The organism is Ruegeria jejuensis (assembly GCF_041537905.1).
Lineage (GTDB): Bacteria > Pseudomonadota > Alphaproteobacteria > Rhodobacterales > Rhodobacteraceae > Ruegeria_C.
In genome coordinates, this window is the sequence record NZ_JBGRUO010000002.1 from 166,349 (window position 1) to 277,567 (window position 111,219).

Genomic DNA, 111,219 nt, shown 5'->3' on the forward strand with positions numbered 1-111,219 from the left:
TCAAGCAATTGTCGGGCGCCTATCCGCTGCATCAGATCGTGATGTTTCGCGCCTCGATCGGGATCATGTTCACGCTGGTGATGGTGCAGTATGAAGGCGGGTTGGGCATTCTCAGGACACGGCAGCCGCTGCTGCATCTGCTGCGCGGGCTGCTTGTGGTGGCCTCAAACATGAGCTTCTTTCTGGCACTTGCGGTGATGCCGCTGGCCGATGTCACTGCGATGTTTTTTGTGGCCCCGCTTTTCATCACATTGCTGTCGGTCCCGATCCTGCGGGAAAAGGTCGGGCCGTTGCGCATCGGCGCTGTTGTGGTCGGTTTCGTCGGCGTCCTCATCATGCAGCGCCCGTGGGAAAGCGGTGAAGCGCTGGTGGCCAACCGTCTGGTACTGCTGCTGCCCCTCGTCGCGGCGCTGACCTATGCGCTGTTGCAGGTGATGACGCGCAAGCTTGGCGTGACAACCAAGGCATCGGCGCTGGCCTTTTACATCCAGATGGTCTTCATCCTCGTTTGCCTGGGTTTCTACATGATCGCGGGTGACGGGCGCTTTGCCGAGGGTATCGACGATCCCAGCCTGCTTTTCCTGTTCCGGGCCTGGGTTTGGCCCAATGACGGCGATTGGATCTATCTGCTGCTGCTTGGCATGAATGTTGCGGTGATCGGATATGCGCTCAGCCAGGCCTACCGGCTTGCCGATGCCGCGACCGTCTCGCCCTTTGAATATGTGGGGCTGCCGATGGCAGTGTTCTGGGGTTGGCTGATCTGGTCGGAGCTGCCCGATCTTGAGGTCTGGGTCGGCATGGTCCTGATCATGGGCGCAGGCATGTTCGTGTTCCTGCGCGAACAACAGAAATCACGCAGGCTTGCGCGGCGGCGTATCAATGTTCCACGGTAGGCCCAAAGGAACAGAGGGCGCCAATGCTGGACGGGATACGCATCGTGGAATTCGAAGGGCTCGGCCCCGCCCCCTTCGCGGCCATGACGCTGGCCGATTTGGGAGCCGATGTGATTGTCATTCACCGCAAGGGCGGCCCGCCCAATCCGGGCCAGCCGGACAGATCGCTGCTGGATCGCGGCAAACGCTCGATTGAACTGGACCTCAAGGACCCCGACGACCGCGAGGCCGCTCTGCGCATCATCGCCGGTTCTGACGCGTTGATCGAAGGGTTACGTCCGGGCGTGATGGAAAAACTGGGGCTTGGGCCTGAGACCTGCCAAGCGCGCAATCCGGCGCTTGTCTATGGTCGCATGACCGGCTGGGGGCAGGATGGACCGCTGGCCGCTGCCGCCGGGCATGACCTGAACTATATCGGGCTCTCGGGTGCTCTCTGGTATGCCTCCGCACCGGGGGATGCGCCGCTCACGCCAGCCACGTTGGTGGGCGATATCGGTGGGGGCGCGATGTATCTGGTGGCGGGACTGCTGGCCGGGCTGCTGAAGGCACGGGTAAGTGGCAGCGGCACGGTGGTCGATGCCGCGATCTATGACGGCTCGGCCCATATGATGAACCTGCTGATGAGCCTGCGGCAATCGGGAAACCTGTCTCAGACGCGCGGCGAAAGCCTGCTGGACGGCCCGCATTGGAGCCGGACATATCGCTGCCGTGATGGCGGTTATATCTCAGTGCAATGTCTTGAGCCGAAATTCTACAGGCAATTCCTAGCCCATCTAAATCTGGCCGAGGACCCGGATTTTGCCCGGCAATTCGACCGCACCCTTTGGCCCCTCCTAACCGAACGGCTGGGGGCGATCTTTGACCAGCAGCCCCGCGCTCATTGGGCTGATCTGTTTGCCGGAAGCGATGCCTGCGTTGCGCCGGTTCTGAGTCCGGATGAGGCCATCTCCCACCCCGCAAACAAGCATCGCCACACCTGGCAGGAGATCGACGGCACCCTGCAGGCCGCACCCGCGCCGCGTTTTGTTGGCCAGAAGACCTCGCCCAAACCGGCCCCGCAACGCGGCGCGCATAGCGACGAGATTCGCGCCGAATTCCCCGCCAAGCCCTGAGGCGCTTTAGCCGCCGCGCACCGTGTCGATCATCAGTTGCACGTTCTCGGGATCGGCATCCGGCGTGATGCCGTGGCCCAGATTGAAGATATGCGGCCCCTTGGAAAACGCCTGCACGATCTGGCGGGTTTCATCCACCAGCGCCTGTCCACCGGTCACCATATGGCGCGAGGCCAGATTGCCCTGCACGCAGCCATCGACCTGCACATGGCGCGCCGCCCAGTCCGGATCGGCGGAATTGTCCAGAGCAACACAGTCAACGCCGGTTTCACGGGCGAAGCCCACGTAATGTTCGCCCGCTTCGCGCGGGAAGCCCATGACCGGAATACCCGGATGCCGCTCTTTCAGTGCGCGGGTGATCGCGCGGGTCGGCTCGACGGCGTATTTCTTGAACGCATCATCGGGCAGTGACCCGGCCCAGCTATCAAAGATCTTCACCACCTCGGCCCCGGCCTCGATCTGCATCGAGAGATAGTCGATGGTCGCCGCGGTGATCCGGCTGATCAGCGCATCAAACAGCGCAGGGTTCTCCAGCCGCAGCGCATGGGCCGGGCCCTGATCGGGCGTCCCGCGACCGGCGATCATATAGGTCGCCACGGTCCAAGGCGCGCCTGCGAAGCCGATCAGTGTGGTCTCGGACGGCAATTCGCGCGACAGGATGCGAACAGTTTCGTAGATCGGCGCCAGAGTCTCGTGAATATCCATCGCCGGTTTGAGCGCATCAAAATCTGCTTGCGTGGTGATGGTCGACAGCCGCGGCCCCTCGCCCGTCACGAACCACAGATCGGCACCCAGCGCCTGCGGCACCAGCAGAATGTCGGCAAACAGGATCGCCGCATCAAACCCGTAGCGCTGGATCGGCTGTAACGTGACCTCGGCGGCCAGTTCGGGATTATAGCACAGCGACAGGAAATCCCCGGCCTGTGCGCGGGTGGCGCGGTATTCGGGCAGGTAGCGACCGGCCTGCCTCATCATCCAGATCGGCGGCACGTTCTGAACCTCACCCGCCAAGGCGCGCAGTATCGTTTTTGTCTCGGCCATGCCTGCCCCCAATTCTGATTGCGCCACACCGGTCTATGCTGAGCGGCAATTTGTCAAGCATTCCCCCGTTGTCAGGGCAAAGTGACGCGACTAAAGCTGTGCGTCATGACACATGCCCTGCCCTCTCCGTCCGACCCGTTGAAAATCGGCACGCGCGGCTCGCCGCTTGCGCTTGCGCAAGCCTATGAAACCCGCGATCGCCTCGCCAAGGCGCATGAGTTGCCGCATGATGCGTTCGAGATCACCGTGATCATGACCAGCGGCGACAATCGCAAGCTGATCGACGCGGACCGCCCGCTGAAAGAGATCGGCAACAAGGGCCTGTTCACCAAAGAGATCGAAGAGGCGATGCTGCGTGGCGATATCGACATTGCGGTACATTCGACAAAGGATATGCCGGTCGCACAGCCCGAAGGTCTGGTGCTGGATACGTTCCTGCCGCGCGAAGATGTGCGCGATGCCTTCATCTCTCCGGGCCTGACCGCGCTGGACGATCTGGCCGAGGGGGCCGTTGTCGGCACCTCGTCGCTGCGCCGCCGCGCCCAGTTGCTGAACAAGCGACCCGACCTCAACGTGGTGGAGTTCCGGGGCAATGTGCAGACCCGCCTGCGCAAACTGTCCGAAGGCGTGGCGGAATGTACCTTTTTGGCATTGGCCGGACTGAACCGCCTGGACATGAGTGAGGTGCCAGCGACGCCCATCTCGCCCGACGACATGTTGCCCGCCATCGCCCAAGGCGCCATCGGGATCGAACGGCGCGGCAATGACGACCGCGCGGCCGATCTGCTGGCCCGCATCCATCACGGCGAAACGGAACACAGGCTGGCCGCCGAACGCGCCTTTTTAGCAGCGCTCGACGGGTCCTGCGAAACCCCGATTGCCGGGTTGGCAGAGATCGACGGCGACACGCTGCGCCTGCGCGGTCAGGTCCTGCGTCCCGACGGCTCCGAGGACGTGTTCGAAGAGCGAACCTGCCCCGTTGCCGATGGGGTAGAGCTGGGCCGCGACATGGCGGCGGATATGCTGAAACAAGCGGGCTCCGGCTTTTTCGAGTGGCGCGACTGACGCCACGGCCTGTTTGACAGAGGACCGTCCTGTCTGGGACACTTCTCTCAGGGAGGTGGCCCGCCATGACTCCGGGAAAGACCTATCTGACATCTGACGAAATCCGCCCGCTCGCCGAGCGGTCGGATATCAAAGGCGCCTGGCTGGTCCTGCATTGCTGGGGCACCATCGCGCTTGCAGTTGCTTTGTTCGGGCTCTGGCCCAATCCACTGACCTTCCTTCTTGCGGTGATGATCATCGGATCGCGGCAGTTGGGGCTGGCGATCCTGATGCACGAAGCTGCGCATAACGCGCTGTTCCGGCGTCAGCACCTCAACGACATCGTCGGCACATGGCTCTGCGCGCGACCCATTCTGGCTGACCTCGGGGCCTACCGGCGCTATCACCTGACCCACCATCGCTTTACCCAGTCCGACAAGGACCCCGACCTACTGCTCTCGTCGAAATTTCCGACCTCTCATGCCTCGATGCGGCGCAAGTTCACCCGCGACCTGACCGGGCAGACCGGGGTAAAGCAACTTGTGGGACAGATCGCCATGGCGCTCCGCATGGCGGGGGATCATGAGGCGATCGAGGCGGCAGAGGCCGATTTTGCGCAAAGCTTCAAGAGCTTGCATTTCTGGGTCACCGTGCCTGTCTTTCTGGCGGTGATGCTGGTCATGGGGCTGGTTGGCAACTGGTGGTGGGGATTGGCCTTCTGGCTGCTGCCCTATCTGACCTGGTTCCAGTTCGTCCTGCGCGTACGCAACATCGCTGAACATGGCGCGACCGAGCAATCCGACGACCCCTTCCGCAATGTGCGCACCACGCTGGCCGGGCCATTGGCGCGGCTGTTTGTGGCGCCCTACTGGGTCAACTATCACCTTGAACACCACATGATCATGCATGTGCCCTGCTACAACCTGCCCAAGCTGCACAAGCTGCTGCTGGCCAAAGGTTACGGCACGCAGATGAACATGGCCCCCAGCTATGGGGCGGCGATGCGCGAGGCCGGGTGGCGCTCAGCCTAGTACCATTTCGCGATCGGCGGCAGGCTCATCAGCACCGCATCGGGGTCGTGGCCCGTCTCCAGCCCAAATTTCGTGCCCCGGTCATAGACGAGGTTGTATTCGGCATAGAGGCCCCGGTGCCTATACTGCACCTCTTTGTCAGCCTCCGACCAGGGCTGCACCCTCCGTTTCTCCACCAAAGGCACAAAGGCGGGCAGGAAGGCGCGGCCGATATCCTGCGTCAGGGCGAAATCCGCATCCCAGTCACCGGTGCAGTAATCATCCATGAAAATCCCGCCCACACCGCGCGCGCGTTTGCGGTGGGGGATATAGAAATACTCATCCGCCCAGTCTTTCAGGCGCGGATAATGCCCGGCCCCATGCGGGTCCAGATGCGCCTTCTGGGTGGCATGGAAATGGGTGGTATCTTCGTCATATTCGATACAGGGGTTGAGGTCGGACCCGCCACCGAACCACCAGGCATGCGGGATCCAGAACATCCGCGTGTTCATGTGCACCGCAGGGACGTGCGGGTTCTGCATATGCGCCACAAGCGAAATCCCCGAGGCCCAGAAGCGCGGATCATCCCTCATCCCCGGCAGGCCCTTGCGCGCCGCCATGGCCGACTGCGCCCGCTCCGACAGGGTACCATAGACCTCGGACACATTGACGCCGACCTTTTCGAACACATGCCCGCCGCGCATCACCGACATCAGCCCGCCACCCGCATCCGAGCCGTCCTCGGAGGAACGCCTGGTCTCTGTCACCTCAAACCGGCCCGCCTCGGCTTCCGAGAGCGGCCCTTCGGCGTGATTGTCCTCCAGCGTTTCGAAGGCGCCGACGATCTGGTCGCGCAACTGGCGGAACCATGTGGCCGCCTGCACCTTTTGGGCCTCCATCGCCTGGGTCATTGGTCGTCCTTCTTTGACATGTCAGTGGGCCGGGGCTTCGACCGGATCCAGCAGGGTGCGTCCACCGTCCAGCGTCATGATCTGCCCGGTCATGAAACCCGACGCCTCGGAGGCCAGGAACTGCGCCGCTTCGGCAAGCTCGGTCGCTGCGGCGATCCGGCCCAGCGGCGTATGGTTCTCAATATCGCGGCGATATTCGCGATTGTCCTTGAGAGCGGCCTGCAAAGACGCGCTCATGATCGATCCCAGCGCAATCGAGTTCACGCGGATATGGTGTGGCGCCAGCGCTACCGCGAGCGAGCGGGTCATCTGATCGAGCGCCGCTGTTGAGACGGAATAGGCCAGCAAATTGGGATGGGTGCGCCGCGCGGCGACTGACGAGAGGTTGATGATCGCCCCCGCCTGGCGCCCGTCTTCATTGTCGCCCGCCTGCTTGATCATCCGCTTGGCCACCAACTGGCTCAGCCGCAGGGCGGGCATCAGGTTCTGGTTCAACAGCGCGCGCGTCGAATCGTCGTCCATGTCCAGCGGATCGGTCGGCACCACCTGGCGCGCGCCGTTCACCAGAATGTCGATCTGATCGAACGCATCCAGCGAGGCCGACAACAGATTGGCCAGCGTCAACCTCTCGCGCAGATCGCCTGCAAAGTAGCGGATATTCTCGGTCTCGCCATTCTCGCCCAGTTCCGAGGCGAGGCGCTTTTCATCCATGTCGGCAAACACGACATTGGCGCCCTTGTCGGCGAAATGACGGCCAATGGCGAGGCCGATACCAGCGGCGCCACCGGTGACGATGGCGGTCTTTCCGGCAATGGAATAGGACATCTGTTTCTCCCGCTCTGACCTAGGATGCCCCGGCCCGGCGGCGCGGACGGGTGGCGTTGAAAATCTTGAACCGGGCATCGCCGCCAAGCTCTTCGAACCGGGTGAAATGCGCCTCCAGCGCGGCCTCATAGGGCAGATGGCGGTTTGCCACCATCCAAAGCTGACCACTGGGTGCAAGCGAACGCGCGGCTGCAGCGATAAAGCCGCGGCCCAGCGCTGGATCGGCAGCGCGCGAGGTGTGGAAGGGCGGGTTCATCACGACCGTATCCAGCGGCTCGGGCGCGGCCCAGTTCAGCGCATCGGCCCAGTGAAACCGCGCGCGCGGATCGGAGATGTTGTGGCGTGCGCAGTCCAGCGCGACATGATCGGCCTCAACCAGATCAATGGAGTGCACCCCCTCGCGTTCCAGAAGCCGCGACGAGAGATAGCCCCACCCGGCCCCCAAATCGGCAATCCGTGCGCCGGGGCGATCCGGCATGGCGGCGATCAGCAGTTCCGATGCCGGGTCGATCCCGTCCGAGGAAAACACGCCCGGCACGGTCCTGTAGCCACCGGCCAGCGTCATGTCGGACAAAGCCCAGTCTGAAAACGCATCCGCATCAGCGGCGAACCAGAAAATCTTGCCATGCGCTTTGGAGATCGGCCCCTCGACCGGCACCCGTTTGCGCACCTCCTTGAGCAGGCTGTCGATACCGTCGGTCTTGACACCGTCCACCACAATTTTGCCACTGGCCCGTTGGCAGGCATGATGCACCAGTGCCCTTGCTTGCGCCTTGGCGCGCGGGACAAAAAGGATGACATCGCCACAAGGTGCATCGCTAGCATCAACGCTGCTGAACCCCTGAGCGGCAAAATGGTCGTGAAACGGCTTAAAGGGCTGCACCAGTTCGGTTGTTCGGGGCAGGTCTGACAGATCCTGCGCCGGCGTGGGCAACAGCACCGACAGCGCGTCGGACAGCGTCAGGCCGCTGTCGCGGGCAAGGTCTAGACGTATTGACATCGCGTGGTTTGATCCTGCGCCGTCACCAATTGGTGCGGCAGAGCCTGCGCCTTGAGGCCGGGGCGGTCAACCGCCTTACTCCTCTTTTTCCATGGTGCATTGCAGCGGGTGTTGATGGCGGCGCGCGAAATCCATCACCTGACCCACCTTGGTCTCGGCGATCTCGTGGCTGAACACGCCGACTACGGCAACGCCCTTCTTGTGGACGGTCAGCATCACCTCGAAGGCTTGCGCGTGGGTCATGCCGAAAAACCGCTCCAGCACATGCACCACAAATTCCATGGGTGTGTAGTCATCATTGAGCAGCAGCACCTTATAGAGCGGAGGGCGCTGGGTCTTTGGCCGGGTTTCGACCAGAATCGAGAGCGCCGGATCATCATCCGGGTCATTCGACATTGTTACAAGAAAAGGCTGCATGGTGCAGAGAATCCGCTCTCGCTTGGAAATCACATAGGGGGTTATATAACGTTTCTACGACCCTCGAAAAGAGCCCGCGAACACGAAGCCCATGTCACGCAATCTGACCACGGTCGGTTTCGACGCCGACGATACGCTCTGGCATAATGAGCGGTTCTTCCAGCTGACGCAGGACCGGTTCGCCGATCTGCTGGCAGATCATGCCGCGCGCGATCACCTGATGGAGCGGTTGCTGGCCGCCGAGCGGCGCAATCTGGGGCGCTATGGCTATGGGATCAAAGGCTTTGTCCTGTCGATGATCGAAACCGCGCTGGAGGTGACACAAGACCGGGTGCCCGCATCCGCGATCCGGGAATTGATCGACGCGGGGCACGAGATGCTGGCCCATCCCATCGAGTTGCTGCCCCATGCCGCCGAGGCGGTCGCGGCAGTTGCAGACACCCATCGGGTGGTGCTGGTGACCAAGGGCGACCTGCTGGATCAGGAGCGCAAGCTGGCGCAATCGGGTCTGGGCGAGCTGTTCGACGCGGTCGAGATCGTATCGGAAAAGACTCCCGCAATCTACTCCGACGTCTTCGCCCGCCACGGCAATGGCGCGGAACACGCGATGATGGTGGGCAATTCCATCCGCTCGGATGTGGTGCCCGCGATCGAGGCCGGAGGCTGGGGCGTTCACGTGCCGCATGCGTTGCTGTGGGACCTGGAACGGGCCGAGACGCCGCATCACGCAACCCGGTTCCGCGAACTGCCCGATTTGTCAGGCCTTTGCGATCTGGTGCGCGCGTTGGGATGACCCTGGCAAATTAAGAAAGCGCAGCAAATTTTGGGCAATCCCAATCTTAGCGGAAAAGCGTGATTCAGCCACAAGATATGGGTTTCCCATTTGCCCCAATTTTTGCACTCAGCCCAATCTCACCGTTTATTTCGCAACGATGCTGTGTTAGCGTTGGTGCAATTATCAAACAGAGCCAGCCCGAAATAATCAGGCGGCCAGAGGCAGATAGAGAAATGATCGTGCAGGTTCGGCGGATGAAGTCGGCCCGATGGGGCCTTATTATACTCACTCTTATTTGGCTCTGTGTGCTGTTGCCGCTCAGTGTTGCGGCAGCGCCTTATGCGGCTATGGTGATCGACGCACGAACCGGCGAGGTTCTGCATTCCCGTAACGCGGATACGCGGCTGCATCCCGCCTCTCTGACCAAGATGATGACGCTCTATATCGCGTTCGAAGCGGTGCGTAACGGCGAGATCGATCTGGATACGAAAGTGCGCATCCCCAAGGCCGCCGCTGCAGAGCCGCCGTCGAAGCTCGGACTGCGCTCCGGCCAGAAAATCGCGTTCCGCTATCTGATCCGGGCGGCGGCTGTGAAATCGGCTAATGACGCGGCCACCGCCATCGGGATCGCCATCAGCGGCTCCGAAGCGGCCTTTGCACGCCGGATGACACGCACCGCCAAAGCAATGGGCATGACACGCACCACGTTCAAGAACGCCCATGGCCTGACCGAAAAGGGGCACCTGTCGACGGCGCGTGACATGACCACGCTGGGCCGCCACATGCTCTACGATTATCCGCAATATTATAACCTGTTCTCGCGGCGCTCGACGCATGCGGGGATCAAGACCGTGAACAATACCAACCGCCGCCTGCTGGCCGCCTACAAGGGCGCTGACGGGATCAAGACCGGCTATACCCGTGCAGCGGGGTTCAACCTTGTTGCCTCGGCCAAGCGCGGCAATGAGCGCATCATCGCAACTGTCTTCGGCGGCCAGTCGACCGCCTCGCGCAATGCTCGCGTCGCCGAACTGCTCGACATGGGGTTCCGCCGGGCACCATCGCGCGCACCGATCCGCAAGCCCGGCCGCCCGGCCTATGCGGGCAATTCGGGCCTTGGCGATACCAGCCCCGGCAAGACCATCCGTCTGGCGGGCGCACCCAAGAAGAGCCTGCGCCCGCGTGTGCGCCCAAGCGCTAGCGCAATTGTGGTCGCGGATGCAGTGACCACAACGGCCGAGCAGAATGGCGACCGGATACAGGCGGGCATTACGGCAGCCATCGTGGCTGCGGATGTGGGGTCGAAAACCGTGACGCCGCCGCCCGCCTCCTCGACCCGCCCGGCCCTGCGCCCGGAGAATCTGGTGCTGGCGAAGGCCACGACCGACGCGGAAACACAGGCGGTGAAACCTGAGGTGGTCACGCGGCTTTCAACCTCGGGCGGGCATCACTGGGGCGTCAATGTGGGTCGCTACACTACGCGCTACAAGGCCGAAAAGGTCCTGCTGCGCACGGCGCTGGCCGAAATGTCGACGCTGGATGGCACGCTGCGCAAGGTAAACCAATCCTCGAAGGGGTTTGAGGCGACCTTTCAAGGCATGACCCGCGAGCAAGCCGATCTGGCCTGCCGCAGGCTTCAGGCCCGTAACGTAACTTGTTTCATGATCGGGCCCTCCTAACAAACAAGACCCGAACCATGACGACCTGACGGCCACGCCCCACCACGTGGCCGTCATTTTTTTGGTCGGTGAAAAGCGCCCTGTCTGGGGCTATGCGCCAAACATCTTCACATCCACCCCGCCTTCGGTCAGGCAGTGGCGGACGGAGCGGGCCAGCGCCACGGCCGTTGGCGTATCCCCATGCAGGCAGATTGTGTCGATCGAGGTCTCGATACGTTTGCCGCTTTCGGTGATGATCGCGCCTTCGCGCACCATCTCCAACATGCGCGGCCCCGCCAGATCAGGATCGTGGATCACCGCGCCGGGCAGCGAGCGGTCCACCAGTGTGCCGTCGTCATTATAGGCGCGGTCCGCAAAAATCTCGCCCACCCAGCGACAGCCAAGATCACGCACCACGCGCTCCATCTCTGTGGCGGCCAAAACCATGATGATGATCTCCGGATCCACCTCAAGCGCGGCCTCATAGCAGGCGCGCGCCATGTCATAGTCGGTACAGGCCATGTTCGACAGCGCCCCGTGCAGTTTCAGGTGTCGCACTTGCGTCCCGAGCGCCTGCGCCATGCCGCGCGCCGCGCCCAACTGATAGCGCACCAGATTGCGCAGGCTGTCATGCGGCAACACCATGCGGCGACGACCAAAGCCCTGCAGGTCGCCAAAGCCGGGATGTGCCCCAATGCCGACCCCGTTCCGCGCCGCCAGGGCCATGGTATTCGCCATCACATCCGGATCACCCGCATGAAAACCACAGGCGATGTTGGCGCTGGTGATGATATCGAGCAGGCTTTCATCATCGCCCATTTTCCAGGGTCCAAAGCTTTCGCCCATATCGGCGTTGAGATCGACTGAGGTCATGTGTCTAGTCTCCCTAATCGGTGGCGGAGATCATCCCGCTGACAAGTTGGTAGGACAGAAGATCGGCGATGTCATGGGGATCGCGCACCAGTGGTTCGACGCGCTTGGGCAAACGCGCCAGTTCAGCCTCGAACGCGGCGTGCAGGGCGAGTGCGTCTTCGAGTGTTACGAACTGGAACCTGAGCGATGCGCCCGATGGGGCCTGCACCGCGCGCGGAAGGTCACAGGGGATGACAGTCGCAATCCTCGGATAACCGCCGGTGGTCTGGCATTCGGGCAGCAGGATAAAGGGGTTGCCGCTGCCCGTCATTTGGATATCACCGGGCGTGATGACCTCGGAGAGGATGTTCAACTGCCCCTCGGCGGCAAACCCCGGCCCCTCCATGTCCAGCTGCATGCCCATCCGGTTGGCGCGTGCGCCACGGTGGAAGGTGGTGCTCTCCAGCCGGTCGAGCGTTGCCGCGCTGAACAGGCTGGTCTGAACGCTGGCGATGACGCGCAGGGTGCCGCCATTGAAACGATCGGTGCTGGCGATCTTGAAGCCAGCCTGCCCATGACCCGCGCCGGTCGGCAGCAGGTCACCTGCCGCAACCGTCTCGCCGACTTTCGCGGTCAGATGGGCTGAACGAGAGCCGAGTATGGGCTTCGCGTCGATCCCGCCCGCCACGTGCAGATAGCCGTAAATGCCCTGCCGCGCCGCGCCGATGGTCAGCATCTGCCCGCTGGTCAGCAGATGCGAGGCGTTCCAGGCAGCCGGCGCACCGTCGATGCTGACCTGCATCGGCGCACCTGTGAGCGCGATGCCGATCTCCTCCGTCGCTTCGAACGTGCCGCCAAACCCTGCCATTTCCAGCGCCGCGCAATCGGGCCGCTGACCCAGCAGAGCTGCCCCTTCGTGAAGCGCCAGCAGATCAGCCGCGCCCGAGCGGGACAGGCCCTGATCCAGATAGCCCGGTCGCCCCTGATCCTGAATCGTGCAGGCGGGGCCGATGCTGTGGACGATCAGGCTCATGCGGTGATCTCCTCGACCGTTGCACCGCCATTGCCATCACCATCTCTCGCCCTGATCTCGGCAAATTCCTCGGGCGAGACGGCGGCGAAGATCATCTCGTCGCCCGGAGCCAGCGCAAAACTGCGCGCGTGATCGGGACGGAAACATCGAAACGCGGTCTGCCCCACATGCCGCCAGCCAGTCGGCGCGGCACCTGAAAACAGCACGAATTGCGAGATCGCCAGAACCAGCGCGCCCGCAGGTACGGTCGGGGTCAGGTCCTGCTGTCGGGGGATGTCAAATTCGGGGCCGAGCGGCCCCAGATAAGGCTGACCCGGCGCGAAACCGATGGTCAGCACCCTCACGCGCGACGTGCTGAGCCTTTGCACCGCCTCCTCCGGCGACATCCCCGCCAGCGCGGCGGCCTCGTCCAGTTGCGGGGCCAGTTCGGTGCCATAAACCGTCGGCACCCGCCAGAGCCTGCGGCCCTCCGGCAAAGGGGTGGCGTACCAGTCTTGCGTGCCAAGCAGATGCTCAAGCGCCCCGCGCAGAATGCTATGGGGCAGCGTCAGCGGATCGAACCGGAAATAGGCCGAAGCCAAAGAGGTCGAGGTCTCGATCACGCCATCGGGCAGATCCAGCCGGGCCGCTTCACGAAAGGCAAGCGCCGCGCGATTGGCAGGCTCAGACATCGTGTCGGAAAAACTGACCAACAGGCCATCCAGCCCAAGCGGGCGGATTTGGGGGAAGGCGTCAGCGTGGGTCATAGAACCTCCGCAACAGGGTCGGGGTAAGATACATGGGGAACTGATAGCAGCCCAGAAAGATCAGCAGCGGCTCGGTGGCCTCGGGCGAGAGCGCGACGAAGAACAGCGCGAAATTGCGGTTGCCTGCGACGATGGATGTGGGCACCGCAGCCGGATACCCTCTGCGACGCAGGGTGACATAGGCCAGCCCCTGCAGGCCGAAATTCAGCGCAAAGGCGACCCCCACCCAAAAGAGCAGATTGAGCGGGTCGGTTTCCAGCGCCGGGCGGATCGCGGACATCAACCCAATGACCACCACGGCGAGCACTATCATTGTCAGGCCATCCGTCGCCTTGCGGCCCCGCTCGGGCAGGTCCGGCGCGCGCCAGTGGCGAAGGGCAAACCCAAGGGCTGCGGCCCCCAGAATGACCGCCAGCAGACGCAACGCGGCGGCCAGAACATCGCCGATATCCCCGAAGCCGGGCAACAGGGCGAAAACGGGAATGCAGGTCAGCGGCAGCAGCGCCGTACCAAGAATCAAAAGGCGCAGCGCCGGGGCCGGATCGCCATTGAGCAGGATGGCGAAATTGGCCGATCCCGTAACCGAGGGCGCGGCCATGACCAGCGCCAGCGCCAGCGCAAGGGGCGTGACCGGCAGGCCCAGCAGGCTCAGCATCAGCAGGAAGCCAACCGGCAGTGCCAGTTGCAGCACCAGCACCACCAGCGCCGTACGACCCAGCTCTGCCAGATTGGCGAGCGCATCAATCGGGCCGATGCGAAAGGCAGTCAGGAACAAAAGCAGCGCCACCAATTCCGGAATCCACCAGCGCAGCACCTGTGCGAGATCGGGCAGCAGCAACCCGGCAAGCAAGCCGCAGATCAGCGCAAGCTTCCCATATCTAGCGATGAAGATGAGCGCGGTCATGCGGCGGGATTGCCCTTGCGGACCCTTCTGCTGGTCAGTTGGTTTGAGATGTGCAGGCGGCGGTTCACGCCGCCTGCCTGGTCAGGCCTTGGTCGCGCCTAGCCGCCGCCCGGCGCTTGCCTGAGGTTTTCGGGCAGCCAGGTTGCGATCTCCGGAAACAGGATCAGCACAAAGACCATCAGCACCATGATCAGGAACATCGGGAAAGCGGCACGCGCGATAAAGCCCATCTCATGATTGGTCATGCCTTGCAGTACGAACAGGTTGAACCCGATGGGCGGCGTGATCTGCGCCATCTCGACGACAACCACAATGAAGATACCGAACCAGATCAGGTCGATGCCCGCCTGCCGCACCATCGGCTCGACCACCGCCATGGTCAGCACCACCGACGAGATTCCATCAAGGAACATGCCCAGCACGATATAAAAGACCAGCAGCACCATCAGCAGCTGGAACTTGCTGAGCTCCCACTGCGCGATCAGATCAGCCAGTCCACGCGGCAACCCGGTGAACCCCATCGACAGCGACAGGAAGGCCGCACCGGCAAGAATCAGCGCGATCATCGCCGAGGTGCGGGTGGCCCCCATCAGGCTTTCGGTAAAGGTCTTCCAGGTAAGCGAACCCTGACTGGCGGCCAGAACAAGCCCGCCGATCACGCCGAATGCCGCCGCCTCGGTCGCCGTGGCATAGCCCAGATACATCGAACCAATCACCACGAGAATCAGGCAGATCACAGGCAGCAGGAAACGCGAATTGGCGACCCGCTGGCTCATGGTCAATGGCGGCTCCTGCGCCGGGTTCCATTTCTTTGAAACACGGCTGCTGATCGCCACATAGGCCATGAACATCGCCGCCAGCACGAGGCCGGGCAGGATACCGGCAAAAAACAGCTTCGAGATGCTCTCATTGATGGTCACGCCATAGACGATAAGCGTCAGCGAGGGCGGGATCATCAGACCAAGCGTTGCCGCCCCGGCCAGCGTGCCAATGATCATCGGTTCAGGATATTCCCGCTTGCGCAGCTCGGGGATCGACATCTTGCCAACCGTGGTCAGCGTTGCCGCCGACGAGCCGGAGACCGCAGCAAAAACCGTACAGCCCACGATATTGGTATGGACCAGCCCGCCGGGCAGACCCGCCATCCAGGGCGCGAGGCCCTTGAACATATCCTCGCTGAGCCGCGTTCGATACAGAATCTCTCCCATCCAGATGAACAGCGGCAGCGCCGTCAAGGTCCACGACGACGAGGCCGTCCAGATCGTAGTGATCATGACATCGCCCACGGGACGCGAGGTGAACAGTTCCATCCCGACCCAGGCCACGCCCATTAGTGCCAGCCCGACCCAGACCCCGGTGCCCAGCAGCAGGAAGAGCACGAAGAGAAACAGGATGATGATCGAAAAGTCTTCCATGTCTTATCCTTTCCGCATCATTCGACGAGGACGTTCAGGGGCTTGCCCTTTTCGACCACATGGGTGGTGATGGCGACCATCACGGTATCGCCCGCATTGGTCAGGCCACCATGCGGTTCACCTTGCGGAAAATGCGCGGCCATGCCGTCGGGAAACGGAATCTGCTTGCCGTCACCGGTCTGCATGGTGCCACCGATAATGACGACGAGATGCTCGTCGCCGTGATGGGTATGGCGGGGCACCGTTGCGCCCGGCTCGATCTCAAGCCGCGCGACGATCACCTCATGCGTGTCAGAGCCCGGCACATCGGCGCGCGACAACTCGGTTCGGGTGATGACCCCCTCGGCGAAGGCGAAAATCGGAGTGATGGCAAACAGGGCGATGGCGGCAGCAGCGCGGATCATGGCGGGAAATCCTCTGGTATGTGTCATGTCATTCACCAAAACTCTGATCGACCAGATCGCGCTGGATGCGGTGATCGCCTTTGAGGATGAGGCTGATCAGGTGGTCGGTCAGCGCGATCGCAAAGATCACAGCACCCAGCAGCATCACAGATTGCGGAATCCAGAGCGCGGTGCGATCCTGACCCTGGCTGACATCGTTGAATTTCCACGACCAGTAGACGAAGTTCACGCAATAGCGGACGAAATACCACGCCACCGCCGTGCCGATGGCGAAACACCAGATATTGATGATCCGCTGCACTTTCGGCCCGACCGCGTTGATCAGGATCGACACCCGGATATGTGCGCCGCGGTTCAGCGCGTTGGCAAAGGCTAGGAATGAGGCAGCGGCCATGGCGTAACCGGCATAGTCGGGTGCGCCAGGAAAAACCTCGCCGGTCCAGCGGGCCAGCATCTGCACCACGATCAGGATCAGGATCGCGATCAGGCAGAGCGCGGCCAGAATGCCCGAGCCGAGATACAGGAAATCAAGCGCGGCGCGCAGCCGCTTTGCGAGTGCCATCAGGTCCCCCTGTCCGTTTTGAGTGGGGTTGGGGGCAGACCACAGGCCTGCCCCTGGGTCGGGTTTACTCTGCCTTGGACGCTTTGAAGGCTTCAACGATAGCCGCGCCATCCGGGCCAGCGGCCTCGAGCCATTCAGCGGTCATGGTTTCACCGATCTGCTGCAACTCGCCCTTCAGCTGGTCGCTTGCCGGGGCAACGCTCATGCCGCCATCGCGTAGGCCCTTGAGGGTAAAGTCGGTATATTGAACCGCGCGCCACGTGCCCGCGTATTCCGCCAAGTCGGCGCAGGCCTGAACCACCGCCTTGTTGCCATCCGACACACCCGACCAGACATCGGAATTCACCATGATGTAGTTGCGCGGCAGCCAGGCATCGACCTCGTAGAAATGGTTCAGGCTTTCCCAGACCTTGCGGTCATACCCGGTAGCGCCAGAGCTGACCATCGAGTCGGCTACGCCGGTGGCAAAGGCCTGGCTGATTTCGGCGGCTTCGATCGTGACCGGCAGCATACCGGTCAGTTCCGCCAGACGCGCGGTGGCGTTGTTGTAGGAGCGGAACTTGACCCCTTCCATATCCGCGACCGAATTCACCTCGTCCCGGAAATAGAGGCCCTGCGGCGGCCATGGCACCGAGTAAAGCAGCGTCAGGTTCTGATCGGCCAGCACCTTTTCCAGCGTCGGCTTTGCGGCATTCCAGAGCTTGTCGGCATCATCAAAGGAGGTCGCGAGGAAAGGCACGGAATCCACACCAAAGATCGCGTCTTCATTCTGGTGACCCGAGAGCAGTCGCTCACCGATCGGAACCTGTCCGGTCTGGATCGCGCGTTTGATCTGCGCACCCGGGAACAGCGAGCCGGACGGGTGCGTCACGATCTCGATCTCGCCCTGGGTGCCGGTGGTGACGCATTTGGCGAACTCCGCGCCGGTCACCGAATGAAAGTTCGAGCCGGAATAGGCCATCGGCATATCCCATTTCTCGGCCAGAGCCGGTGCAGCACTTGCTGCGGTCAGGGCCGTGGCGGCCAGCAGATGTGTCAGTTTTTTCATTTTTTCTTCTCCCATATTGGATTGGTCGGTGTTTTTGGTTGTTGTTACCCGGCCTCTTTGAAACGTGCCGGGGAATAGACGTTCAGGTCAATATTTGGTTGCCTGCCCGATATCATCTGCGCCAGCAGGCGCCCGGTTTTTGGCCCGCCGGTCAGGCCGATATGGTGATGCCCAAAGCCGGTGAATGCGCCTTTAATGCCCGGCACCTCGCCGATCACCGGGATCGAATCTGCCGGTGCCGGGCGATGGCCCATCCATTCGGTCACATGCGCGCCACGCAGGCCGGGAATGGCTTTGACCGCGTTGCGGCGCAACAGGTCCAGCGGTGCGCGCGAGGGCTGGGCCTCCAGCCCGCCGAATTCGACAACACCGGCAAGACGCACCCGGCCCTCCATCGGGGTGATGACGAATTTGCCGCCCGCGATCATGACTGGGGATTTCGGCATTACCGACGGCTCCCAGAATTCCAGATGATAGCCGCGTTCGGATTCCAGCGGCACATTCAGGCCCAGTTTCTTGGCCAGCGGCCCCGACCAGACCCCGGTGGCCAGCACCGCCGCGTCGCAGGCGAGTGTCTCGCCTCCCGCGCGAATGCCCGTGACCTCCCCGTTTTCCTGAACCACATCCTCGACATCGGCCCGCAGGAATCGGCCACCCCGGGCCTCAAGATGGCAGGCCAGAGCCTGCACATAGGCGCCGGGGTCGGAAATCCGGCCATGACCGCCCAGACGGACTGCGAAGTTCAGATCCTCGGAAAAGATCGGATCATAGGCGCGGAAGGCCGCGCCCTCCAGCTCATCCCAGTGAAAGCCGTTTGCCTTGCGTAAATTCCACCCGAACGCGTCAGACCCGAAATGGGCGCGATCGTCATAGATGAACAGGTAGTCGGAGGGATGGATATAGCCCTCTGCCCCGGTTCCTGCTGCCAGCGCTGTGTGATCTTCCAGGCTGTCGCCAATGATCGGGGTCAGGGCCGAGGCAATGCGCGTTGTGTCCTTTGCATTGGCGTGTGAGAGGTATTTCCGCAGCCAGGGCAACAGGCGCGGCAGATACCCGTAGCGCAAAAACAGCGGCTGATCTGCGCTGAACAGCATCTTTGGCGCCTTGGCGATCAGACCCGGCGTTGTGACCGGCACCACCGAGCAGGACGCCAGCACCCCGCCATTGCCGTAAGACGTGCCCTCTGCCGGACCCTTGCGGTCGATCAGGATGACCTCGTGACCCTCGCGCTGCAGCCAGATCGCCGCCGACACCCCAACGATGCCTGCACCAATGATGGCCACTGTTTTGCGATCTGTGGTCATTGCGATCTCCTGCCGGGCGCAGCCCTGCCGCACACCGATTCTTCGAGGCACAGGATCGCATACATTGACAAAACGTCAACAAAATGTTTATAAATAATTAAAATTGATCGGAGCACGCGCATGTCAGATACCCCTCTTGGCCCGGTTGTCTCTTCGGCCCATCTTGCCGAAGGCAGTTTTCCCGAGGTCAGCGAGTTTGAATTTGGCCTGATCATCGCCCACCACGCCTTTGCGCGCTGGACCACCCGCTGCATGGCGGCGGCAGGTCTTGCGGATATGTCCTCGCTGGAGGTCTGCGTGCTGCACACCGTGCGCCATCGCGGCAAACCCAAGAAACTGGCCGATATCTGCCTTGTGCTGAATGTCGAGGATACCCACACGGTCAACTATGCGATCAAGAAACTGGCCAAGGCGGGGCTGGTGCAGGAAGGCAAGCAGGGTAAGGAAAAGACGGTCGAGGCCACCGAACGCGGCGCGGCGGCCTGCGAGCGGTATCGCGAGATTCGCGAAGCGCTGCTGCTGCGTGCGATGAACGAGGTGGGCATAGAAGCCGAACAGATGAGCCGGCTGTCGGCCCTGATGCGCCTGATGTCCGGCCAGTATGATCAGGCCGCGCGTGCAGCGACCGTCTATTGATCCTGCGCTGATCATTCGGACCTCCGAACGGCATAGTGGTTCAACCTGTCGATATCCGGCACCACGCCCAGCCCCGCGCCGCTCGGCACGATCACATGACCGTCGGCCACCGGGAATGGCGTCTGCAGGATGTCTTCGCGCAGGTAGTAGCTCGCCTGATAAAACTCGCATCCCAATGTGATTTCCGGCGTCGCCGCGACCACGTGCGTGCCCGACAGATGGGCAAGACCCGCCTCGAACATATCCCCGCCATAGGCGGTCAACCCATTGGCTGCCGCGATCCGGGCGACGGTCTGACCGCGCGCCAGCCCACCTGACTTCATGATCTTGACCGACACGCCGTCACAGATGCCTTCGCAGGCGGCGCGGGTCATGTCTTCGGGGCCGAACACGCTTTCATCGGCCAGCAGAGGCACGTCGATGGCCGCGCGCAGGCGCGCCATCATGCCGTACTCGTTGGCGCGTACGGGCTGTTCGATGAAATCGGGCCGGAACTGCGCCACGTCGCGCACGCGGTCCATGGCCTCATCGATCTCCAGCCCCTGATTATAGTCCACACGGATGCGGAAATCGGAGAAGTCGCGGGCAATCCGCTCCAGCCGCATGACGTCAAAGGCGTGATCGCGAAAGCCGGTTTTTAGCTTGATGATCCCGACACCGTTGTCGCGCAGGCGCTCCATCAATGCGAGATCAGCGTCGAAATCCGGGTTCGCAATTGAGCAACTCAACGGGATGCGATCGCGGCAGCGACCGCCCAACAACGCCCAGACCGGCACACCGGAGATCCGTCCGGTCAGATCAAGCAGCGCGCTGTCCAGCGCCGCCTTCGCCTCGGTACAATGGGCAACCGCGCGCGCCGCCTGCCCCATGATCCCGGCCCGGTCCGCTATACGCTGCCCGACCACCAAAGGGCGCAGATAGCGGTCGAGCGCGGCATAGCTTGCCTCGGGCGTGCCGGTGAAAACCGACCAGGGCGAGGCCTCGCCAAACCCCTGGCTCCCGTCTTCGCTGGTCAGCCGCAGGATGATGACCTCGCAATGCCCCTCGACCCGGCCGATGCCATGGTCCCGCGCGGATCGCACGGGCAAAGCCAGATGCCACAGATCGAAACCCGTGATGCGTTGATCGAGGTTTGACATCGCGTCCCTCCCTGCCGTTGGGGAAGTGTGCGCGCCCAGCCTCATCATTTCCAATATTATGTTTTTGGCAGGGTATCACTAAATCTTATAGAGTGGCCCCATGCAGACCAATTTCCGGCAGTATCAGGCCTTTCACGCGATCATCGACACCGGCACCGTCACCGGGGCCGCCGAGCAGTTGGGCGTCTCGCAGCCAGCGATCTCGAACCTGCTGGCGCAGTTGGAGCGTCGGACCAAGCTGCGCCTGTTCGAGCGCAGCCGGGGCCGCTTGCTGCCCACGCCCGAGGCGGTGGTCCTGTTTGACGAGATCGACACGATCGTGCGCGGCCTGGACCATGTGAACCAGGCAGTGGTGGACTTGCAGAACCAGAAGGCGGGGCAATTGCAGGTGGCGACCAGCCATGCGATGGCCTTCGGTTTCATGCCCGGCCAGATCGCGCGTTTTACCGCCGACAAGCCGAACCTGACCATCGCGTTCCAGTCGCAATATTCCTCGAAAATACAGGAATGGGTGATGGCCGGGCTGTTCGAGATCGGCATCTGCGAGTTGCCGGTGCGTCATGACGGGTTGCACAAGCTCCCGTTCTTCTTTGAAATCGTTTGTGCCCTGCCTGAGAACAGCCCGCTGGCCGAACATGACGTGTTGACGCCCGCCTTGCTGAGCGACGTGCCCTTCATCGTGATGGGGGCCGATCACATGGTGAACCGCCGCGCGCGCGAGGCGTTTCATTCGGTCGGCGCCCACCTGAGGGTGCGCTGTCAGACCGATCTGTTCCGCAACGCGCTCAACATGGTGAAAGAGGGGTTGGGCGCCACCTTTGTCGACCCGTTCACCCTGTCCAGCGACGATGGCAGCGGTTATGTGCTGCGCCGGTTCGTGCCGCGCATCCTGCTGGATGTGGTGATCGTGACCGCGCGGGAACGGCCGCTCTCGGCCATTGGCAGCCAGTTTCTGACCCAGATTTCAGACAGCATGGCGGCAATGGCAGTGGATTGATACGGGCGTGTCAGACCGGTTTGAACTTCTGGCTGGCCGGGTCGTAATATTCCAGCCCCCCGGCCCCGATATCGGTCCAGAGCCCGTGCAGGCTGAGCGAGTCATCTTCTACCGCCGAGGCGACAAACGGAAAGCTCATCAGGTTTTCCAGCGAGGCGACCACGGCTTGACGCTCGAACTGACGCGCCTGCTCGACCGCATCCTCAATGTCGGAAACCAGATCGTATTTCGGCTTCAGGATATCCATCCAGCGCCCGACAAAGCTCTCCTTGGCTTCCAGCTGCGGCGCCTTGCCGTTGCACATGTCGATACAGCCCTGCACGCCACCGCATTGGGAATGTCCCAGCACGATCAGATGCGTGACCTTGAGCGCGGTCACCGCGTATTCGATCGCCGCGCTTGTGCCGTGATGGTCGCCATCGGGTAGATAGGGCGGCACCAGATTAGCAATGTTGCGGTGGATAAAGAACTCGCCCTGATCGGCACCGAAGATCGAGGTGACATGCACCCGGCTGTCACAGCAGGAAATCACCATCGCGCGGGGTCGCTGACCTTCGGTGGCCAATCGCTCGTACCAGGCGTGGTTCTCGGCATAGGTTGTGGCCTTCCATCCGTGATAGCGCTGTACGAGGTAGCTTGGCAGGGGCCGGGCGTTTTCCATGATCTTTGACCTATCCTGTTCGTTCGGTTCTGATTGCAATAATTCTTATTTGCCGCGAATTCGAGTTTTTTTGCAGTCCAAAGACAACCTTTTGCAAACTACTGCGGCTCAGGATGGCCGCGTGCCGTGGGGGCACATGAATCAAGGGTGTGTGTGGTGGACAAGATTATCACATTGATACAGGACGAATCCGTTCGTCTGAATTCTGGCCAACTGGCGGCGCTTTATCGCGATCTGGGCGATTCGTCGGCCGAAGACGTAGTGTGCCGCGCGGTCGAGGAACTGGCCGTTCGCCTGTCGGTCTGTGAACGGCTCTGGCGCAGCAAGGACTGGAACGATCTGCGCAAAAGCGCGCGCTCGCTGGTCGCGATTGCGGAACAGGTCGGCATGGTGGCACTGGCCCGTGTGGCCGCTGACGTGACCGACACGATCGACAATGAAGACCCGGTCGCCACCGGCGCAACGCTTTATCGTCTGATACGGGTGGGCGAACGGTCGCTGACCGCGATCTGGGATCAGCGCGATCTGACGGTCTGAGGGGCTTGCGGGCGGCTGCCGGGCGAGTAGTCTGAGCCAAAGTCAATCACCGAGCAGACATCATGACACTCGCCTTCGCCGATCCGACCGAAACCGCCTTGCCCGCGCATGTGCTCGACCAATCCGCGCTGGAGGGCTGGTTGGCCGAACAGGACGGACCGACCCGCGACTGGGTCGCGGCCAACGGGTTCACAGGCAGGATCGGGCAGGCTTTGCTGATCCCCGCCTCCGGTGGTGCGCCTTGCTGTGCCCTGCTCGGCTATGGCACGCCCGAGAGCCGCGCGCGTAAGCGCTTCTGTTTGGCCGCTGCTGCCGAGAAACTGCCCGCAGGGACATACCGGCTTGAGACCGAGATGACCGGTGACACGCTTGCGGCGGAATGCTTTGGCTGGCTGATGACCGGCTATGTCTTTGACCGCTACAAGAAGAAATCAGCCAACACCGCGCGTCTGGCGGTGCCCGACGGGGTCGATCGCGCCCGCATCGAGGCGCTGGCCAATGCCGAAGCGCTGGCGCGAGATTTGATCAACACCCCCGCCGCCGATATGGGGCCAGACCAATTGCAGGCAGCGGCAATCGCACTGGCCGAGGAATTCGGGGCACGCGCAGCTACGATTTCGGGCGATGATCTACTGGTGCAGAACCTGCCTATGATCCATGCGGTCGGGCGCGCCGCCGAACAGGCTCCGCGCCTGATCGAGCTCAATTGGGGCGACGCCGGCCCGCGCCTGACACTGGTTGGGAAAGGCGTGTGCTTTGACACTGGTGGGCTCGACCTGAAACCGGCCTCGGCCATGGCGCTGATGAAAAAGGATATGGGCGGCGCGGCAAATGTCCTGGGGCTGGCGCGGATGATCATGGCGCTGGATCTGCCGGTACAATTGCGGGTTCTGATCCCGGCGGTCGAAAATGCGGTGGCGGGCAATGCGTTTCGCCCCGGTGACATCCTGACCTCGCGCAAGGGGCTGACGGTTGAGGTCAATAACACCGATGCCGAGGGGCGGCTGGTGCTGGCGGACGCACTGGCGCTGGCGGATGAGGACGCACCCGACCTGATCATCTCGATGGCCACGCTCACGGGCGCGGCGCGGGTGGCGGTGGGCCCGGATCTGGCCCCGTTCTACACCGATGACGAGGATGCGGCCCGCAAGCTTAGCAAGGCGGCGGCGCGCGTGGCCGACCCGGTCTGGCGGCTGCCGTTCCATACCCCGTATGAAAGCATGATCGAACCCGACATGGCCGATCTCGACAATGCGCCGGGCGGCGGGTTTGCCGGCTCGATCACCGCCGCCCTGTTCCTGCGCCGCTTCGTGACTGCATCGCGCTACATCCATTTCGACATTTACGGCTGGCAACCGGCAAAAGCCCCGGCCCGACCCAAGGGCGGCGCGGCACAGGGCCCGCGCGCCTTGCTGGAAAGCCTGCCCTCCTTGCTGGACCTATGAGCGATCCGCGCCTGACACCGATGAACGCCCGGGTTGCCGCCGCCCATCTGCGCGATGTGCCCGAGGGGGTGCGCCGGGTCGAAGGCTCCGCAAGGCAGATCAACCTGCCGGTCGTCGATCTGCTGCGCTCGCCCGAGGGCAAGCGGGATCGGCAGCTTCTCTATGGCGAGACGCTGCGCGTTTTTGAAGAGCGCGATGGCTGGGCGTTTGTTCAGGCCGACAAGGACGGCTATGTCGGCTACCTGCCCGGCACTTCACTTAGCGTGCTGCAACCGGCCACGCACTGGGTCTCTGCCCCCGCGACCCATGCCTATGATGCCGCCGACATGAAGTCCCCTGATCTTGCCACGCTCAGTTTTGGCAGCCTTGTAACGGTCACGGGCAGCGCGACCGGCTTTGCCGAAACACCGCTGGGCTTTGTGCCGAAGGTGCATCTGTCCGAAATCGACACCTGCATGACTCACCCGGTGGCAGTGGCGGCGGGCTTTCTGGGCACGCCTTATCTTTGGGGGGGCAACAGCCGGTGCGGCATTGACTGTTCCGGTCTGGTGCAGGCCGCGCTGCTGGCCTGCGGCACGACTTGCCCCGGCGACAGTGACCTGCAACAGGCAGATCTGGGGAAGACACTGCCCGATGGAACCCCACCCAAGCGCGGCGACCTGCTGTTCTGGAAAGGACATGTCGCCTGGGTCGCGGACCCTCAGACCATTTTACATGCAAATGCAGCCCACATGGCGGTGGCGTATGAGCCGATACAGGCCGCCATCGAGCGCATTCAGGCGCAAGGCGACGGGCCGGTCACTGCCCATAAGCGGCTCTGATCAGAGAAAGTTCAATCGAGGTCAATCGCGCGGATCAGCTTGCGCTCAAGCACTCTGAGCACCGCTTTCAGATCCTGCCCGCGTTTGAGGATCTGCCCATCCATCCCGACCACCGAATACATCCCCTGCCGGTTGCGCAGCCTAGGCTGTTTCTCGACCCGGTAGATGGGATGTTCTGCCGTGCGCCTGAAAATTGAAAACACGGCGACGTCGCGAAGGTTTGAGATACCGTAATCCCGCCATTCTCCGGCGGCGACCATGCGTCCATATACCGAAAGAATGAGGCTAAGCTCGCGCCGGTCGAACGCGACCTGCGTCTGGGCCTGTCCGGCGGGAAACCGGCTTGGAGGCTGCATGTTCATAAGATCAGCCTTGCCGTATTTTCACATCAAATCAAGCCTGACGCGTTGAAATCACTACCAACTGAGGTAATGCGGCACGCTGCAGAAGCGCCCATTCCCGACGCGAGCCGTGTTGTTTGCGCTGCCCCGGCGGCATCAGCAATCCGATCCGACAGGTGGATATCCACCAAGCCACCACCGATAACCGTCGATAGATCGAACGAACGGAGCGCGGGGTAACTCGGGCACCCCAACGGGATGATCTGGGCGAGGCGTTCAATGCCCGAGCCGCTTGTGCAAGCGAAAGGCGTTGGCAGCGATGGCCCGGACCTTTAGAACATTTGAGACAACGGGCCCTCAGACCCGGCAAACGGCAAACGCATCGCGGGCAGCGCATTCCATGACCGAGCCAACATCATCCGGCGCCTTGTCGCTCTGCAGCCTGCGAAAGGTTCAAAACGGCGTGGTCACATTACTGGACGCCGTGCTTACCGGGCCCGGTCAGGCGGACCTGTTTTTGACCCACGACACGCCACTCGACGCGATTGCCGCGGGGCCAGGCGCCGAGATCGTCGGGCAACGCACATTGGGCGGCTCGCCCATGGTCTCGGTGAGGTGGACCGGAGCGCTGGAAATGCTCTTTGATGGGTGCCCGGTCACGATACACCCCGCGCCCCCTGAGCCCAGGCGGTTCGCCGGGCGCAACGTGGCGCTGGCCCTGCGCAATGGCGAGCCGGCCAGCCTTGTTCTAGATTGGCTGCGCTGCCACCACCAGACCCATGGGCTGAACGGCGCGGTGATCCTCGACCGCGACGCAGCCGGGACAGACCCGGTATTTTCCCGCGATCTGGAGGTCGGGCTGTCAGCAGGTGGTTTGGACTGCGCAGTGCTGGTGGTTTCAGCCGATCATCCGATGGGGCGCGACGGGGTGCCTGCGGAAACCCACCCCTATAGTGTGCCCGAAGCGCCCGGGAAGGACCGGATGGAGGTCCCACCCCCCGATCCCTGGCACGCGCCATTTGCCGAGGTGATCCTCTATGAATGGGCGCGCGCGCGGTATCTCGGCGCTGCGCGGGCAGTGGCGAATTTCGATGTGCATGATCTGCTCAGTGACGCGCCGGGGCCAAGCGTGTTTGACCGCGCGGCAGCCAGCCCGACGGGTTATGTCACGATGATCGGGCGGCATTGTTATCCTTGGCGCATCCGCGATGGGGACAATCCGCAGTTCGGCGACCATGCCTGCGTGCAGTTCGATGCACCACGCGCGCGGCGGCGCTGGTGCGTGGCCCCGGGAACCCTGGCCGGGGACAGCATGTGGCGCGCCATCCGCATCGGCGGGGCCGCACCCGATCCCGATCAGATGCAGTCGTTCTATCGATGCATGGCGCTGCGGCACCGGACCGGCGCGATATCGCGCATCGTGCCAAAATCCAGCCTGATCGTGCACCCTCCGCTGATCGAGATGCTGGAACGGCATTTCAAGACCAAACCAGCCCTGCCCCCGGCTCTGAAGCCGGATATCGAAACCAACGGACGAAGAGCCATCGTCACCACGATGAAGAACGAGGGTCCGTTCGTTCTGGAATGGATCGCCTATCACCGCGCCATCGGGATCGATGATTTTCTGGTCTATTCCAACGATTGCACCGACGGCACCGACACGTTGCTGGACCTCCTTCAGGAAAAGGGCATCCTCCAGCATCGCGACAACCCCTATCGCAGCACGACGATGAAACCGCAGCACGCGGCGCTTGCCGCAGCGGACAGCGAGCCGGTGATTGCGCAGGCGGAATGGGTCGTCTGCATGGATGTGGACGAGTTCATCAACATCAAATGCGGTGACGGCACGCTGGACGCGCTGTTTGAGGCGCTTGGCGACGTCAACCTGATCGCTATGACTTGGCGGCTGTTCGGAAACGGCGACCAGCATGATTTCACGCCCGATTTTGTCACCAGCCAGTTCATCACCTGTGCGCCCGAGCTTGCCCGCAAGCCGCATCAGGCCTGGGGGTTCAAGACGCTCTACCGTAATTCCGGCCTCTTCAAGAAGCTGGGTGTACACCGCCCCAAAGGGCTGAAGCCGCAGCTTTGGGAACAGATCCGCTGGGTCAACGGATCGGGCAAGCCCCTGCCCAAGAAAATGTACCGCAATGCCTGGCGCTCGACGATGGACAGCTATGGCTATGATCTGGTCCAGCTCAACCACTACGCGGTGCGATCCGCCGAGAGCTTTCTGGTCAAGCGCGACCGGGGCCGCGTGAACCATGTCGACCGCGACCAGGGGCTCAACTACTGGTTTCGGATGAACAATAACGCCGACACGGACATCTCCATTCAGCGGATGTTGCCGCAGCTTCAGGCCGAATTTGACGCCTTGATGCAGGACCCCGATATCGCAGCGGCCCATACCGCAACGCTTCAGGCACATCGCAACAAGATCGACGCCCTGAAGCAGACGCCGACCTATTCAGCTTTCTTCGAGGAACTCACCAGCGCGCGGATGGAGAAACTGTCGCGCATGCATGCAAAGTTTGGCGCCAATGTCTTTCTGCAAGGCCCGCAAGCCGTCCCGCAGGAGGTGGTTGACGCAAATCCGAACGACCCGTTCTTCTTCACGGTCAAGAAAGACGAGCGAGAGCTTTAGAGCCGGATCGCAATCCGGCCCGGCGCCTTAACCAACAATACGGATGGCCGCCTGCATCTGCGAAAAGGCGATGTACTCATACTGGTCGCGATCCAGTTCCTCATTCAGCGCCTTGTATTCGCCAGCCTCCCAGAACGGGTAACCGATCAACTCGTCAAAGAGGACGATCGTACCTTTCTTGAACCGCGACTTGGCAAGGCCGAGGATTGTCCTGGCAGGGGAATACGTGTCGGTGTCGACGTGCAGATACGCGATCTCGCCCTGCTCTTTTTCGAAGAAGGGCGGCAGCGTGTCCTCGACCCAACCCTTGGTCAGCACCACGTTGCTTTCCACTTCGGGCAGTTGCCCCTTCAGATCAAAGGCCCCGGCCCCAAGATCGACCCCGACCCAGCTTTCCGACAGACCTTCAAAACTGTCAAAGCCGTAAAGCGTCCGGTTGGAATGAAACCGGGCCATCGCATTGATCGAACGGCCTTTCCAGACACCGCATTCCATCATCAGGCCTGTATCGGGTATCTGTGTCGCCAACCAGGGCCAGAGCCGTTGTTTTCTGGGAAAGATCAGCGAGGTCGCGCCCTGCTCTTCGATGAACTCTGCGGACCGGGCGGCGGCCCTGTGGTGCAGGTGGTCAATCGGGTTCTTGGACAGGCCAGTTTCCATCTCCGGCTCCTCATGTGAAGGGTTCAAATTGTGCGGCGCTCACTCTGCGACGGCCGGCGTGCCAGCGCCGAGGATTTCAGATCGCAGCACCTCGTATTCGGGCTGCGCGCGCAGGTCTGCGATCCGCTGCTTGTGCCATTCGGTTGATGCCGCAAGCAATTCAGCCAACTTGTTGTCCCGGGCGATCCGCGCCATCTCGGACAGCGTCGGATCGATCCAGCGGGTGATGCTGGTATCTTTCTGACCGCCCCGGTTCATCTTGGTCCAGTACTCCATGCCCATCACATCGCGGAAATGGTTCACCCGGCCCCGGTCACGCTTGACCAGATAGCTGTCGACTGACCGGGTGGCATAGTGGTTGATCTGCGCCACCGGATACGCGAAACGCGCCCGGGGGCGTGTGCAGGTCTTGGGGTCGACAGTGCCGCCATCGGGGGCGATCCAGCGGATCTTGGCGAAATCCTCGGGCTCATGCACCGGTCCGTGGGTGCCGAAACGGGTGATCTCGCGGCGTGGACGAAACAGGGATTTGACAAAGCGCCGCTCCTGCCCGCCATTTTCAACCGGCAATTCGGCATCCGTGTAATCCTCGATCACCAGATTGTCGGAAAACTCGACCCGCGCGTTGTTCGAAAACAATCGCCAGGTGACCGGGATCACATCCGCCTCGGGGACGGCGTTCAACAGATCATCCAACCTGCCTTCGCCGATCTTGATGTTGAGGAATTCATCCACATCCGAGACCAGAATCCAGTTGGCCCGCTTCGTTGCCGGGTGGTCAAAGGCATATTTCAACGCGCTTTTCTGCGGACCACGGCGCAGAACATTGTTGCGTTCGTGGGTTAGCAGGCCCAGCTCGGCCATGCGGTCGAGGATCAGGTCGGTGCCGTCGGAGCAGTCGTTTGTATAGACAAGAAACTGTTCGAACCCGATCGCCCGGTGATAGGCCACCCATTCCAAAATATAGGGGCCTTCATTTTTCATTGCGGTGATAATAAGCGGTGTTTCGGCCCTGCGCTGGGCAGCCTCTCCGGCCTCTGGCTTCGGCCTGGCCGGGGTCTTGGGCGTGGTGCCGTAGACACGGCTCATCGTCTCGCTCAGGCGCGGTGAGACCTCAAGCAGGTTGGTGTCGAAATCTTCGCGGTTGTAGTCCCAATTGTTGGTGATCCTGCGGAAGTGCCAGAACCCGAAATCCGGATCGGTCGGATCGCGGCGCGAGATGATCCGGTGGGTCAGCCACGGGCGGCCCCTAAGTGGCCCTTGCGGAGCGACGCAGTATTTGCGGTTCACCTTGGGCTTGCCGTCGCTGCGGATGAACTGGTGATCGGCATGCCGGATCAGCGCGCCATCCTCGGGCGGGTCGGCAAAGGCCCAGCGCCCGTCGATGCGCACATAGCCCTGCTCCGAGGCCACGGTGGCATCGAAGATCGACGCGCCCGACCGGGAATAGACCAGTTCGTCAATATCCACGTTCAGCACCGCGCGGGCCTGGGACAACAGGCGCCGCCGGCCCAGCTCGACCATGGTCATATGCAGGAATTTAGAATTGAAATTTGTGTTGCCCGCCCCGCCGGGGCCAAAGGGGAACCAGGCACGCACCACCGCTGACGCCTCGATCCCGTCAACCGAGGCAAGCGTCTCTTTCAGCGCGTCCATGGAGTAGTCGGTGGAATGATTGTCATAGATCGCGACCGCATTCGCGCCATGTTCCTTGACGTAATAAGCCAGCCAGTCCTGAATCCAGTCCAGCTTGTTGTCCTTGGAGATCGCATAAACCGCGTTCTTACCCGCGAACACATCCGTATGCAGCGCGTTCACCGCCACCGCTCCCGAGAACAGCTCATGCTCGAAAGCCAGTTCTGCAGGGGCGTCTGCGGGCGACTGGAACCGGATCACATTGCCGCGCGACAGCGCATCAATGGCTTTGATCTGCACCTCGGTTCCGTCAATCAAAAACCGGGCCTGTTCGATCAGCTGGCGAAAATTCAACAATGACGGACAGATCAGGACCACCTCGCCCGCATCGCGGTCGAAAAAGCAGTCATAGATCAGCGTATGGAAATCATACCGGTTGTCGTAATTGGGATCACGCTCTTCGATCACACCAACCCGGTCGCGGTAGTGCGAGGGGTGCCGCCCGTCAAACGTGAAAGACGAAAGCGTGAGATCTAAGGTTTGCCTGTTCATCGCCCGTGTTTCTTCTTGTGACCAAAGCGCCCTTACTGCCCGGGCTTTGCGCGAGAGGCTAAGTCAAATCGGGGGGTATTGCAAAAGCTAAGTGAGGCCACAACCACCGCGTCGGCCTGTATAGGCATCGGTGAAACGAGTGTTGAAAACCCACCCGCTTTGACGCAGGGTCAGGAAAAACACAGAGGGAGAGATGTGATGCGCACCCGTGCCGCCGTGGCCATAGAGGCCGGAAAACCGCTTGAAATCATGGATGTGAATCTGGAAGGCCCAAAGGCCGGAGAGGTTCTGGTTGAAATCAAGGCTACCGGCATCTGCCACACCGATGAATTCACCCTGTCCGGCGCAGATCCCGAAGGGCTGTTTCCGGCCATTCTCGGCCATGAGGGCGCTGGCGTCGTGCTTGAGGTCGGTGCCGGGGTGACCAGCCTGAAGCCGGGCGATCACGTCATCCCGCTCTATACCCCGGAATGCCGCGAATGTGAGTATTGCCTGAATCCGAAAACCAACCTGTGCCAGGCGATCCGCAGCACGCAAGGTCAGGGGCTGATGCCCGATGGTACATCGCGGTTTTCGACGCTCGATGGCGATCCGATCCTGCATTATATGGGCTGCTCAACCTTTTCCAACCACACAGTCCTGCCCGAGATTGCGCTGGCCAAGGTGCGCGCGGACGCGCCGTTCGACAAGATCTGCTATATTGGCTGCGGCGTGACAACCGGCATCGGTGCGGTGATCAACACCGCCAAGGTCGAAATCGGCAGCCGCGCGATTGTCTTTGGTCTGGGCGGCATCGGGCTGAACGTCATTCAGGGGTTGCGCCTGGCCGGGGCCGATCAGATCGTCGGCGTGGATCTGAATCCCGACAAGATCCCGATGGCCGAGAAATTCGGCATGACCGATTTCGTCAACCCGACCGAGGTCGAGGGCGATCTGGTGCCCTATCTGGTCGACCTGACCAAGGGCGGCGCCGATTACACATTTGACGCCACCGGCAATGTCGGCGTGATGCGCACCGCGCTCGAAGCGGCCCACAAGGGCTGGGGCGAGTCGATCATCATCGGCGTCGCGCCCGCCGGGGCCGAGATCAGCACGCGCCCCTTCCAGCTTGTCACCGGGCGAAGCTGGCGCGGCACCGCATTCGGAGGCGCACGCGGGCGCACCGACGTGCCCCAGATCGTGGACTGGTACATGGACGGCAAGATCGAGATCGACCCGATGATCACCCATACCATGGGTCTGGAAGACATCAACAAGGGCTTCGACCTGATGCATGCGGGCAAGAGCATCCGCAGCGTTGTGGTGTACTGAAACGCAACCAAGGGTGACTGATTGTCTGACCGGGTGAAACCCTCACCCGGTCTATTTGTTGCCATGAACCTCGTGCAGGATTGTCCCATAATGACACTCATGAGGTAATGCATGTCCCGAATCGAACAGCCGATACTTGCGGTCCTGATCGATGCCGAGAACATTTCATCCAAATTCGCCGCTCAGATCCTGAAAGAGGCGCACACTTTCGGATATCCCGCGCTCAAGCGGGTCTATGGCGATTGGAGCGGCAGTCACCTGGGCAACTGGAAACAGGCGGTTGCCGATCTGGGCATGGTTGCGCGGCAGGAGACCGCAAACACAACGGGTAAGAATGCAAGCGATATCGGTCTTGTCATCGATGCGATGGACCTTTTGCATACGGGGCGATTTGACGGTTTCGTCCTGGTCAGCTCTGATGGCGACTTCACGGCGCTTGCCAATCGTATCCGGGAACAGGGATTGGCCGCTATCGGCATTGGCGAGGAAAAAATGCCCACCTCGCTGCGACGGGCCTGTAACCGGTCTGTGGTGATCAAAGGCGCGGTCGGGGCTGCTTCAGACAAGAATGGCGCAAAGCAGGCGAGTGTTTCCAATCTTCCGCCAAGCAAAGCGGCCCCGATCATCAAAAAAGCAACGAAGAAGATGCCGCAAAAAGGCGGGTGGTATCACCTCGGACACCTTGGCAACCTCATTCGATCAGAAAGTGATGAATTCGACCTACGCAGCTACGGGTGCAGCAAACTCAGCACCTTGTTGCAAAAGTCCGGAGAATTCGAACTGAAGCAGGTCTCAGGCGGGTTCAACGTGCGCCCGAAAGCCGCCTAGACCCCATAGCGCGCCATGAACATCTCGACGGCCTCTTTGGCCACTTCGTCGATCTCTGACTGCTCGAAACGGTCGCGGATGCCAAAGGCCGCCTCCATCCAGAGCTTGGCTTTGCACAATTCCGAGAACTGCTCGGCAGCCAGCGTCACGTCGTCGATCTGCAACTCGCCCTTTGCAATGGCTTTCTCCAGATAATCGACCAGTTGCTGGCGACCGTTTTCGGGGCCGGACTCGTAGAAGGCGCGACCCAACTCGGGAAACCGGTCACGCTCGGCCACACAGATGCGGAAAATCTGCTGTGCGAAATCCGAGATCAGGAAAGCCACCAATTGCTGCGCTGTCACCGTCAGAACTTCACGCGCGGGCTGGGTTTCGTCGACCATTGACAGGATCTGCTCGGACATGCGGCAGCATTCGGTCTGCACCACCTCGCGAAACAGCAGGCGCTTGTCTGGGAAATAGCTGTAGAGCGTCGCCTTGGAGACATTCGCCGCCCGGGCGATATCATCGACGCTGGCCCCTTCGAATCCGTCCGCCATGAAGACCTCGCAGGCACCTTTTAACACCTGGTCGAATTTGCGTCCGGTGCGCAGAATGGTCGCGGTATCGGTCATAAAGTCTCCTGTTCGAATGGCCCCCAAAGAATAAAACCGATCAGTTCAGTTTCAACGACTTTCTGGATGAACTTTCGGTAACGTCACGATACTATATGTTAGAATGATTCTAATTCATCAGGCCGAACATGAAATTTCTCTCTCAGCGCAAACACTTCCGAGACCTGACCGAGCAGGAGGTACTGGCGCTTGCGATCTCCTCGGAAGAGGATGACGCCCGCATTTACCGCAGCTACGCCGAGCGATTGAGGGCGGATTATCCCGCCTCGGCCAAAATGTTCGACGGTATGGCCGCCGAAGAAGACACCCATCGCGGGCGCCTGATCGCGCTGCATGAGGACCGGTTCGGTCCGACTATTCCGCTGATCCGGCGCGAACATGTAGCGGGGTACTACACACGCCGCCCGGTCTGGCTGGTCGAAAACCTCGGCATTGAGCGCATCCGCGAAGAGGCCGAGGGCATGGAGCGCGATGCCGAGCGGTTCTATCTGACCGCTGCAGCGCGCACCAGCGACGCCGCCACACGCAAGCTGCTGGGCGATCTCGCTGTGGAGGAGGCTGGTCATCAGGAAACCGCCTCACATCTGGCGGACACGTTTCTGGATCATGACGCGCGCAGCTCGGAGGAGGCCAATTCGCACCGGCAATTCATCCTGACCTGGGTGCAGCCGGGGCTGGCCGGGCTGATGGACGGCTCGGTCTCGACCCTTGCGCCGATCTTCGCGACCGCCTTCGCCACGCAGGATACCTGGACCACATTTCTTGTCGGGCTCGCAGCCTCTGTCGGGGCGGGCATCTCGATGGGCTTTACCGAAGCCGCCTCGGATGATGGCGAGTTGTCGGGGCGCGGCTCGCCGGTGAAGCGCGGGCTGGCCTCGGGCGTGATGACCACGGTGGGCGGGCTGGGCCATGCCCTGCCCTATCTGATCCCCGAGTTCTGGACTGCAACCACCATCGCCTTCCTGATTGTATTCTGCGAGCTTTGGGCGATTGCCTGGATTCAGAACCGCTATATGCAGACCCCGTTCTTCCGCGCCGCGTTTCAGGTGGTGCTGGGCGGGTCTTTGGTGCTGGCGGCCGGTATCCTGATCGGAAGCGGCTAACATGTGAATTATCAGGTTGAGCTTTGATCGCGGGATGTTACCTATCGCCCCATGGTCGAGATCTTTCTCAGAACCCTGCCCTTCTTTGCGATCATCGGCCTGGGATACTGGGCCGGGCGTACGCGTTTCTTCACCGAAGAGGCGACCGCCTATCTGACCAAGTTCGTCTTTTTCTTCGCCCTTCCGGCCATGCTGTTCCGGTTTTCCGCGACGCTGCCCTTTAACGAGATCTTCAACGGGCGACTGATCATCGCTTATCTCTGCGGCACAGCGGCGGTTTATGGGGTGGCGACGATCGTGGGCTTCCTGCGGCGTCAGGACGTGCCCACCACCGCTATCGAGGCGCAATGCGCGGCAATCGGCAATGTGGGCTTTCTGGGCCTGCCGATGCTGGCGGTGCTGTTCGGCGAGGCGGCGATCGGGCCGGTGATGCTGGTCCTGTCGGTCGACCTGATCGTGTTCTCGTCGCTGATCGTGATCCTGATCAATGGAGGGCGCGAACGTGTGCCCGTGATGCAGATGCTGCGCCTGATCGGGATCGGGCTGCTGAAGAACCCGATGATCGTCTCGATCAGCATCGGTTTGATCTGGTCGGCGCTGCGCTTGCCGATCTACCAACCGATGGAATCATTCCTGACCATCCTCGGCGGGGCCGCCACACCCGGCGCGCTGTTTGCCATCGGCGCCTCGCTGGCGTCGAAATCGGCAGAGCGGCTGGCGGTGGCGGGTTGGCTCAGCTTCTGCAAGCTGATCCTGCATCCGGCTTTTGTGGCGCTTGCGGTGCTGGTCCTGCTGCCGTTGGATGCGTTTTCGGCCTCGGTCGTGATCGCGGCGGCGGCGTTGCCGGTGGCGGGCAACGTGTTCATTCTGGCCTCACACTATGGGGTCGCGCCGCACCGGGCCTCGGCGGCGATCTTCGTCTCGACCTGCCTCAGCATTCTGACAGTGCCCACTCTGATTGCGCTGACCTCCGCTTTCTGAGGTCCCGCGCCCTTTACAGACCCCGCCCGCCCGGCTAGCGATAGCCCTGACCGGTTCGGCCAGAGGACAGAACACATGGAAATTCTATCGGAAAACACCTGTTTCGGGGGCGTTCAGGGCGTCTACAAGCATGCCTCGCAGGCGTGCAAATGCGATATGACCTTTGGCCTGTTCCTGCCCGCCGAGGCCAAGGATGGCCCGGTTCCGGTGCTATGGTATCTCTCTGGCCTGACCTGCACCCATGAAAACGCCATGACCAAAGCCGGTGCACAAGGCTGGGCCGCCGAACAGGGCATCGCGCTGGTCTTCCCCGACACCTCGCCACGTGGCGAAGATGTGGCCGATCATGACGATTACGATCTGGGACAGGGCGCGGGGTTCTATGTGAATGCCACCCAGAAACCCTGGGCACCGCATTTCAACATGTGGGACTACGTGGCCGAGGAACTGCCCGCGCTGCTGGCTGGCAATTTCGCCATCGATGACGAGCGGCAGGGGATCACCGGGCATTCCATGGGCGGGCATGGTGCTCTGACGCTGGCGATGAATCTGCCGGGTCGCTTCCGCTCGGTCTCGGCCTTTGCGCCGATTACAAACCCGACCGGGTCGGAGTGGGGCCGCAAGCAACTCAGCGCCTATCTGGGCGATGACGAAAGCAGCTGGGCGCGCCATGATTCGACCCTGATGATGCGCGAGACCGGGTTTGACGGACCGATCCTGATCGATACCGGCACCAGCGACCAGTTCATCAAGCTGCTGCGCCCCGAGGCACTGGCCGAGGCCATGGCCGCGCGCCGCCAGCAGGCGGTCAACCGGCTGCAACCGGGCTATGATCACAGCTATTTCTTCGTCTCCTCCTTCATGGAGGATCACGTGACCTTCCACGCGGAACATCTCTGGTCGTGACGCTTTACATCGACGGCGATGCCTGCCCGGTCAAGGCTGAGGCGGAACGGGTGGCCACCCGTCACAAGCTGGCGATGGTACTGGTTTCGAATGGCGGGTTGCGCCCGTCACAGAACCCGCTGGTGCAGACCGTGGTGGTCGATCAGGGCGCGGATGAGGCCGACAAGTGGATCGCCGAGCGCTGCGGCCCGGGCGACATCGTGATCACCTCTGATATCCCGCTGGCCGCAAAATGCGTCGAGGCCGGTGCGCGCTGCCTGCGGCCCAATGGCGAGGCCTTCACCGCCGCCAATATCGGCCAGCAACTCGCGATGCGCGATCTGATGGCCGATCTGCGCGCCGCAAATCCGTTGGGGATGCAGGGCGGCGGCAAAGCCTTTACAAAAGCCGACCGCTCCCGTTTTCTGGACGTGTTGGAGCGGGAGGTCCGGGCGGCGACACGCTAGCGGGCACTCTCGGCAGAAGGAGCGTGCGCAGTGAAACCACAGGCCGTCATTTATGACATCGGAAATGTGCTGATCGAATGGCAGCCCGAACGCTATTATGACAGCGTGATCGGCGAGGAGCGCCGCCGCGCCATGTTCGCCGAGATTGATCTGCACGGGATGAACGAACTGGTGGATCTGGGCGGGCATTTCACCGATACGGTCTATGAATGGGTCGACAAGCACCCCGAATGGGCCGACGAGATCCGCCTGTGGCATGACAAATGGATCGAGATTGCCGCACCCGAAATCCCCCAATCCGTGCGCCTGCTGCGCGCCTTGCGGGCCAATGGCGTGCCAGTTTTTGCGCTGACCAATTTCGGCATCCAGACCTTTGAGCAGGCCGAACAGGTCTATCCGTTCCTCAGCGAGTTCGACCGCCGCTACATCTCGGGTCACATGAACACCGTCAAACCGCGCGAGGATATCTATGCGCAGGTCGAGGCCGATTGCGGCGTCGACCCGCAGGCGCTCCTGTTCACCGACGACATGCCCAAGAACATCGCCGCCGCGCAGGCCCGCGGCTGGCAAACGCACCATTTCAACGGACCACAAGGCTGGGCCGAACGGCTGGTCGCTGATGGCCTGGTGACGCCGGATCAGGCCGCATGAGCATCCCCATCATCCCGTTCGACGAAGGCGAGGCACTGCTGGACTGGGTCGAGCTGACGCAGGCGCTGTCGGACGGGCACAAGCTGCCCAAGGCCGAGATCGGCGATACCTTCCTCTATCGCGGGCAGGACACGCTGCTGTCACGCGCGGCCTGGATCGACGGGCTGGGCATGGCGGTGAAAACCGCGACCGTCTTTCCCGCCAATCCCGATCACGGCCAGCCGATGATCCATGGCTCGGTGAACCTGTTTGCCGATCGTGACGGTATCCTGTCGGCGCTGATCGATTTCCATCTGGTTACAAAATGGAAGACCGCCAGCGACAGCCTGCTGGCCGCCCTGCACCTGGCTGATCCCGACAGCAAACGCATTCTGATCGTTGGCGCGGGCACTGTGGGCCAATCGCTCTGCGAAGCATTCTCGGCGGGCTTCCCGCAGGCCCGCCTGTCGATCTGGAACCGCACTACCGCCAAGGCCGAAGACCTGGCAAAGACGGTGGGAAATGCCGATGTCGCAACCTCGCTGCCCGATGCGGTGAACGCGGCAGATATCGTGGTCTCGGCCACCATGTCCTCGGACCCGATCATCAAGGGCGCTTGGCTGCGCCCCGGCCAGCATATCAACCTGATCGGCGCCTATCGCGCGGATATGCGCGAGGCCGATGATGAAGCGCTGCGCATGAGCCGGGTCTATGTGGACAGTTTCGACACCACCATCGGCCATATCGGCGAGATCAAGACACCGCTTGAAACCGGCGCCATCACCCGCGACGACCTGCTGGCCGATTACTATGATCTGAGCGCCTTTGCCCGCGATCCCTCCAGACCCACGCTGTTCAAGAATGGCGGCGGCGCGCATCTGGATCTGATGACCAGCCGCTACATTCTGGAAAAATGGCAGGAGAGCCGATGATCCTTGTTCTTGTCCTGATCCTGCTGGCTGCAATCGTGGCATTGCCCTACTACACCGAGGCGCGGCGCAAGGTCATGGATGACGACGCCAGACGTGACGCGCCGGGTCATTTCCTGCAATTGTCACAGGGCGTGACCCATGTGAAATGGGGCGGTTCCTTGCGCGGGCCGGTCGCGGTCTGCGTGCACGGGCTGACCACCCCCTCTTTCGTGTGGGACGGCGTGACCGAAGGGCTGGGCGCGATGGGCTACCGCGTGCTGACCTATGACCTTTATGGGCGGGGCTACTCGGACCGGCCCGAGGGCAAACAGGACGCGGAGTTTTTCCTCAAACAGCTCGAAGAGGTACTTGAGGTCGAAGAGGTGGGCGATGAAATCACGCTCATCGGCTATTCCATGGGCGGCTCCATCGCCACCTGTTACGCCGCCAAGCACGCACAAAAGGTCCGCCATCTGGTTCTGATCGCCCCGGCTGGCGTGATGATTACGCTTGATCGCGTGACCCGCTTCATCCGCGACAAGGCGGTGCTGGGCGACTGGCTGATGATGTTGCTGTTCCCTTACAAGCACCGCAAGGAAACCGATGCCGAACGGGCGCTGCCCTGCTCGGTTCCCGGCATGGCCGACCTGCAGCAGCGAGAGTTGAATTACAAGGGCTTCATCGCGGCGGTTCTGTCCAGCCTGCGCGGCCTGCTCAGCCGAGAGCTTGAGATCGAACATCGCGAGATCCATCAAGCCGGACTGCCCGTCCTGGCGATCTGGGGGCAGAAGGACAAGATCATCCCGATCTCGGCCATGGGCAGGCTCACCAGCTGGAGCCGCATGGCCCGCGAAGAAATGGTCGAGGGTGCAGGGCACGGTCTGACCTATACCCACACCCAACAGGTGCTGGACATCATGCGCGAGCGGCTGCGCGAAGGTCTGAACTGATCAGGCGGCCTGCGGGCTGGCGGCACGGGTCTCGCGGATTGGCAGATGCACCACGGCGCTGAAAGCCCCCACGGCAACGCCCACCCACCAGACAGCGGTGTAGTCGCCATAGATGTCATACATCCGACCGCCCAGCCAGACGCCCAGGAAGCCGCCGATCTGGTGGCTGAGGAAGATGAACCCATAGAGCGTGCCCATGTAACGCAGCCCATAGAGATGCGCGACCAGCCCCGAGGTCAAAGGCACCGTCGCCAGCCAGAGCGAACCCATCAGCACCGAGAAGATGATGACCGACGTGGGCGTGATCGGCAGCAGGATGAAGACGGCCGCAATGATCGTGCGCGCCGTATAGATCCCCGCCAGCAGGTATTTCTTGGTGAAATGCTTGCCGGCCCAGCCCGCCGTCAGGGTTCCGGCTATATTGGCCAACCCCACCAGTGACAGCGCCACCGCGCCCAGCGCCGAGGTTGTGGTTATGCCCAGGCCATGCAAGATGCCGCCCACCTCGATCGGGCCGCACATCTCGGCCACGAAAGCCGGGAAATGCGCAGTGATGAAGGCCAGCTGATAACCGCAGCTGAAAAAGCCCAGAAAGATCATCGTATAAGACGGATCGCGAAACGCCTTTTTGAGGATGGCGCTCAGGCTCTCTTCGACCTCCTGCTTGCTGGCCGGTGCGGGGGCTTTCATCATCGGCAATGTCAGCACCAGCGACAGGATCGCGAGGGCAAAGATCACAAACACCATCTGCCAGCTGATGAACCCCAGCATCCATTCCGCAGCAGGCGCGCCGATCACCTGCCCGACGCTGCCCGCAGCGGTGACAACGGCCAGCGACATCGAACGATTTTCGTCAGACGAGGCCCTTCCGACCACCGCCAGCACAACCCCAAAGCCGGTCCCGGCGATCCCGAACCCCACCAGCCAGGCGTTCAACTGATGCCCCAGCGGCGTGGTCGAGGCCGCCGACAGCACCATCCCCAACGCATAGATAAGCGCGCCCAGGATAATGGCCCGTCGGTCCCCCAGCTTCTCGGAAATCGCGCCAAAGATCGGCTGCCCAATCCCCCAGGCAAGGTTCTGGATGGCGATGGCCAGCGAAAACTCGGACCGCATCCAGCCGAATTCGTCAGAGACCGGAATCTGGAACACCCCGAACGAGGCACGCACCGCAAAGCTCACCGTGATGATGATGCAGCTCACGATCAGCACAGGCGTTATCAGGCGGGCATCATGTCTCATCTGGCACCTCAAGGCAGGTCGGGCCGACCTTACGGAGATATGCGCGACGGTCAAATCAGGAGTTTTGCGGGCAACGATCATGGAAATTGATATGGACGTGCTTTCCAACCCCGCCCGCCCTGCGCTATGGCTGCGCCATGACGGACCTGATCGCCCTTTATGCTGAACGCGTCGCCGATGGCACCCTGACACCCGATGCGGCGCAGGAGGCGGTCCTGCCGGAGTTTGAACGCATCCGCGCCGCGCTCACCGCCCCCATCAAACGCGGTCTCTTCCGCAAGGCACCGCCGCCACCAAAAGGGCTGTATCTTTGGGGCGGGGTCGGGCGCGGCAAATCCATGCTTATGGACATGTTCGTAGATACCCTGGGTGATATCCCGGTCCGCAGGGTGCATTTTCATGCCTTCATGCAGGAAATCCACGCCCAGATGCATCAGGCCCGCAAGGACGGCGTGGAAGATTCTCTGGCGCCCGTGGTCGAGCGGGTGATCGCCACGGCCAAACTTCTGGCCTTTGACGAGATGCAGATCACCGACATCACCGACGCGATGATCGTGGGTCGGCTGTTTCAGGCATTGTTCGATGCTGGCGTGGTGGTTGTCACCACCTCGAACCGCATCCCCGACGACCTCTACAAGGACGGGCTGAACCGCCAGTTGTTCCTGCCCTTCATCGATCTGATCAAGGACCGGATGGAGGTCTGGGAGATGGTCAGCCCGACCGACTATCGCCAGAACCGGCTTGAGGCCTCGCAGGTCTATTTCACCCCGATCGGCCCCGAAGCGCGCCAGGAAATCCGCGCGGTCTGGGGCGATCTGGCGGGCGGGCCTGCCGAGCCGCTGATCCTGCATGTCAAAGGCCGCGAGGTCACATTGCCCGCCTTCCGCAACGGGGTGGCGCGGGCGACTTTCTATGACCTCTGCGGTCATATGCTGGGGCCGGGCGATTATCTGGCGGTGGCCGCGGCCGTGAAGGTTCTGGTGCTGGAGGATATCCCCCGCCTGTCGCGCAACAACTTCAACGAGGCCAAACGCTTCGTCACGCTGATTGATGCGCTTTATGAGGCGAAGGTGAAGCTGATCTGTTCAGCCGCAGCAGAGCCGGACATGCTCTATGTCGAGGGCGAAGGCACGTTCGAGTTCGAACGCACCGCCTCGCGCCTGCATGAGATGCAAAGCATCGAATGGGGACGCTGACGGGCCCTTAGGACTGATCTGACGTCCCCGGCGTTCCATATCTGGCGCGCCTCCGCCAGACGCTGATTTGGTCACGAAACACCGCCCCGTTCTCCACAGAGTTTTGATGTGAACGTGATTGGCCGCATGAGGCTTTGCCCCAGATACTTCCCCATACTGCGCGCTGTGCGCTGAACGAGGCGCTTGCAGCGGGTCATACCGCTGTGGGCCCTTTAGCCGAGGCGCAGGTCTGATGATGAAACAGTCTCTTGAAAGGGTCCCCTATGGCATCGGCAATTGGCTCTCGATCCCGGTTTTTTCTTGTTGCATCATGGGTCGTGGCAGCCCTGTTCTGGTCCCAGTCCCTGAGCGCACAGCAAGCCAACGCCTTACCAGACTATGCCATTGAACAGTTCGGCGAACCGCCCGCGATCCCCAGCGGCCCGTTCTCGGATACATTGCAGAAAGCCGTGAAAACGGCGTTTGTCGACAGCATCGCGCAGGAAGCCTGGGGGCGCGATCAGACCTTGGCGATGGAAGAGATCGTCGCATCAAAGGACCCGCGGATCGTCTGGATCATCAGCGATATGATGCGCTTCGTCTCGGAACCCAATCTGAACGCCACACTGACCGAAGCGGCCTCATCCCTGTTGGACACCAAGATACCGCGGCGCAACAATTGGGGGGCCATCACCGACCATCTGATCGCCTGGGACATCCCCGCCCCGCCCGACTACCTGAAAACCAAACGCGCCATCTTCACAACCATACTGCCCGGTTGGGACAAGATATTTTTCGAGGGGACCATCGACTGGCGTCATGTGTCCTGGGGTGGTGTGCTGATCGACGACCGCCCCTATGACACCACCGATGAGGCCTGCAATTGCATCCCCGCAGCGGACAACCCCGAGGTCAGCAGCGCCCAGGATGCCACCTGGCTGAAAGACGACGATATCGTCTTTGGCATTGAGGTGAACGGTGAATACCGCGCCTATCCGCGCCGCATCATGGAAGTGCGCGAAATGGTCAACGACACGCTGGGCGGGCGCGATCTGGGCATCCCCTATTGCACCTTGTGCGGCGCTGCGCAGGCCTATTTCACCGACGAATTGCCTGCTGGTATCAAGCGGCCCGTGCTGCGCACATCGGGGCTGCTGATCCGGTCCAACAAGGTGATGTATGACGTCAATACCTACTCCGTGTTCGACACCTTTCTGGGCCACGCCGTCACCGGACCGCTTGCAAAGAAGAAGCTGAAGCTGAAACAGGCCACGGTCATCACAACCGACTGGGGCACCTGGAAGAGGGAACACCCCGACACCACCGTGCTTGTCGAAGCGCTGGCGCTGGGCCGCGATTTCGACTTCCGCAATGGCCGCGACGCTGATGGCCCGATCTTTCCGGTAGGCGATGTCGATCCACGCTTGCCGGTGCAGGAAGACATTATCGGTGTCGTGACCGCGTCGGGCCAACCGGTCGCCTTCCAGCGCAGCAAGGCCATCGCTGCATTGAAGCGCGGCAAGGAAATCGCCTATGAGAACATCCGCCTGCAACTTGATGCGGGGGGCGTAAAGGCGGTTGGTGCGGATGGGGCCGATCTGGGCAGTCATCAGGCCTTCTGGTTTGCCTGGTCCCAGTTCCACCCGCAAACTGACCTTTGGCCCGGATGAGCCGTTTTCGGACAGGGTGATCTGCACGAAAAAAGCCGCGCCCGATAGAGGCGCGGCTTTATTGTTTTCAGAGTGATGCGCTTATTCGTTATCGAAGGCCGACAGACCTTTGAGGATGTCGATCGCATAGGCCATCTGATAGTCCTGTTCGCGCAGGGCGGCGGTGGCTTCGACCTTGGCGCGATCCTCTTCGATCTGGCGGATCTCGTCTTCGGTCAGGCTGTCATTGTTCAGGCTGCCGCGCAGATCGGCCTCGGAGCGGGAGGGACGGTTGTTCTCTTCCTCTTCCTCTTCCTCGGCGGGCGAACGGCGGGGCTGTTCCACGATGATGTCAGGTGACACGCCCAGCGCCTGGATCGAGCGTCCGGACGGCGTGTAGTAGCGCGCCGTGGTCAGGCGCATCGCACCATCGCCCCGCAGCGGCATTACGGTCTGCACCGAGCCCTTGCCAAAGCTTTTGGTGCCCACCACGATGGCCCGGCGATGATCCTGCAGCGCACCGGCCACGATCTCGGAGGCCGAGGCCGAGCCGCCATTGATCAGCACCACAATCGGCTTGCCATCGGCCAGATCGCCAGCTCCGGCATTGAAGCGTTCGCCATCCTCGGGGTTGCGGCCGCGGGTAGACACGATCTCGCCCTCTTCCAGGAAAGCATCCGACACCTTGATCGCCTGCGTCAGAAGACCGCCGGGATTGTTGCGCAGGTCCAGAACAACACCGTTGATCTTATCCATACCGCCCGCTTCCTCGACCTGTTCCATCAGGCCCTCTTCGAGGTTGGCAAAGGTCTGGTCGTTGAACGTCGTCACCCGCAGCACCACGCTGGTGCCTTCGGTGCGTGCACGCACGGCAGTCAGCTTGATCGTATCGCGAATGATCGAGACATCGAACGGCTCCTGCTCGCCTTCGCGCACCACGGTGATCACGATCTCGGACCCCACCGGCCCGCGCATCAGGTCCACCGCCTTGTCCAGCGTCAGGCCCAGCAGGCTTTCGCCATTCACATGGGTGATGAAATCGCCCGCCTCGACACCGGCCTCATCGGCAGGGGTGTCATCCATGGGCGAGACCACTTTGACGAAGCCTTCCTCCTGCGTCACCTCGATGCCCAGACCGCCAAACTCGCCACGGGTCTGCACCCGCATCTGTTCGGCATCGTTGGGCGAAAGGTAGCTGGAATGCGGATCGAGCGAGGTCAACATGCCGTCAATGGCCGCCTCGATCAGTTCGCCAGCCTCGACCTCTTCCACATACTGGATGCGAATCCGTTCGAAAATGTCGCCAAACAGATCAAGCTGTTCATAGACGCTGGCATTGTTCTTGGCCTCCTGCGCGACCAAGGGTCCCGCTATCTGTGAAGTGGCGATGATCCCCGCCAATGAGCCGCTCAGGGCCGCAATCACGAATTTCTTCATGCTGGTTTATCCATCCTTCTCGGTTTGGAACCACGTTTCCGGGTCCACCGGGCTGCCGCCCTCTCTGACTTCTATATAGAGCGTTTCCGACCTGCCAGTTCCAGTGCCATCACCGCTTAGTGACAAAATCGCGCCGATTTCAGGGGCCGCTCCGCCCATCAGGCCCACAGGTGCCCCTTTCGGGATCACTTGCCCGGGTTCGCCATACACTTCACTAAGCCCCGACAGCACAAACAAAAGATCGGGCTGCGGTTCCAGAATAATGACATTGCCCAGATCCAGCAGCGGCCCGCGATAGCGGATTGTTGCCGCCGTGGGTGTGGTGACCAGCGCCCGTGGACGGGTGGCCACCAGCATACCCTCGCGCTTGATGCCCGCCGCGTCCGCCTCGCCCGCCTTGTGCAGCAGCACGCCGGCTGCGGGCAGTTCGACCTTGCCTTTGCGTTCCGAGATATAGGCATTGGTTGCGGCAATCTCCGCCCCCGCAATCTCCGACAAGCCGCTTGCGAAAGCATCCAGCGTTTCGGTGGACGAGATCAGGATCGCGGTGCGCACCGGATCTTCGGTGAAGCGTTTCGGCAGGTCGGTGCGATCCGCGACCGCCTTGCTCAACTCCGCGCGCGCGCTCTGCACGCCGCTCAGCCCCTCCTGCAGGGTCGCCAGCGCGTTTTCCTGAACCCCGCGCAGATCACTGACCTCGCGCAGATCCTGTGACAAGTGCTGCGCGCGCTGGTTCAGGCCCGGCGTCACCTCGGCCAGCATCATGCCCGACCGCGCCACGCCCAGCGGCCCGGAGGGGTGCAGCAACAGCACCGGCGGCGGCGCGCTTTCCATGGTTTGCAGCACGCCGATCAGTTGCGAGATCTCCGCCTCGCGGGACTGCAATTGCGTGGTCAGTTCGGCCTCGCGCGTGGCGGCCCGGCGCAGCCCGTCCCGCATCGCCTCAAGCCCGGCCTCATAAGCCTGCACCGTCACGGTCAGCGCCCTGACCCGGTCGCGCGCGCTATCGGCTTCGTCCAGCGCAACCGAAGCCTGTTGCAGCATCTGCGACGCCATACGCGCGGCCTCGGACGGGTCAGTTTCGGCGCTCACCGCCCCGGCCCAGAGACAGACCCCGGCTATGGGTCCGGCCCATCTCATGCCAGCAGGCTCTCGCCGGTCATTTCGTCGGGCTTGGGCAGGCCCATCAGCGCCAGCAGGGTCGGTGCAAGATCACTGAGCCGCCCGTCACGCAGCCGCGCGCCCTCGGGCCCGCCAACCAGAGCGACCGGGACCGGGTTCAGCGTATGGGCGGTATGAGGCCCCCCGGTGACCGGGTCGACCATCACTTCGCAATTGCCATGATCCGCGGTAACGATCATCGCGCCACCCGCTTTGTCCAGCGCAGCAACAACGCGGCTCAACCCCTGATCCACCGCCTCACAGGCCTTGATCGCGGCATCCAGATCGCCGGTATGACCAACCATGTCAGGGTTGGCATAATTGGTGACGATCAGGTCATAGCCCGCCTCGATCGCTTCGACGAAATTATCCGTGACCGCTCCCGCCGACATTTCGGGCTGCAAGTCATAGGTGGCGACCTTGGGCGATTTCGGCATGAAACGGTCTTCGCCCACTTCCGGCTCTTCCTTGCCCCCGTTGAGGAAGAAGGTCACATGCGGGTATTTCTCGGTCTCGGCCAGCCGGAACTGGCGCAGACCCTGTTTGGCGACCCAGGCGCCCAGCGTGTTGACGATCCGGGTCTTGGGATAGGCGGTGGTCATGTAGCGGTTATGCCCGTCGGAATATTCGACCATGCCCAGCAGCGCCGCGAGTTTCGGGCGCGGACCGGTATCGAATTCACCAAAACCCGGCTCACCAATGGCCCGCAGAATCTCGCGGGCCCGATCAGCGCGGAAATTCAGGCAGAAAACCCCATCGCCATCACTCAGACCGCTATAGTCGCCAATGACCGTAGGCAAGATGAACTCGTCGGTTTCCCCCGCAGCGTAAGCCTCGGCCACGGCTTCCGTTGCACTGGCGGCCTCGCGCCCCTCGCCCCGGATCATCGCGCCGTAAGCTTGGCTGACCCGTTCCCACCGGTTGTCGCGATCCATCGCATAGTAGCGCCCGCAGACGGTGGCAACCTGCGCGTTGTCCGGTAGCTGCGCCTGCAACTCCGCCACAAACCCGTCGGCAGATTTTGGGGGCACGTCGCGCCCGTCGGTGATGGCGTGCAAGGCGACAGGAACACCACCATCGGTGATGGCCTTCACGGCGGCAAGGATATGGGTGATGTGCCCATGCACACCACCATCAGACACCAACCCCATCAGGTGGGCGGTACCGCCAGAGGCCTTTGTTCTGGCGATGAAATCCTGCAAGGCGGCGTTGTCAAAAAACGACCCGTCCTCGATGGCCAGATCGATCTGGCCCAGATCCATCGCCACCACGCGCCCTGCACCGATATTGGTATGGCCAACCTCGGAATTGCCCATCTGGCCGCTCGGCAACCCGACATCGGGACCGTGCGTGATCAGCTGCGCCTGCGGGCCATGCGCCATGATCGTGTCAAATGTGGGAGTTTTGGCCAGATAGGGCGCGTTGGCGGTGGTGTCATCGGACAAGCCCCAGCCATCTAGAATGCAAAGGACAACGGGCTTGGGCGCGGACATGATCAGAAACTCCGGAAGCTGCTCTTGCTGCCTTCTATCCTCAGGCGTCCCCATGGTGAACCGCCTTTGTCGCGTCCGCGCGCGTGAGGGTCAAATTAATTTGCCTTAATGCAATCCGGCCCGCCGGGATGTCGGCAGCAAAGGCACGCGCCGTGCCAGCGCGGAAGACAGGGCATCAGGCGAAAAATACCCCTCCAGCAGGCCCTTGCGCAGCAAGTCCGGGTTCTGGGTCAGAAACGCCTCAGCGCCGTCACAAGATGCCTGCGCCATCCGCTCGGCGATCAGGCTGAGAAACGCGAAGGTGACGGTTGCGTTGAACTTTTCGGGCACGCCCGCTGCCGCCGTGAGGGCACGCAAACCACCGGCATAGATCGCCATCGCCTCAAACACTTCGTGGCGCGACAGGATTTCATAGGCCACGCCCAGATGCGCGCGATGGGTGAAGCCCTCGGGCGTCAGCGTCCCATCGGCCATTTCCTGCGCCATAACCGCGTAATCACATCGTTCCTCTGTCATGCCGGGTCCTCCGTCAGGCGGTGGCTGTCCTCAGCGGTCAGATCCAGATCATAGACCGCCTTCAGCGCCGCGATCTTCTGCAGCGTTGCATCCGAGAACGGCGCCTTGCCTTCAAAAGCGTGCAGCGCCATGCCCTCGATCAGTTCGGCCACCGACATATCGAGATATTCGGCCAGCCCCTTCATCGTTTTCAGCAGCCGCGTTTCAAGGCGCAGCCCGGTCTGCACACGCGTGATGTTTTTCATGGTCGCTCCCCAATGCAGTAGATTAATCTTGGTACCAAGATAACATCTCAATCGCAACCCTCATTGCGCAGGAAACGGATCGCCCCGACCCGCGCGGATCAGCCAGACTGCCGGAAAAAGGAGAACCCCATGCCAAAAATAACCGCCCTGCCCACCGATCAGGTCCGCGCCTACCAGTCAGGTGCGCCCGATGCCTATGGCAACCCGCCCGAGCGCGACGTCTCGACCGGGCCGGGCCATCCCTGCCGTCACTGCCTGCGCAACATTCCCGAAGGCACAGAGATGCTGATCCTGGCGCATATGCCATTTGCCGAGCTGCAGCCCTATGCCGAGACCGGCCCGATCTATCTATGCGCCGCGCCCTGCGAGAAGTATCAGAACTCAGGTACCCTGCCCGAGATACTGACCACGTCGCCCGATTATCTGATCAAGGGCTATGGAACGGACGATAGGATCGTCTATGGCACTGGGACCATCGCCCCGACCGAGACCCTTCTGGAGGCTGCCAGCGACATCTTTGCAAAACCGGAGGTCACCTATATCCACATCCGCTCGTCCCGCAACAATTGCTACCAGGCGCGGCTGGATCGCGATGCGTGAAACAGGTCAGCGGGTGGCGGTCAGGGACAGGAAGACATCCTCAAGATCGGCTTCCTCGGTCTTGACCTCGCGGATCGTGATCCCGGCGTCGCGGACCGCGGCCAGCACCTGCTCGGCGCTGGTGCAGCGGCTGAAATAGCTCAGCACCAATGCGCCATCGTCGCGCTTATGCGCCTCGATCCCATCCGCTCGTGGCATGTCGGACACCGGCCCGTCCGGCACGATCACCATCGAGCGCGCATCGAGGCGACCCAGCAGGTTGGCGGTGCTGTCACGCGCCACCAACTCGCCATGGTTGATGATGGCGATCTCGTCGCACATCGCTTCGGCCTCTTCCAGGTAATGCGTCGTCAGGATGATGGTCATGCCCTGCTGGTTCAGCCTCCGCACATTGGCCCAGAGCATCTGCCGCAGCTCGATATCGACGCCCGCCGTCGGCTCGTCCAGCACCAGTACATGCGGGTGGTGCACCAGCGCCTTGCCCAAAAGAAGCCGCCGCCGCATCCCACCAGAGAGGGTACGGGCATAAGCCTCGGCCTTGTCACTCAGACCAACAAGCTCAAGGATCTCGTCACTGCGCCGCTGCGACTTGGGCACACCGTAGAGCCCCGCCTGCACCTCAAGCGCGCCGCGCGGGGTGAAGAACGGGTCCAGGTTCAGCTCCTGCGGCATCACCCCGATCGAGGCGCGCGACTGCCGCGGGTTGGCGTCCTGATCGAAGCCCCAGATCGTGACCTTGCCGGATGTCTTCAGCACTAATCCGGCCAGAATGTTGATCAGGGTCGATTTCCCGGCCCCGTTCGGACCCAGCAGGCCAAAGACCGACCCGCGCGGCACCTGCAGGTCGATGCCGTTCAGGGCCCGCTTGTCACCCATACCCCCACTGCCCGTGTAGGTCTTGACCAGTCCTTCGATCCGTATGGCGTCCTGCGTCATCTGCCGGTCTTGCCCCTTGCTGGCTCATCGCTCATAAAAGCACCTAATCCAAGCCCGCGGGGCCGACAACACCAGAAGGACTGCCAGCGATGACAATAGACGCGCCGGAAACCAGAACCGTCGAGACCAGCCGCGTTGCCTGCGATGGCGGCGAGGGTGCCCTCGGCCATCCCCGCGTCTGGCTGCAAATCCCCGAAGACATCGGTTGGGTCGAATGCCCCTATTGCGATTGCAGATACATCCTGAAGGGCCACGCCCCGCAAGGCTGACCAAGTTGACGGAGGCCGGATGCTCTTTGCTGCCAAGCTCTTCCATTTGTCCGACCTGGAACCGGTAGCCAGCGGCGGTCATCGCTCGGTCTATGCCTGCCCGGGTGAGCCTGACCTGCTGATCAAGATCAAGCCGATCAAGGAGCACTACGCCAACCACACATGGGCCAAGCGGCTGGCATGGAAGATGTTTCCCGATTCCGTCCACCGCAATACGCTGAAAGAGATCGAGTGCGAGTTGAAAACCGCGCTGAAGATCGGGCCCGAGATTGCCCATACCCCGCTGGCACGCTCGCTTGGGGTGGTGCAAACCGATCTGGGGCCTGGTTCCGTCTTTGAACGCATCACCAGCAAAACCGGAGAGCTTGCGACCCACCTGTCCTCGATCTGCCGCGATGGGCAACTGAGCGCCGAGATGCTGCAGGACCTCAACACGATGGTGGGCAGGCTCTTCCAGCTTCAGGTCGTTGCAAGGGACATTCACGAGGCGAATATCGTCTATGGCCACCGCGGTGAGGTTAGCGGGTTCTTTCTCATCGACGGGTATGGCGAGCGCAACATGGTCCCCCTGCGCAGCATGAGCCGACGTCTGAACGACCGCTCCCTGAACAAACAGATGCGCAATATCGCAACCCGGACCGGGCTGATCTGGGACAAGGCGGCCCGCGCTTTCGTAATGCCATGATCCGCACAACCCGCCGCGGGTGGTGGCATGGGCTGGCGCTTGCCCTGAGCGTTCCGCTGGGCCTCTACCTGATCGGCGCACTGATCGGGGCGATTGTTCCCTTCGGGGTTTCTGGCGCAGCCCCCGGTGGGCAGGATCGCGAAATTGGATTGCTCTCCGGTCCCATCCACTACGATGTTCTCCTGCCGCTTGATGCAGAGACGCGCGCACGGTTTGGCTTTGCCGCCGGGGCAGGTCTGCGCATCAACCACCCCGAGGCGCGCTGGCTGGTGATCGGCTGGGGCGCGCGGGAGTTCTATACGACAACCGGCGGCTATACCGACATCACTACGGGCGCAGTTCTGAAGGGCCTGTTCGGGGACCGCGCGGTGATGCGGCTGGATCTGGCAGGGCCGTTGCCCGCTGATCTGGATATTCAGCGCCTCTCCCTGAGCAACGCGCAATTCGAACTACTGCTTGCGGCTATTTCCGAGAGCTTCGCACGCGATGCCGCCGGAAACCCGGTCTGGCTTGCCGACAAGGGCCTGTCCGGCAGCGATGTTTTCTTTGCCGCACGCGGTCGCTTCAACCTCTTTAACACCTGCAATGTGTGGGTCGGCAACATGCTGCGCGCCGCTGGTCTCGATTTCGGCATCTGGACCCCTCTGCCCGTCTCGGTCCGACTCTCCCATAGGCTTCATATCGCTCCTTAGCGCAGTTCGGCCTCGCGCCGGGGGCGCGCCCCGGGCCTAAGCCGCCAAAAGGCATCTGGCAGCTTTGCCGCGTCCATGCCAAAACAGGGCATCGCGCGAAGCAAGAGGGTCCCATGTCGCAGAGTTTCGGAAAAGGCTGCCATCTCCACCTGATCGACGGCTCGGCCTTCATCTTCCGCGCCTATCACGCACTGCCGCCGCTGACGCGGAAGTCGGACGGGTTGCCGATCGGGGCGGTCGCGGGTTTCTGCAACATGCTGCAGAAATATGTCGAAGATAACGCCGGGCCGGACGCGCCGACACATGTTGCGGTGATCTTCGACAAGGGCTCGCACACATTCCGCAATGACCTCTACGATCTCTACAAGGCCAACCGCGAGGCGATGCCCGAGGATCTACGCCCGCAGATGCCGCTGACCCGTCAGGCGACCCAGGCGTTCAACATCGCCTGCAAGGAGCTCGAAGGGTTCGAGGCTGACGACATCATCGCCACGCTTGCCGTTCAGGCGCGCGATGCGGGTGGCCGTGTGACCATCGTGAGCTCGGATAAGGACCTGATGCAATTGGTGGGCGACGGCGTGGAAATGTTCGACGCCATGAAAAACCGCCGGATCGACCGCGATGGCGTGTTCGAGAAGTTCGGTGTCGGGCCGGAACGGGTGGTCGACGTGCAGGCGCTGGCGGGCGACAGCGTCGACAACGTGCCGGGAGCGCCGGGGATCGGCGTGAAAACAGCAGCCCTGCTGATCAACGAATATGGCGATCTGGAGACGCTGCTGGACCGCGCCGAAGAGATCAGGCAGCCCAAGCGCCGCCAGACCCTGATCGAAAAGCGCGACCAGATCGAGCTGTCGAAAAAACTGGTTCAGCTGGATGAGGCCACGCCGCTGGATTTCACCCTCGACGATCTTGAGGTAAAAGATCCCGAGCCCGAGGCGCTGATGGCGTTTCTGGCCGAGATGGAGTTCCGCACCCTCACCAAACGCATCGCCGATCAACTGGGTGTCGAGGCGCCAACCATCAAGGACGCCCCCGTCAAGCCCGAGGCCGAACCTCAAGAAGACATCGCCTTTGATGCCTCCAATTATGAATGCGTGCGCGACGCGGCTGCCTTGCAGCCCTGGCTCGACCAGATCCGGGAACGCGGCTGGGTCGCAGTGGATACCGAAACCACCGGGCTGAATGAAATGATCGCCGGACTGGTGGGCATTTCGCTCTGTGTGGAGCCGGGCAAAGCCTGTTACATCCCGCTGACCCACCGCGCGAGCGCCACGGATGACCTGTTCGGCTCGGACGATCTGGCCGAAGGGCAGATGCCGCTGGACGAAGCGCTGGCGCTGCTGAAGCCGGTGCTTGAGGACCCATCCATCCTCAAGATCGGACAGAACATGAAATATGACGCCAAGATCTTTGCCCGCTACGGCGTCACCGTCGGCCCGATCGATGACACGATGCTGATGTCCTACGCGATGCATGGTGGCGAGCATGGGCATGGTATGGATACGCTCAGCGAGCGCTATCTCGACCACACGCCGATCCCGATCAAACCGCTGCTGGGCTCGGGCAAATCGGCAATCACCTTCGACAAGGTCCCCATCGAAGACGCCACCGCTTATGCGGCCGAGGATGCGGACATCACCCTGCGCCTCTGGCAGCATTTCAAACCGCAATTGCATCAAGTGCAGGTCACGACCGTCTACGAAACGCTTGAACGCCCGCTGGTCCCGGTGCTGACCGAGATGGAGATGCACGGGATCAAGGTCGACCGCGAGACGCTCAGCCGCATGTCCAACGCCTTTGCCCAGAAGATGGCCGGGCTTGAGGCGGAGATCCACGAATTGGCGGGCGAGACCTTCAATGTCGGCTCACCGGCGCAACTGGGCGAGATCCTGTTCGACAAGATGGCGCTGCCCGGCGGCAAGCGTGGCAAGGCCGGGAAATACTCGACCGGCGCGGATATCCTCGAAGATTTGGCCACCGAACATGAACTGCCGCGCCGGGTGCTGGACTGGCGGCAGTTGAGCAAGCTGAAATCGACCTATACTGACGCGCTGCAGACCCATATCAACCCCGATACGGGCCGGGTGCACACGTCTTATTCGATCACCGGGGCGAACACGGGGCGTCTGGCCTCAACCGATCCCAACCTGCAGAACATCCCCGTGCGCACTGAAGAAGGCCGCCGCATCCGCGAGGCGTTTGTGGCCGAGCCGGGCAATGTGCTGCTCAGCCTCGACTACTCCCAGATCGAACTGCGCATCCTCGCCCATATCGCCGGGATCGACGCGCTGAAACAGGCTTTCGCCGACGGGCTGGACATTCACGCCATGACCGCGTCCGAGATGTTTGACGTGCCGCTGGACGAGATGACGCCGGATATCCGGCGGCAGGCCAAGGCGATCAATTTCGGGGTGATCTACGGCATTTCGGGCTTTGGCCTGGCCCGCAACCTGCGCATTCCCCGCTCAGAGGCGCAGGGGTTCATCGACCGCTATTTCGAACGTTTCCCAGGCATCCGCACCTATATGGATGACACCGTCGCCTTCGCCAAGGAACACGGCTATGTGCAGACGCTCTTTGGCCGCAAGATCCACACCACCGAAATCAACGCCAAGGGCCCGCATGCGGGCTTTGCCAAACGTGCCGCCATCAACGCCCCGATCCAGGGCACGGCAGCCGATGTGATCCGCCGCGCGATGGTGCGGATGCCCGCAGCAATCGCCGGCCTGCCTGCCAGAATGCTGCTTCAGGTGCATGACGAATTGCTGTTTGAAGTGCCCGAAGACGCGGTGGACGCAACCATAGAAGCGGCCCGCGACGTGATGGAGAGCGCCTCCGACCCGGCGGTCAAGCTGGACGTGCGGCTGGTGGTAGACGCGGGGCAAGGGGCAAACTGGGCCGAGGCACACTGACCCTTGGTGTCGAAGGTCAGATAACTAAGCCCAATGTCGGCTCCGATGCAGGTTTTTCGACGCGGGCCATTGCGCGCGTTATGGGCTGGGACTGACTGTGGCCCGTGTTGACCAACCTCTCAGGGAGGAAGCCGCGGGGTCCGGGTGCTATCTATGGGGAAAGAACGCGGTTGGCTGTGTCTTTGACCGTCACGGAAACGCCAGTTCGGGGGTTTAAGTTGGCCGTCTCGGAGTCTCTCCCGAGGATTTGACCCGGTCAGGTGGCCTTTTGCGCTGTTGGTGCGGCCTGTCGGGGTGCTGCGGACAAAGTGGCTTTTCCGGCATTGCTGCTGCAACCGGTTTGGGGTGGACGGGATGGACAGGCTTTCGGTCATGCGGCCTGCCTCCGCGGTGGATCACGAGACCGTGGAAGCTCCCGCGCCGGAAGGTCTCGATGATGCGCTTTTGCCCTCCGCAGTCGGGGCATGGCTCCCGCAATGTCAAAGGGATGACATCGGCGGTGGGTGCATCGTCCTGCGCGGTCGCTTTCTCGCCCAGCAACGTGCGGATCTTCGCGATGTTGGTTTTGCGGGCTGCGCTTGCCAGCAGGCCGTAGTGGCGAATGCGGTGGAAGCCATCCGGAAGTACATGGATCAGGAAGCGGCGGATGAACTCGTGCGTGTGGAGGCGCATGATCTTCATGCGGTCGCCGAATTTGACGCGGTAATCCTTCCAGCGGAACGCCACGGTGTCGGCATCGGCGCTGACCAGGCGGTGGTTGGAGATGGCGATGCGATGCGTGTACCGGCTCAGGTAAGCCAGCACCGCCTCTGGACCACCGAAGAGCGGCTTGGCGTACACGACCCATTCGGTCTTGTGAAGAGGCGCGAGATACTCGGCAAGTGCATCCACATTTGCCAAGCCGCTCAGATCACCAAAGAAGGCAAGCTGCCTGGTGCGATGCAGACGCATCAATCCTTCGAGGAACAGCCGCCGGAAGAGCCGTGGCAGGACCCGGACGGACAGAAAAACCCAGGCTTGCAAGCGAGCCAACTGGAACCACCCGGCGACAGGCCGCCGCCGGGCACGATCATGTGAAAGTGGGGATGATGCGTCATCGCCGATCCCCAGGTGTGCAGCACGCTTGTCATCCCAACCCGTGCACCCAGGCGCCTGGGATCGGCGGCAGTTGTCGCCACCGTCTCAGCTGATGCTTTGAACAGCAGTCCGTAGACTGCGCGCTTGTTCCAATAGGCGATGTGGGCGATCACGGCTGGCAGCGTGAAGACAAGGTGGAAGTACTCTACGGGCAGCAGGTCTTCCTTCCGCGCGGCCATCCAGTCACACGCCGCGTTCGCCAATGTCTCTCGGACCATTGGCGTTCCATCGGCTCACCCTGGCATTTGGGGCAGTGCCGGTTTTTGCAGGAGTTATACGCGATATGCTGATGGTCACACTTGGTGCAAGCGGCCACGCGCCCGCCGAGCGCTTGCGTGCGGCAGGCCTTAATGGAAGACATGACCTTAAGTTGCGCGAGGCTCAGATGCCCTGCATTTGCCCGCCGGAAGGCAGGACCATGATCGCGAATGATGTCAGCAACCTCCAGCGCGTGCTGCGCTGCCCGGCAGTCGATTGCTTTGCAATCGATGAGAGGGGGCACGCCGCCGCGCCCGTCAGGTCATGTCCTGGATATGCTCAAACGGACTGGATACATTGCGCAACGTCTTGGTGGCCACATGGGTGCATCGCGCGGTCGTGGTCAGCTTGGCGTGGCCGAGCAGCACCTGGATCACCCGCACATCCGTATCGGCCTCCAACAGATGCGTGGCAAAGCTACGCCGTAGCGAGTGCAACGTCGCGGGCTTCTTAATCCCCGCCATGGCCTTGGCGGAGTTGAAGGCACGGTTCAGAAAGCGCGACGACAGCGGTTCAACCCGGCTTTGCCCTGGAAACAACCAGCCCTGTGGGCGCGCCTAGCGCCAGTAATCGCGAAGAAGCTCTAACAATGATGGGGACAGCATCTCGTCGCGATCCTTGCTACCTTTGCCGCGTTCGACATGGATCAGCATCCGATCACTGTCGATGTCCCGAACCTTCAGGTTGGTCACTTCAAATGCCCGTAGCCCCGCGCCATACCCGATGCCGAGCGCAGCCCGATACTTGAGACCGGGTCCAGGCGCCGAGGCAAGAACCGCCGAAACTTCCTCAAAGCTCAGCACAATCGGCAGCTTCCGTTGTTCGGTGCGGAACTGCATGTACTTCTTCATCTCCTCCCGGTCGCAGGTCATGCCGAAGAAGAACCGCAGCGCGGTGATCCGGGCGTTATAGACCGATGGCGTAACCTCGGTATCGGTCATATGAAGCTGATAGGCGCGCAACTCATCCGGTGTCGCTGTATCCGGCGCGCACGCCAGAAACGCGGTGAAGTCCTTCAGTGCCCGGATATGCGCTTTCTGCGATGTCTCCGCCATCCCGCGGATACGCATGTCCTCCGCTGCCCGGCAGGGCATTGCAAAGCAATGGCCCGAGAGGGATCATCCGCGCACGCAGCGGGCTCATCTTCTACTGTGTCAAGAGAACCTCCTGTCCAACTGAGAAACCTCAATCGTCAGGCAGGTCCGTTACATCGCAAAACATGACCGCCGCGCGAGCAGTTCACGACACCCGAAACGAGCGCCCTTGTCGCGAGAGCGACTTAGTCCATGAACCCAAAGTGCCGGATGCTGCGGAATGTCTGAATGACTGCTCTCGAAGAGCAGGCTTAGCTCTCGTCAGAACCCGGGAGCGGCTCGCCTATGAACGACCAAACTAATACAGCGACGAGCATACCGATCGCCATGAACACGAGTGTGTTTAGCGCGACCATTAGCCAGCCGTGCGTGGTGAGAATGCCATTAACTTCTGTCACTACAAAACCACCACCGAAACCGGTTCCTCCACTGAAGTTTGTGCTACCGTTTGGGTCAAGTGAAGCCCACCAGCCCTGATAGCGTTCAACAGCAGTCCACAAGAGCGCGAAAAACAGGGCAAATAGCCCACCCCAGAATGCGGCCGAACCCAAAGCTATTTCATGCCGCGTAAGACGATTTAGAATGGGCCCCCAATTACCCAGCAGCATAGAAACGCCTGCAGGACCCTTCATTATCCGAAGGAAAGCAATCCTCTCGAAACTGACCTATATGCTTTTAGCGACATCCAATGCGATTGGTCCGGCGCAAGCAACTGATCATTCACAACATTTGACACTTTGGCTTCACTCCCAACTAACGACAGCGCTGCTACATTTGCGTTGTCGAGCCAGTCTGAGCGTCCGCTTCGGGCGTCGTTACTTTGTTTTGCGGTTCTTACAAAGAATACTGCTTCCAGCCCACGAGGCTTTCGCTAGTTTCGCAGAGCGCGCAAAGCGAACTTCGAGAGCTAGAAATCTAAGGACGGCTTTGTCTAAGATTTTTTGATGCGGGTCAGATGGTTAGGTTGGACTTGTCGGGACGGCCCGCGTTGACAAGTCTGACAAGGTGGAAGCCGCGGGGCGCTAGCGCCGTGCTATGGGGAAAGCACTGGCGTCTGTGCTTGATGTTCGTTTGAGTTTCGTTGTGTTTGCCGAGTTTGGTGGTTCGGCTGCGCGGCTTTTGGCGCGCCATCGGGCACTTCTGTTGGTCTTACGGCTTTGGTTCGGCTCCCGTTGCGACGCGTGGATAGGATTGAGCCAAAGCCTCCCTTTGCCCGGCGCGGCGAGCGTCGGGTCGTAGGACGGGCACAAGATGGGCGGTTCATCAAGCGGCCTGCTTTCTTGGTGGCGCTCGAGTTAGAGGTAACTGCCCGCGCCGGACGGTCTCGACGATGCGCATTTGCTCACCGCAGTCTGGGCATGGCTCGCGCAATGGGGGGGTGGTGGCGCTTCATTCGATGGTTGGTCTGCTTGCGCCGATTTGATGTCCCCGAGCAGTGCGCAGATCTGGGCGATTTTCTCTTTGCGACCAGCACCTGAGAGGAAGCCGTAGTGGCGGATGCGATGGAAACGATCAGGCAGGACGTGCATCACAAAGCGCAGGATGAACTCAAAGGTCGGCAGGTGCATGACCTTCATGCGATCTCCGCGCTTGATCCTGTAATCCTTCCATTGGAACGCCACGGTGCCCGCATCAGCAGTGACGAGCCGATGGTTTGAGATGGCGACGCGGTGGGTGTAGCGGGACAGGTATGCCAGCACGGCCTCTGGCCCGCCGAAGAACCTCAGTTGTCCTGCACGGTGCAAGGCCATCAGGCCTTCAAGAAAGAGCCGTCGGAATAGCCGCACAGCACGCGCACGTGGAGAAAGAACCCGGGCTTGCAGGCGACCCATTGGCGGCCGTCCGGAGACAAGCCACCACCCGGGACGATCATGTGGATGTGCGGATGATGGGTGAGCGCTGATCCCGTCGCGCCAAAGGCGCGCCTCATTGTTAAGGAAACGCACCTCTGGTGCGATGTGTGCAGGACGCTGGACATGCCGATGCGGGCGCCGAGGCGCTTGGGGTCGGCGGCGATGGTCATCATGGTCTCAGCCGACGTTTTGAACAGCAGGCCGTAAACGGCCCGCTTGTTCCACAGAGCTATCCGAGCGATCTCCGCTGGCAATGTGAAGATCACATGGAAGTACTGCGACCGGCAGCAGGTCGTCGGCACGCGCTACCATCCATTCACGCGCTGCCGGTGCCTGACACTTCGGACAATGCCGATTTTTGCATGAGTTGTAGGGAATGTGCTGATGATGGCACTTGGTGCAAGCTGCCACATGTCCGCCGAGCGCTTCCGTGCGACAGACCTCGATTGCCGACATGACCCGCAGTTGGCTCAGGTGCAGATACCCAGCATTGGCCTGCCGATAGGCAGGACCATAGGTACGAAAGATGTCGGCAATCTCCAGCTTCGGTCCACTGCCCGGCAGGCGCATGCACAGCATGCTGCCGAGAGGGGGTTCCCGCCTCAAGCAGATGCGTTGCGAAGCTGTGGCGCAGACTGTGCAGCGTGCTCCGGGGCTTCTTAATCCCGGCAAGATGCTTTGCTGCGCAGAAGGCGCGATGCAATTGGCGCGGTGACAGTGGGTTGATCCGGGGCTTTCCGGGAAAAAGCCAGCCGTCGGGCGGGGCCTCGCGCCAATAGTCGCGCAGGAGTTCCAGCAGCCCTGGCGACAACATCACCTTGCGATCCTTGCCGCCCTTGCCGCGTTCGACATGGATGACCATCCGGTCACTGTCGATATCCGTGACCTTGAGGTTGCAGACCTCCGAAGCTCTGAGCCCAGTGCCATACAAGATGCTGAGCACCGCGCGATACTTCAGACCCGGGCCAGGGGCGACCCTCAACAGCTCGAACACCTCCTCGGCGCTGAACACGACCGGTAGCTTCCGTGGCTCCGTACGGAAGTGCATGCACTCTTTCATCTCCGGTCGCTGGCATGTCGTCTCGAAAAAGAACCGCAGCCCGACCAGTCGCACATTGTATGTCGACGGCGTGATGTTCCGTTCACCATGTGAAGCTGATAGGCGCGCAAATCTTCTGCGGTCGCGGTATCCGGTGATCACCCAAGGAACTCTGCAAAGTATCGAACCGCCCGGATGTGGGCCTTCTGAGAGCTCTCGCACAGCCCTTTGATCCGCATATCTTCGATCATACGCGCGTGCAGCGGCGTTGTCGTCGTGTCCGCCATGGGACCCTCCTGTCTGTTGATTGAGAGACCCCAATCGTCAGACAGACGCGCCCAGTCTCAAAACCCAGACCGTCAGATCATCGCAATACACCAACCAAAAGCGCCCCTGCCGCCACAGCGGCTTCGTCCTTGTCCGACGCCTATTGGTAGCAGGCATGACGGCACGACTGAGGCATATGAAGGATATCCGGACCGCGTAGATCCATGGACAATCGCCCTGTTGGACCGACAGCCTCCAAGGTTAGCAACCGTGGCCATGGCCAACAAAACCGCTCGGATCGTCTGGGCCGTCCTGACGCGAAACGAACGCTACCAACCCCATGCGGCATAAACAGTTACAAGGAACATAAGAGACGCAAGACAATTGAGATGATGGAGCAATATCAGCACGCCATCCAAGACACCCCGTCGAATGTCAGGGACACGAAGTTGTCCGTATTGCGGTTTGGGACTTAGTCAGCGGAAACCATCAGGGCCAGCAGCCGCGTGCCCTGCGCTAACAGGCCAGAAACACGACTGCATCTGACAGAAGTTCAAATCAGCTCAAGAATGTCTTGCTATGCAGGAGACATCCACACAAGACATTGATGACCAAGCCTCATGAACCTGAGTTAGGTTGCTGCTCAGATCATTCCGATCGGCCTTTGCCCATCAGCCGGTCCGCCTTTTTGCGCACCAGGACCGTGCGCAGGTCATGCATGGCGAGCAGCAGGGTGTCGGTCACCTCTTCAAGCTGCGCTGCGCTGGCTTTGGACTGGGCCCATTGCGTGGTCAGGTTCAGGTGGTCAACGGCGCGGTGGATATCGTCGATGTCGCGGCTGGCCAGCAGCCCGGCGCGTGTCGCCATCCAGGTTCGGATTTCCTGCAGGTCCTGCTCGGACAACTGCCGCTGCCCGTGCGGCTTGATCTCGCCATTGCGGATATTGACCACGGCGATCTGGTCCATTTCGATCCGGCGCTGGCGGTTTTCCGTGTCCACGCGGAACACAACGGCGCCGTTTTCGCGGACACGGAAGTAATAGTCGGGCAGTTCGGCGGACATGCCTGCTCCTATCTAGCTGAGCGCGGCACAGAAGCGCTGGATGCGCGTGCAGGCCTCGGTCAGTGCCTCGTCCGAGGTAGCGTAGCTGACGCGAAAGTTTGGCGAAAGACCGAAGGCCGCGCCGAACACCACCGCCACATCCGCTTCTTCCAGCAGGGCCGTGGCAAACGCCTCGTCATTTTTGATCAGCGCTCCGGCAGGCGTTGTCTTGCCGATCAGCCCCGCGATGGAGGGGTAGACATAAAACGCCCCCTCGGGCACCGGGCAGGTGACCCCGTTGATCTGGCTGAGCATCGAGATAACCAGATCGCGGCGGCGTTTGAAGACCTCGTTATTGGGGGCCAGGAAATCCTGCGTGCCATTCAGCGCTTCGACAGCAGCCCATTGGCTGACCGAGCAGGGGTTCGAGGTGCTTTGCGACTGGATCTTGCGCATGGCGGCGATCAACTCGACCGCTCCGGCGGCATACCCGATCCGCCAGCCGGTCATCGCATAGGCCTTCGACACTCCGTTGCAGGTCAGCGTGCGCTCATACAGCCCCGGCTCGACCTGCGCGGGCGTGCAGAATTCGAACCCGTCATAGGCCAGATGCTCATACATATCATCGGTCATGATCCAGACATGGGGATGGCGCATCAGCACATCGGTCAGCGCTTTCAACTCGTCGCGGCTATATCCTGCCCCGGTCGGGTTCGATGGCGAGTTGAAGATGAACCATTTCGTGTTCGGCGTAATCGCCGCCTCAAGCTGTGCGGGCGTCAGTTTGAAGCTGTTTTCCAGCTTGGTCTCGACCACCACGGGCGTGCCGCCCGCCAGCAGGACCATGTCGGGATAGCTGACCCAGTAGGGTGCGGGGATGATCACCTCGTCGCCCGCATTCATCGTGGCCATCAGCGCATTGTACAGCGTCTGCTTGCCGCCGGTGCCCACCGACACCTGCGCCGGGGCATAGTCCAGCCCATTGTCGCGCTTGAGCTTGGCGCAGACCGCCTGCTTCAACTCGGGGATGCCATCGGGCGCTGTGTATTTGGTCTTGCCCGCTGCGATGGCCGCCACGGCGGCGTCTTTGATATTCTGCGGAGTGTCAAAATCCGGCTCGCCCGCGCTCAGGCCAATAACGTCACGTCCGGCGGCCTTCAATTCCGCCGCTTTTGCTGTCATTGCGATGGTTGGAGACGGCTTAACGCGTGACAATGTCGCTGACAGGAAATTCATGGGCCACCTCGGTTTGTATCATGGGCGCGACTGTCATAGGGTGCGCCCATCCGGCGATCAAGCGATGAAGGATATGTTCTGATGAACAATGAAGCAAATGATTGGTACGGCCCTGATGCGGCCACCTTCGGGGACCGTGTCGCTGGCGCGCGCGAAGCGACCGGCATGACCCAGACCCAACTGGCGCGTCGCATCGGTGTCAAGAAGGCCACCATCGCCTCGTGGGAGAATGATCTGGCCGAACCGCGTGCCAACAAGCTGTCGATGATGGCGGGGCTGCTGAATGTCTCGATCATGTGGCTGCTGACCGGCGAGGGTGAAGGCATGGACGCACCTGCCGAGGAAGGCGAGACCGATAGCGAGCTGAGCTCTCTGGTGGGCGAGTTGCGCGCAATCCGGGGCGAGATGCGCGGGCTGACCGAACGGGCGGCGCGGCTGGAGAAGAAACTGCGCGGTCTGGCGGAGCTGCGCGCGTGAGCGAGCCCCACGCGCATCGTCTCAAGCGGCTGAAAATGCGCTCGATGCGGCGCGGTATCAAAGAGATGGATCTGATCCTGTCCGCCTATGCCGACGCCAATCTGGCGCAGCTCGATGCGGCGGCGCTGGATCTTTATGACCAGCTTCTGCATGAGAATGATCAGGACCTGTATCAATGGGTCACGGGCCAGGCCAGCGTACCTGCGCCTTATGGTCAGATGATCTCCGAAATCGCGCAAACCTTCCAAAAATAGACGAAAATACCCCTTAACTGATTGTTCGGCTTTTCCGGTCACTCTTGTCGAAAGCAAGCGAGTCGGAGAAACGGATGAGTATCGAAACACAGATCACCAGCGAGGGCGGCAAGGGGTATATGACCACCTACCTCGAAGCGCTCGCGCTTGTGGAACGGCTGCACCGGCTGCTGCTTGATGTGATCAAGGACGAGTTCGAGCGGGTCGGTGTGCTGGAGATCAACGCAGTGCAGGCGTTGCTGTTGTTCAATATCGGTGACAACGAGGTCACGGCGGGGGAACTGAAAAGCCGCGGTTACTATCAGGGCAGCAATGTCAGCTACAACCTCAAGAAACTGGTCGAGATGGGCTATATGCACCACCAGCGCTGCGAGATTGACCGCCGCTCGGTGCGGGTACGCCTGACCCAGCGCGGGCGCGAGATTCGCAATATCGTGGCCGATCTCTTTGCCCGCCATGCGGTGGGATTGCAGCACAAGGGCGTGCTGGGCATGGAGGGGATTGAGGATATTACAAGTTCGCTGCGTCGGGTCGAACGCTACTGGACCGACCAGATCCGCTATATCTACTGAGGGGCAGGGCGGCGAAGCGCCAGGCGATGTGCGGGACGGATCGCGGACATCGCCGGTGCTTCCAATTCGCGTCTGAGCTTGCGCACCATCGCCCGCTCATACTCTTCGAAACCCAGCGCGATTTCGACAAAGGCGCCGGGGCCCAGAATGACCCATGCGCGGTAATAGGCCGATAGCTCGCCGATCTGGCCATATCTTCGATTTTGGCCGAATCTCGGATCGGTGCCAATCAGCAACCCATTGATGGTAAGCCCCTGATCGCTCAGTTCCGCCTGAACGTCGCGGGGATGCGGGCCGAGATTATGCTTGCCGTCGCCGGACAGATTGAGCGTGCGTTTCCTGCAGTCGCCCTGTTGCGCCAGCATGCCCGCTCCGAACCGCATCGCCGCGCCGACAGCTGTGCCGGGGTCCGCCTCCGCGCGTCGAGTGGCGCGCAGTAGTGCGGTGATCTGGTCCAGATCCGTTCGATTGCGAATGTCGCGCCATTCCAGCAGCAGCCTCTGGTCGTTTTCACCGCTCCATTCATAGATCGCGATCCGCACAGGAGCCGCCGGTTGCGCAGTCGTAAGCGCCACCACCTCGGGATGGGCCAGCGCACCCGCCAGCCCATCCAATTGCATCCGGTATTCCTGAGCGTCGACCGAGCCCGAGACATCCAGCCCCAGCGCCAGGGCCTGACGGCATTGGGCTGCGACGCCAGTGGCCGCCAGACAGGCAGCAGCCAGCGCCAGCGCCCGGATCACCAATGGCCGGTATTTTCCATGCTCGCCCAGGGCTCTGCCGCTGGCAGCGACTCGCCTTTTTGCAACAGTTCGACCGAGATATTGTCAGGCGAGCGCACAAAGGCCATATGCCCGTCGCGCGGCGGACGGTTGATCGTCACGCCATTGTCCATCAGGTGCTGGCAGGTCTCGTAAATGTTGTCGACACCATAGGCCAGATGCCCGAAATGGCGGCTGTCGCTGGGCAGTTCGTCATCACCATCCCAGTTGTAGGTCAGCTCGATCGGTGCGTCCTCCTGACCGGGAGGGGCCATGAAGATCAGCGAAAACCGCCCCTGCTCGCTTTCGTAGCGGCGCGTTTCCTTCAGCCCCAGCAAGGCGTAGAAGGCCATCGATTTTTCCAGGTCCTTCACGCGGACCATGGTGTGCAGGTAGGTCAGACTCATCGGCAAACTCCCTTATGTTCGACCCTAGATTAGCGCTAACGCCGCAAAGGGCCAGAGCAAGTCAGAAGGTTGATTCAATTCCCAACGACAGAGAGGTCTCGGAAATGTCATAGCGGCTGTCATTTGAAGACCGCTTACCAGTCCGCAGCCGCAGCACTGGAGCAAATCCTGCATAATCATAGCGGTGAAAGAAAAAGCTGACATCGCCATAGATCGACTTGTCGGTCCGTCCACCCGGCACTTCGATGAACCCGGCTGACACAAACCGGGGATAGTGGGAGTATCCCAGCACCAGCCCTGTATCGATCAACACCGGACCGACCGGTTTGCCAAAGCCATAGGCAATGCGCATCGAGGCGGAATAGAAAGTGCCATTTTCCAGACGCGCCTTGGCGTTGCGCAAAGCCAGGTCCAGCGACAGCCTATCACCGTTTTTCAGCGGTCTGGTCAGATATCCGCCCAGGCCCAGAATATTGGCATCATTAGTTCCGAACCGCTCGGCGAACCGGGTTTCGGCCAGCCCGCCAAATCGAATCTGTGCGCCAGTCGTCAGACGCCAGGTGCGATCGCCGCTGATCCGCGCTAAATTATAGGCCCGTTCGCCGCCCCAATAGGAATAGCCCGTGGCGAAACCGACCGACGCGCTGCCACCGCGTTCCGGTTTTCCAACTGCGAAGAGATGCCGGAAAGACAGTTCGGCAAAGGTCGAATCAAGCTCTGATTCGTCGAATTCGGGGGCCTTATCCTTTGCAGAAGAAGACAGCTTGACCCGCTGTACATAGACACGGCTGCCAAGCGTCGTGCGGCTGTCCCGGGTCTGGCGCAATCGGTAAGTCAGCGCCAGATCGACCGAGGCAAGCAGCCCCGACAAGGCCTGCGCGCCACCACTCAACTGGCCCTGCACCGGCACGCCGTCGATGATCTGCAGTGAAGTGTCGGCGCCGCCATTCACATTGTCTGATGGGCTGAGTTCCCCGCGTAGCCGGAAGGCCCAAGGGTTCACCTGCCGCAGCACCCGATAGTCCTGCGCGATCAGGCGCTCGGATTCGTCATCCGGCGCGTGGATCGCCGTGCGGCGCAGCCAGATTTGCGACAGCGTATATTGCCGCGCCCCCAGCGCCATGCGTGACGCCAGCTGCGCCGCCTGAAACTTGTCCTCTGAACGCTCCGCCAGCCGATAGGATCGGGCGGCGGCCTTGCGCCCTTGGCGCACCTGCCCAAGATCGGCATGGGCGTTGGCCTTCAGATAATGCAGCACCGGGTCTTTCGGACGTGCCTGCAACAGCGCGTCCGAAAGCTTCAGCGCAACAGCGGGCTGGCCGCTGCGCAATGCGCTAAGGGCGAGCGCAAAGCCCTGATCCAGCGTCAATTCCCGGCTTTCTGCTTGCGACAGCGCCGTTTGGGTTTGCACCAACAAGGCAAAGCCCAGAAGCAATCCTAACTTTCGCATGCGGCTCATGAGGGAATCGCCCTATCCCTCAATCGTTTTAGCGCGTCGCCGTGAAGGCGCCATTCTCGAAAATCGTCGGACCCGCCGCGTCGTCCAGCGCCTCGATATGCCCTTGTGCCCGGATAACACCGCCAACGGCTGGCGCGCGTTCGCCGGCAAACGCACCCGCAAAGGAACCAATACCGTTGTCATCAAGGTCGGTGAGCGTTCCTGTGAACGTTCCATCGGACTCAAGCGCGGTGGGTCTGAACCTCATATCATCAAGCGGTGTGCCTGCCGGTAGCGAAATCGGGTTGTCGTCGTTGTCCCGCAAGAGAACCGGGTCTTCAAATTGGCGCCCAGTGATCAGTCCTTCCTGGACTTCGTTGTCGGTAAAATCAGCAGTTACCGAGACATCGCCCGACGTGCGGACGATGCGGCGTATGCCGGGTCCGCCATCCGTGGTCACATTGATGACGCCAGCATAGGTGCCAGTGTATAGCACATTGCCGACGGTTGGGCCGTCTTCGATTGGCACGCCTCCTGTTAGATCCTCATTACGAGGTTTTGAGTAGGTGTTCTCGCGGGCGAAGTTTGCACCGCCAAAAAACGTGCCAGCAAATCCAGAACCTGCCGTCGCAACAAGAACCCCGTCCTGTTCGCGCACCAACACGGTGTAGTGTCTGGTTTCTTCTCCTGGGGTGGTGGATTCAGCCTGCGCGGTGAAGGCCTGGAAGCCTGGGACATCCAACGAGGCGTCACGAGTATATTCCGCCGACAGATCACCGTCGTCAAAGGGCAGGCCGGTTACCTCAAGCGTTGCGGGATCGCCCGTTGCGGGATTGCCGGGGTTGTAGATGACGGAATCAAGCCTGTCGGCAATGTTGTCGGGGGCGATGAAACCCGTTGGGCCAGTTTCGCCACCGTCTGCCCCGCCACCGCCATTGTCCGTACCGTCCTCGGTGAACACGCCCGAACCGCATGCGGATACCAAAGACAGCGCCGTTACCGCCAGCAAATACCGCTTCATCGCCTCAACCTCGAGATTTTTTCTTTGCTTGCCGGAAAATCTTTCACGGGCACGCGAAAGTCAATCACGTTGAAACACCAAAGCGCGAATTGTGATATTAATGAAGGCCCCGATATTGCGGTTCACCCTTTGGATTTGTCCAGATATAGTCTCCGCAAGGAGATTCTGAGCGTCCTTTGGGAGGGGACACGATCATGTCGCCGTCGACCGAGCAATTGGCGGAGATCAAAGAGCAGCGCGGGCAGGTCGCTCTGACCCGGCGAATGGTGTCCCAAGGGCTGGAAGAGTGAGCGACCATGTGATTGCACCATGATATTAGCTTCGGGCCGATGACGTCCGAGCTGTGGAAAGAAAGACGAGGGCAAAGTTGAAGCAGTATCTTGATGCATTGAGCACCATTTTGGAATCTGGTGAGGAATCAACTGACCGCACGGGTACGGGCACACTCTCGTTATTCGGCATGCAGTCGCGTTATCGGCTCGCGGACGGTTTTCCTTTGGTAACAACCAAGAAACTACATTTGCGCTCGATCATTCATGAACTTCTATGGTTCTTGGCTGGCGACACCAATATCCGATATCTGAACGATAATGGGGTCACGATCTGGGACGAATGGGCTGACGAAAATGGGGACCTTGGCCCTGTATATGGCCATCAATGGCGCGCTTTCCCCACGCTGCAACCGACCGGGCAGATGAGCGATGGCGAACCCCTCTATGTTGGGAAGGGGGTCGACCAGATCACGCAGCTCGTCGAAGCGATAAAGGCCACGCCTGATAGTCGCCGCCTGATTGTCTCCGCTTGGAATCCAGGAGATGTCCCGCGCATGGCGCTCCCCCCTTGCCATACAATGTGGCAAGTTCGGGTCTTGAACGGTCGCATGCACCTTCAGCTCTATCAGCGCTCAGCCGACATGTTCCTCGGTGTTCCGTTTAACATTGCCTCTTATGCGCTACTTCTCGTGATGCTTGCGCATGTTACGGGCTATGAGGCGGGGGATTTTGTGCACACCATTGGCGATGCCCACATATATTCCAACCATATGGATCAGGTGAAATTGCAGCTTACGCGCACGCCGAAGGCGTTGCCAACGATCCGGATCAAGCGCGATGTGTCGTCCATCTTTGATTTCCGCTACGAGGACTTTGAGATCGTTGGCTACGATCCCGACCCCGCGATCCGCGCGCCAGTGGCGGTCTAGGCGATGATAACATTGATCGTTGCGCGCGCCGAAGACGGAGCAATCGGCCGAAACGGCGAGATCCCATGGCATCTGCCCGAGGATTTGAAGTCATTCCAGCGTGAAACGCTTGGCGGCGCGCTGATCATGGGACGTAACACTTGGGAAAGCCTTCCGATAAAGCCGCTGCCAAAGCGTCTGAACATAGTTGTCTCTTCACAATCTGATGCTGCGGAGGTTGTGGCGCCTTCCGTGACCGCGGCCATCCAGATCGCTTCCGATAAGGGATATGACCGAATCTATGGCATCGGCGGAGCACGGATTTACCAAGAGATGATCCCGCTTGCGCAAAGGTTGATGATTTCCGAAGTCGAAATTCAGATTCAAGATGCCGATACGTTTTTTCCGAGTTTTGACCTGGCTTCCTGGGATTTGATCAATGAAAGGTCACTGCGGGCGTTCGGACCAAGATGCTATTTGCACGAGTATCTAAGGCGTGGTTAGTGAGTTGCTCCCCTGAAAGTCCCCGACTTGAGGTTAGCCTGTTCTCCAACTGAGAAGACAGACGATGAAGAGAAGCCGTTTCTCCGACCGCTAGCACCGCTTCAAGATATTCCCATCGGAAGCTTCTGAGCCTTGACCCACTGCCTTGGCGACTGCCCATACATGATTTTGAACTCACGGCTGAACTGGGACGGGCTAACGTAGCCTACCTCCATCGCCGCTTCATTGATCGTCATGCCTGCTGCAATCTTCATCGCGGCGTTGTTCAGGCGCATCGATTTGACGAATTGGATCGGGGCCATCGTCGTGACCTGCTTGAACTTGCGGTGAAAGACAGCTCGGCTCATGCCTGCGCGGGTTGCCATGTCATCGATCGAGATCGGTGCATCCAGATTTGACGACATATGTGCGATGGAACGGGCGATGGCGTTGCCAGCACCGAAGGCCTGCCTGGCAAAGATGCCCGCGTCGCCCTTCAGGATCGCGTAATACAACTCTCTAAGCCGCGCCTCACCCAGAACCGCTGTATCCGTCTGGCTGGCTCCAAGCTGCAACAGCCGCAGCAGCGCATCGGTGAAGCCGTGATCCCATCTCGCAAGTCTGATCCCTTGTTTCCGTAATGCTCCTTTGACGTTAGGCAGGACGCCTCCGGCATCCTCCATCTCCATGGCCAACTCCATCATCACGCGCTGGTCCAGCGAGATCAGCACACCGTAGAGAGGGGAGGTAGGCGAGGCGGAGGGTGTCCCGGCTTTGACGGGCATCGACATCGGGCAGCACAGGTACTGACTGTCATCGTAGAAATATCTGTGACCATCCAGAACCGCTTCCTTTGCTCCGCTTACGATGGCCACGACGCAGGGTTCATAGACGGCTGGGGCACACGGAATTGCTTGCGTGGCCCGGAACAGGCGCACGCCCTTGATGCCTGTATCCGTCAGGCCATCCCTATCGGTTCGGCCTGCGATAAGTTGCTTGATCTGGTCTATTCCCATGCCGGAAATCTAAGAGCCTCAGATCAGCTTTGACAACTATATTGATACAATCAGGCAAGTAATCGCGACTAATCCGTTTGTTTCTGAGCGCATACGAGATTTATCTGCATTTCCAGCGCAGTTACATAAATCGCGCGGCCCCTGTGCAGGAGTCAAACGGAGCGAGACAATGCCGGATACAACATTTGGACCCAAGGGTTGGACGCCAGATCGCCTCGGTGACCTGATGGGCAAAACCTACCTCATCACCGGTGCCAACGCAGGCGCGGGCTTTCAGGCAGCGCGCACGCTGCTCAACAAAGGCGCAAAGGTAGTGATGTTGAACCGCTCGGCCGAGAAGTCTCAAGCCGCCGTCGCGAAACTGAAAAATGAGTTCGGTAGCAACGCCGAGGTGAGCTTTTTCCGCATGGACCTTGCCTCTCTCGCCAGCGTGCGCGAAGCCGTGCCCGAGATATTGAAGACTGGACAGCGCATCGACGCCCTCCTTTGCAACGCTGCAATCGCGCAGGTGCCTAAGCAAAAGCTCACCGTGCACGGTCACGAAAGTATGTTGGGAACGAACCACTATGGCCACTTTCTGCTGTGTGGGCTGCTCTTCGAGCGGATCGAAAGGTCGAAGGGCCGGATCGTGGTTGTTAGCAGCCTTGGTTACGATATGGGGATCAAGACCATCCAGTTCGACGACATGAACTGGGACAAGAATTATCACCAGAACCGCACCTACGCGCAAAGCAAGCTGGCGCAGATGATGTTCGCCTATGAATTACAGGATCGGCTGGCTGCGGCAGGCAGAACAGACGTCGAGGTTTACGTTTGCCACCCCGGCGCGTCACGGACATCGCTCATCACGACCAGCGGCAACCTGGCGACGCGGATCATGTTTGGGATCATGTCATTGTCGCCGATGGTGCAATCAGCAGAGAAAGGCTCTTGGCCGGAAGTGATGTGCGCCACCGAAGACGGGCTGGAGCAGCGGGCGCTCTACGGCCCAACAGGCCGCGCGGAATTCGTCGGCCCGGTTGGCAAGGGAACGCTACATCCCCACGCCTATGACAAACCCGTCATGGTCAAGCTGTGGGAGGTGTCAGAAGAAGCGACAGGGTTCAATTGGGCGCTTTGACCTAACCAGGCGCGAGGCGTCTGCCGGTGTACCGCTGCAATGGCGGACATTCGCGTGCAACGCAGCATGATACAATATGGGGCTTACAGCAAACATGCGGCGTCGCTGCATGACCGAGAAATCACTATGCAGCGCCAGAGGTCGGCAGTGCGCGATATTACTGCCGTTAACCGGAATATACATGAGGTCTGCTCTTTAGCCGGACCAATCTTGGCTGTTAACTTCTCCATCCGGGCATGCAGGCAGCAACGGTCGAGAACATCCAGCCATCGTCGGTTCGTCGAGCAACATAGTGCCCCTCTACCGCCTCGATTAACGATCCGTCCTTTCTAGGGCTTCTGGTGCGAAATTACTTTGGCATTCCACGCATCGTTTCCTGCAACCGTCTTGTCGTCCGGTTCCGGTAGGTCGCCAATTCCGTCGGAAAAAGAGCAAGCGTAGCGATGGTTGATCTGTAATGTCGGCGGCGCAATCTCAGGATCGTCAAGTGAACCGGTTGCTATTTCGACTAGGCCATCGTCAAAATTCTCCAAGCTCAAAGGCGTCCCGCAATTCCCGCAAAACCCACGCTTGCTCAGGTTGGAACTTGCGAAATAGCGCGGTTGGCCATTCATCCAAACCAAGCCTTCTACGACGACAAGGGAAGCAAAAAATGAGCCGAATGCCCGCTGACACATCCGGCAATGGCAGACAGATGAGCGGCCAAGAGAAGCGGCGCGGTAACGCACCGCTCCGCATTGACATCCGCCGACGATCTCACTTGATTTTACCATCTTCGAAGAGTCTGTGATTGAAGCTGGCAAGTCCATAGGAAACCCGCCCGGTGTCGAGCTAAGGAAAGCAGCCGTTTGGTTGTAACGCGGCATCGCTCAAGATGGGCTCTCTGATACGATTTTCTGCATCCTGCCCGAATAACGGTTTCCGGGTTTGCATTTACGGCGCCTCTCTCTTTCAGTTAAACTGCTTCAGCCTTCCGGTGCCCGCGTCGATTAGTGTTTCAGCGCCGAGCACGACGGAGCGTGTGTCCGGGTCGTGACCAATGGGAAGTCCGCCAAGGATCGGCACGTCAAACTTTTCCAGGTGTCGGCGCAGCAATCCGGTTGCATCAATCGGCGGATTGGGTGGCGTCCCGTTGATGTGGCCGATTGCGATACCCGCGATACCATCGAGGTGACCTGCTCTGACCAGCATGGTCAGATCCCGGTCGAATTGGCCCATGGCGATCCCGTTGGACTCGATCAGCAGTATTGCACCACGCAAGGAAGGGAGCGCCCACCCGGCGGCGGTGGCCAACATCGTAAGGCTGCCACCGATAAGCGGGCCACGGGCTTGCCGCTCGCTCGTCAACGCCGCAGATTGAATAGCGGGATCGGAGGCGAGCATGATCGGCCCGTTGTCCATGAAAGCTGAACGCAGGGAACGCGCTGCGATATCGCTGAAGGCGATCAGCGGCTTACGGTCACGCGCGATTGCGTCGAAAGGCAGGCGATGAGCAATGCGGTAGGACCTCTTGCCGCCTCGCGTCGCAAAAATCGCGCGCACTTCGGGATCGAAAAGGCTTCCGTGAGGTCGGCCAGGCGGGCTTCGTCCGTACCGGCGAGATATCCCACCTTGTCGAAGGCATGCGGCGCGATATCGACCCGCAAGCTCCAATTCCGCAGGATTTCAGCGCGCCGGTCTATCGCGTCAGACTCCGGGCTGCTGGCTGGGGAAACGAAGCGCACGAGATCGCCCGGTTGAAGCAACGGCATGGATGAGTTTGCTATCGGACGCTTATTTGGCGGAGCTACGGTTCGTATCGACAGCTTGCCGCGAGGGCGGTACCCCGTCTAATTCCGGGGCACCGCAGAGAGCCTTATGTGGCCTTGAGGTCTCCGGCCATCTGACGTCCGTCGCGGCCGTCGATAAGCTCATACGAGATCTTTTGATTGTCGGCGAGGCCGGTCATTCCCGAGCGCTCGACCGCCGAGATATGAACAAACACATCCTTGCCCCCGTCATCGGGGGCGATAAAGCCGTAGCCTTTGGTTGAATTGAACCACTTCACGGTGCCGGTCGGCATGTCCCGTGTCTCCTTCTGAACTTCCACGTGACCCCTAAATTGGCGGGGAGGTCGACAGCACAGCCGCAAACCCGGCTACCAAGCCACTGGCGAAGGCATCGCGTTTGGGTTGCACCGGCTACAAGATTGCACGGTGCCCTCAAAAATCAAGGAAAAGGGGATGTATCGCGACCAAATGCCGGATATTTGCTCTTAACAACAAGGAGATGGCATGAAACTCTACGGTCTGAAAACCTGCGATACCTGTCGTAAGGCACTGAAATCGCTTCCGGATGCTGAATTTATCGATGTTCGCGAAAGCGGTATCTCAGAGGCAGTATTAGCCCGCGCATTGGCGGATTTTGGCGCGGCGCTGGTCAATACGCGCTCGACCACATGGCGGCAACTGGATGCCGCCGAGCGTGAAAAGCCGCAGCTGCACCTGCTGCAGACATACCCGACGCTGATGAAGCGTCCGCTGATTGCGCGGGGCGATGAACTGTTCCTCGGCTGGAGCGCTGAGACACGCGCGGCCCTTGGCGTGGCGTGAGAGCGTTCCTATCTGCTCAGAACCGCAACAGGAGGTGACGCATGCGCAGTGCCGCATCGGTATTGGGAATAATCGCCGGGGTGATCGGAATGATCGTCGGCTTTTTCAGCTTTGGCTATGTCGAGGCGGTGCGCCATTTCGGCGAGGTCGACGGGCTGTTCAATCAGGTCACCAATACCCAACTGATCCAGACCATGTCCATCGTCGCCCCCTTGCTGGCTATTGCCGGTGGCGCCATGGCGCGGGCGCGGGCGCTTTGGGGCGGGATCCTGCTGCTGGTCTCAGCAGCAGGAATGTATCACGCCTTTGGGTTCAATGCGTTCACCATGTTCCCGATTGCCTTTGCCGGTGTGGCCGGGTTGCTGGCCGTGACGGCGGGCAAACCCGATGAACCCAAAGCGCATTTCTGAGCCCTAGCGCAGGCGCAGCAAGCGGTCGATCGACAGCGGGCCGGGGCCTTTGATCGCGATGACAAGGAACAGGAAGGTCCACATCACGCGCTGATCGGCCAGCGTGATGGCATTGTCGAAAAGCCCGCCAAAGGGAATATTGTGGCCGTTCACATCCACAAGTGTCTGCACCCATATGAACCCGATCATGCCCAGCGCCGCCACGCGGGTCAGCAGGCCGACAAGCAGCAGGGCGGGCAGGACAAACTCGGCAACCGTGCCAAAGAAGATCACGATCCGCTGGAAAAAGGTGATTTTGCTGATGTCATAGAGAACGGCCTCAGCCGCATGCGGGAACATCTGGCCAAACGCGCCCGCTGACGGAGAAAAGATCGATCCGTCGATCTTCAGCGAGGCCGAGTTCCAGTAATAGACAAGGAAAATGGCGATAAAAACCAGACGCGCAAGTGTTGGGATCACGATTTCCGAGGGTCTGTCCAACCTGTCGAAAATATCATTGTAAAGCGTTATCAGGGCAGTCATCTGTCCAGCCTTTCCGTATTCAGAGTGGTAATGGCGCCGCCCTGCAACAGCAGGGCGAGCGTGGCGCCGAGGTCGAAATCGGGATGCGCGGCAAGAGCCGTCTCATGGGCCGCGCCGATGGTTTGCCCCGCTTGCAGGGCTGCGATCCAGTCCGCGCCGCCGGGGGGGAGCAATTGCGGGGTCGGATCGAATTCGGCGCGGGTGATCAATGTGTCCTGGGCCTGTGGTTCCGGTGGCGGGGCGTCCGCCTCGGTGTTGAAACGCCAGATCGCGTGGACCGGCCAGGGCGAGCGCAACACCTCCATCGCCGGGGCAAATTCCACGGTTGCCGCCATCAGCGTTTCCGGCTCGATGGCCAGCGCCTGCGGGTCGATTCCGGTGCTGTCAGCGGCGTGATAGGATCGGCGCAGCGCCAGTTCCAGCCGCGCCACATCCGGCAGATAACCCAGGTGCGAGAGCTGTTCCATACCTGCCAGAAATTCGGGAAACTCATCACCGTAGAACATCATCAGCGGTGAGGAGGGAGGATGGCGACGCAGGAACAAACCCGCCAGACCGTCCATGTTCTGCGGTCCCAGTAACTTGGTGATGACGGGAAACGCCTGATGCATCGCCTCGGTCAACGACACGGCAACATTGTTGCGATAGACGCTGAAACGGCGACCTGCGGGGCGTGTTTCGGCATCAAACAGTCCATCCGGAACCGGTTGCGCCGGGTCCAGCAGCGCGGTGTGAAAGGCGGATTGGCTGACGCTCATGCCGGGATACGCTCCAGCGCGGCATGGGCGCGTGCGGCTTCGGTCTGCAAGACAGGCCAGTCTGGCACATCGGTGTCCCATTCGACCAGAACGGGCTTTGGACCGGAGCGTTCCAGCACATAGTCCAGCAGTGCCCAGACCGGGTCAACCACCTCGCGCCCGTGGCTGTCGATCAGCAACGGGTGGCCGTGGTCATCCTCATCCTCATCATGGCCGCCCAGGTGGATTTCGCCCACTTTTTCAAGCGGGTAGGCGTCGATATATTCCTGCGGCGAGAAATCCAGATTGGTGGCCGAGACAAAGACGTTGTTCACATCCAGCAGCAATCCGCAGCCGGTGCGCCGGGCGACCTCGCGCAGGAAATCGGGCTCGGACCAGGTGCTTTCGGCAAAGGCCAGATAGCTGGAGGGGTTTTCCAGCAGCATGGGACGGCCCAGAACCTCCTGCACCTGATCGATATGGGCGCAGATGCGGGCGAGCGTTGCATCAGTATAGGGCAGCGGCAGAAGGTCGTTCAGGAAGTGGCTGTCATGAGTCGACCAGGCCAGATGTTCAGAAAAGCTGGCTGGGTTCAGCCAGCCGACAAGATGCTTGAGCCGGGCCAGATGATCGGTATCCAGCGGCGTCTCGCCCCCGATCGACAGGCCAACGCCATGCACCGAGATCGGAAATTGTTCTGAAAGGTGGCGAAGCTGCGCCAGCGGTCGCCCGCCATCGCCCATATAGTTCTCGGCATGGATTTCTAACCAGCCGACCGGCGCGGGGTCATCCAGGATCTGCGCGAAATGCTGGGGTTTATATCCGACGCCCGCAGCAAAAGGCAGGCGGTTCGATCTCAGCGAATTGTCCAGCATCTGGGCATCCTCCGCCTGTCCATGAATGAGCCGATCAATGAAAAAGGGGCGAGCGGTGGTATGACGCCCGCCCCTCGGCATTCAACATATGGCTTATGCCGGCAGGTCGCGATCCAGCGGCTCAAGCGAGCCGGTACGTGCGCTGCCATCCGCAGTTTTGGGCAGTTCGATCTTGTCGCAGGTGCCTGCATCGACCAGCGTCCAGGCGTTGCCCTGATAATCGACAGTCGACGTACCGGCGCATGTGGTGCCCGGACCGGCGGCGCAGTCATTCTGGCCAGCCAGCGACACGCCATAGCACTTTTCCTTGGCTTGCGCATGCGCGGCAGTGGTGGTGACCGTGGCAGTCAGTGCGGCAGCGACCGCACCGGCAACTGCAAGGGTTTTTGCGGAGTTCGACATCTCGTTAAATCCTCTTTCGGTGATTTCACTCGTCTGGGGTGACGACTAGAACATAGCTATTTGGCTGCGAGCATTGAACTCACGAGGCCGTGCCTCACGGTCCCGTCAGACAATGTCATTGAAAGCCTACCCCTAACACCGTGTAAATCAAGGAAATCCGGGCGAAAAACAAAGAACCGGCCCCGCAGGAGGGCCGGTTCCTACGCGTGATTTTGCCGATTGTTACAATTGATCTGGCGGGGTTGCCGCGCGTTTGAGCTCAATTGTTACATCCGAAAGCGGCTGCACGCTGGTCTTTTTCTCGCCCAGACGACGAACACTGACGGTGCGCTCCTCGACCTCGCGGTGACCGATGGCCAGAATGACCGGTACCTTGCCGACCGAATGCTCGCGGACCTTGTAGTTGATCTTTTCATTGCGGATGTCGGCTTCGGCCCTCACGCCAGCGGCGCGCAGTTCGGCCACGACCTCGTTCACATAGGCATCCGCCTCGGAGGTGATTGAGGCCACGACCACCTGACGCGGGGCCAGCCAGAAGGGCAGCTTGCCTGCATGTTCCTCGATCAGGATGCCGATGAAGCGTTCGAACGAGCCAAGGCAGGCGCGGTGCAGCATATAGGGGCGCTGCTTGGAGCCATCGGCGGCGACATAAGTCGCGCCCAACCGTTCCGGCAGGTTCGGGTCAACCTGGAAGGTGCCGCATTGCCAGACCCGTCCGATCGCGTCGGTCAGATAGAAATCCAGCTTGGGCCCGTAGAACGCCCCATCGCCCGGTTCCAGCGTAAACTCACGCCCCGTCGCCTTGATCGCACCTTCCAGCGCGCCTTCGACGTGATCCCAGCTTTCATCGCTGCCGACGCGCTTTTCGGGACGGGTGGCGAATTTGATCTCGAACTTCTCAAAGCCGAGGTCCTTGTAGACATCGGCGAGGAAGTTGATGAACTTCGCGCATTCGTCCTGAATCTGATCTTCGGTACAGAAGATATGGGCATCGTCCTGAGTAAACCCACGCACGCGCATGATCCCATGCAATGCGCCCGAGGGCTCATAGCGCGAGCACGAGCCGAACTCGGCCAGCCGCAGCGGCAGATCGCGATAGGATTTCAGGCCCTGATTGAACACCTGTACATGGCAGGGGCAGTTCATCGGTTTGAGCGCGTTGACTGCCTTTTCCTTGGCATGTTCTTCCTCGACCTCGACGATGAACATGTGCTCCTGGTACTTGTCCCAGTGGCCCGAGGCCTCCCACAGTTTGCGGTCGACGATCTGGGGCGTATTGATCTCGTTATAGCCGCCCGCGCGCTGTTTGCGGCGCATGTAATCCTGCAGGCTGGTGTAGATCGTCCAGCCATTGGGGTGCCAGAAGATCTGGCCCGGCGCCTCTTCCTGCATGTGAAACAGGTTCATCTCGCGACCCAGCTTGCGGTGGTCGCGCTTGGCGGCCTCTTCCAGCATGTGCAGATGCGCTTTGAGCTTTTCCTTGCCGGTGAAGGCCACGCCATAGATACGCTGCAACATGGCGCGGCTGCTGTCGCCGCGCCAGTATGCGCCCGCAATAGACATCAGCTTGAAGGAGTCACCGGGCACCTGTCCCGTATGTTGCAGGTGTGGGCCGCGGCAGAGGTCTTGCCAATCGCCGTGCCAGTACATGCGCAGCGGCTCGTCGCCCGGGATGGCGTCGATCAGTTCGACCTTATAGGGCTCGTTGTTGTCGGTGTAGTGCTGCACGGCCTTAGCGCGATCCCAGACCTCGGTCGTGACGGGCTCGCGCTTGTTGATGATCTCTTTCATCTTCTTTTCGATCGCGCCCAGGTCTTCGGGGGTGAAGGGCTCTGCGCGGTCGAAATCATAATACCAGCCGTTTTCAATGACCGGTCCGATGGTGACTTTGGTGTCGGGCCAGATCTCCTGCACCGCCCGCGCCATGATATGGGCGAGGTCGTGGCGGATCAGCTCGTTGGCCTGATCCTCGTCCTTCATGGTGTGAATGGCGATCTGCGCGTCAGCCTCGATGGGCCATTGCAGGTCCCAGTGCTGGCCGTTCACCGTGGCCGAGATGGCCTTTTTGGCCAGCGAGGTCGATATATCGGCCGCGACCTGCGCCGGGGTGACGCCCGCGTCATAAGATCGTGCATTGCCATCGGGAAAGGTAAGAGAGACGGATTTTGAATCCAGGGCCATGATCTGGCTCTCCTCGTCGGTTTGGCGCCCACTGAACGCCCGGTTGCGGGTTATGTGTCGGGCTGATTTGGCAGGGGTTTTGGCCCATGTCAAGCATGCGCGGAGGGGCGCTGCCCCCTATCGCCATTTCCGCGCGTTTCCCCCGGACAGTCTCAGCCAAATGAAGCGCGGATCATTTCAGCGGGTCGGGGACGTGTTTGCGGATGTCGGTCGAGTAGGTCGGAGTCAGCCCCGCATCGCGCGCGACATCGGTGACATGGGCGCGGTCCTGCAGCTGGTCGAAGCTGAGCCGCGTGTCCAGCGCGCCCAAGTCATAGGCGTATTCGGGCATGTAGCCGTTGACCAGTATTCGCCAATCCATCGGCACGGCGTCAAACAACTGCCGGATCATCGACATCACGACCGTGGTGCAATTGGTTGTCAGGCTGTTGTACCATTTTGGATCGGTGGCAAGCGCGTTGGCGTGCTCGACATAGTCCACCAGCAAGGCGCGCGCATTCGCGGGCGCGGCGTTGATGCGGTAAAGCTGGACGTCCTCGCCCCGGATATTGGTGCGCAGGCCGATCAGGTCGCGCTCATCGCCTGCAAGCAGGACCAGGGTGTGATTTTTGAACGCGTCTCTCAGGGGCGAGTATTCACTGCCCTTGATGTGGCGCACCTCAGCCGACCATGCGAGATACTCGTCCCCCTCGAATCCGAAGCTGACAATCATATGGGCGATTGACGGCCCGTCCCAATGCGACATGACCAAATCCGCCGATTGCAGCTTGCTCAGATCATAACTGCGGCGTTCCCAGTTCGGGGTAAAGTCCTCCTCGGTGCGCCAGTCGAAATTGCGCACGCCGTCCAGCGTCAGCCTGTCGCCCTCGATGGTTCCGGTCACCTGCACGGCGTCATCGGGTGCCCAGTCCCGCGTGAGCGGAGGGTTGATCGACTGCCACCAAAGGCTGACCGCAATCAGAGCAGCGGCAAACCCGGCCAGCATTTTCAACCGGCCTGGCCAGATCTGGGCGATGAGCGTGGCCAATCCCAACAGGGCGAACGCCCCGGCGACAATGCCCCGGACCATTTCGGGGCCGGGCACATGAAACCAGAGGGCAAGGCTGCCCCAAAGCGTGAACAGGGCCACGCCGATCATGATCAATGCGATCAGCAGAATGCGCAGGAAGGTAAGCAGCGTGAACCCCGTCTTTGTTGCTGGCACAGTAGGGATGCTCTGAACCGGGGGCAAGCGCCAGAGGAGCGGTCGGGCCTCAGCCGGTCGCAGCCATGGCAAAGCGATGCGCCTTGCCGGTTTCCAGCCAGGTCTTGAGCCCCGAGATCATCCGGTACCAGCCATCGGCGACGCCCTCCTGTCCCGGCGGGATGTCGTAATGCTCGACCGTGAGCTTGCAATGATCCCCTTGCGGCTCGATAACATAGACGCAACGGGATGTGGGCATGCCATCGCCGTCCCAGAGCGGTTTGAACAGCATGTCGAGATAGGTTTTGGGCCGCGCCTCGGTCACGTCGATGGTCAGCATCGGCATGTTCCCGTCAACGCGGTAGGTGGTCGAGCCCCCTTGTTCCAGTGTGCCATCGGCGGATTTGGCCATGAAATGGTACTGGATGACCTCTTGCGGGTCGGTCAGTGCTAACCACAGCGCATCCTGCGTGCAGCGGATGAACGTGGCCATCATGAAATCGGGTTTTTGGGTTTCACTCATTGGGGCAGCTCCTTCGAGTTTCGCTTTCAGATCAAGCACGCCGCGCGCCGCTGGCTTGGCGCGATACGGTTCGATCCATCGGTCGATTGCCTCCTGCAGGGGCAGGGCGTTCAGATAGTGGTATTTGAACCGCCCCTTCTTGCGGGTGACGATCAGGGAGGCGTCCTCCAGCAGCTTGAGATGTTTCATCACCCCGAACCGGCTCATGTCGAGCTGGGCTTCCAGCTCGCTCAGGCTTTGCCCGTCCTTTTGGCGCAGGCTGTCCATCAGGGTCAGTCGGGCCGGGTCGGCAAGTGCCTTGAAGATCGCTTCCATGGGATTCGATTATAAGTTGCTAATTAGTCACGTGACAATATGGTAACGTAAAAATCTGCAATTGCGGTGACGCGGCAGCGCTTGCATGATCGCCACAAACAAGGAGGCAGGGATGCAGTATCTGGACACCGCGCAGGGGCGGCGGATCGCCTATCACCGAAGCGAAGGGCGCGGGCCCTGCATCGTATTTCTGGGCGGGCTGAAATCCGACATGGAGGGCACAAAGGCCGTGCATCTTGAGGCCTGGGCACAGGCGCAGGGCCGCGCTTATCTGCGGTTCGACTATTCCGGGCATGGCGAAAGCTCTGGCACATTTGAAGAGGGCTGCATCGGCGATTGGCATGAAGATACCGTCGCGGCGGTGCAGGCGCTGACGGATGGGCCGATTATTGTGGTCGGCTCCTCGATGGGCGGCTGGCAGGCCTTGCTGCTGGCGCGAGCGACGCCGGAACGGATCGCCGGGATGGTCACCATTGCAGCCGCGCCGGATTTCACCGAAGACGGTTATTGGGCTTCATTCACCGACGCGCAGAAACAGATGCTTGAGGATGCCGGGCAGGTGGAGTTGCCCTCGGATTACATGGAGCCTTACATCATCACCAAGCGGATGATTGAGGATGGTCGTCAGCGGTTGGTGCTGCGCGCGTCTTTGGAATTGCCGTTCCCTGTCAGATGCTTGCAGGGCACAGCTGATACCGCGGTCTCGACCGAAACGGCACTGCGCCTGCTGGATCATGCCACCTGCGAGGACATGCGGCTGACCCTTGTGAAGGACGCCGATCACCGGTTCTCGGACGGGCCGTGCCTGGGGATGATCGAGCAGGCGGTGCTGGATGTTCTGAGGGAGGGATGATGCGTGCCTTTGGCAGGTTTCTGGGGCGCGTTCTTTTGGTTTTGCTGGTGGCGGGCGGGCTGCTCTGGGTTTTTGGTCCGTATGAGGAGGTTGATCTCAAGGCGCGTTTTGACCCGCGCAAATTCGGCGAAGGGGTGCAGGTCTATTTCGAATCTGTCGAATCCCGCTTTGATGACATTACGGAAGGGACCGAAAAGCGGGTGATCTGGCAACCGGGCTTCAAGGAGCAGCGGACACCTTATTCGGTGTTCTACTTGCATGGCTTCTCCGCGACCTCCGAAGAAATCCGGCCTGTGCCGGACCGCGTGGCCGAGGCGCTGGGCGCCAATCTGGTCTATACGCGTCTGCGCGGGCATGGGCGTGGCAGTGCGGCATTTGCGGATGGCAACGCCACCGCCTGGATGCAGGATGTCGCCGAGGGGCTGGCGGCGGCGCGCGCCAGTGGCGACAAGGTGGTGGTGGTCGCAACCTCTACCGGGGGGACGCTTGCTACGGCTGCGGCGCTTGATCCCGAGCTCAATCAGAACGTCGCTGCGATGGTGCTGGTGTCGCCCAATTTCGGGATCAACGACCCGATGGCATGGGTTCTGACGTTGCCAGCGGCACGGTATTGGCTGCCGTTGATCATGGGACAGGAAAGCGGTTTCGAGCCACGCAACGCGGGGCAGAGGAAATACTGGACCACCTCCTATGGCTGGCCCCCGGTTTTGACGATGGCCGCGCTGGTCAAAAAAGTGGTGACACTGGATGTATCGCAGGCTAATGTTCCCGTATTGTTCCTGTTTTCGAATGAGGATCGCGTCGTGCGGCCAGACCGAACGCGAGAGGTGGCGGATCGCTGGGGCGGACCGGTCACGATCGAGACTGTGACGATGGGCGAAGGTGACGATCCCTACGCCCATGTCATTACAGGCGATATCATGTCGCCGGGTCAGACGGATGCGGCAGTTGCGGCGATCCTGAGCTGGTTGCAGACAAACGGAGTGGAATGATGGACCAACGCGTCAGCCTGATCACGGTCGGCACCAAGGATATGGAGGGCTCGGCGCGGTTCTATGAAGCGCTGGGCTGGCAACGTGTCGAGACACCGGATGGCGTGATCGCCTTTGATCTGATCGGCCAGGTGCTGGGGCTTTACCCGTTGGAAAAGCTGGCCGAGGATATTGGTTGCGCCGCAGATGATCTGGGGCAGGGCGCCACGACGCTCAGCTATAATTGCGCTGCAAAAGAGCAGGTTTCCGAGGTATTGACCGCTGCCGACGCAGCCGGAGCCACGATCCTGAAACCCGCCAGCGATGTCTTCTGGGGCGGCCATCACGGCTATTTCCGCGCGCCAGAGGGCACGGTCTGGGAAGTGGCGCATAACCCTTTCTCGGCACTGGGGCCAAATGGCGAGTTCCGCTGGAACGGCTACGGCTGATGCGTCCGCCCCGCAGCATGTGGAGCCTTGAGACGCTGGGCCGCGTGCGTCTGTCGAAGTATTTCTACATGCGCGAATTTCTCTATTCCGAGATCGGCAATTTCCACCAGATCCGGAACATCCCCGAAAACCCGGACCTGGCCATCGAGACGGGCCGTGCATTCTGCGAGACCTTGCTGGACCCGCTGGAGGAAACCTTTGGCCGCGTCGCGATCCGCTCGGGCTATCGCGCGCCCGCGCTGAACCGGTTCGGAAATGAGAACAAGCTGAATTGCGCCCGCAATGACAATCCGATGGAGTGCCATATCTGGGATATCGCCACGGGTGATGCCCGTGTGGCGGGCGCGTCGATCGTGATCCCGTGGTTTGCCGATCACTATGCCAAGGGACGGGACTGGCGCGATCTGGCCTGGTGGATGCATGATCATCTGGATTATTCCGAGATCTGGTTCTTCCCCAAGCTCTGTGCCTTCAACCTGGTCTGGCGACCGCAGCCGCTGCGCCGGATCGACAGCTATATCGCCCCGCGCGGCTGCTTGCTGCGCCCCGGTGCTGATCCCGGAGAAACACCGGCAGAGCGGCGTGCCCGATATGGCGATTTTCCGCCCTTTCGTGGGCTGACCCTGCCTTAGACGGGCTTGCCCGTGGATGGGAAAACCCGCATCTTGCCCTCAAGCAACGAAAAGAGGGCAGGGTGGAAGTTTGCGACCAACACGGCAGGGTGCAGCGTGACTGAACCGCTGGTGTTTCTGACCGGTCTGATGTGCGATGCGCGGGTGTTCAGCGCGCAGTTTCTGGATCTGTCCTCTGACCGCGCGGTCACCGTTGCGCCTACATCTATGGGCGAACGGGTCGAGCAGATCGCCTCGGACCTGCTGGGACAATTGCCGCGTCGCTTCGCACTGGCCGGGCACAGCATGGGCGCGATCATCGCGATGGAGATCTATCGCCGCGCGCCGGACCGGGTCGCACGGCTATGCCTGATCTCGACCGACAGTTTCGCCGACACGCCGCAGATCGCCGCCGCCCGCGAACCGCTGATTGTTGGCGCCCGCAGCGGGCGTCTGGATGAGGTAATGCGCGAGGCGCTGCCGCCGGAGGTGCTCGCGGAGGGACCACTCCGCGCCGAGATATATGAGTTTATCCACGCCATGAGTGCCCGTCAGGGTCCGGAAGTATTCGTCCGTCAGATGCGCGCACTGCAACGCCGTCCCGATCAGCAGGCGACCCTGCGCAAAATCTCGGTGCCGACGCTGGTGCTCTGCGGGGCGCAGGACACCCTGACCCCGGTGAAACGGCATGTGTTCATGTCAGAGCTGATCCCGACCGCCACGTTGCGCATTCTGGAGGATGCCGGGCACTTCCCGATGCTGGAAGCGCCGGCCGCAGTGACCGAAGCGTTGCGCGATTGGCTGGCGATCCCTCAGAACCCGGCCTGACGGCCGGGGCGGACTCGGAGGGAAGCGGTATCAGGCGGCGTTTGTATTGGCCGCTTTGCGTACCTTGCCGCCCTTGCTGTTGTCATTCATGAAATCGATGACCAGCGGGCGGATATTGTCGCGCCAGCTGCGGCCAGCGAAAATGCCGTAGTGGCCGGCACCGGGTTCCACATGGCTGGCCTTCTTACTCTCGGGCAGGCCGGTGCACAGATCAAGCGCGGCGATACATTGGCCCGGTGCGGAAATGTCGTCTTGCGCCCCTTCGACCGTCTTGACCGCCACGTCGGTGATCTTGCTCATATCCACCTTGCGCCCCGCCACGATAAATTCATTGCGCGCGATCTCACGGTTCTTGAAGACACGCTCGACCGTGGACAGGTAGAATTCGGCAGGCATGTCCATCACCGCCAGATATTCATCATAGAAGCGGTTATGGGCGTCATGATCAGAGGCTTCGTTGCGCATGACACGCTGGATCTGATCGACGAAGGCCTGGGTGTGACGGTCCCCGTTCATCGACATGAACGAGGCAAGCTGCAACAGGCCCGGATAGACCAGCCGACCAACGCCCTTGTATTTGAAGCCAACCCTCTGGATCATCGTCTCTTCGAGCTGGCCCATGGTGACGCGGCGGCCGAAATCGGTCACGTCGGTGGGAGTGGCATCGGGGTCCACCGGACCGCCGATCAGCGTCAGTGACGAGGGCTGCGCCTTGGGGTCCTGCTCGGCCAGATAGGCGGTTGCGGCCAGGGTCAGCGGGGCGGGCTGGCAGACGGCGACAACATGGGTGTCGGGCCCCAGCTCACGCATGAAATCAACCAGGTAAAGCGTGTAATCCTCGATGTCGAACTTGCCTGCCGAAACCGGGATGTCGCGCGCGTTGTGCCAGTCGGTGATATAGACTTCGCAGTTCACCAGCAGGCTCTTCACAGTCGAGCGCAGCAGCGTTGCGTAGTGACCGGACATCGGCGCGACCAGAAGCACCTTGCGCGGTTGCGTTTTGCGACCATTCACCTTGAAATGAATCAGGTCGCCAAAGGGACGTTCGACAACCGTTTCGATCTCGACCAGATGATCCTTGCCATCCTCGCAGGTAAAAGTCCGGATGCCCCAGTCGGGTTTCACGATCATGCGCTGATAGGTGCGCTCGGTGACCTCACCCCAGGCCGCTATCCAGCTGAACACAGGGTTTGGGGCCATGGCAAAGACAGGATAGGAGGCCATCGACCGGGCCGAGGCACCCAACCACTGGTTGGTATTCCTGATGGTCTCCATCAGGTCGTAGGTCATCATGTATCGCATGATCTATCCCTCTTGTGCTATGGCTTATACACGAGGTAGCGCGTTGCTTTGCGCTGCCCCGGGCTGAACATTATTCTGCACAGCAGCGAGACTATGAGGAATTCCTTAAAATGACAACAAGCGAAGACCTGCCTTCAGAGATTTCGCAAGAAAGCTTTGATAAGCTGAAAGAAAATCTGGAAAAGGTAGAGGGCCTGTCGAAAAGGTTAATTGAGGTAATGTCCAATAAGTCCGGACATAATCCCGCTCTGGATGGGCCGAATCAAGAAATTTTCGCAAAGGCAGCAACAACCTATTTGTCCGAGGCGCTGCAGAATCCCTCGAAGATCCTGGAACATCAGATCGAGTTCTGGAGCAAATCCGTTCTGAATTTTGCCGAAGCCCAGCGGGCGCTGCTGACCGGTGAGGCCAAGGATGATGATGATCCCGCCGACCGGCGGTTTTCCAATCCGATGTGGAAAACCAATCCTTATTTCCGGTTGGTCAAGCAACAGTATCTGACCACCACCAAAACGATCGAGGCGGCGGTTTCTGCGGCTGAGGATGCCGACGTTATCCAAAACCGCCGATTGAACTACTTCGCCCAGCAGATCATCGATCTGATGGCGCCGACCAACTTCCTGGCCACCAACCCGGACGCGTTGGAAAAGGCGGTCGAGACCGAGGGTGAGTCGCTGATCCGCGGGCTGGAAAACCTGGTCTCTGATCTTGAGGCCAATGACGGCGAGCTCACCGTGCGGCTGGCCGATGAGTCTGCGTTTGAGCTAGGCGGTAACATCGCGACGACGCCCGGAGAGGTGGTCTATCGCAACCGGATGATGGAACTGATCCAATACGCTCCGGCCACCGAGACCGTGCATGAGATCCCTATCGTCCTGTTCCCGCCCTGGATCAACAAATTCTACATCCTCGATCTCAAGGCGCAGAACAGTCTGATCAAATGGGTGACCGAGCAAGGCTATACGTTGTTTGTGGTCAGTTGGGTCAATCCGAACCGATCGCACGCTGATGTTGGAATGGAAGACTATATTCAGGATGGGTTCCTGACCGCGATCGAGACCGTCAAAGAGATCTGTGGCGTCAAGCAGGTGAACGCGGTTGGCTATTGTATCGCGGGCACGACGCTCAGCCTGACACTGTCACTGCTCAAACAGCGGGGCGATAAGTCGATCAAGTCGGCAACCTTCTTTACCGCGCTGACAGATTTCTCGGATCAGGGCGAATTCACACCCTTCCTGCAGGATGATTTCATTGATGCCATCGAAGAAGAGGTGAACAAGCAGGGCGTGTTGCGATCCTTCATCATGGCGCGCACGTTTTCCTACCTGCGGTCGCGCGATCTGATCTATGGTCCGGCGATCCGCAACTATATGATGGGCGAGACGCCACCGGCTTTTGACCTGCTCTATTGGAACGGGGACGGTGCGAACCTTCCTTCAAAGATGGCGATCGATTATCTGCGCGGCCTCTGCCAGCGCAACGAGTTCACCACAACCGGCATCGAGATGATGGGCCATACGCTGCATGTGCGCGATGTGACGGTGCCCCTGATGGCGATCACCTGCGAGACAGATCACATCGCCGCCTGGAAAGATTGCTACCGCGGGGTGCAGATGATGGGGTCGCGGTCCAAGACATTCGTGGTTTCGGAGTCGGGTCATATCGCCGGTATCGTCAACCCGCCTAGCAAGGACAAATACGGCCATTACACCAATGCCGATCTGAAACCCGATCATGAGGGTTGGATGAAAGGCGCGACATACAACAAGGGCTCTTGGTGGCCTTTGTGGGAGGCGTGGCTGAAGAAGCGGTCAGGCAAGCAGGTTCCGGCCAGAACTCCGGGTGATTCGGCATATAAACCCTTGGCGCCGGCGCCCGGGACTTACGTGAGGGCCTCTGCAAAGGTCTGACTTACATAGGAAATCAAAAATATTCTGCGGTGCAGCGAGAAAAATCTTGCAATGCTGCGCCGCAGCATTCATATTCGTCTCAAGCCGAAGGACTCGGGGTGGGCCCGGACCCGGCAATTAGGATTGAGACAATGGCTAAGACGCAAGACTTCACCACTATCATCAAAGACACCATGGGCGCATTCCCGGTTGACACCGCGGCGTTCGAAGACGCTTTCAAAACCACCACCAACCTGAGCGAAAAGCTGTCGGGTGTTGCTCTGGAAGCTGCTGAAAAATCGGCAGAGATCTCCAGCAAGTGGACCAAAGACACCCTGGCCAAACTGGGCGACTACTCCAAAGCCAAGGCAGAGCCGGCCGACTACGCCAAAGCCGCAACCGACTTCGCCTCCTCCTCGGCCGAAGTTGCTGCTGAAAACCTGGCCGCCTTCGCTGAAGTTGCGAAAAAAGTACAGATGGACACCGTCGAGCTGCTGATGGCTGCTGGCAAAGACATCACCGAAGATGCAACCGCCGCCGTCAAAAAAGCGACCAACGACGTGACCGCCGCTGCCAAGAAAGCAGGCGCGAAGTAATCGCTAACGAAAAATTGCGCCCTTTCCTCCCATTTAGGTGCAATTTCTCTGGGCAGGTCGCAAGACCTGCCCTTTTTGTATTCAGACGGGCACTTCCCTTTTCTGCTGCGCTCGCATAGTCTTTTGCTGCATCGCATCAATACCGGGGAGGGATATGGGTGGCCGAACAGGAAAAGCCGTTGCTGATCAAGCGGTATGCCAGCCGCAGACTCTACAACACTGAAACCAGCGACTATGTCACGCTGGAAGACATCGCAGGTTTCATTCGCGATGGGCGCGAAGTTCAGATTGTCGATCTCAAATCCGGTGACGACCTGACCCGGCAATACCTCCTCCAGATCATTGCCGAACATGAAAGCAGGGGCGAGAACGTGCTGCCGGTCAATGTGCTGAATGACCTCGTGCGCAGCTACATGCTGCCCGGCGGCGGGATGATGCCGCAATTCCTGCAAAGCTCGTTCGACATGCTGCGTGAAAGCCAGTCCAAGGTGATGCAGAACATGAACGCCATGAATCCAATGGCGCAGATCCCCGGCTTTGACGCGCTCAAGGCGCAGCAGCAGGCCTTCCTCAAGGCGATGACCGGCGGATTGTCGGGCAATTGGTCCGGCCCGGCGCAGGACGCCGAAGAGACCGAGGAGTCCTCGGGCGAGGATCTGGACGAGATCAAGAAGCAACTGGCCGAGCTTCAGAACAAGCTTTCGAAGCTAAGCTGATCATGCCTGCGATGCGCCTGCTTGCAGGGGCACTTGCGCTTGCCGTCACAACCGGATTTGCCGACGCCCAGAACCTGTGCCTGCTGGGACCGGATTTGGCGAGGGATTGCGCGCCCATCCGTGAACGGCCATTGCTGGATGCGGCCAGCGCGCCGTGGCGCGCCATTGGCCGGGTGAATTTCGCCAGCACCGACATCCGACAGCATTGCACCGGGGTTCTGGTCGCCGACCGGCTGGTGCTGACAGCGGCGCATTGTCTTTACAACGGGGCCCGCAAACGCTGGATACCGCCCAGCAGCATCCGCTTTGTCGCCGGGTATCAGCGGGGCGAGGCGCAGGCGGTGTCGCAGGTCCTGGATTATGTGACCGACCCGGCCCAGGATGTGCAGAGCCGTGATTTTACGCCGATGACCATCGCCGATTGGGCGGTGCTGATCCTTGAGGACCCGATCGGGCAGCAACTCGGCAGCCTGCCGATTGCCGATCCCGCGCGGGCCGTCGCTGCCTTGAACGTGGCGGGCTATTCCGGCCTTCGCCCCCATGTGCTGAGCCGCGCCGGACCGTGCGAACCGCAGGCACCGCGCCAGTTGCGCGAGGTTGCGATACTGGATTGCCCGATCATGCAGGGCGATTCCGGCGCGCCCTTGCTGGTGGAGGGCGCGGATGGGCCGGAAGTGGTGGGGATCCTGTCACAAGGCCGTGCGACACCGGACGGCGCGCGTGGCGTTTTTTTGGGTAGCCAGTTGTTCCAGCGTGGGCTGGCGCGCGCCCGCGATCAGGTGCCGTAGGCGCGCACCGGACCGGTCGCATCCTCCATCGCGGCCAGCAGAATTCCTGCGATCAGGTCAAGCTCGTCACGGGTCAATCGAACCGGCAGGCGCACATCACAAGCGCGCATCAGCATGGCACGGGTTTGCGGCAGCTCGACCTGTTCGGGCAGGAACTGCCAGTTCCAGAAGGCGCGAGCATTGTCCTCGCTCAACCCGAATACCTGCACCTTGACCCCGCGCTCGGCGGCCGCTGCGGCAAAGGCGCGGGTTTCGCTGTCATCCAGCTCCACCAGATTGAACTGGATCGAATCCGGCGCGCGTTTCTCCGGCGCCAGCGGCGCGGGCACGTCGATATGGGTTGAGGTGTTCAACTGCTCTGCCACATAGTCGTGGTTGGTCAGACCGTCGCGCACCCGTCGCGCCAGTTCCGGCAGTTGCGGGCGGATCACCACCGCGCTCAGATTGCTCATCCGCAGGTTATAAAGCGGCAGCTTGTTCTGCCAGCGGGCAAAAGCCTGTTCCAGATCGGGGGTGTTCTCGCCATGCGGGCCTTTGTGCTTTTGCCAGTTATGCTCATAGGCGCCTGACATGATGACGGCGCGCGCGATCAGATCGGCATCATCGGTGATCAGGATACCGCCTTCGCCCGCATTGATCATCTTGTAGGACTGGAACGAGAAGCAGCCGACCTTGCCAATGGTGCCGATATTGCGGCCATGCCACGTGGTGCCCAGCGAATGGGCCGCGTCCTCGATCACCGGGATGTCGCGCGCCTTACATAGCGCCATGATCGCATCCATGTCCGAGGTATGGCCCCGCATATGGCTGATGATCACCGCCTGCACGCTGTCCAGCTTGGCCTCGAAGTCGACCATATCGATGCGATAATTCTCACCAACCTCGCAGAGCACCGGAATGCAATCGGCATGCACCACCGACGAGGGGACGGCGGCAAAGGTGAAGCCGGGGATCAGCACCCGCGCATCACGCGGCAAGTCCAACGCTTTGAGCGACAGGAACAGCGCCGCCGAGCAGGAGGAGACCGCCAGCGCATATTTCGATCCTAGCAATTCGGCAAATTCCGCCTCAAGCAGGGAGACTGGCGCGTCTTGCGGGGCGGTATAGCGGAACAGGTCGCCCGAGTGCAAAAGCGCGTCGATCGCGTCGCGGGCCGCTGCGGGAATGGGTTCAGCTTCGTGGACGTTGGGAGCCTGCATCAGATTTGGCCTTGCTTAATCTATCTTTTCGAAAACATAAAACTAATGCAGAGTCGTGCCAAGACCCTTCGCGGCGAGGCGGCGAAATTTCACCAATCTTTCACAGAGGGCAGGCTGGGCACTTCAGACGTTCAGCAGCAGATGTTCCCGTTCCCAGGGCGAGATGACCTGTAGGAACTCTTCGTATTCCGACCGTTTCACGATGCCATAGACCCGGGCAAAATCTGGACCCAGCACCTGATGCAGCGCCTCGGCCTGATCGAACAGGTCCAGAGCCTGTCCCATCACCTGCGGAATATCACCGTCACCCTCATAGGCATCGCCATAGAACTGGCGTCTGGGGCGTTCCTGCTGGGTCAGCCCCAGATAGCCACAGGCCAAGGAAACCGCGATGCCCAGATAGGGGTTGCAATCCATCCCGGCGATACGGTTTTCCACCCGCCGACTTTCCGGCCCCGACAGAGGCACGCGGATGCCGGTGGTGCGGTTGTCGCGCGCCCATTCCAGGTTGATCGGCGCGGCCTGATCCTTCACGTAGCGACGGTAGGAGTTCACATAAGGCGCCATCACCGCCAGCGCGGCGGGCAGATGGGTCTGCAACCCCGCGATGAAGTGATAAAAAGCATCCGTCTCGCCACCTTGCGGCCCCGAAAAGACGTTGTTGCCGGTTTCCATATCGATCAGCGAGTGATGGATGTGCATGGCTGATCCGGGCTCGTTGGCAATCGGCTTGGCCATGAAGGTGGCAAAGCAGTCATGGCGCAGCGCTGCCTCGCGGATCAAGCGTTTGAAATAGAACACCTCGTCGGCCAGCTTGACCGGGTTGCCATGGCGCAGGTTGATCTCCAACTGTCCCGCGCCGCCTTCCTGGGTGATGCCGTCGATCTCGAAGCCCTGTGCCTCGGCGAAATCATAGATATCGTCGATGACCGGCCCGAACTCGTCCACTGCCGTCATCGAATAGGCCTGGCGCGCGGCAGCGGGGCGGCCCGAGCGGCCCATCATCGGCTTGATTTCATGGGCGGGGTCGAGGTTGCGGGCGACCAGAAAGAACTCCATCTCGGGCGCGACGACCGGTTTCCACCCCTTCTTGTGGTACATCTCGACCACGCGTTTGAGCACATTGCGCGGGCTGAACGGGATCGCGTTGCCGTCGCGGTCATAGGCGTCATGGATCACCTGCAACGTCCAGTCGCCGGTCCAGGGGGCGGCGGTGGCGGTGGACATGTCCGGTTTCAGGATCATGTCTTTTTCGATAAACCCGTCCTCGTCGGCAGCCTCACCCCAGTCGCCGGTGATGGTCTGGTAAAAGATGCTGTCGGGCAGATGGAAATAGTCCTGGCGTGCGAATTTCGAGGCGGGTACCGCCTTGCCGCGCGCGATGCCGGGCAGGTCCGAGATGATGCATTCCACCTCGTCCAGCCTGCGCCCGTCCAGATAGGCGCGCGCGGCGTCGGGCAGGGTCTTGATCCAGTCGCTCATGAGGTCCTCGCTGCACGAAAGAAGGCGCCAATCCGCCGCGCTATTATGTCGTTGTCGATGGGGTCGGACAGCCGTGCTTCGGCGGCGTCCAGGATCGGGTCGGGCACGATGCCGCGCCCGCGTGCCGCCATCAGATCGTGGACGAATGCGTTTTCGAACTCGGGATGGGCCTGAATGGTCCAGATGTGGTCGCCATAGGTCAGCATGGCATTTTCGCAGAAGGCATTGCTGGCGGTCAGGCGGGCGGCATCGGGGCGGCGCGTAACCTGATCCTGATGCCAGGCATTCAGTGTGAGCGTGTCCTCTCCCTCGGTGTAATCCGTGGGGCCAACCGCCCAGCCGCCTTCGAATTTTTCGACCGTACCGCCCAAAGCCTGTGCGATGATCTGGTGGCCGAAACAGATGCCGACCAGCGGCACGCCTTTGTCATGGATGTCGCGGATCAGCGCTTCCAGTGGCGGTATCCAGGCGTGATCCTCATAGGCCCCATGCCGCGAGCCCGAGATCAGCCAGCCATCCGCGTCGCCGGGCCCGTCGGGAAAAACACCGTCGACCACGGGGTAAGAGACAAAGTCAAAGCCCTGATTTTTCAGAAGAGCGGGGTAGAGCCGGTCATAGTCGCCATGGGTTTCGACAATGCTATCAGCCAGATGCCCTGCCTGCAGTAGTCCGATTTTCATAAGTCACCGATTGAGATTGGCCCGACGGTAGTGGAGCGTCAATTTGCTGGCAAGGGATCAGACGCATTCCACATAGCTGCGCCAATGGGTTTCAGGCGGGCGGGTAGCAAAACCCGCAATCTCCTGCCGCTTGGTCAGGCACAGGTTGCGGATCAGGTCCGGCTTGAAAACCCTTGCGATCAGCGGGTCGCGTTCAAACAGGGTCACGGCAACCTCAAGCGAGGTGCAAAGCTGCGGCAGCCCATCGATTTCATAGGCGTTGCCCGAGATGGGCGCGAGGGGTGAGGTCTGATCTTCGATTCCGGTCAGCGCGGCCCCCAGCAAGGCCGAGAGCAGCAGGTAGGGGTTGATATCGGCCCCGGCCACGCGATGTTCGATCCGGCGCGCGGCGGGGGGACCGCCGGGGATGCGGATGGCGGCGGTGCGGTTCTCATAGGCCCAGCAGAGGCCGGTGGGCGCATGTGCACCGGGCACCAACCGGTCATAGGAATTGCCATGCGGTGCGAAGATCAGGTTTGAGGCCGGGGCTGCCGCCAAGCAACCCGCCACCGCATGGCGCAGCGTGTCGGTGCCCTCAGCGCTGCCATCATCGAAGATATTGCGCCCGTCGCGATCCAGAACCGAGAAATGCACATGCATCCCGTTGCCCGCATCCTCGGCATAGGGTTTGGCCATGAAGCTGGCGGCAAAGCCGTGCTTGCGCGCCAACCCCCGCGCCAGCGTCTTGAACAGCCACGTATCGTCGGCGCAGCGCATTGCGTACTGATGGGTCAGGTTGACCTCGAACTGGCCGATGCCGCTTTCCGATATCCCCGCCTGTGCTGGAATATCCATTGCCGCGCAGGCGTCGTAGAGATCGTTGAAGAACCCCTCGAACCCGTCCATCTCGGCCAGGGATAACACCGCAGGGTGTTCCAGCCGCTGGCCGGTCAGCGGGTTGAGCGGCGGGCGCAAGCTGTCGCCACTGGCATCAACCAGGGTGAATTCCAGCTCGGTGGCGGCCAGAACTGTCCAGCTGCGCGCGGCGTAACGATCCAATACCCGGGCCAGCGCATGGCGCGGGTCCCCGTCAAAGGCTGTACCGTCCTCATTATGCAGCACCATCGGGACCAGCGCAGTCTCTGCCTGTGCCCAAGGCGCGGGCACGACGCCGCGCTCGGTAGGGCGCAGGATGCCATCGGCATCACCGGTTTTGAACAGCAGCGGGCTGTCAGCGATATCGGCCCCCCAGAGATCGACATTCGCCGCCGATAGCGGCATCCGCAGCGCACCGCTCTCCAGCTTGGCCCCGTAAGCGCCGGGCACCCATTTGCCGCGCATCTGACCGTTCAGATCGCAGGTCGCGACGCGGAAATGGCGCAGCTCTGTCAGATCCATGCGAGGTCCTTCAGCGCGCCAGATTCAGCCGCAGCCGCAGCTTTTTCTTCTGGGCCTGCGGCAGGTGCCGGTTCAGCCGGGTGTTGATCCGCCCGAACCCCCAGACGATGAACAGCGTGAACAGGATGAAATAGAAGGCCAGGATCGGGTAGGGGATGAACGGGTTGAAGGTCTTGTCCGCGAAATAGCTGGCATAATAGAGCGCATCGCCCTCCTGCCGCCAAGCCGGGAAGGCCGAGAAGAAGACCAGCGTCGTGGCTTGGAACAGAAAGATCGCCTCATTCGTGTAAGCAGGCCAGGCCAGCCGCAGCATGGTGGGCCAGATCACCCGGCGGAACCGTGCCCAGCCGCTCAGGCCATAGGCATCAGCAGCCTCGACATCGCCCTTGGGGATCGACCGCAGCGCGCCGTAGAAAATCTCACCCGAATAGGCAGCGGTGTTCAGGAACAGCACGATCAACGCGCCCAGCCAGGCCGAGGTGAAGGCGTCAAACATCGGGTAGGACTTCTTCAGCGACAGGAACAGGAAATAGGCAAAGAAGAACTGGATAAAGAGGGGCGAGCCGCGGAACAGAAAGATGAACCATTCCGCCGGTTTGCGGATCATGCGCTTCTTCGAGGATTTGCCCACTGCCAGTGCGGTGGCCAGCAGGAATCCGGTGACCAGTGCCATGATCCCGAAATAGATGTTCCACACCATGCCCGAGCCGATCAGGGTGAACTGCTCACACAGGGTGAAATCCGAGGTCGGCAGGCGTTTCTCGCCAATACCAATTGAGCGCAGCCCGTAATCCTGAATGGTCTGGATACAGTCCTTCATGCCGTCACCTGCTTGCGCAATGCCTCACCGCCTGTGGTCGCCTGCCCGTGGCTCAGCCGCACCATCAGCTTTTCCAGAACGATCTCTGACACCCGAGTGAAGCCCAGATAAAAGATCAACAGGAACAGGAAATACCACATGCGCCAGTCGGGATGGGGATAGTCGGTGAACCGCGAGGTCTTGGTGCCGCCCAGCTCGCGCGCCCAGTAAACGATATCTTCGATGCCCAGAAGGAACAGCAGTGGCGTGGCCTTGATCAGCACCAGCCACAGATTGCTGAGGCCGGGCAGGGCATAGACCCACATCTGCGGCACCAGCACCCGCCAGAAGGTCTGGCGGCGTGACATGCCATAGGCCTCGGCGGTCTCAAGCTGGGCATGGGGCACCGCGCGCATGCCACCATAAAGCACATTTGCGGCAAAAGCGCCGAAGACGATCGAGAAGGTGATCACCGCCAGAAAGAAACTATAGGTTTGATGCACCCATTCCGGGGCGGACCCCAGCGGCAGCTTTGCGTTCGAGCAGACGAGGAAATCATTGCCTTGCCGCACCGGATCGGTCCATTCGGGGCACAGAATCTGATGGCGCATCCATTCAAAGCCCTGATCCAGCGCAATCACGAAAAACAGGAAAAAGGCGATATCAGGTACACCGCGCACGATGGCGATATAGCCTTTGCCCAGCCAACTGACCGGAAGGACATGTGACCGCGCCGCCATCGCGCCGGCAAAGCCGAAGCTCAGCGCGACCGGGGCTGTGATCGCCAGCAGGGCCAGCACCTTCACGAAGGACAGGTAGAAGGACATGTGCACGCCGTTGGTCAGATAGCAGGAAAACCAGCGAAACGTGCCAAGAGCGTCAGGATCGGCGCAGTAGGAAAACATGTGTCAGCTTTCAAAGACCGGAGCAGACCTGTCGGAAACCTCCGGGACGGGTCCGGCACGCAGAGCGCCGAACCCGGGGAGCAATGTCTTAGTTGGTGACGACAGAGCCGTCCTCGCCGTAGTGAACAGCGTCGTCGCCGAACCATTTCTTGATCAGCGCGGTCAGTGAGCCATCTGCCTTCATCGAGGTGATCGCGTTGTCGAGCTTGCCCTTAAGCTCAGCATCCGATTCCCGCACACCGACGCCGATCCCGGACCCCAGCGCGACATCTTCGCCAACAAACATCAGCTCGCCATTGGATTCCTCGACGATCGGCACGAGGAAGTCCTTGTCGGCAAAGACCGCCGAGGCTTCGCCGTTGCGGACAGCGGCGATGGTTTCTTCGGGAGTCGCGAATTCAACCAGGGTCGCACCGCTATCGGCGACAAAACCGGCCTGCAGGGTCGCGGTCTGAGCAGAGACCACATCCATGATGTCCGCATCGGCGCTTGCCGCGACATAGGCCGAGGCCGCTGGCGGGAAGTAGTCCTGGGTAAAGTCGATGACCTCATCCCGCTCGGGTGTGATCGACATGCCGGCGATGATGGTGTCGTAGTTGCCCGAGACCAGATTCGGAATGATCGAATCCCAGTCATTCTTGACCCATTCGCAGGTCAGCCCGGCGCGCTTGCACAGCTCATCGCCCACTTCGCGCTCGAACCCGTCAACCTCGCCCGCATCATTGATGAAGTTATACGGAGGATAGGCGCCCTCGGTGCCCATCCGCACAGTGTCGGCCATCGCCATACCAGCGCTCAGCGCCAGTGCGGCTGTCGTCAGGATCAGTTTTTTCATGATTGGTCTCCCCTTATTAGGTCGTGTTTTGATTTATGCAGCCTGCGTGGCGGAAAGGAAGCCCCGCAAGCGTTCGGATTTGGGTGCGCCGAACAGTTTTTCCGGGCTGCCCTCTTCTTCGATCAGCCCTTGATGCAGGAACACCACGTGGCTGGAGATGTCGGCGGCCATCTTCATGTCATGGGTGACGATGATCATCGTGCGGCCCTCGGCGGCCAGATCCTTGATCACCTTGATCACTTCCTGCTCAAGCTCGGGGTCAAGCGCGGAGGTCGGCTCGTCAAACAACAGCGCCTCGGGCTCCATGCACAAGCCCCGCGCGATGGCGGCGCGCTGCTGCTGGCCGCCCGATAGCTGCGCCGGGTAGACATCGCATTTGTCGCCGATACCAACTTTGTGAAGGTATTTGCGTGCACTCTCCTCGACCTCGTGGCGGTCGCGGCCCAGCACGGTCACCGGCGCCTCCATCACGTTTTGCAGGATGGTCATGTGGGCCCACAGATTGAACTGCTGGAACACCATGCTCAGATTGGTGCGGATGCGCAGCACCTGTTTGGGATCGGCCGGGTGGCGGTGGTGCCCATGGCCGTGCCAGCGCACTGGCTCATCCTTGAACAGAATCTCGCCCTCCTGGCTGTGTTCCAGCAGGTTGCAGCAGCGCAGAAGCGTGGATTTTCCCGACCCCGACGATCCGATCAGCGAGACAACGTCGCCACGATGCGCTGTGACATCCACCCCTTTGAGCACTTCGAGCTGGCCAAAGCTCTTATGCAGGTTCCTGATCTGGATGACGGGCGCACTGTCTGACACGATTGGTCCGGATGTTGTGAATTGTTAGTGCGTTACTACGTCGCAAAAACTGGCGCATTGCAATGCGCAAAACGCAAAAACAGCGCCAATATGCGCCGAATTGACCATCGGTAAGCTTGAAATCGGCGCATTCTTAATCGCCCGCCAAAGCTGGTGACCACCACGCAAGAGCGGGTATTAACTGCGTGCGGCTTTGTGTCGGGCCATCGCCGAGTCGACGTCGTTTACGCCCAACAGGCTCGCAATCAGTCGCAGCAGCGAATCCTCTTCTTCGCTGCGTTCGCCATCGGCCAGCACCACCGACCAGGCTGCTTCGAGCACGGCCTTGCGGTGGTCGTAGGGTACCGCCTCCTTGATGGCGCGGGTGAAGCGCACCGTATCGGGGGCCTCAGATTCCAGCGTTTCGGCCTGGCCGCGCAGATGCGCCGCCTCAAACGGGCTGAGCCCGTAGCGCGCCTCGATAATTTTGTCGATGCGGCGAATCTCGGCATCGGCATAGTCGTTGTCGGAACGTGCGATCCGGACCAGCAGCGCGGTCAGGGCCAGACGGGCGTCAGGTTCGGCCAGCGGATCGGGCGCCTCCTGGGTCAGGCGGGAGAGGAAATCCTTGAACATGAGACAGATATAGAAGCCCCAAGCGGATCAGCCAAGGGCTTGTGCAACGCGATCCATCACGCGACGGCGCGCAGCCTGGCTGTCATTATAGCTGAGCCCCATGGCGATGCGGGCCTCTTCCACGATTTTCAGTTCGCCTTCCTTCTGCTCGCCATCGGCCAGCACGACTTCCCACAGCGCCTCGATCGCGGCGAGCCGTTCGGTCAGGCCGGTGGTCTCGCGGATCAGCTTGCCGAACGTGTCGGTGTCCGGCGCGGCGGCATGCAGCTTTTCGCAGGTGGCGCGCACTTTGGCCGCCTCGATCGCGTTATGCTGATAAAGCCGGGCCAGAATGCGGTCGATCAGGCTGATCTCTTCGACCTGATAATCCCGGTCGGATTGTGCCACCCGCACCAGCAGCGCCCCCAGGGCCAGTTCGGCATCCGGATCAGGCAGGGGCGCGGGCTCGGTCGGGCGAAACGCCTGGAAGAACTTTTTCAACATGGGCGAAAATTATCGCGGAAAACGCGAGCCGCCAAGCGCGAACTACGCCTTGGGCGAATTCATCCACATGTTGCCTATCGCGCGGGGGGCCGCTTGTTCCCGCGCGCGATTTCGAACAGGGTGCGCTCATGTTGATATTTGATGGGCATAATGACGTTCTGACCGACCTGTTCGATGCAGGGGGAGTCACTGCGGCAGCCACGTTCCTGTCCGGCATGTCCGGGCATCTGGATGCCGCGCGCGCCGCTGCGGGTGGCTTCGGAGGCGGGTTTTTCGCCATCTGGGTTGCCTCGCCCGGCGCGATGGATTTCGCAAGCATCGACGGAGCGTATGACCTGCCGCTGCCTGTTGAGATCGCACAGGGCGACGCCTGGCGCGTAGCCCGCACCCAGGCGGATATTCTGCTTGAATTGCAGCGCCTTGGGGCGCTTAACGTATGTTGTTCCATGGCGGATATCGAGGCCGCGCGACGACAGGGTAAGATAGCAGCGATCCTGCATCTGGAAGGCGCTGAACCGATCAGCGACAGCCTGCAGGAACTGGATATGCTTTATGATCTGGGCCTGCGCTCGCTTGGCCTGGTCTGGAGCAGGCCGAATCGATTCGGCTACGGCGTGCCGTTTCGCTACCCCTCTGATGGCGATACCGGGCCGGGGCTGACGGCGGCGGGTCATGCGCTGGTCGAGAAATGTAACGAGATGCGGGTGATGATCGACCTCAGCCACCTCAATATGGCGGGCGTGCGGGATGTGGCGGCGATCAGCAACGCTCCGCTTGTGGCGACCCACTCAAACGCCCATGCGGTCTGCCCGCATGCCCGCAACCTGACCGACGCGCAACTGGCGCTGATCGCGCAGAGTGGCGGTGTGGCGGGCCTGAACTTCGAAAGCACCTTCCTGCGTCCCGACGGGCAGCCCAAACCGGATATCCCCGAGGCGGCGGTGATGGCGCATCTCGATCATCTGCTGGGCGCGCTGGGTGAAGAGGGCGTGGCGCTGGGGTCCGATTTCGACGGCTGCACCCCGCCGCTTTGGCTGAGCGGGGCCGAAAACCTGCCGACGCTGATCGCAGCCATGGAGCGCCACGGCTACACGGCCGAGCGGATCGAGCGGATCTGCTGGTCGAACTGGATGCGTGTGCTGCGCGACACCTGGGGCGGCTGAGCGCCCCAGTTGCGTCAGACCAGCCGCGAGCTTTCCTTGGCGGCGCGCACGAAATCAGCGAAAAGCGGGTGCGGCTCGAACGGTTTCGATTTCAGCTCGGGGTGGAACTGCACGCCTATGAACCACGGGTGATCCGACCATTCGACGATCTCGGGCAGGCGGCCATCGGGGGACATGCCCGAAAACTTCAGCCCCGCCTTTTCCAGCTTGTCACGATACTTGATGTCCACCTCGTAGCGGTGGCGATGGCGTTCCTCGATTGCGGTGGAGCCATAGACCGAGGCCACCAGCGATCCGTCGCCGAGTGTCGCATCATAGGCCCCCAGACGCATGGTGCCGCCCTTGTCGTCACCCACCTTGCGTTCGACCTTGTGGTTGCCCTGCACCCATTCCTTGAGGTGATAGACCACCGGTTCGAACCGTTTCTGACCCGCTTCGTGGTCGAATTCCTCAGACCCCGCCTTGGCGATCCCGGCGACATTACGCGCCGCTTCGATCACTGCCATCTGCATGCCCAGGCAAATGCCCAGATAGGGCACGTTGTTCTCGCGCGCATATTGCGCGGCCTTGATCTTGCCTTCGGTGCCGCGCTCGCCAAAGCCGCCGGGTACCAGGATGGCGTGGAAGCCTTCCAGATGCGGGGCCGCGTCCTCGCCATCGAACACTTCGGCATCGACCCATTCGACCTTCACCTTGACGCGATTAGCCATGCCGCCATGGGTCAGCGCCTCGGCGATCGACTTATAGGCATCCTCAAGCTGGGTGTATTTGCCGACAATGGCCACGTTCACCTGACCTTCGGCATGGTGGATACGGTCGCTGACATCTTCCCATTTGGCCAGATCGGGTTTCGGGGCCGGACTGATCTGGAACGCATCCAGAACCGCCTGATCCAGCCCTTCGGCATGATAGGCCAGCGGCGCGTCATAGATCGTGCTGAGGTCCTGCGCCGCGATCACGCTATCGGGCCGCACGTTACAGAACAGCGCCAGTTTTTCGCGTTCCTTGGTCGGGATCGGCCCCTCGGAGCGACAGACCAGAATATCGGGCGCCAATCCGATCGAGCGCAATTCCTTGACCGAGTGCTGGGTCGGTTTGGTCTTCAACTCGCCGCTGGCCTTGATAAAGGGCAGCAGGGTCAGGTGCATGAAGATGCACTGCCCGCGCGGCTTGTCCTGGCTGAACTGGCGGATGGCCTCGAAAAACGGCAGCCCTTCGATATCGCCCACGGTGCCGCCGATCTCGCACAGCATGAAATCGACCTCATCCTCACCGATGGCGATGAAGTCCTTGATCTCGTTTGTGACGTGGGGAATGACCTGAATGGTTTTGCCCAGGTAATCGCCGCGCCGTTCCTTTTCCAGCACGTTGGAATAGATACGACCGGAACTGACCGAGTCCGTCTTGCGTGCGGCAACCCCGGTGAAACGCTCGTAATGGCCCAGGTCCAGATCGGTCTCGGCGCCGTCATCGGTCACGAACACCTCACCATGCTCAAAGGGCGACATCGTGCCGGGATCGACATTCAGGTAAGGGTCGAGCTTGCGCAGCCTTACTGAGAAGCCGCGCGCCTGCAGCAGCGCGCCCAGAGCTGCCGATGCAAGACCTTTGCCCAACGAGGAAACGACCCCGCCCGTGATGAAGATGAAACGCGCCATGAGTGTTGGTCTACCCCGTGAGAATTCAAGATTCGTATGCCCGACGGTCCGCTGAAAAACCGCTGCATCACGGGACTTCACTAATAAAGGATTCGCGCGCATTGCGCAAGGGAACCGCAAGATGCTGTTGCGGTTCTTTCCTCGACGGCAAGGTGTTGTAGATTATTCGGCGGTCGGCGTCAGCGGGCCGCTGTCCCCGATGCCTGGTGGCAGCAGGTCATGGCCTGCGGGCAGATCAGTGCTGCCCTCATCGCTTGTGGCAGGGGCCGTTACGCCCAGCCGGTCAACAACTGAGCTGCCCGAGGCGTTCTTTGCCGCGATGATCGTCAGGGTGATCGAGGTGATGATGAAGGCAATCGCCAGAACCCAGGTCACTTTGCCCAGGGCCGTTGCCGCAGCGCGGCCGGTCATCGCGCCGCCGCCACCGCCGCCCATGCCCAGACCACCCCCTTCGGACCGTTGCATCAGCACAACGGCAATCAGCCCGAGGGCCAGAAGAAGGTGAATGATGAGGACGACGTTTTCCATCGGAAATCCTGAGCAGCTTGGGCCGTGTATCGCGCGGTATGTATGCAAGTTTGCGGGCAGGGGCAAGGGAGGAATGCCATCAGAAACGATGATAGGCGCCATCACGAGAAAGGCACTGGACAGGGGCAGGCCGGGGGTCGCACTCTGCCTTCTATGCCGCATGACCATTCCGACCACCCGCACGCCCTTTTGCCGTCCGATCCAGCGCTGCGCGTCAAGGCGCTTGAGACGATCCTGACCCGAAAGGGGCTGATCGATCCCGCCGCCCTGGACGAGATCATCGACACCTACCAGAATCGCATCGGCCCCAAGAACGGCGCGCAGGTGGTGGCCCGCGCTTGGAGCGATCCGGATTTCAAGGCCGCACTGCTTGAGGATGCCACCAGCGTTGTGTCCGATCTGGGATTTTATGGCCGTCAGGGCGAACATATGGTGGTGGTCGAAAACACGCCCAACCAGCACAACATGGTCGTTTGCACCTTGTGCAGTTGTTATCCGTGGCCATTGCTGGGCATTCCGCCGGGGTGGTACAAGTCCGACGCCTACCGCGCGCGGGCGGTGCGCGAGCCGCGCAAGGTGCTGGGTGAATTCGGCGTTATCCTGCCGCAAGAGACATCGGTGCGAGTCTGGGATTCAACCGCCGAAATCCGCTATCTGGTGCTGCCCATGCGGCCCGAGGGCAGTGAAGGTCTGTCCGAAGAGGCACTGGCTGCACTGGTCACTCGCGACAGCATGATCGGAACCGGCTTGGTGCGCATGCCAGAGGCCGCGGCATGACCCGCGTGCATGACATGGGCGGGCGTTTCGGTGATGGCCCGGTTGTGCCAGACCCCGAGGACGCGCCGGTCTTTGCCGAGGACTGGCATGCGCGGGCGCTGGCCGTGACGCTGGCCTGCGGCTCGCTGGGCAAATGGAACATCGACGTTTCGCGCCATGCGCGTGAGTGTCTCTCGCCTGCGGACTATGCCCGATTCACCTATTATGAGAAGTGGCTGGCGGCGCTGGCTGACCTGCTGGTGAAAACCGGGGTGCTGAGCGAGGCGGATCTCAGCGGCGCTGATGCGTCAGAGCTGCATGAACTGGCCGCCAAGGCCCTGCGCGCCGATGCGGTTGCCGGTGTCCTGGCAAGTGGCGGCCCGGCGGACCGGCCCAGCCCGATCGAACCGCGTTTCGCCGCCGGTCAGGCCGTGCGCACCCTGCATCCTGCCGCAAATCGCTTGGTTGGCGGAGGGCATACACGATTGCCCATCTACGCGCAGGGTGCACAGGGCTACATCCTGCGTCTGCATGGGACGCATGTGTTGCCGGACAGCAATGCGCATGGTCTGGGCGAAGCACCGGAACCGCTCTATGCGGTGGTCTTTCACGCGGACCAGCTCTGGGCCGCGCCGGAACACCCCGATGACGAGGTGGTTCTGGATCTGTGGCAAAGCTATCTGGAGCCGGTATGAGCAGCACAGCCCCCGAACCCATCTTCGAAGAACCGTGGCATGCCCAGCTTTTCGCGCTGACCGTGCATCTGAATGAGACAGGCCACTTCGATTGGCCGGATTGGGCGGCGCGATTCTCGGCCACGCTGAAACGGCACGGGCTTGAGCGGGAATTGAACGGTGGCGCCGATTACTTCAACGCCTGGCTTGAGACGCTTGAGGACCTGCTGGCCGAAGGCGGCGAAGCGGAGAGTTCGGAGCGAGAGCAGATGCGCAAGGCCTGGGAAAGCGCCTATCTGGAAACGCCGCATGGCGAATCTGTTCGGCTGTCGGAATAATATGCGATCCTGAAGATCGATTTGTTTTACGGCGGAGGCTTGCGAAGGCCAGATGTCAACGGAGTCATCCGCATATCAGTCCTTCAAGCTTTGGCTTGCAGAATACGTACCTTGGGAACGGGACATTCTGCATTTGCTGATAGGTTTGCTGTTCCTGCTGATCGCAGTCTTCGTATCCAGACATGGCGTGCGTCTGCGACCATTTGTGATTGCTTTTCTTTGCGCCCTGTTGCTGGGAATAGCCATGGAGGGCTTGGACCGGTTCGACGATCTGCGGTCCCTTGGGTATTGGCGGTGGCAGGCCAGTTTCGTTGACGTCGGGCGCACCATACTCTTCCCGGCCCTTGGGTTGGTGATAGTGTGGTGTCTCGATCGCTCGGGACGCCTGCGTTAATGCCTCACTTGACGTTCGCTCGATCGGGAGAACGGAGCGCACGGGCTGTTTTGGGTCGCGAGGTCAGCCCCGCCTTTTGCAGGAATCGCCTGAATCCAGCTCGGCTGAGGTGAGGCAGGCGCAGTCTTGGTCGGGGTCTTGATCCGGCCAGTCGATTGAACTCGTGCACGTCGATGATGCGTTCGGCGCAGCCGCAGCCCTCGCCCATGGCAACTTTTTCGAAATAGAACTTCTGGAAATCGGTCTCTGATTTCTTCATCTCTGATCCTCCGCCATGGCCCTTAAGCCACAAAGTTCGGCTCTGGCCCATTGCAGCTTCCCCCGCGGCGAATTTGGTGTTTCGCCCGGGCGATCCCGGCGCTATACCGGCGCGGGTTTTCATTCTTCGCAGCAAAAGGACCTGCAATGGCCAATGTCGTGGTTGTCGGCGCCCAATGGGGTGACGAAGGTAAAGGCAAGATCGTGGATTGGCTCAGCGAACGCGCTGACGTGATCGCGCGCTTTCAGGGCGGGCACAATGCCGGTCATACGCTGGTCATCGATGGTGCGGTTTACAAACTGCACGCGCTGCCCTCGGGCGTGGTGCGCGGTGGCAAGCTGAGTGTGATCGGCAATGGCGTGGTGCTGGACCCCTGGCATCTGATGAAAGAGATGGCGACGATCCGGGCGCAGGGTGTTGATATCACGCCCGAGTCGTTGATGATTGCCGAAAACACACCTTTAATCCTGCCCTTCCACGGTGAATTGGATCGGGCGCGCGAAAATCAGAACTCGGTCGCCAAGATCGGGACGACCGGGCGCGGGATCGGGCCTTGTTATGAGGACAAGGTCGGGCGCCGGGTTATCCGCGTCGCCGATCTGGCCGATGATGCAACGCTGGCGTTGCGGGTGGATCGGGCGCTGGTGCACCACAACGCGCTACGCAACGGGCTAGGTCTTGAACCTATTGATCGGGATGCGCTGATCGCTCAACTGAAAGAGATCGCGCCCCAGATCCTGCCGTTCGCAGCTCCTGTCTGGAAGGTGCTGAACGAAAAGCGCAAGGCGGGTAAGCGAATCCTCTTCGAAGGGGCGCAGGGCGCGCTGCTGGATATTGATTTCGGCACCTATCCGTTTGTGACCTCCTCCAACGTGATCGCTGGACAGGCCGCGACCGGCGTTGGCATCGGCCCCGGTTCGATCGATTTCGTGCTGGGTATCGTCAAAGCCTATACCACCCGTGTCGGAGAAGGTCCGTTCCCGAGCGAGTTGGAGGATGCTGATGGTCAAAGGCTGGGCGAGCGCGGCCATGAGTTTGGCACCACCACCGGGCGCAAACGCCGCTGCGGCTGGTTCGATGCCTGTCTGGTGCGCCAGACCTGCGCGACCAGCGGCGTCAACGGCATTTCGCTGACCAAGCTGGATGTTCTGGATGGCTTCGAGACCCTGAAGATCTGCACCGGTTATGAGCTGGACGGCGAAGGTGTGGATTATCTGCCCACCGCCGCCGACGCCCAGGCCCGCTGCACCCCCATCTACGAAGAGATGCCGGGCTGGAGCGAATCCACCGAAGGCGCGCGCAGCTGGGCCGATCTGCCCGCAAACGCCATCAAATATGTGCGCCGGGTCGAGGAACTGATCGACTGCCCGGTGGCGCTCTTGTCCACCAGCCCGGAGCGGGACGACACCATTCTGGTGACCGACCCGTTTGCCGACTGATGGCGCTGAGCTACAAGGCAAGGCGGCGCTGGGCGCTGGTGATCCTGCTGCTGGGGCTGCCGATCTATATCGTAGCGGTGGTGACGGTTCTAAACCTGCTTGATCGCCCGCCGCTCTGGCTGGAGCTGGTGATCTATGTGGGGCTTGGCCTGCTTTGGGCGCTGCCTTTCAAGTTCATCTTTCGCGGGGTGGGGCAGGAAGACCCCGACAGCACGAAAAAATAACGGCCCCGATTGCTCGGCCGTGATGTCTATGTCAGCCTGTCCTCAACTGAAACACCGCTCGTGACACGAGCGCTGAGAAAGTGGCGGGACCAGAGGATGAAATCAGGCAGTCTGATCGTTGCGGGTGTGCTGCTGGCGGCCTCCCTGGCGAGTGCCGCCCGGGCCGAGCGCTGGGAGTATCGCATCACGCCCTATATCTGGGGGCCAACCCTTGAGACCTCGCTGAATATTGGCCCCAACCCGCCGGTAAATAGCAGCACCTCGATTTTCGATATCCTCGATGGGGCGTTTCTGATCGCGGGCGAGGCGCGCAAAGGGCGATGGTCCATCGGTGGTGAGTTCAATTATCTCAACCTCGGAGACAACGTCCCCGTTGCGGGCTTAGACAATTTTGCCAGTTGGGATTTGAAAGGCACCATGGCAACGCTGGGCGCGGCCTATGCTGTCTACGACCACGAAAATACCCGCATCGAGGCGCTGGCAGCAGTCCGGAACTGGGATCTGGATATCGACACAACGGTGGCGGGCCGCACCGCGTCAGCCAATGTCAACTGGACCGACCCGTTGATCGGCGTGCGCTACAGCCAGCAGATCAACGACCGGCTGCGCGCGACCGGGATGGCCAATATCGGCGGCTTCGATGTCGGCTCGCATTTCCAGTGGGAAGCACTGGCCGAGCTGAACTGGGCCTGGACCGACCGCGTGGATCTGGCCGGAGGATATCGCCACCTGAAGGTGGACTTCGAGCGCGGCAGCGAAGTCGTCGACCTGACCCTGACCGGCCCCTACGTGGCGGTCGGGTTCAAGTTTTGATTTCAAGCCCTTGGTTTCGGAGTATAATCCTTACTTTGTGCAGGCCAGTGCAGGATGGCACGGACAAGTGCGTCGCATTCTCCGGCAATCTCCTCGGTCAGCGAAAGCGGTGACGGCCAGGGTGTGGTGAGGGTGGCCTCGACCTGACCCGGCATGCTCCTGAGCTCCGCTTCGTGTTTGCGCGCCAGGCTCTGCATTTTCTGGTTGCTGGCCAGGCAGAGCATATGAAGTTCCCGGATGCCGCGGTTGCGCGCGGCAGTGATCAGTCGCGACAGCAGGGCATCTCCTACCCCGCGATGCTGCCAGTCCGGTTCGACGGTCAGGGCTGCCTCGTAAGCGACGGGTGAACTGTCCGCAATCCGGCGTAATTCGCCAAGACCACGCAACTCGCCGTCGGGAAACGCGCCATAGACATAGGCGTCATCGCTGAGAATTTTGGACACGTAGGTCTGCACATATTTGGCGGAGACTTCGCCGCTGAACCGAGAAATCAGGCTTTCGGTGCTTAGTCTTTGAAAATGAGACTCAATCTGGTCCTGATCGAAGGATCGCAATTGACGTATCGTTGTATCCGGCATCGACTTCTACCTCTGATAAGGGATCTGTCTGACGAAGTTTCCGATTTTAGATGGGGGCTATGCTGCGCTGCGGCAAGGGGCGGCTTTACAGGTGCGGCATAATTGCGCCAACAGGCTACGTCCGCGCATAAAAAAAGGGCCGTAATGGCCCGTTTTCAATCAGTTACAAATGAGGGCGTTCAGCCTGCGGCGCGATTGTCCGGACGGAACCCTATCTCTCCTGAAGCGGTGAAGTGACCGCCGCTGGTCTTCTCGATCTTGCCGTCGCGCAGCAATTGGCCGAACGAGCGCAGACCGTCCTCGCGGTTGAACTCCTGATTGTCGAGCTGGCGCACCTTGTTCATCAGTTGCGGGCGCGAAAACTGCTCGCGACCTTCGACGAAAGACATATAGGCAGCGGCGGCCTCAAGCAGATCAGGCAGCGAAACGGCGCCGTTTTCCGAGGCATATTCTGCGAAACCGCTGTTTTCCCCGTCATTCTCTTGGCCGGTGACACTGGCGATGCGGCGGGGCAGGACGGGGCCGCCGTTGTTGGTCTCGCTCGCCAGATCGACACGTTGCTCGGCCACCAGTTTCAGCGGGGCGGGGCGGTCGTTGGTTGCGCGGGGGCGCGGCGCGCTAGCGGTCACAACCGGCCGGCGTGGGCGCACGACATGGGTCAGATCGTCGGAGATCTGATCGGGTTCTTCCGTCTGCTCCGGCAGCTTCGACGTGTCATTCTCCGCCCGCTCCGCCTCGGCGGCAGCAACCGCGGCGCGCAGGTGCGAGTAAGTGTCCCGGCTGGTCGAGGCCTCTGGATTGTCCAGCCGCTCATCGGCTGCGGCCATCAGGCGCGACAGATCGTCATCGGCGCCTTCCTGGGTGACCGGCGACAGGGTCGCGTGCTCCGAGTGGGCCGTCTCGGGGGCCTCGTCGCGCGGCGCGATCGCGTTGGATAGCGTCTCTTCTTCGTCCTCGACGGGTTCCCCCGCAGCTGCCTTCAACTCGGCCTCGACTGCGGTCAACTCGCGCAACAGGTCGGCTTCGTCATCGGGCGAGAGGGCGGAGGCAAAGTCGGGTTCGCCGGATGCGGCATCGGTGTGCGACTCGGGCATTTCAGGGCTGGTCCTGAGAACATGGACCGGGGTGGAGTCGACCTTTTCGGGGCCGTCATTGCCCATCAAGATGTTCGGCAAGTCGTCCTCGACCGGAATATCGTCGCCATCCTCGTCATCCAGATCTCCGAACAGCGCGTTGTCATCCTCGGCGTCGTCCTCGGCATCATCAAACAGCGCCTTGACGTTGGCGGCTTTCAGCGCGGCGGGCTCCTCGACTTCCTCATAGTCGGAATCTGCTGTCTCGGCGTTCTGCGACATGAAGGCTTCTAGCGAAGGTGCGTCTTCCTCGAAGGCTTCCGAAAGGTTCGCAGCCGCCTCTTTGGCGACAGCTTTGGGAGTGGTGTCTTCCGCGTGTTCGTCTTCGGAATAGCTCAGGCCGGCAGGTCCCTCATCTGCGTTCGAGACAACCTCGCGAATGCGCTTGAGCTTGGCAGCGATGCTGTCTGCGGCGGGTACGATTTCGGTCTGCGCGACAGGCTCAGCCACTGGGATGGGCTGCTCTGTGGGCTCGGGGTGCATTATGGGTGTCGTAGGGGCGGTGTTTTCGACCGGTGCAGGCGCAGCAGTCTCGTGGCGCGCAGGCTCGGGCGGTGTGTGCGCAGCGGCAGGGGGCGTAATGGGGTCTGGTTGCGGCGCGGGTGTTGCTTGCGCCTGCGGCGGGGCTTCGGATTGCGGTATCGGTGCGACAGGTTCCGCTTCGGGTTCGGCCGCACGCAGCACGATATGCGTCTGCTCGGTGCGCGCCTCGACCTGGCGCGAGACTTCGCGCTGGGCAATGCGGGCAAGCATGTCGGCATCGGGCTGCGGAGGCTCGGCCCCGAAATAACGGTCATCCGAGGCAAGATCGCGGAAATACTCCGCGATGGCCTTCATGGTGTCAAACGAGTCGTCGAACCCTTCCAGAGTGCAGGAGAAGGTCCCGTAAGAAACCGTCAAGACTTTGTTATTCTGTACCATGGGTTGCTCGCCCTCCACATACTTGTGGCTACCCGTTTACCATCGGCGTAGCGTCAATTTCGGCCCGAATCTGTGCAAATGAAAGTATCATTTCGTGGCCAGAATGTGGCCAACTTCCAATTTGGGAAACAATATGAGCAAAAAAACAGATATTGTTTCCCGATCTGGTGTGGTTGCCCTGATTGGGGGCGGGCAGATTGATGCGAGCGATATCGATCTGGCGCGCAAGGACAGCACGGCGCTTGTCGCGGCGGATGGCGGGGCGCGGGCCGCGCTTGATCACGGGCATATGCCGGATGCGGTGATCGGTGATTTCGATTCGCTGGCCGCGGAAACAGCGGCGCGAATCCCCGCCGGTCGCCTGTTTCCGATACGTGAACAGGACAGCACCGATTTCGACAAGGCGCTGCGCCATATCTCGGCCCCCCTTGTTCAGGCTGCCGGGTTTCTGGGCGGTCGCGTGGACCATCAACTTGCCGTCCTAAACACTTTGGTCAGGCGGAAAACATCGCCTTGCATTCTGATCGGCGCGTGCGAAGTGATCTTCCATGCGCCGCCCGAGATCCGGTTGACGCTGGATTCGGGCGCCACCGTGTCACTGTTTCCATTGGCGCCGGTAATGGGACGCTCTGACGGGTTGCGCTGGCCCATTGACGGGATCGCATTTGCACCCGGCGGGCCGGTTGGAACCTCGAATGAGGTCACTGGTCCGGTGCATCTGCGCTTCGACAATCCGGGTATGATCGTGATGGTTCCGCGCGCCGCATTCGGGCAGGTCAGGCAGGCGTTTCTAGCCCCGGATCGCGCGCGATGGCCCGCTCGCGCAGGATGACATAGAGCCCTGCACCGATGGTGATTGCGATACCAAGGCTTGACAAACCGTTTGGCAGGTCCTGGAAGATCAGCCAGCCCAGCAGCGTGGCCATAGGTATTTCGAGATATTGCATCGGTGCCAGTGTTGCCGAGGGTGCAAAGCGCAGCGACCACGTCATAAACAGATGTGCCAACGTGCCCAGAATGCCGATTGAGAGCAGCAGCCAGACGTC

At 61.1% G+C, this 111,219-nt stretch carries 116 protein-coding genes and 6 pseudogenes (2 of these 122 only partly in view); 54 read left to right on the forward strand and 68 right to left on the reverse strand.

All coding sequences use genetic code 11. The features are described 5' to 3' along the window. Together AB1E34_RS03355 and AB1E34_RS03360 are read left to right on the forward strand one after the other, a co-directional pair. Positions 1-893: the 3' portion of a DMT family transporter gene (locus AB1E34_RS03355; protein WP_372570923.1), read on the forward strand. 88 nt of this gene lie to the left of the window's left edge; only the last 893 of its 981 coding nucleotides appear in the window; its start codon lies beyond the left edge, outside the window; it ends in the stop codon at positions 891-893. Positions 894-916: 23 nt separating this feature from the next. Then, positions 917-2,005: a CaiB/BaiF CoA transferase family protein gene (locus tag AB1E34_RS03360; RefSeq protein ID WP_372570924.1), complete on the forward strand. Its 1,089-nt coding sequence runs from the start codon at positions 917-919 to the stop codon at positions 2,003-2,005. A 6-nt stretch (positions 2,006-2,011) separates the two neighbouring features. Here the strand turns inward: AB1E34_RS03360 and hemE are convergent, their stop codons facing one another. After that, positions 2,012-3,046: a uroporphyrinogen decarboxylase gene (hemE, locus tag AB1E34_RS03365; RefSeq protein WP_372570925.1), complete on the reverse strand. Its 1,035-nt coding sequence runs from the start codon at positions 3,044-3,046 to the stop codon at positions 2,012-2,014. A gap of 105 nt (positions 3,047-3,151) precedes the next feature. On the opposite strand from hemE, the gene hemC reads away from it, so the two are divergent. Then, positions 3,152-4,111: a hydroxymethylbilane synthase gene (gene hemC / locus AB1E34_RS03370; RefSeq protein ID WP_372570926.1), complete on the forward strand. Its 960-nt coding sequence runs from the start codon at positions 3,152-3,154 to the stop codon at positions 4,109-4,111. A gap of 65 nt (positions 4,112-4,176) precedes the next feature. Further along, on the forward strand, positions 4,177-5,121 hold the full coding sequence (locus AB1E34_RS03375; protein WP_372570927.1) for a fatty acid desaturase family protein: 945 nt from the start codon (positions 4,177-4,179) through the stop codon (positions 5,119-5,121). Here AB1E34_RS03375 and hemF read toward each other — a convergent pair. The 4 genes from hemF to clpS all read right to left on the reverse strand — a co-directional run bounded on the left by hemF (position 5,118) and on the right by clpS (position 8,253). Then, positions 5,118-6,011: an oxygen-dependent coproporphyrinogen oxidase gene (gene hemF, locus AB1E34_RS03380; protein WP_372570928.1), complete on the reverse strand. Its 894-nt coding sequence runs from the start codon at positions 6,009-6,011 to the stop codon at positions 5,118-5,120. The two genes, AB1E34_RS03375 and hemF, sit on opposite strands and share 4 nt — an antisense overlap. Positions 6,012-6,032: 21 nt before the next feature. Beyond that, positions 6,033-6,836, reverse strand: a complete 804-nt coding sequence (locus AB1E34_RS03385) for an SDR family NAD(P)-dependent oxidoreductase (RefSeq protein WP_372570929.1) — start codon at positions 6,834-6,836, stop codon at positions 6,033-6,035. 19 nt (positions 6,837-6,855) lie between these two features. Continuing rightward, positions 6,856-7,836, reverse strand: a complete 981-nt coding sequence (locus tag AB1E34_RS03390; protein WP_372570930.1) for a class I SAM-dependent methyltransferase — start codon at positions 7,834-7,836, stop codon at positions 6,856-6,858. Between the two features lie 75 nt (positions 7,837-7,911). Further along, on the reverse strand, positions 7,912-8,253 hold the full coding sequence (gene clpS, locus AB1E34_RS03395) for an ATP-dependent Clp protease adapter ClpS (RefSeq protein WP_372570931.1): 342 nt from the start codon (positions 8,251-8,253) through the stop codon (positions 7,912-7,914). A gap of 91 nt (positions 8,254-8,344) precedes the next feature. On the opposite strand from clpS, the gene AB1E34_RS03400 reads away from it, so the two are divergent. Together AB1E34_RS03400 and AB1E34_RS03405 are read left to right on the forward strand one after the other, a co-directional pair. Continuing rightward, positions 8,345-9,046 carry an HAD family hydrolase gene (locus tag AB1E34_RS03400; protein ID WP_372570932.1) on the forward strand — a complete coding sequence of 234 codons (702 nt, stop codon included), beginning with the start codon at positions 8,345-8,347 and terminating at the stop codon, positions 9,044-9,046. A 236-nt stretch (positions 9,047-9,282) separates the two neighbouring features. Beyond that, positions 9,283-10,707, forward strand: a complete 1,425-nt coding sequence (locus AB1E34_RS03405; RefSeq protein ID WP_372571099.1) for a D-alanyl-D-alanine carboxypeptidase family protein — start codon at positions 9,283-9,285, stop codon at positions 10,705-10,707. Positions 10,708-10,797: 90 nt separating this feature from the next. Here AB1E34_RS03405 and AB1E34_RS03410 read toward each other — a convergent pair whose 3' ends face one another. The 9 genes from AB1E34_RS03410 to AB1E34_RS03450 form a co-directional block, all read right to left on the reverse strand. After that, positions 10,798-11,559, reverse strand: coding sequence for a LamB/YcsF family protein (locus AB1E34_RS03410; protein ID WP_372570933.1), 762 nt, complete (start codon positions 11,557-11,559; stop codon positions 10,798-10,800). A gap of 13 nt (positions 11,560-11,572) precedes the next feature. Continuing rightward, complete coding sequence (locus AB1E34_RS03415) at positions 11,573-12,571, reverse strand: 5-oxoprolinase subunit C family protein (protein ID WP_372570934.1); 999 nt, start codon at positions 12,569-12,571, stop codon at positions 11,573-11,575. After that, on the reverse strand, positions 12,568-13,317 hold the full coding sequence (locus AB1E34_RS03420) for a 5-oxoprolinase subunit B family protein (RefSeq protein WP_372570935.1): 750 nt from the start codon (positions 13,315-13,317) through the stop codon (positions 12,568-12,570). Before AB1E34_RS03420 ends, AB1E34_RS03415 begins: the two co-directional genes overlap by 4 nt. Then, on the reverse strand, positions 13,304-14,221 hold the full coding sequence (locus tag AB1E34_RS03425; protein WP_372570936.1) for a hypothetical protein: 918 nt from the start codon (positions 14,219-14,221) through the stop codon (positions 13,304-13,306). The genes AB1E34_RS03420 and AB1E34_RS03425 overlap by 14 nt, the downstream gene beginning before the upstream one ends. A 98-nt stretch (positions 14,222-14,319) precedes the next feature. Further along, positions 14,320-15,636: a TRAP transporter large permease gene (locus AB1E34_RS03430; RefSeq protein ID WP_372570937.1), complete on the reverse strand. Its 1,317-nt coding sequence runs from the start codon at positions 15,634-15,636 to the stop codon at positions 14,320-14,322. A gap of 17 nt (positions 15,637-15,653) precedes the next feature. Continuing rightward, entirely contained in the window at positions 15,654-16,067 is a 414-nt protein-coding gene (locus AB1E34_RS03435) for a cupin domain-containing protein (RefSeq protein WP_372570938.1), read from the reverse strand. Between the two features lies 1 nt (position 16,068). Continuing rightward, the gene (locus AB1E34_RS03440) at positions 16,069-16,602 is read right to left on the reverse strand and encodes a TRAP transporter small permease (protein ID WP_372570939.1); all 534 of its coding nucleotides are present in this window, start codon (positions 16,600-16,602) and stop codon (positions 16,069-16,071) included. A 64-nt stretch (positions 16,603-16,666) separates the two neighbouring features. Next, positions 16,667-17,650, reverse strand: a complete 984-nt coding sequence (locus AB1E34_RS03445; protein WP_372570940.1) for a TRAP transporter substrate-binding protein — start codon at positions 17,648-17,650, stop codon at positions 16,667-16,669. Between the two features lie 44 nt (positions 17,651-17,694). Beyond that, positions 17,695-18,954, reverse strand: a complete 1,260-nt coding sequence (locus tag AB1E34_RS03450; RefSeq protein WP_372570941.1) for an NAD(P)/FAD-dependent oxidoreductase — start codon at positions 18,952-18,954, stop codon at positions 17,695-17,697. Positions 18,955-19,074: 120 nt separating this feature from the next. Between AB1E34_RS03450 and AB1E34_RS03455 the strand changes: the two genes are divergently transcribed. Beyond that, the gene (locus AB1E34_RS03455; RefSeq protein WP_372570942.1) at positions 19,075-19,590 is read left to right on the forward strand and encodes a winged helix DNA-binding protein; all 516 of its coding nucleotides are present in this window, start codon (positions 19,075-19,077) and stop codon (positions 19,588-19,590) included. 11 nt (positions 19,591-19,601) lie between these two features. Here AB1E34_RS03455 and AB1E34_RS03460 read toward each other — a convergent pair whose 3' ends face one another. After that, positions 19,602-20,729, reverse strand: a complete 1,128-nt coding sequence (locus AB1E34_RS03460; protein WP_372570943.1) for an enolase C-terminal domain-like protein — start codon at positions 20,727-20,729, stop codon at positions 19,602-19,604. 100 nt (positions 20,730-20,829) lie between these two features. On the opposite strand from AB1E34_RS03460, the gene AB1E34_RS03465 reads away from it, so the two are divergent. After that, entirely contained in the window at positions 20,830-21,726 is an 897-nt protein-coding gene (locus tag AB1E34_RS03465) for a LysR family transcriptional regulator (RefSeq protein WP_372570944.1), read from the forward strand. A 10-nt stretch (positions 21,727-21,736) separates the two neighbouring features. On the opposite strand, the gene AB1E34_RS03470 is transcribed toward AB1E34_RS03465, so the two are convergent. Continuing rightward, positions 21,737-22,387, reverse strand: coding sequence for a carbonic anhydrase (locus AB1E34_RS03470; RefSeq protein ID WP_372570945.1), 651 nt, complete (start codon positions 22,385-22,387; stop codon positions 21,737-21,739). A 147-nt stretch (positions 22,388-22,534) separates the two neighbouring features. Here AB1E34_RS03470 and AB1E34_RS03475 point away from each other — a divergent pair, with 147 nt between their 5' ends. The 3 genes from AB1E34_RS03475 (at position 22,535) to AB1E34_RS03485 (ending at position 25,190) form a co-directional block, all read left to right on the forward strand. After that, entirely contained in the window at positions 22,535-22,924 is a 390-nt protein-coding gene (locus AB1E34_RS03475) for a hypothetical protein (RefSeq protein WP_372571100.1), read from the forward strand. A 62-nt stretch (positions 22,925-22,986) separates the two neighbouring features. Next, entirely contained in the window at positions 22,987-24,369 is a 1,383-nt protein-coding gene (locus AB1E34_RS03480) for a leucyl aminopeptidase family protein (RefSeq protein WP_372570946.1), read from the forward strand. Beyond that, positions 24,366-25,190, forward strand: a complete 825-nt coding sequence (locus tag AB1E34_RS03485; RefSeq protein WP_372570947.1) for a C40 family peptidase — start codon at positions 24,366-24,368, stop codon at positions 25,188-25,190. The genes AB1E34_RS03480 and AB1E34_RS03485 overlap by 4 nt, the downstream gene beginning before the upstream one ends. An 11-nt stretch (positions 25,191-25,201) precedes the next feature. On the opposite strand, the gene AB1E34_RS03490 is transcribed toward AB1E34_RS03485, so the two are convergent. Continuing rightward, positions 25,202-25,552: a DUF2794 domain-containing protein gene (locus AB1E34_RS03490; RefSeq protein WP_372570948.1), complete on the reverse strand. Its 351-nt coding sequence runs from the start codon at positions 25,550-25,552 to the stop codon at positions 25,202-25,204. 379 nt (positions 25,553-25,931) lie between these two features. On the opposite strand from AB1E34_RS03490, the gene AB1E34_RS03495 reads away from it, so the two are divergent. Continuing rightward, positions 25,932-28,175 (forward strand): glycosyltransferase family 2 protein, encoded by a 2,244-nt coding sequence (locus AB1E34_RS03495; protein ID WP_372570949.1) that lies wholly within the window; start codon positions 25,932-25,934, stop codon positions 28,173-28,175. Between the two features lie 27 nt (positions 28,176-28,202). On the opposite strand, the gene AB1E34_RS03500 is transcribed toward AB1E34_RS03495, so the two are convergent. Both AB1E34_RS03500 and AB1E34_RS03505 read right to left on the reverse strand, forming a co-directional pair. Next, positions 28,203-28,835, reverse strand: coding sequence for a class I SAM-dependent methyltransferase (locus AB1E34_RS03500; RefSeq protein WP_372570950.1), 633 nt, complete (start codon positions 28,833-28,835; stop codon positions 28,203-28,205). A 39-nt stretch (positions 28,836-28,874) separates the two neighbouring features. Beyond that, positions 28,875-31,022, reverse strand: coding sequence for a glycosyltransferase family 2 protein (locus tag AB1E34_RS03505; RefSeq protein ID WP_372570951.1), 2,148 nt, complete (start codon positions 31,020-31,022; stop codon positions 28,875-28,877). 198 nt (positions 31,023-31,220) lie between these two features. On the opposite strand from AB1E34_RS03505, the gene AB1E34_RS03510 reads away from it, so the two are divergent. Together AB1E34_RS03510 and AB1E34_RS03515 are read left to right on the forward strand one after the other, a co-directional pair. Beyond that, positions 31,221-32,333 (forward strand): S-(hydroxymethyl)glutathione dehydrogenase/class III alcohol dehydrogenase, encoded by a 1,113-nt coding sequence (locus AB1E34_RS03510; RefSeq protein WP_372570952.1) that lies wholly within the window; start codon positions 31,221-31,223, stop codon positions 32,331-32,333. Between the two features lie 111 nt (positions 32,334-32,444). Beyond that, positions 32,445-33,161: an NYN domain-containing protein gene (locus AB1E34_RS03515; protein ID WP_372570953.1), complete on the forward strand. Its 717-nt coding sequence runs from the start codon at positions 32,445-32,447 to the stop codon at positions 33,159-33,161. Here the strand turns inward: AB1E34_RS03515 and AB1E34_RS03520 are convergent. Continuing rightward, positions 33,158-33,775 (reverse strand): TetR/AcrR family transcriptional regulator, encoded by a 618-nt coding sequence (locus tag AB1E34_RS03520; protein ID WP_372570954.1) that lies wholly within the window; start codon positions 33,773-33,775, stop codon positions 33,158-33,160. The genes AB1E34_RS03515 and AB1E34_RS03520 overlap by 4 nt on opposite strands. Positions 33,776-33,903: 128 nt before the next feature. Here AB1E34_RS03520 and mbfA point away from each other — a divergent pair, with 128 nt between their 5' ends. The 7 genes from mbfA (at position 33,904) to AB1E34_RS03555 (ending at position 39,702) form a co-directional block, all read left to right on the forward strand. After that, positions 33,904-34,878: an iron exporter MbfA gene (gene mbfA, locus AB1E34_RS03525; protein ID WP_372570955.1), complete on the forward strand. Its 975-nt coding sequence runs from the start codon at positions 33,904-33,906 to the stop codon at positions 34,876-34,878. A gap of 51 nt (positions 34,879-34,929) precedes the next feature. After that, entirely contained in the window at positions 34,930-35,859 is a 930-nt protein-coding gene (locus AB1E34_RS03530; RefSeq protein ID WP_372570956.1) for an AEC family transporter, read from the forward strand. A 75-nt stretch (positions 35,860-35,934) separates the two neighbouring features. Beyond that, positions 35,935-36,765 carry an S-formylglutathione hydrolase gene (fghA, locus tag AB1E34_RS03535; RefSeq protein WP_372570957.1) on the forward strand — a complete coding sequence of 277 codons (831 nt, stop codon included), beginning with the start codon at positions 35,935-35,937 and terminating at the stop codon, positions 36,763-36,765. Continuing rightward, complete coding sequence (locus tag AB1E34_RS03540) at positions 36,762-37,211, forward strand: YaiI/YqxD family protein (RefSeq protein ID WP_372570958.1); 450 nt, start codon at positions 36,762-36,764, stop codon at positions 37,209-37,211. The genes fghA and AB1E34_RS03540 overlap by 4 nt, the downstream gene beginning before the upstream one ends. Before the next feature lie 30 nt (positions 37,212-37,241). After that, the gene (locus AB1E34_RS03545) at positions 37,242-37,862 is read left to right on the forward strand and encodes an HAD-IA family hydrolase (protein WP_372570959.1); all 621 of its coding nucleotides are present in this window, start codon (positions 37,242-37,244) and stop codon (positions 37,860-37,862) included. Next, entirely contained in the window at positions 37,859-38,773 is a 915-nt protein-coding gene (locus tag AB1E34_RS03550; RefSeq protein WP_372570960.1) for an ornithine cyclodeaminase family protein, read from the forward strand. Before AB1E34_RS03545 ends, AB1E34_RS03550 begins: the two co-directional genes overlap by 4 nt. Next, positions 38,770-39,702 (forward strand): alpha/beta hydrolase, encoded by a 933-nt coding sequence (locus AB1E34_RS03555; RefSeq protein ID WP_372570961.1) that lies wholly within the window; start codon positions 38,770-38,772, stop codon positions 39,700-39,702. The genes AB1E34_RS03550 and AB1E34_RS03555 overlap by 4 nt, the downstream gene beginning before the upstream one ends. Here AB1E34_RS03555 and AB1E34_RS03560 read toward each other — a convergent pair whose 3' ends face one another. After that, complete coding sequence (locus AB1E34_RS03560; RefSeq protein ID WP_372570962.1) at positions 39,703-40,944, reverse strand: MFS transporter; 1,242 nt, start codon at positions 40,942-40,944, stop codon at positions 39,703-39,705. Positions 40,945-41,081: 137 nt separating this feature from the next. On the opposite strand from AB1E34_RS03560, the gene zapE reads away from it, so the two are divergent. Next, positions 41,082-42,140, forward strand: coding sequence for a cell division protein ZapE (zapE, locus tag AB1E34_RS03565; RefSeq protein ID WP_372570963.1), 1,059 nt, complete (start codon positions 41,082-41,084; stop codon positions 42,138-42,140). A 317-nt stretch (positions 42,141-42,457) separates the two neighbouring features. Then, complete coding sequence (locus tag AB1E34_RS03570) at positions 42,458-43,789, forward strand: DUF3179 domain-containing (seleno)protein (protein ID WP_372570964.1); 1,332 nt, start codon at positions 42,458-42,460, stop codon at positions 43,787-43,789. A gap of 81 nt (positions 43,790-43,870) precedes the next feature. Here the strand turns inward: AB1E34_RS03570 and AB1E34_RS03575 are convergent, their stop codons facing one another. The 5 genes from AB1E34_RS03575 to AB1E34_RS03595 all read right to left on the reverse strand — a co-directional run bounded on the left by AB1E34_RS03575 (position 43,871) and on the right by AB1E34_RS03595 (position 48,620). After that, positions 43,871-45,205: a S41 family peptidase gene (locus tag AB1E34_RS03575; protein WP_372570965.1), complete on the reverse strand. Its 1,335-nt coding sequence runs from the start codon at positions 45,203-45,205 to the stop codon at positions 43,871-43,873. Between the two features lie 6 nt (positions 45,206-45,211). After that, positions 45,212-46,345: a murein hydrolase activator EnvC family protein gene (locus tag AB1E34_RS03580; protein WP_372570966.1), complete on the reverse strand. Its 1,134-nt coding sequence runs from the start codon at positions 46,343-46,345 to the stop codon at positions 45,212-45,214. Continuing rightward, a complete protein-coding gene (gene gpmI, locus AB1E34_RS03585) occupies positions 46,342-47,859 on the reverse strand; it encodes a 2,3-bisphosphoglycerate-independent phosphoglycerate mutase (RefSeq protein WP_372570967.1) in 1,518 nt (505 codons plus the stop codon). Before gpmI ends, AB1E34_RS03580 begins: the two co-directional genes overlap by 4 nt. 105 nt (positions 47,860-47,964) lie before the next feature. After that, positions 47,965-48,375, reverse strand: coding sequence for a hypothetical protein (locus AB1E34_RS03590; RefSeq protein WP_372570968.1), 411 nt, complete (start codon positions 48,373-48,375; stop codon positions 47,965-47,967). Continuing rightward, positions 48,372-48,620, reverse strand: coding sequence for a hypothetical protein (locus AB1E34_RS03595; RefSeq protein ID WP_372570969.1), 249 nt, complete (start codon positions 48,618-48,620; stop codon positions 48,372-48,374). The genes AB1E34_RS03590 and AB1E34_RS03595 overlap by 4 nt, the downstream gene beginning before the upstream one ends. A 129-nt stretch (positions 48,621-48,749) precedes the next feature. Here AB1E34_RS03595 and AB1E34_RS03600 point away from each other — a divergent pair, with 129 nt between their 5' ends. Then, positions 48,750-49,220, forward strand: a complete 471-nt coding sequence (locus AB1E34_RS03600) for a DUF1203 domain-containing protein (protein ID WP_372570970.1) — start codon at positions 48,750-48,752, stop codon at positions 49,218-49,220. Between the two features lie 6 nt (positions 49,221-49,226). Here the strand turns inward: AB1E34_RS03600 and AB1E34_RS03605 are convergent, their stop codons facing one another. Then, positions 49,227-50,156, reverse strand: a complete 930-nt coding sequence (locus tag AB1E34_RS03605) for an ABC transporter ATP-binding protein (protein ID WP_372570971.1) — start codon at positions 50,154-50,156, stop codon at positions 49,227-49,229. 89 nt (positions 50,157-50,245) lie between these two features. On the opposite strand from AB1E34_RS03605, the gene AB1E34_RS03610 reads away from it, so the two are divergent. From AB1E34_RS03610 to polA, 4 genes are all read left to right on the forward strand, one after another. Then, positions 50,246-50,425, forward strand: a complete 180-nt coding sequence (locus tag AB1E34_RS03610; RefSeq protein WP_372570972.1) for a zinc-finger domain-containing protein — start codon at positions 50,246-50,248, stop codon at positions 50,423-50,425. Positions 50,426-50,444: 19 nt separating this feature from the next. Beyond that, the gene (locus AB1E34_RS03615) at positions 50,445-51,110 is read left to right on the forward strand and encodes a YrbL family protein (RefSeq protein ID WP_372570973.1); all 666 of its coding nucleotides are present in this window, start codon (positions 50,445-50,447) and stop codon (positions 51,108-51,110) included. Continuing rightward, a complete protein-coding gene (locus tag AB1E34_RS03620) occupies positions 51,107-51,802 on the forward strand; it encodes a TIGR02117 family protein (protein WP_372570974.1) in 696 nt (231 codons plus the stop codon). The genes AB1E34_RS03615 and AB1E34_RS03620 overlap by 4 nt, the downstream gene beginning before the upstream one ends. Before the next feature lie 113 nt (positions 51,803-51,915). Beyond that, the gene (polA, locus tag AB1E34_RS03625) at positions 51,916-54,714 is read left to right on the forward strand and encodes a DNA polymerase I (RefSeq protein WP_372570975.1); all 2,799 of its coding nucleotides are present in this window, start codon (positions 51,916-51,918) and stop codon (positions 54,712-54,714) included. Positions 54,715-55,084: 370 nt separating this feature from the next. On the opposite strand, the pseudogene AB1E34_RS03630 reads toward polA, so the two are convergent. The 6 genes and pseudogenes from AB1E34_RS03630 to AB1E34_RS03655 all read right to left on the reverse strand — a co-directional run bounded on the left by AB1E34_RS03630 (position 55,085) and on the right by AB1E34_RS03655 (position 60,382). Further along, positions 55,085-56,326, reverse strand: a pseudogene (locus tag AB1E34_RS03630) (IS91 family transposase). Between the two features lie 40 nt (positions 56,327-56,366). Beyond that, positions 56,367-57,179 (reverse strand): annotated as a pseudogene (locus tag AB1E34_RS03635) (tyrosine-type recombinase/integrase). A 275-nt stretch (positions 57,180-57,454) separates the two neighbouring features. Beyond that, on the reverse strand, positions 57,455-57,835 hold the full coding sequence (locus AB1E34_RS03640) for a hypothetical protein (RefSeq protein WP_372570976.1): 381 nt from the start codon (positions 57,833-57,835) through the stop codon (positions 57,455-57,457). Positions 57,836-58,466: 631 nt separating this feature from the next. Beyond that, positions 58,467-59,626 (reverse strand): annotated as a pseudogene (locus AB1E34_RS03645) (IS91 family transposase). Between the two features lie 13 nt (positions 59,627-59,639). After that, positions 59,640-60,205, reverse strand: a pseudogene (locus AB1E34_RS03650) (tyrosine-type recombinase/integrase); the annotation flags it as partial. A gap of 48 nt (positions 60,206-60,253) precedes the next feature. Beyond that, a complete protein-coding gene (locus AB1E34_RS03655; RefSeq protein ID WP_372570977.1) occupies positions 60,254-60,382 on the reverse strand; it encodes a hypothetical protein in 129 nt (42 codons plus the stop codon). A gap of 131 nt (positions 60,383-60,513) precedes the next feature. On the opposite strand from AB1E34_RS03655, the pseudogene AB1E34_RS26110 reads away from it, so the two are divergent. Further along, positions 60,514-60,713, forward strand: a pseudogene (locus AB1E34_RS26110) (IS110 family transposase); the annotation flags it as partial. A gap of 297 nt (positions 60,714-61,010) precedes the next feature. On the opposite strand, the gene AB1E34_RS03660 reads toward AB1E34_RS26110, so the two are convergent. Together AB1E34_RS03660 and AB1E34_RS03665 are read right to left on the reverse strand one after the other, a co-directional pair. Then, the gene (locus AB1E34_RS03660; protein ID WP_372570978.1) at positions 61,011-61,424 is read right to left on the reverse strand and encodes a hypothetical protein; all 414 of its coding nucleotides are present in this window, start codon (positions 61,422-61,424) and stop codon (positions 61,011-61,013) included. Between the two features lie 12 nt (positions 61,425-61,436). Then, entirely contained in the window at positions 61,437-62,639 is a 1,203-nt protein-coding gene (locus AB1E34_RS03665) for a pyridoxal phosphate-dependent aminotransferase (RefSeq protein ID WP_372570979.1), read from the reverse strand. 81 nt (positions 62,640-62,720) lie between these two features. Here AB1E34_RS03665 and AB1E34_RS03670 point away from each other — a divergent pair, with 81 nt between their 5' ends. The 3 genes from AB1E34_RS03670 (at position 62,721) to AB1E34_RS03680 (ending at position 63,942) form a co-directional block, all read left to right on the forward strand. Further along, entirely contained in the window at positions 62,721-63,116 is a 396-nt protein-coding gene (locus AB1E34_RS03670; protein ID WP_372570980.1) for a helix-turn-helix domain-containing protein, read from the forward strand. Beyond that, entirely contained in the window at positions 63,113-63,370 is a 258-nt protein-coding gene (locus AB1E34_RS03675) for a succinate dehydrogenase assembly factor 2 (RefSeq protein ID WP_372570981.1), read from the forward strand. The genes AB1E34_RS03670 and AB1E34_RS03675 overlap by 4 nt, the downstream gene beginning before the upstream one ends. 74 nt (positions 63,371-63,444) lie before the next feature. Then, entirely contained in the window at positions 63,445-63,942 is a 498-nt protein-coding gene (locus AB1E34_RS03680; RefSeq protein WP_372570982.1) for a MarR family winged helix-turn-helix transcriptional regulator, read from the forward strand. Here AB1E34_RS03680 and AB1E34_RS03685 read toward each other — a convergent pair. The 4 genes from AB1E34_RS03685 to AB1E34_RS03700 form a co-directional block, all read right to left on the reverse strand. Further along, complete coding sequence (locus tag AB1E34_RS03685; RefSeq protein ID WP_372570983.1) at positions 63,936-64,685, reverse strand: DUF1194 domain-containing protein; 750 nt, start codon at positions 64,683-64,685, stop codon at positions 63,936-63,938. The genes AB1E34_RS03680 and AB1E34_RS03685 overlap by 7 nt on opposite strands. Beyond that, positions 64,682-65,110, reverse strand: a complete 429-nt coding sequence (locus AB1E34_RS03690) for a VOC family protein (RefSeq protein ID WP_372570984.1) — start codon at positions 65,108-65,110, stop codon at positions 64,682-64,684. Before AB1E34_RS03690 ends, AB1E34_RS03685 begins: the two co-directional genes overlap by 4 nt. A gap of 61 nt (positions 65,111-65,171) precedes the next feature. After that, positions 65,172-66,569 carry a hypothetical protein gene (locus AB1E34_RS03695; protein WP_372570985.1) on the reverse strand — a complete coding sequence of 466 codons (1,398 nt, stop codon included), beginning with the start codon at positions 66,567-66,569 and terminating at the stop codon, positions 65,172-65,174. Between the two features lie 28 nt (positions 66,570-66,597). Then, positions 66,598-67,569 (reverse strand): hypothetical protein, encoded by a 972-nt coding sequence (locus AB1E34_RS03700; protein WP_372570986.1) that lies wholly within the window; start codon positions 67,567-67,569, stop codon positions 66,598-66,600. A gap of 367 nt (positions 67,570-67,936) precedes the next feature. Here AB1E34_RS03700 and AB1E34_RS03705 point away from each other — a divergent pair, with 367 nt between their 5' ends. Together AB1E34_RS03705 and AB1E34_RS03710 are read left to right on the forward strand one after the other, a co-directional pair. Beyond that, a complete protein-coding gene (locus AB1E34_RS03705; RefSeq protein ID WP_372570987.1) occupies positions 67,937-68,770 on the forward strand; it encodes a thymidylate synthase in 834 nt (277 codons plus the stop codon). A 3-nt stretch (positions 68,771-68,773) separates the two neighbouring features. After that, entirely contained in the window at positions 68,774-69,253 is a 480-nt protein-coding gene (locus AB1E34_RS03710) for a dihydrofolate reductase (protein WP_372570988.1), read from the forward strand. Positions 69,254-69,354: 101 nt separating this feature from the next. On the opposite strand, the gene AB1E34_RS03715 is transcribed toward AB1E34_RS03710, so the two are convergent. Continuing rightward, positions 69,355-70,248 carry an AraC family transcriptional regulator gene (locus AB1E34_RS03715; protein ID WP_372570989.1) on the reverse strand — a complete coding sequence of 298 codons (894 nt, stop codon included), beginning with the start codon at positions 70,246-70,248 and terminating at the stop codon, positions 69,355-69,357. Positions 70,249-70,417: 169 nt separating this feature from the next. On the opposite strand from AB1E34_RS03715, the gene AB1E34_RS03720 reads away from it, so the two are divergent. After that, positions 70,418-71,368, forward strand: coding sequence for an SDR family oxidoreductase (locus AB1E34_RS03720; protein ID WP_372570990.1), 951 nt, complete (start codon positions 70,418-70,420; stop codon positions 71,366-71,368). A gap of 329 nt (positions 71,369-71,697) precedes the next feature. Here AB1E34_RS03720 and AB1E34_RS03725 read toward each other — a convergent pair whose 3' ends face one another. The 4 genes and pseudogenes from AB1E34_RS03725 to AB1E34_RS03740 all read right to left on the reverse strand — a co-directional run bounded on the left by AB1E34_RS03725 (position 71,698) and on the right by AB1E34_RS03740 (position 73,430). Continuing rightward, positions 71,698-72,234 carry a GFA family protein gene (locus AB1E34_RS03725; RefSeq protein ID WP_372570991.1) on the reverse strand — a complete coding sequence of 179 codons (537 nt, stop codon included), beginning with the start codon at positions 72,232-72,234 and terminating at the stop codon, positions 71,698-71,700. Positions 72,235-72,319: 85 nt separating this feature from the next. Then, the gene (locus AB1E34_RS03730; protein ID WP_372571101.1) at positions 72,320-72,769 is read right to left on the reverse strand and encodes a hypothetical protein; all 450 of its coding nucleotides are present in this window, start codon (positions 72,767-72,769) and stop codon (positions 72,320-72,322) included. 81 nt (positions 72,770-72,850) lie between these two features. Beyond that, positions 72,851-73,119: pseudogene (locus AB1E34_RS03735) on the reverse strand (LD-carboxypeptidase); the annotation flags it as partial. Positions 73,120-73,223: 104 nt separating this feature from the next. Then, entirely contained in the window at positions 73,224-73,430 is a 207-nt protein-coding gene (locus AB1E34_RS03740; protein ID WP_306195452.1) for a cold-shock protein, read from the reverse strand. Between the two features lie 211 nt (positions 73,431-73,641). On the opposite strand from AB1E34_RS03740, the gene AB1E34_RS03745 reads away from it, so the two are divergent. Beyond that, positions 73,642-73,959, forward strand: coding sequence for an arsenate reductase family protein (locus AB1E34_RS03745; protein ID WP_372570992.1), 318 nt, complete (start codon positions 73,642-73,644; stop codon positions 73,957-73,959). 41 nt (positions 73,960-74,000) lie between these two features. Continuing rightward, positions 74,001-74,369: a hypothetical protein gene (locus AB1E34_RS03750; protein WP_372570993.1), complete on the forward strand. Its 369-nt coding sequence runs from the start codon at positions 74,001-74,003 to the stop codon at positions 74,367-74,369. A 3-nt stretch (positions 74,370-74,372) separates the two neighbouring features. Here AB1E34_RS03750 and AB1E34_RS03755 read toward each other — a convergent pair whose 3' ends face one another. The 7 genes from AB1E34_RS03755 to AB1E34_RS03785 form a co-directional block, all read right to left on the reverse strand. Then, a complete protein-coding gene (locus AB1E34_RS03755; protein WP_372570994.1) occupies positions 74,373-74,891 on the reverse strand; it encodes a DoxX family protein in 519 nt (172 codons plus the stop codon). Next, positions 74,888-75,649 (reverse strand): HvfC/BufC family peptide modification chaperone, encoded by a 762-nt coding sequence (locus tag AB1E34_RS03760; protein ID WP_372570995.1) that lies wholly within the window; start codon positions 75,647-75,649, stop codon positions 74,888-74,890. The genes AB1E34_RS03755 and AB1E34_RS03760 overlap by 4 nt, the downstream gene beginning before the upstream one ends. Next, positions 75,646-76,503: an MNIO family bufferin maturase gene (gene bufB / locus AB1E34_RS03765; protein WP_372570996.1), complete on the reverse strand. Its 858-nt coding sequence runs from the start codon at positions 76,501-76,503 to the stop codon at positions 75,646-75,648. The genes AB1E34_RS03760 and bufB overlap by 4 nt, the downstream gene beginning before the upstream one ends. A 93-nt stretch (positions 76,504-76,596) precedes the next feature. Then, the gene (locus AB1E34_RS03770) at positions 76,597-76,905 is read right to left on the reverse strand and encodes a BufA1 family periplasmic bufferin-type metallophore (RefSeq protein ID WP_306195440.1); all 309 of its coding nucleotides are present in this window, start codon (positions 76,903-76,905) and stop codon (positions 76,597-76,599) included. A gap of 222 nt (positions 76,906-77,127) precedes the next feature. Next, positions 77,128-79,086, reverse strand: coding sequence for a threonine--tRNA ligase (gene thrS / locus AB1E34_RS03775; protein WP_372570997.1), 1,959 nt, complete (start codon positions 79,084-79,086; stop codon positions 77,128-77,130). A gap of 172 nt (positions 79,087-79,258) precedes the next feature. Next, a complete protein-coding gene (locus tag AB1E34_RS03780; RefSeq protein ID WP_372570998.1) occupies positions 79,259-80,290 on the reverse strand; it encodes an Lnb N-terminal periplasmic domain-containing protein in 1,032 nt (343 codons plus the stop codon). A gap of 49 nt (positions 80,291-80,339) precedes the next feature. Then, positions 80,340-81,107: an ArsR/SmtB family transcription factor gene (locus AB1E34_RS03785; RefSeq protein WP_372570999.1), complete on the reverse strand. Its 768-nt coding sequence runs from the start codon at positions 81,105-81,107 to the stop codon at positions 80,340-80,342. Between the two features lie 112 nt (positions 81,108-81,219). Here AB1E34_RS03785 and AB1E34_RS03790 point away from each other — a divergent pair, with 112 nt between their 5' ends. The 5 genes from AB1E34_RS03790 (at position 81,220) to AB1E34_RS03810 (ending at position 84,819) form a co-directional block, all read left to right on the forward strand. Then, on the forward strand, positions 81,220-81,960 hold the full coding sequence (locus tag AB1E34_RS03790; protein WP_372571000.1) for an alpha/beta hydrolase: 741 nt from the start codon (positions 81,220-81,222) through the stop codon (positions 81,958-81,960). Beyond that, a complete protein-coding gene (locus AB1E34_RS03795) occupies positions 81,960-82,952 on the forward strand; it encodes an alpha/beta hydrolase (protein WP_372571001.1) in 993 nt (330 codons plus the stop codon). Before AB1E34_RS03790 ends, AB1E34_RS03795 begins: the two co-directional genes overlap by 1 nt. Next, a complete protein-coding gene (locus AB1E34_RS03800) occupies positions 82,952-83,380 on the forward strand; it encodes a VOC family protein (RefSeq protein ID WP_372571002.1) in 429 nt (142 codons plus the stop codon). Before AB1E34_RS03795 ends, AB1E34_RS03800 begins: the two co-directional genes overlap by 1 nt. A 17-nt stretch (positions 83,381-83,397) precedes the next feature. Further along, complete coding sequence (locus AB1E34_RS03805; protein WP_372571102.1) at positions 83,398-84,012, forward strand: hypothetical protein; 615 nt, start codon at positions 83,398-83,400, stop codon at positions 84,010-84,012. Between the two features lie 96 nt (positions 84,013-84,108). Beyond that, positions 84,109-84,819, forward strand: coding sequence for an alpha/beta fold hydrolase (locus AB1E34_RS03810; RefSeq protein ID WP_372571003.1), 711 nt, complete (start codon positions 84,109-84,111; stop codon positions 84,817-84,819). A gap of 30 nt (positions 84,820-84,849) precedes the next feature. Here AB1E34_RS03810 and phaZ read toward each other — a convergent pair whose 3' ends face one another. Beyond that, positions 84,850-86,121 (reverse strand): polyhydroxyalkanoate depolymerase, encoded by a 1,272-nt coding sequence (phaZ, locus tag AB1E34_RS03815; RefSeq protein WP_372571004.1) that lies wholly within the window; start codon positions 86,119-86,121, stop codon positions 84,850-84,852. Positions 86,122-86,231: 110 nt separating this feature from the next. Between phaZ and phaC the strand changes: the two genes are divergently transcribed. From phaC to AB1E34_RS03835, 4 genes are all read left to right on the forward strand, one after another. Then, positions 86,232-88,031 (forward strand): class I poly(R)-hydroxyalkanoic acid synthase, encoded by a 1,800-nt coding sequence (gene phaC / locus AB1E34_RS03820; protein ID WP_372571005.1) that lies wholly within the window; start codon positions 86,232-86,234, stop codon positions 88,029-88,031. Between the two features lie 131 nt (positions 88,032-88,162). After that, positions 88,163-88,606, forward strand: coding sequence for a phasin, PhaP (locus AB1E34_RS03825; RefSeq protein ID WP_372571006.1), 444 nt, complete (start codon positions 88,163-88,165; stop codon positions 88,604-88,606). 158 nt (positions 88,607-88,764) lie between these two features. Then, on the forward strand, positions 88,765-89,322 hold the full coding sequence (gene phaR / locus AB1E34_RS03830; RefSeq protein WP_372571007.1) for a polyhydroxyalkanoate synthesis repressor PhaR: 558 nt from the start codon (positions 88,765-88,767) through the stop codon (positions 89,320-89,322). Positions 89,323-89,333: 11 nt separating this feature from the next. Beyond that, entirely contained in the window at positions 89,334-90,110 is a 777-nt protein-coding gene (locus AB1E34_RS03835) for a trypsin-like serine peptidase (protein WP_372571008.1), read from the forward strand. Here AB1E34_RS03835 and AB1E34_RS03840 read toward each other — a convergent pair. From AB1E34_RS03840 to AB1E34_RS03885, 10 genes are all read right to left on the reverse strand, one after another. Next, positions 90,098-91,312: a DegT/DnrJ/EryC1/StrS family aminotransferase gene (locus AB1E34_RS03840; protein ID WP_372571103.1), complete on the reverse strand. Its 1,215-nt coding sequence runs from the start codon at positions 91,310-91,312 to the stop codon at positions 90,098-90,100. The genes AB1E34_RS03835 and AB1E34_RS03840 overlap by 13 nt on opposite strands. Positions 91,313-91,432: 120 nt before the next feature. Next, positions 91,433-92,791, reverse strand: a complete 1,359-nt coding sequence (locus AB1E34_RS03845; RefSeq protein WP_372571009.1) for a glutamine synthetase family protein — start codon at positions 92,789-92,791, stop codon at positions 91,433-91,435. Continuing rightward, positions 92,788-93,471 carry a type 1 glutamine amidotransferase gene (locus tag AB1E34_RS03850; protein WP_372571010.1) on the reverse strand — a complete coding sequence of 228 codons (684 nt, stop codon included), beginning with the start codon at positions 93,469-93,471 and terminating at the stop codon, positions 92,788-92,790. Before AB1E34_RS03850 ends, AB1E34_RS03845 begins: the two co-directional genes overlap by 4 nt. Before the next feature lie 57 nt (positions 93,472-93,528). Next, on the reverse strand, positions 93,529-94,848 hold the full coding sequence (locus AB1E34_RS03855; protein WP_372571011.1) for a glutamine synthetase family protein: 1,320 nt from the start codon (positions 94,846-94,848) through the stop codon (positions 93,529-93,531). A gap of 10 nt (positions 94,849-94,858) precedes the next feature. Then, a complete protein-coding gene (locus AB1E34_RS03860) occupies positions 94,859-95,668 on the reverse strand; it encodes an ABC transporter permease (RefSeq protein WP_372571012.1) in 810 nt (269 codons plus the stop codon). Next, entirely contained in the window at positions 95,665-96,552 is an 888-nt protein-coding gene (locus AB1E34_RS03865) for an ABC transporter permease (protein ID WP_372571013.1), read from the reverse strand. The genes AB1E34_RS03860 and AB1E34_RS03865 overlap by 4 nt, the downstream gene beginning before the upstream one ends. 88 nt (positions 96,553-96,640) lie before the next feature. After that, complete coding sequence (locus AB1E34_RS03870; protein WP_372571014.1) at positions 96,641-97,387, reverse strand: transporter substrate-binding domain-containing protein; 747 nt, start codon at positions 97,385-97,387, stop codon at positions 96,641-96,643. Positions 97,388-97,420: 33 nt separating this feature from the next. Beyond that, the gene (locus tag AB1E34_RS03875; protein ID WP_372571015.1) at positions 97,421-98,197 is read right to left on the reverse strand and encodes an ABC transporter ATP-binding protein; all 777 of its coding nucleotides are present in this window, start codon (positions 98,195-98,197) and stop codon (positions 97,421-97,423) included. Between the two features lie 177 nt (positions 98,198-98,374). Further along, complete coding sequence (locus tag AB1E34_RS03880; RefSeq protein ID WP_372571016.1) at positions 98,375-98,812, reverse strand: tellurite resistance TerB family protein; 438 nt, start codon at positions 98,810-98,812, stop codon at positions 98,375-98,377. A gap of 27 nt (positions 98,813-98,839) precedes the next feature. After that, a complete protein-coding gene (locus AB1E34_RS03885) occupies positions 98,840-99,295 on the reverse strand; it encodes a tellurite resistance TerB family protein (protein WP_372571017.1) in 456 nt (151 codons plus the stop codon). Between the two features lie 128 nt (positions 99,296-99,423). Between AB1E34_RS03885 and AB1E34_RS03890 the strand changes: the two genes are divergently transcribed. Next, entirely contained in the window at positions 99,424-100,458 is a 1,035-nt protein-coding gene (locus tag AB1E34_RS03890; RefSeq protein WP_372571018.1) for a dipeptidase, read from the forward strand. A gap of 14 nt (positions 100,459-100,472) precedes the next feature. On the opposite strand, the gene pyrG is transcribed toward AB1E34_RS03890, so the two are convergent. Beyond that, on the reverse strand, positions 100,473-102,116 hold the full coding sequence (pyrG, locus tag AB1E34_RS03895) for a CTP synthase (protein ID WP_372571019.1): 1,644 nt from the start codon (positions 102,114-102,116) through the stop codon (positions 100,473-100,475). Between the two features lie 162 nt (positions 102,117-102,278). Beyond that, positions 102,279-102,644 carry a preprotein translocase subunit SecG gene (gene secG, locus AB1E34_RS03900; protein WP_372571020.1) on the reverse strand — a complete coding sequence of 122 codons (366 nt, stop codon included), beginning with the start codon at positions 102,642-102,644 and terminating at the stop codon, positions 102,279-102,281. A gap of 153 nt (positions 102,645-102,797) precedes the next feature. Here secG and nthA point away from each other — a divergent pair, with 153 nt between their 5' ends. The 3 genes from nthA to AB1E34_RS03915 are packed head-to-tail and all read left to right on the forward strand — an operon-like array spanning position 102,798 to position 104,412. Further along, positions 102,798-103,421 (forward strand): nitrile hydratase subunit alpha, encoded by a 624-nt coding sequence (nthA, locus tag AB1E34_RS03905; RefSeq protein WP_372571021.1) that lies wholly within the window; start codon positions 102,798-102,800, stop codon positions 103,419-103,421. Then, positions 103,418-104,095 carry a nitrile hydratase subunit beta gene (nthB, locus tag AB1E34_RS03910; RefSeq protein ID WP_372571022.1) on the forward strand — a complete coding sequence of 226 codons (678 nt, stop codon included), beginning with the start codon at positions 103,418-103,420 and terminating at the stop codon, positions 104,093-104,095. The genes nthA and nthB overlap by 4 nt, the downstream gene beginning before the upstream one ends. Then, positions 104,092-104,412: a nitrile hydratase accessory protein gene (locus AB1E34_RS03915; RefSeq protein ID WP_372571023.1), complete on the forward strand. Its 321-nt coding sequence runs from the start codon at positions 104,092-104,094 to the stop codon at positions 104,410-104,412. Before nthB ends, AB1E34_RS03915 begins: the two co-directional genes overlap by 4 nt. Before the next feature lie 398 nt (positions 104,413-104,810). On the opposite strand, the gene AB1E34_RS03920 is transcribed toward AB1E34_RS03915, so the two are convergent. Then, complete coding sequence (locus AB1E34_RS03920) at positions 104,811-105,065, reverse strand: hypothetical protein (RefSeq protein ID WP_372571024.1); 255 nt, start codon at positions 105,063-105,065, stop codon at positions 104,811-104,813. Between the two features lie 146 nt (positions 105,066-105,211). On the opposite strand from AB1E34_RS03920, the gene AB1E34_RS03925 reads away from it, so the two are divergent. The 3 genes from AB1E34_RS03925 (at position 105,212) to AB1E34_RS03935 (ending at position 107,541) form a co-directional block, all read left to right on the forward strand. Beyond that, positions 105,212-106,504: an adenylosuccinate synthase gene (locus AB1E34_RS03925; RefSeq protein ID WP_372571025.1), complete on the forward strand. Its 1,293-nt coding sequence runs from the start codon at positions 105,212-105,214 to the stop codon at positions 106,502-106,504. Beyond that, positions 106,504-106,728: a DUF2842 domain-containing protein gene (locus tag AB1E34_RS03930; RefSeq protein WP_372571026.1), complete on the forward strand. Its 225-nt coding sequence runs from the start codon at positions 106,504-106,506 to the stop codon at positions 106,726-106,728. Before AB1E34_RS03925 ends, AB1E34_RS03930 begins: the two co-directional genes overlap by 1 nt. Positions 106,729-106,824: 96 nt before the next feature. Further along, complete coding sequence (locus AB1E34_RS03935) at positions 106,825-107,541, forward strand: porin family protein (protein ID WP_372571027.1); 717 nt, start codon at positions 106,825-106,827, stop codon at positions 107,539-107,541. A 2-nt stretch (positions 107,542-107,543) separates the two neighbouring features. Here the strand turns inward: AB1E34_RS03935 and AB1E34_RS03940 are convergent, their stop codons facing one another. Continuing rightward, entirely contained in the window at positions 107,544-108,119 is a 576-nt protein-coding gene (locus AB1E34_RS03940; RefSeq protein ID WP_372571028.1) for a GNAT family N-acetyltransferase, read from the reverse strand. 179 nt (positions 108,120-108,298) lie between these two features. Further along, entirely contained in the window at positions 108,299-110,173 is a 1,875-nt protein-coding gene (locus AB1E34_RS03945) for a hypothetical protein (protein ID WP_372571029.1), read from the reverse strand. 133 nt (positions 110,174-110,306) lie between these two features. Here AB1E34_RS03945 and AB1E34_RS03950 point away from each other — a divergent pair, with 133 nt between their 5' ends. Then, positions 110,307-111,005 carry a thiamine diphosphokinase gene (locus AB1E34_RS03950; RefSeq protein WP_372571030.1) on the forward strand — a complete coding sequence of 233 codons (699 nt, stop codon included), beginning with the start codon at positions 110,307-110,309 and terminating at the stop codon, positions 111,003-111,005. Here AB1E34_RS03950 and AB1E34_RS03955 read toward each other — a convergent pair. Next, a protein-coding gene (locus AB1E34_RS03955) for a DMT family transporter (protein WP_372571031.1) crosses the window boundary here: on the reverse strand, positions 110,950-111,219 show its end. The gene runs 645 nt beyond the window's last position; only the last 270 of its 915 coding nucleotides appear in the window; the start codon falls outside the window, past its right edge; its stop codon occupies positions 110,950-110,952. The genes AB1E34_RS03950 and AB1E34_RS03955 overlap by 56 nt on opposite strands.

Coding starts and splice junctions, on each gene's coding strand:
- fghA (WP_372570957.1), top strand. CDS start 35,935: ATGGAAATTCTATCGGAAAACACCTGTTTCGGGGGCGTTCAGGGCGTC.
- hemE (WP_372570925.1), bottom strand. CDS start 3,046: ATGGCCGAGACAAAAACGATACTGCGCGCCTTGGCGGGTGAGGTTCAG.
- AB1E34_RS03710 (WP_372570988.1), top strand. CDS start 68,774: ATGATAACATTGATCGTTGCGCGCGCCGAAGACGGAGCAATCGGCCGA.
- AB1E34_RS03455 (WP_372570942.1), top strand. CDS start 19,075: ATGTCAGATACCCCTCTTGGCCCGGTTGTCTCTTCGGCCCATCTTGCC.
- clpS (WP_372570931.1), bottom strand. CDS start 8,253: ATGCAGCCTTTTCTTGTAACAATGTCGAATGACCCGGATGATGATCCG.
- AB1E34_RS03410 (WP_372570933.1), bottom strand. CDS start 11,559: ATGACCTCAGTCGATCTCAACGCCGATATGGGCGAAAGCTTTGGACCC.
- AB1E34_RS03695 (WP_372570985.1), bottom strand. CDS start 66,569: ATGAGCCGCATGCGAAAGTTAGGATTGCTTCTGGGCTTTGCCTTGTTG.
- AB1E34_RS03725 (WP_372570991.1), bottom strand. CDS start 72,234: ATGCCGCGTTACAACCAAACGGCTGCTTTCCTTAGCTCGACACCGGGC.
- AB1E34_RS03490 (WP_372570948.1), bottom strand. CDS start 25,552: ATGAACATGCAGCCTCCAAGCCGGTTTCCCGCCGGACAGGCCCAGACG.
- AB1E34_RS03510 (WP_372570952.1), top strand. CDS start 31,221: ATGCGCACCCGTGCCGCCGTGGCCATAGAGGCCGGAAAACCGCTTGAA.
- AB1E34_RS03640 (WP_372570976.1), bottom strand. CDS start 57,835: ATGAAGGGTCCTGCAGGCGTTTCTATGCTGCTGGGTAATTGGGGGCCC.
- AB1E34_RS03445 (WP_372570940.1), bottom strand. CDS start 17,650: ATGAAAAAACTGACACATCTGCTGGCCGCCACGGCCCTGACCGCAGCA.
- AB1E34_RS03495 (WP_372570949.1), top strand. CDS start 25,932: ATGACCGAGCCAACATCATCCGGCGCCTTGTCGCTCTGCAGCCTGCGA.
- AB1E34_RS03500 (WP_372570950.1), bottom strand. CDS start 28,835: ATGGAAACTGGCCTGTCCAAGAACCCGATTGACCACCTGCACCACAGG.
- phaZ (WP_372571004.1), bottom strand. CDS start 86,121: ATGCGATACATGATGACCTACGACCTGATGGAGACCATCAGGAATACC.
- AB1E34_RS03605 (WP_372570971.1), bottom strand. CDS start 50,156: ATGACGCAGGACGCCATACGGATCGAAGGACTGGTCAAGACCTACACG.
- AB1E34_RS03870 (WP_372571014.1), bottom strand. CDS start 97,387: ATGAAAAAACTGATCCTGACGACAGCCGCACTGGCGCTGAGCGCTGGT.
- AB1E34_RS03825 (WP_372571006.1), top strand. CDS start 88,163: ATGGCTAAGACGCAAGACTTCACCACTATCATCAAAGACACCATGGGC.
- AB1E34_RS03950 (WP_372571030.1), top strand. CDS start 110,307: ATGAGCAAAAAAACAGATATTGTTTCCCGATCTGGTGTGGTTGCCCTG.
- AB1E34_RS03680 (WP_372570982.1), top strand. CDS start 63,445: ATGAGTATCGAAACACAGATCACCAGCGAGGGCGGCAAGGGGTATATG.
- mbfA (WP_372570955.1), top strand. CDS start 33,904: ATGAAATTTCTCTCTCAGCGCAAACACTTCCGAGACCTGACCGAGCAG.
- AB1E34_RS03460 (WP_372570943.1), bottom strand. CDS start 20,729: ATGTCAAACCTCGATCAACGCATCACGGGTTTCGATCTGTGGCATCTG.
- AB1E34_RS03440 (WP_372570939.1), bottom strand. CDS start 16,602: ATGGCACTCGCAAAGCGGCTGCGCGCCGCGCTTGATTTCCTGTATCTC.
- AB1E34_RS03600 (WP_372570970.1), top strand. CDS start 48,750: ATGCCAAAAATAACCGCCCTGCCCACCGATCAGGTCCGCGCCTACCAG.
- AB1E34_RS03415 (WP_372570934.1), bottom strand. CDS start 12,571: ATGAGCCTGATCGTCCACAGCATCGGCCCCGCCTGCACGATTCAGGAT.
- AB1E34_RS03930 (WP_372571026.1), top strand. CDS start 106,504: ATGGCGCTGAGCTACAAGGCAAGGCGGCGCTGGGCGCTGGTGATCCTG.
- AB1E34_RS03580 (WP_372570966.1), bottom strand. CDS start 46,345: ATGAGATGGGCCGGACCCATAGCCGGGGTCTGTCTCTGGGCCGGGGCG.
- AB1E34_RS03555 (WP_372570961.1), top strand. CDS start 38,770: ATGATCCTTGTTCTTGTCCTGATCCTGCTGGCTGCAATCGTGGCATTG.
- AB1E34_RS03770 (WP_306195440.1), bottom strand. CDS start 76,905: ATGTCGAACTCCGCAAAAACCCTTGCAGTTGCCGGTGCGGTCGCTGCC.
- AB1E34_RS03480 (WP_372570946.1), top strand. CDS start 22,987: ATGACACTCGCCTTCGCCGATCCGACCGAAACCGCCTTGCCCGCGCAT.
- AB1E34_RS03855 (WP_372571011.1), bottom strand. CDS start 94,848: ATGGATCTGACAGAGCTGCGCCATTTCCGCGTCGCGACCTGCGATCTG.
- AB1E34_RS03915 (WP_372571023.1), top strand. CDS start 104,092: ATGAGCAGCACAGCCCCCGAACCCATCTTCGAAGAACCGTGGCATGCC.
- AB1E34_RS03745 (WP_372570992.1), top strand. CDS start 73,642: ATGAAACTCTACGGTCTGAAAACCTGCGATACCTGTCGTAAGGCACTG.
- AB1E34_RS03660 (WP_372570978.1), bottom strand. CDS start 61,424: ATGTCCGCCGAACTGCCCGACTATTACTTCCGTGTCCGCGAAAACGGC.
- AB1E34_RS03505 (WP_372570951.1), bottom strand. CDS start 31,022: ATGAACAGGCAAACCTTAGATCTCACGCTTTCGTCTTTCACGTTTGAC.
- AB1E34_RS03360 (WP_372570924.1), top strand. CDS start 917: ATGCTGGACGGGATACGCATCGTGGAATTCGAAGGGCTCGGCCCCGCC.
- AB1E34_RS03850 (WP_372571010.1), bottom strand. CDS start 93,471: ATGAAAATCGGACTACTGCAGGCAGGGCATCTGGCTGATAGCATTGTC.
- AB1E34_RS03550 (WP_372570960.1), top strand. CDS start 37,859: ATGAGCATCCCCATCATCCCGTTCGACGAAGGCGAGGCACTGCTGGAC.
- AB1E34_RS03390 (WP_372570930.1), bottom strand. CDS start 7,836: ATGTCAATACGTCTAGACCTTGCCCGCGACAGCGGCCTGACGCTGTCC.
- phaC (WP_372571005.1), top strand. CDS start 86,232: ATGACAACAAGCGAAGACCTGCCTTCAGAGATTTCGCAAGAAAGCTTT.
- AB1E34_RS03590 (WP_372570968.1), bottom strand. CDS start 48,375: ATGACAGAGGAACGATGTGATTACGCGGTTATGGCGCAGGAAATGGCC.
- AB1E34_RS03940 (WP_372571028.1), bottom strand. CDS start 108,119: ATGCCGGATACAACGATACGTCAATTGCGATCCTTCGATCAGGACCAG.
- AB1E34_RS03885 (WP_372571017.1), bottom strand. CDS start 99,295: ATGTTGAAAAAGTTCTTCCAGGCGTTTCGCCCGACCGAGCCCGCGCCC.
- AB1E34_RS03520 (WP_372570954.1), bottom strand. CDS start 33,775: ATGACCGATACCGCGACCATTCTGCGCACCGGACGCAAATTCGACCAG.
- AB1E34_RS03615 (WP_372570973.1), top strand. CDS start 50,445: ATGCTCTTTGCTGCCAAGCTCTTCCATTTGTCCGACCTGGAACCGGTA.
- AB1E34_RS03530 (WP_372570956.1), top strand. CDS start 34,930: ATGGTCGAGATCTTTCTCAGAACCCTGCCCTTCTTTGCGATCATCGGC.
- AB1E34_RS03800 (WP_372571002.1), top strand. CDS start 82,952: ATGGACCAACGCGTCAGCCTGATCACGGTCGGCACCAAGGATATGGAG.
- AB1E34_RS03835 (WP_372571008.1), top strand. CDS start 89,334: ATGCGCCTGCTTGCAGGGGCACTTGCGCTTGCCGTCACAACCGGATTT.
- AB1E34_RS03785 (WP_372570999.1), bottom strand. CDS start 81,107: ATGGAAGCGATCTTCAAGGCACTTGCCGACCCGGCCCGACTGACCCTG.
- AB1E34_RS03730 (WP_372571101.1), bottom strand. CDS start 72,769: ATGGACAACGGGCCGATCATGCTCGCCTCCGATCCCGCTATTCAATCT.
- AB1E34_RS03795 (WP_372571001.1), top strand. CDS start 81,960: ATGCGTGCCTTTGGCAGGTTTCTGGGGCGCGTTCTTTTGGTTTTGCTG.
- AB1E34_RS03465 (WP_372570944.1), top strand. CDS start 20,830: ATGCAGACCAATTTCCGGCAGTATCAGGCCTTTCACGCGATCATCGAC.
- AB1E34_RS03375 (WP_372570927.1), top strand. CDS start 4,177: ATGACTCCGGGAAAGACCTATCTGACATCTGACGAAATCCGCCCGCTC.
- AB1E34_RS03560 (WP_372570962.1), bottom strand. CDS start 40,944: ATGAGACATGATGCCCGCCTGATAACGCCTGTGCTGATCGTGAGCTGC.
- nthB (WP_372571022.1), top strand. CDS start 103,418: ATGACCCGCGTGCATGACATGGGCGGGCGTTTCGGTGATGGCCCGGTT.
- AB1E34_RS03620 (WP_372570974.1), top strand. CDS start 51,107: ATGATCCGCACAACCCGCCGCGGGTGGTGGCATGGGCTGGCGCTTGCC.
- bufB (WP_372570996.1), bottom strand. CDS start 76,503: ATGCTGGACAATTCGCTGAGATCGAACCGCCTGCCTTTTGCTGCGGGC.
- nthA (WP_372571021.1), top strand. CDS start 102,798: ATGCCGCATGACCATTCCGACCACCCGCACGCCCTTTTGCCGTCCGAT.
- AB1E34_RS03790 (WP_372571000.1), top strand. CDS start 81,220: ATGCAGTATCTGGACACCGCGCAGGGGCGGCGGATCGCCTATCACCGA.
- AB1E34_RS03665 (WP_372570979.1), bottom strand. CDS start 62,639: ATGAATTTCCTGTCAGCGACATTGTCACGCGTTAAGCCGTCTCCAACC.
- AB1E34_RS03670 (WP_372570980.1), top strand. CDS start 62,721: ATGAACAATGAAGCAAATGATTGGTACGGCCCTGATGCGGCCACCTTC.
- polA (WP_372570975.1), top strand. CDS start 51,916: ATGTCGCAGAGTTTCGGAAAAGGCTGCCATCTCCACCTGATCGACGGC.
- AB1E34_RS03450 (WP_372570941.1), bottom strand. CDS start 18,954: ATGACCACAGATCGCAAAACAGTGGCCATCATTGGTGCAGGCATCGTT.
- AB1E34_RS03740 (WP_306195452.1), bottom strand. CDS start 73,430: ATGCCGACCGGCACCGTGAAGTGGTTCAATTCAACCAAAGGCTACGGC.
- AB1E34_RS03485 (WP_372570947.1), top strand. CDS start 24,366: ATGAGCGATCCGCGCCTGACACCGATGAACGCCCGGGTTGCCGCCGCC.
- AB1E34_RS03920 (WP_372571024.1), bottom strand. CDS start 105,065: ATGAAGAAATCAGAGACCGATTTCCAGAAGTTCTATTTCGAAAAAGTT.
- AB1E34_RS03860 (WP_372571012.1), bottom strand. CDS start 95,668: ATGAAGGACTGTATCCAGACCATTCAGGATTACGGGCTGCGCTCAATT.
- AB1E34_RS03890 (WP_372571018.1), top strand. CDS start 99,424: ATGTTGATATTTGATGGGCATAATGACGTTCTGACCGACCTGTTCGAT.
- AB1E34_RS03425 (WP_372570936.1), bottom strand. CDS start 14,221: ATGACCGCGCTCATCTTCATCGCTAGATATGGGAAGCTTGCGCTGATC.
- AB1E34_RS03470 (WP_372570945.1), bottom strand. CDS start 22,387: ATGGAAAACGCCCGGCCCCTGCCAAGCTACCTCGTACAGCGCTATCAC.
- AB1E34_RS03400 (WP_372570932.1), top strand. CDS start 8,345: ATGTCACGCAATCTGACCACGGTCGGTTTCGACGCCGACGATACGCTC.
- AB1E34_RS03385 (WP_372570929.1), bottom strand. CDS start 6,836: ATGTCCTATTCCATTGCCGGAAAGACCGCCATCGTCACCGGTGGCGCC.
- AB1E34_RS03880 (WP_372571016.1), bottom strand. CDS start 98,812: ATGTTCAAGGATTTCCTCTCCCGCCTGACCCAGGAGGCGCCCGATCCG.
- zapE (WP_372570963.1), top strand. CDS start 41,082: ATGACGGACCTGATCGCCCTTTATGCTGAACGCGTCGCCGATGGCACC.
- AB1E34_RS03655 (WP_372570977.1), bottom strand. CDS start 60,382: ATGGCGGACACGACGACAACGCCGCTGCACGCGCGTATGATCGAAGAT.
- AB1E34_RS03935 (WP_372571027.1), top strand. CDS start 106,825: ATGAAATCAGGCAGTCTGATCGTTGCGGGTGTGCTGCTGGCGGCCTCC.
- AB1E34_RS03515 (WP_372570953.1), top strand. CDS start 32,445: ATGTCCCGAATCGAACAGCCGATACTTGCGGTCCTGATCGATGCCGAG.
- hemC (WP_372570926.1), top strand. CDS start 3,152: ATGACACATGCCCTGCCCTCTCCGTCCGACCCGTTGAAAATCGGCACG.
- AB1E34_RS03755 (WP_372570994.1), bottom strand. CDS start 74,891: ATGACTGCCCTGATAACGCTTTACAATGATATTTTCGACAGGTTGGAC.
- AB1E34_RS03750 (WP_372570993.1), top strand. CDS start 74,001: ATGCGCAGTGCCGCATCGGTATTGGGAATAATCGCCGGGGTGATCGGA.
- AB1E34_RS03435 (WP_372570938.1), bottom strand. CDS start 16,067: ATGACACATACCAGAGGATTTCCCGCCATGATCCGCGCTGCTGCCGCC.
- AB1E34_RS03720 (WP_372570990.1), top strand. CDS start 70,418: ATGCCGGATACAACATTTGGACCCAAGGGTTGGACGCCAGATCGCCTC.
- AB1E34_RS03595 (WP_372570969.1), bottom strand. CDS start 48,620: ATGAAAAACATCACGCGTGTGCAGACCGGGCTGCGCCTTGAAACGCGG.
- AB1E34_RS03945 (WP_372571029.1), bottom strand. CDS start 110,173: ATGGTACAGAATAACAAAGTCTTGACGGTTTCTTACGGGACCTTCTCC.
- secG (WP_372571020.1), bottom strand. CDS start 102,644: ATGGAAAACGTCGTCCTCATCATTCACCTTCTTCTGGCCCTCGGGCTG.
- AB1E34_RS03610 (WP_372570972.1), top strand. CDS start 50,246: ATGACAATAGACGCGCCGGAAACCAGAACCGTCGAGACCAGCCGCGTT.
- AB1E34_RS03865 (WP_372571013.1), bottom strand. CDS start 96,552: ATGTTTTCCTACTGCGCCGATCCTGACGCTCTTGGCACGTTTCGCTGG.
- AB1E34_RS03430 (WP_372570937.1), bottom strand. CDS start 15,636: ATGGAAGACTTTTCGATCATCATCCTGTTTCTCTTCGTGCTCTTCCTG.
- AB1E34_RS03575 (WP_372570965.1), bottom strand. CDS start 45,205: ATGAAGAAATTCGTGATTGCGGCCCTGAGCGGCTCATTGGCGGGGATC.
- gpmI (WP_372570967.1), bottom strand. CDS start 47,859: ATGTCCGCGCCCAAGCCCGTTGTCCTTTGCATTCTAGATGGCTGGGGC.
- AB1E34_RS03845 (WP_372571009.1), bottom strand. CDS start 92,791: ATGAGCGACTGGATCAAGACCCTGCCCGACGCCGCGCGCGCCTATCTG.
- AB1E34_RS03925 (WP_372571025.1), top strand. CDS start 105,212: ATGGCCAATGTCGTGGTTGTCGGCGCCCAATGGGGTGACGAAGGTAAA.
- AB1E34_RS03760 (WP_372570995.1), bottom strand. CDS start 75,649: ATGAGCGTCAGCCAATCCGCCTTTCACACCGCGCTGCTGGACCCGGCG.
- AB1E34_RS03805 (WP_372571102.1), top strand. CDS start 83,398: ATGTGGAGCCTTGAGACGCTGGGCCGCGTGCGTCTGTCGAAGTATTTC.
- AB1E34_RS03690 (WP_372570984.1), bottom strand. CDS start 65,110: ATGAGTCTGACCTACCTGCACACCATGGTCCGCGTGAAGGACCTGGAA.
- hemF (WP_372570928.1), bottom strand. CDS start 6,011: ATGACCCAGGCGATGGAGGCCCAAAAGGTGCAGGCGGCCACATGGTTC.
- thrS (WP_372570997.1), bottom strand. CDS start 79,086: ATGGCCCTGGATTCAAAATCCGTCTCTCTTACCTTTCCCGATGGCAAT.
- AB1E34_RS03700 (WP_372570986.1), bottom strand. CDS start 67,569: ATGAAGCGGTATTTGCTGGCGGTAACGGCGCTGTCTTTGGTATCCGCA.
- AB1E34_RS03405 (WP_372571099.1), top strand. CDS start 9,283: ATGAAGTCGGCCCGATGGGGCCTTATTATACTCACTCTTATTTGGCTC.
- AB1E34_RS03715 (WP_372570989.1), bottom strand. CDS start 70,248: ATGGGAATAGACCAGATCAAGCAACTTATCGCAGGCCGAACCGATAGG.
- AB1E34_RS03420 (WP_372570935.1), bottom strand. CDS start 13,317: ATGACCCACGCTGACGCCTTCCCCCAAATCCGCCCGCTTGGGCTGGAT.
- pyrG (WP_372571019.1), bottom strand. CDS start 102,116: ATGGCGCGTTTCATCTTCATCACGGGCGGGGTCGTTTCCTCGTTGGGC.